The sequence below is a fragment of the Candidatus Thiodiazotropha sp. AKAK2 genome (genome assembly GCF_058244685.1).
Genome location: NZ_JBSYOP010000024.1, coordinates 1 through 89,095 on the forward strand (window position 1 = coordinate 1; position 89,095 = coordinate 89,095).

At 53.8% G+C, this 89,095-nt stretch carries 80 protein-coding genes and 1 riboswitch; of the genes, 42 read left to right on the forward strand and 38 right to left on the reverse strand.

The features are described 5' to 3' along the window. The first annotated feature begins 116 nt into the window (after positions 1–116). The 4 genes from AC4IE8_RS10855 (at position 117) to AC4IE8_RS10870 (ending at position 2,828) form a co-directional block, all read left to right on the forward strand. Complete coding sequence (locus AC4IE8_RS10855) at positions 117–446, forward strand: type II toxin-antitoxin system RelE/ParE family toxin (protein ID WP_490791000.1); 330 nt, start codon at positions 117–119, stop codon at positions 444–446. Continuing rightward, positions 439–1,545 carry an ImmA/IrrE family metallo-endopeptidase gene (locus AC4IE8_RS10860; RefSeq protein ID WP_490791001.1) on the forward strand — a complete coding sequence of 369 codons (1,107 nt, stop codon included), beginning with the start codon at positions 439–441 and terminating at the stop codon, positions 1,543–1,545. Before AC4IE8_RS10855 ends, AC4IE8_RS10860 begins: the two co-directional genes overlap by 8 nt. Before the next feature lie 52 nt (positions 1,546–1,597). Beyond that, positions 1,598–2,095: a Panacea domain-containing protein gene (locus tag AC4IE8_RS10865; protein ID WP_490791002.1), complete on the forward strand. Its 498-nt coding sequence runs from the start codon at positions 1,598–1,600 to the stop codon at positions 2,093–2,095. A 235-nt stretch (positions 2,096–2,330) separates the two neighbouring features. Then, the gene (locus AC4IE8_RS10870; RefSeq protein ID WP_490791003.1) at positions 2,331–2,828 is read left to right on the forward strand and encodes a hypothetical protein; all 498 of its coding nucleotides are present in this window, start codon (positions 2,331–2,333) and stop codon (positions 2,826–2,828) included. 120 nt (positions 2,829–2,948) lie between these two features. Here the strand turns inward: AC4IE8_RS10870 and AC4IE8_RS10875 are convergent, their stop codons facing one another. From AC4IE8_RS10875 to AC4IE8_RS10890, 4 genes are all read right to left on the reverse strand, one after another. Then, positions 2,949–3,932: a quinone oxidoreductase family protein gene (locus tag AC4IE8_RS10875; protein ID WP_490791004.1), complete on the reverse strand. Its 984-nt coding sequence runs from the start codon at positions 3,930–3,932 to the stop codon at positions 2,949–2,951. Positions 3,933–3,979: 47 nt separating this feature from the next. Continuing rightward, on the reverse strand, positions 3,980–5,257 hold the full coding sequence (locus AC4IE8_RS10880) for a hypothetical protein (protein ID WP_490791005.1): 1,278 nt from the start codon (positions 5,255–5,257) through the stop codon (positions 3,980–3,982). After that, positions 5,254–6,126: an AEC family transporter gene (locus AC4IE8_RS10885; RefSeq protein WP_490791006.1), complete on the reverse strand. Its 873-nt coding sequence runs from the start codon at positions 6,124–6,126 to the stop codon at positions 5,254–5,256. The genes AC4IE8_RS10880 and AC4IE8_RS10885 overlap by 4 nt, the downstream gene beginning before the upstream one ends. 748 nt (positions 6,127–6,874) lie before the next feature. After that, positions 6,875–8,539 (reverse strand): sigma-54-dependent Fis family transcriptional regulator, encoded by a 1,665-nt coding sequence (locus tag AC4IE8_RS10890; RefSeq protein WP_068988717.1) that lies wholly within the window; start codon positions 8,537–8,539, stop codon positions 6,875–6,877. A gap of 459 nt (positions 8,540–8,998) precedes the next feature. Here AC4IE8_RS10890 and AC4IE8_RS10895 point away from each other — a divergent pair, with 459 nt between their 5' ends. The 6 genes from AC4IE8_RS10895 (at position 8,999) to AC4IE8_RS10920 (ending at position 13,688) form a co-directional block, all read left to right on the forward strand. Beyond that, positions 8,999–9,250, forward strand: a complete 252-nt coding sequence (locus AC4IE8_RS10895) for a phenol hydroxylase subunit (RefSeq protein ID WP_068988719.1) — start codon at positions 8,999–9,001, stop codon at positions 9,248–9,250. 36 nt (positions 9,251–9,286) lie between these two features. Then, entirely contained in the window at positions 9,287–10,285 is a 999-nt protein-coding gene (locus AC4IE8_RS10900) for an aromatic/alkene monooxygenase hydroxylase subunit beta (RefSeq protein WP_068988720.1), read from the forward strand. A 12-nt stretch (positions 10,286–10,297) separates the two neighbouring features. Then, positions 10,298–10,570, forward strand: a complete 273-nt coding sequence (locus AC4IE8_RS10905) for an MmoB/DmpM family protein (protein ID WP_068988723.1) — start codon at positions 10,298–10,300, stop codon at positions 10,568–10,570. 147 nt (positions 10,571–10,717) lie between these two features. After that, complete coding sequence (locus tag AC4IE8_RS10910; protein WP_068988726.1) at positions 10,718–12,241, forward strand: aromatic/alkene/methane monooxygenase hydroxylase/oxygenase subunit alpha; 1,524 nt, start codon at positions 10,718–10,720, stop codon at positions 12,239–12,241. A 71-nt stretch (positions 12,242–12,312) separates the two neighbouring features. Then, positions 12,313–12,681 carry a phenol hydroxylase subunit P4 gene (locus tag AC4IE8_RS10915; RefSeq protein ID WP_068991505.1) on the forward strand — a complete coding sequence of 123 codons (369 nt, stop codon included), beginning with the start codon at positions 12,313–12,315 and terminating at the stop codon, positions 12,679–12,681. Positions 12,682–12,767: 86 nt separating this feature from the next. After that, positions 12,768–13,688, forward strand: coding sequence for a catechol 2,3-dioxygenase (locus AC4IE8_RS10920; protein WP_490791007.1), 921 nt, complete (start codon positions 12,768–12,770; stop codon positions 13,686–13,688). A gap of 130 nt (positions 13,689–13,818) precedes the next feature. Here the strand turns inward: AC4IE8_RS10920 and AC4IE8_RS10925 are convergent, their stop codons facing one another. Then, on the reverse strand, positions 13,819–14,604 hold the full coding sequence (locus AC4IE8_RS10925) for a DUF2189 domain-containing protein (protein ID WP_068988730.1): 786 nt from the start codon (positions 14,602–14,604) through the stop codon (positions 13,819–13,821). Positions 14,605–15,448: 844 nt separating this feature from the next. Here AC4IE8_RS10925 and AC4IE8_RS10930 point away from each other — a divergent pair. The 3 genes from AC4IE8_RS10930 (at position 15,449) to AC4IE8_RS10940 (ending at position 18,922) form a co-directional block, all read left to right on the forward strand. Continuing rightward, positions 15,449–17,878: a glycogen/starch/alpha-glucan phosphorylase gene (locus AC4IE8_RS10930; RefSeq protein WP_490791039.1), complete on the forward strand. Its 2,430-nt coding sequence runs from the start codon at positions 15,449–15,451 to the stop codon at positions 17,876–17,878. A gap of 11 nt (positions 17,879–17,889) precedes the next feature. Further along, positions 17,890–18,156 carry a YcgL domain-containing protein gene (locus AC4IE8_RS10935; protein WP_490791008.1) on the forward strand — a complete coding sequence of 89 codons (267 nt, stop codon included), beginning with the start codon at positions 17,890–17,892 and terminating at the stop codon, positions 18,154–18,156. Positions 18,157–18,448: 292 nt separating this feature from the next. Further along, positions 18,449–18,922 (forward strand): VPLPA-CTERM sorting domain-containing protein, encoded by a 474-nt coding sequence (locus AC4IE8_RS10940; RefSeq protein ID WP_068988736.1) that lies wholly within the window; start codon positions 18,449–18,451, stop codon positions 18,920–18,922. Positions 18,923–19,027: 105 nt separating this feature from the next. Here the strand turns inward: AC4IE8_RS10940 and AC4IE8_RS10945 are convergent, their stop codons facing one another. Genes AC4IE8_RS10945 through AC4IE8_RS10955 form a run of 3 tightly spaced genes read right to left on the reverse strand, consistent with a single transcriptional unit; the run spans position 19,028 to position 22,663 of the window. Next, a complete protein-coding gene (locus AC4IE8_RS10945) occupies positions 19,028–21,481 on the reverse strand; it encodes a putative bifunctional diguanylate cyclase/phosphodiesterase (protein ID WP_490791009.1) in 2,454 nt (817 codons plus the stop codon). Continuing rightward, positions 21,478–22,362 carry a phosphate/phosphite/phosphonate ABC transporter substrate-binding protein gene (locus tag AC4IE8_RS10950; protein WP_490791010.1) on the reverse strand — a complete coding sequence of 295 codons (885 nt, stop codon included), beginning with the start codon at positions 22,360–22,362 and terminating at the stop codon, positions 21,478–21,480. Before AC4IE8_RS10950 ends, AC4IE8_RS10945 begins: the two co-directional genes overlap by 4 nt. After that, positions 22,355–22,663, reverse strand: a complete 309-nt coding sequence (locus AC4IE8_RS10955) for a hypothetical protein (RefSeq protein ID WP_490791011.1) — start codon at positions 22,661–22,663, stop codon at positions 22,355–22,357. The genes AC4IE8_RS10950 and AC4IE8_RS10955 overlap by 8 nt, the downstream gene beginning before the upstream one ends. 400 nt (positions 22,664–23,063) lie before the next feature. Here AC4IE8_RS10955 and AC4IE8_RS10960 point away from each other — a divergent pair, with 400 nt between their 5' ends. Further along, positions 23,064–23,489, forward strand: a complete 426-nt coding sequence (locus tag AC4IE8_RS10960) for a YbaN family protein (RefSeq protein ID WP_490791012.1) — start codon at positions 23,064–23,066, stop codon at positions 23,487–23,489. Positions 23,490–23,510: 21 nt separating this feature from the next. Here AC4IE8_RS10960 and AC4IE8_RS10965 read toward each other — a convergent pair whose 3' ends face one another. The 7 genes from AC4IE8_RS10965 to AC4IE8_RS10995 all read right to left on the reverse strand — a co-directional run bounded on the left by AC4IE8_RS10965 (position 23,511) and on the right by AC4IE8_RS10995 (position 30,363). After that, positions 23,511–24,680, reverse strand: coding sequence for a cytochrome c peroxidase (locus AC4IE8_RS10965; protein ID WP_083225975.1), 1,170 nt, complete (start codon positions 24,678–24,680; stop codon positions 23,511–23,513). Positions 24,681–24,850: 170 nt separating this feature from the next. After that, a complete protein-coding gene (locus AC4IE8_RS10970; RefSeq protein WP_068988744.1) occupies positions 24,851–25,795 on the reverse strand; it encodes an isoaspartyl peptidase/L-asparaginase family protein in 945 nt (314 codons plus the stop codon). A gap of 188 nt (positions 25,796–25,983) precedes the next feature. Continuing rightward, positions 25,984–26,187, reverse strand: a complete 204-nt coding sequence (locus tag AC4IE8_RS10975; RefSeq protein ID WP_490791013.1) for a SlyX family protein — start codon at positions 26,185–26,187, stop codon at positions 25,984–25,986. Positions 26,188–26,201: 14 nt separating this feature from the next. After that, complete coding sequence (locus tag AC4IE8_RS10980) at positions 26,202–26,537, reverse strand: ArsR/SmtB family transcription factor (RefSeq protein ID WP_068988749.1); 336 nt, start codon at positions 26,535–26,537, stop codon at positions 26,202–26,204. Between the two features lie 2 nt (positions 26,538–26,539). After that, a complete protein-coding gene (locus AC4IE8_RS10985; protein WP_068988751.1) occupies positions 26,540–27,406 on the reverse strand; it encodes a response regulator in 867 nt (288 codons plus the stop codon). 85 nt (positions 27,407–27,491) lie between these two features. Continuing rightward, positions 27,492–29,843, reverse strand: a complete 2,352-nt coding sequence (locus AC4IE8_RS10990) for an ATP-binding response regulator (protein ID WP_490791014.1) — start codon at positions 29,841–29,843, stop codon at positions 27,492–27,494. A 52-nt stretch (positions 29,844–29,895) separates the two neighbouring features. Further along, positions 29,896–30,363 carry a peroxiredoxin gene (locus AC4IE8_RS10995; protein WP_068991512.1) on the reverse strand — a complete coding sequence of 156 codons (468 nt, stop codon included), beginning with the start codon at positions 30,361–30,363 and terminating at the stop codon, positions 29,896–29,898. A gap of 397 nt (positions 30,364–30,760) precedes the next feature. Here AC4IE8_RS10995 and AC4IE8_RS11000 point away from each other — a divergent pair, with 397 nt between their 5' ends. Continuing rightward, on the forward strand, positions 30,761–31,843 hold the full coding sequence (locus AC4IE8_RS11000) for an XrtA/PEP-CTERM system-associated ATPase (protein WP_068988754.1): 1,083 nt from the start codon (positions 30,761–30,763) through the stop codon (positions 31,841–31,843). Between the two features lie 159 nt (positions 31,844–32,002). Here AC4IE8_RS11000 and AC4IE8_RS11005 read toward each other — a convergent pair whose 3' ends face one another. The 3 genes from AC4IE8_RS11005 to AC4IE8_RS11015 all read right to left on the reverse strand — a co-directional run bounded on the left by AC4IE8_RS11005 (position 32,003) and on the right by AC4IE8_RS11015 (position 37,043). Beyond that, positions 32,003–32,227, reverse strand: a complete 225-nt coding sequence (locus AC4IE8_RS11005; RefSeq protein ID WP_068988756.1) for a hypothetical protein — start codon at positions 32,225–32,227, stop codon at positions 32,003–32,005. A 210-nt stretch (positions 32,228–32,437) separates the two neighbouring features. Beyond that, entirely contained in the window at positions 32,438–35,521 is a 3,084-nt protein-coding gene (locus AC4IE8_RS11010) for a bifunctional diguanylate cyclase/phosphodiesterase (RefSeq protein ID WP_490791015.1), read from the reverse strand. A 412-nt stretch (positions 35,522–35,933) separates the two neighbouring features. After that, positions 35,934–37,043 carry a PilT/PilU family type 4a pilus ATPase gene (locus AC4IE8_RS11015; RefSeq protein ID WP_068988765.1) on the reverse strand — a complete coding sequence of 370 codons (1,110 nt, stop codon included), beginning with the start codon at positions 37,041–37,043 and terminating at the stop codon, positions 35,934–35,936. Positions 37,044–37,186: 143 nt separating this feature from the next. Between AC4IE8_RS11015 and AC4IE8_RS11020 the strand changes: the two genes are divergently transcribed. Both AC4IE8_RS11020 and AC4IE8_RS11025 read left to right on the forward strand, forming a co-directional pair. Further along, positions 37,187–38,005: an MOSC domain-containing protein gene (locus AC4IE8_RS11020; protein ID WP_490791016.1), complete on the forward strand. Its 819-nt coding sequence runs from the start codon at positions 37,187–37,189 to the stop codon at positions 38,003–38,005. Beyond that, complete coding sequence (locus tag AC4IE8_RS11025) at positions 37,995–38,546, forward strand: DUF1415 domain-containing protein (RefSeq protein ID WP_068988774.1); 552 nt, start codon at positions 37,995–37,997, stop codon at positions 38,544–38,546. The genes AC4IE8_RS11020 and AC4IE8_RS11025 overlap by 11 nt, the downstream gene beginning before the upstream one ends. Here the strand turns inward: AC4IE8_RS11025 and AC4IE8_RS11030 are convergent. From AC4IE8_RS11030 to argH, 5 genes are all read right to left on the reverse strand, one after another. Continuing rightward, positions 38,517–39,674, reverse strand: coding sequence for an FAD-dependent oxidoreductase (locus AC4IE8_RS11030; RefSeq protein ID WP_490791017.1), 1,158 nt, complete (start codon positions 39,672–39,674; stop codon positions 38,517–38,519). The two genes, AC4IE8_RS11025 and AC4IE8_RS11030, sit on opposite strands and share 30 nt — an antisense overlap. 40 nt (positions 39,675–39,714) lie before the next feature. Next, positions 39,715–39,885 (reverse strand): rubredoxin, encoded by a 171-nt coding sequence (locus tag AC4IE8_RS11035; RefSeq protein ID WP_068988782.1) that lies wholly within the window; start codon positions 39,883–39,885, stop codon positions 39,715–39,717. Between the two features lie 139 nt (positions 39,886–40,024). Beyond that, complete coding sequence (locus AC4IE8_RS11040) at positions 40,025–40,390, reverse strand: nucleotide pyrophosphohydrolase (protein ID WP_083225976.1); 366 nt, start codon at positions 40,388–40,390, stop codon at positions 40,025–40,027. A 33-nt stretch (positions 40,391–40,423) separates the two neighbouring features. After that, a complete protein-coding gene (locus tag AC4IE8_RS11045; protein ID WP_068988784.1) occupies positions 40,424–40,792 on the reverse strand; it encodes a VOC family protein in 369 nt (122 codons plus the stop codon). After that, entirely contained in the window at positions 40,789–42,183 is a 1,395-nt protein-coding gene (argH, locus tag AC4IE8_RS11050; protein ID WP_068988786.1) for an argininosuccinate lyase, read from the reverse strand. The genes AC4IE8_RS11045 and argH overlap by 4 nt, the downstream gene beginning before the upstream one ends. Before the next feature lie 245 nt (positions 42,184–42,428). Here argH and AC4IE8_RS11055 point away from each other — a divergent pair, with 245 nt between their 5' ends. From AC4IE8_RS11055 to AC4IE8_RS11095, 9 genes are all read left to right on the forward strand, one after another. Then, positions 42,429–43,517: a sensor histidine kinase gene (locus AC4IE8_RS11055; RefSeq protein WP_083225977.1), complete on the forward strand. Its 1,089-nt coding sequence runs from the start codon at positions 42,429–42,431 to the stop codon at positions 43,515–43,517. A 103-nt stretch (positions 43,518–43,620) separates the two neighbouring features. Then, entirely contained in the window at positions 43,621–44,358 is a 738-nt protein-coding gene (locus tag AC4IE8_RS11060; protein ID WP_068988790.1) for a LytR/AlgR family response regulator transcription factor, read from the forward strand. A gap of 21 nt (positions 44,359–44,379) precedes the next feature. Continuing rightward, positions 44,380–45,003, forward strand: coding sequence for a cytochrome c (locus AC4IE8_RS11065; protein WP_068988793.1), 624 nt, complete (start codon positions 44,380–44,382; stop codon positions 45,001–45,003). A 262-nt stretch (positions 45,004–45,265) separates the two neighbouring features. Then, on the forward strand, positions 45,266–46,198 hold the full coding sequence (hemC, locus tag AC4IE8_RS11070; RefSeq protein WP_068988796.1) for a hydroxymethylbilane synthase: 933 nt from the start codon (positions 45,266–45,268) through the stop codon (positions 46,196–46,198). Between the two features lie 11 nt (positions 46,199–46,209). Beyond that, on the forward strand, positions 46,210–46,965 hold the full coding sequence (locus AC4IE8_RS11075) for a uroporphyrinogen-III synthase (RefSeq protein ID WP_068988798.1): 756 nt from the start codon (positions 46,210–46,212) through the stop codon (positions 46,963–46,965). A 56-nt stretch (positions 46,966–47,021) separates the two neighbouring features. Beyond that, positions 47,022–48,188 (forward strand): uroporphyrinogen-III C-methyltransferase, encoded by a 1,167-nt coding sequence (locus AC4IE8_RS11080; protein WP_490791018.1) that lies wholly within the window; start codon positions 47,022–47,024, stop codon positions 48,186–48,188. Beyond that, entirely contained in the window at positions 48,185–49,453 is a 1,269-nt protein-coding gene (locus tag AC4IE8_RS11085) for a heme biosynthesis HemY N-terminal domain-containing protein (RefSeq protein ID WP_490791019.1), read from the forward strand. The genes AC4IE8_RS11080 and AC4IE8_RS11085 overlap by 4 nt, the downstream gene beginning before the upstream one ends. Positions 49,454–49,619: 166 nt before the next feature. Continuing rightward, a complete protein-coding gene (locus AC4IE8_RS11090; protein WP_490791020.1) occupies positions 49,620–50,330 on the forward strand; it encodes a c-type cytochrome in 711 nt (236 codons plus the stop codon). Beyond that, positions 50,323–52,023 (forward strand): sensor domain-containing diguanylate cyclase, encoded by a 1,701-nt coding sequence (locus AC4IE8_RS11095; protein ID WP_490791021.1) that lies wholly within the window; start codon positions 50,323–50,325, stop codon positions 52,021–52,023. The genes AC4IE8_RS11090 and AC4IE8_RS11095 overlap by 8 nt, the downstream gene beginning before the upstream one ends. A gap of 35 nt (positions 52,024–52,058) precedes the next feature. Here AC4IE8_RS11095 and AC4IE8_RS11100 read toward each other — a convergent pair whose 3' ends face one another. After that, positions 52,059–53,081, reverse strand: coding sequence for a CDP-6-deoxy-delta-3,4-glucoseen reductase (locus tag AC4IE8_RS11100; RefSeq protein WP_068988810.1), 1,023 nt, complete (start codon positions 53,079–53,081; stop codon positions 52,059–52,061). Between the two features lie 126 nt (positions 53,082–53,207). On the opposite strand from AC4IE8_RS11100, the gene AC4IE8_RS11105 reads away from it, so the two are divergent. Further along, the gene (locus AC4IE8_RS11105) at positions 53,208–54,071 is read left to right on the forward strand and encodes an SDR family oxidoreductase (protein WP_490791022.1); all 864 of its coding nucleotides are present in this window, start codon (positions 53,208–53,210) and stop codon (positions 54,069–54,071) included. Positions 54,072–54,211: 140 nt separating this feature from the next. On the opposite strand, the gene AC4IE8_RS11110 is transcribed toward AC4IE8_RS11105, so the two are convergent. Both AC4IE8_RS11110 and ubiD read right to left on the reverse strand, forming a co-directional pair. Beyond that, the gene (locus AC4IE8_RS11110) at positions 54,212–54,841 is read right to left on the reverse strand and encodes a nucleotide-binding protein (RefSeq protein ID WP_068988816.1); all 630 of its coding nucleotides are present in this window, start codon (positions 54,839–54,841) and stop codon (positions 54,212–54,214) included. 118 nt (positions 54,842–54,959) lie between these two features. Next, positions 54,960–56,426: a 4-hydroxy-3-polyprenylbenzoate decarboxylase gene (gene ubiD / locus AC4IE8_RS11115; protein ID WP_490791023.1), complete on the reverse strand. Its 1,467-nt coding sequence runs from the start codon at positions 56,424–56,426 to the stop codon at positions 54,960–54,962. 439 nt (positions 56,427–56,865) lie between these two features. Here ubiD and AC4IE8_RS11120 point away from each other — a divergent pair, with 439 nt between their 5' ends. The 5 genes from AC4IE8_RS11120 (at position 56,866) to AC4IE8_RS11140 (ending at position 64,479) form a co-directional block, all read left to right on the forward strand. Further along, positions 56,866–57,105, forward strand: a complete 240-nt coding sequence (locus AC4IE8_RS11120) for a hypothetical protein (protein WP_490791024.1) — start codon at positions 56,866–56,868, stop codon at positions 57,103–57,105. Positions 57,106–57,329: 224 nt separating this feature from the next. Continuing rightward, a complete protein-coding gene (locus AC4IE8_RS11125; protein WP_068988827.1) occupies positions 57,330–59,138 on the forward strand; it encodes a sensor histidine kinase in 1,809 nt (602 codons plus the stop codon). A gap of 332 nt (positions 59,139–59,470) precedes the next feature. Further along, the gene (locus tag AC4IE8_RS11130) at positions 59,471–60,037 is read left to right on the forward strand and encodes a hypothetical protein (protein WP_068988831.1); all 567 of its coding nucleotides are present in this window, start codon (positions 59,471–59,473) and stop codon (positions 60,035–60,037) included. Positions 60,038–60,221: 184 nt separating this feature from the next. After that, entirely contained in the window at positions 60,222–61,259 is a 1,038-nt protein-coding gene (locus AC4IE8_RS11135) for an efflux RND transporter periplasmic adaptor subunit (RefSeq protein ID WP_068988834.1), read from the forward strand. Between the two features lie 4 nt (positions 61,260–61,263). Continuing rightward, positions 61,264–64,479, forward strand: a complete 3,216-nt coding sequence (locus AC4IE8_RS11140; protein WP_490791025.1) for an efflux RND transporter permease subunit — start codon at positions 61,264–61,266, stop codon at positions 64,477–64,479. Here AC4IE8_RS11140 and AC4IE8_RS11145 read toward each other — a convergent pair. After that, complete coding sequence (locus AC4IE8_RS11145; RefSeq protein ID WP_490791026.1) at positions 64,476–65,177, reverse strand: RDD family protein; 702 nt, start codon at positions 65,175–65,177, stop codon at positions 64,476–64,478. The genes AC4IE8_RS11140 and AC4IE8_RS11145 overlap by 4 nt on opposite strands. Positions 65,178–65,398: 221 nt before the next feature. Here AC4IE8_RS11145 and AC4IE8_RS11150 point away from each other — a divergent pair, with 221 nt between their 5' ends. Further along, positions 65,399–68,350 (forward strand): bifunctional diguanylate cyclase/phosphodiesterase, encoded by a 2,952-nt coding sequence (locus tag AC4IE8_RS11150; protein WP_490791027.1) that lies wholly within the window; start codon positions 65,399–65,401, stop codon positions 68,348–68,350. A 150-nt stretch (positions 68,351–68,500) separates the two neighbouring features. Here AC4IE8_RS11150 and AC4IE8_RS11155 read toward each other — a convergent pair whose 3' ends face one another. The 6 genes from AC4IE8_RS11155 to AC4IE8_RS11180 form a co-directional block, all read right to left on the reverse strand. Continuing rightward, positions 68,501–68,914 carry a hypothetical protein gene (locus AC4IE8_RS11155; RefSeq protein ID WP_490791028.1) on the reverse strand — a complete coding sequence of 138 codons (414 nt, stop codon included), beginning with the start codon at positions 68,912–68,914 and terminating at the stop codon, positions 68,501–68,503. Between the two features lie 206 nt (positions 68,915–69,120). After that, positions 69,121–69,858: a hypothetical protein gene (locus AC4IE8_RS11160; RefSeq protein WP_490791029.1), complete on the reverse strand. Its 738-nt coding sequence runs from the start codon at positions 69,856–69,858 to the stop codon at positions 69,121–69,123. Between the two features lie 95 nt (positions 69,859–69,953). Beyond that, positions 69,954–70,751: an ABC transporter ATP-binding protein gene (locus AC4IE8_RS11165; protein ID WP_490791030.1), complete on the reverse strand. Its 798-nt coding sequence runs from the start codon at positions 70,749–70,751 to the stop codon at positions 69,954–69,956. Next, positions 70,748–71,746, reverse strand: coding sequence for a FecCD family ABC transporter permease (locus AC4IE8_RS11170; protein WP_068988860.1), 999 nt, complete (start codon positions 71,744–71,746; stop codon positions 70,748–70,750). The genes AC4IE8_RS11165 and AC4IE8_RS11170 overlap by 4 nt, the downstream gene beginning before the upstream one ends. After that, a complete protein-coding gene (locus AC4IE8_RS11175) occupies positions 71,746–72,573 on the reverse strand; it encodes an ABC transporter substrate-binding protein (RefSeq protein WP_490791031.1) in 828 nt (275 codons plus the stop codon). Before AC4IE8_RS11175 ends, AC4IE8_RS11170 begins: the two co-directional genes overlap by 1 nt. Positions 72,574–72,576: 3 nt before the next feature. Next, a complete protein-coding gene (locus AC4IE8_RS11180; RefSeq protein WP_068988867.1) occupies positions 72,577–74,538 on the reverse strand; it encodes a TonB-dependent receptor in 1,962 nt (653 codons plus the stop codon). A 110-nt stretch (positions 74,539–74,648) separates the two neighbouring features. Continuing rightward, positions 74,649–74,875: riboswitch (cobalamin riboswitch) on the reverse strand. A gap of 145 nt (positions 74,876–75,020) precedes the next feature. Here AC4IE8_RS11180 and AC4IE8_RS11185 point away from each other — a divergent pair. Further along, the gene (locus AC4IE8_RS11185; protein WP_068988870.1) at positions 75,021–75,608 is read left to right on the forward strand and encodes a YqiA/YcfP family alpha/beta fold hydrolase; all 588 of its coding nucleotides are present in this window, start codon (positions 75,021–75,023) and stop codon (positions 75,606–75,608) included. A gap of 55 nt (positions 75,609–75,663) precedes the next feature. On the opposite strand, the gene topA is transcribed toward AC4IE8_RS11185, so the two are convergent. The 4 genes from topA to AC4IE8_RS11205 all read right to left on the reverse strand — a co-directional run bounded on the left by topA (position 75,664) and on the right by AC4IE8_RS11205 (position 80,906). After that, entirely contained in the window at positions 75,664–77,940 is a 2,277-nt protein-coding gene (gene topA / locus AC4IE8_RS11190; RefSeq protein WP_490791032.1) for a type I DNA topoisomerase, read from the reverse strand. A 236-nt stretch (positions 77,941–78,176) separates the two neighbouring features. Then, positions 78,177–78,653, reverse strand: coding sequence for a Smg family protein (locus AC4IE8_RS11195; protein ID WP_068988878.1), 477 nt, complete (start codon positions 78,651–78,653; stop codon positions 78,177–78,179). Continuing rightward, on the reverse strand, positions 78,650–79,798 hold the full coding sequence (gene dprA, locus AC4IE8_RS11200) for a DNA-processing protein DprA (RefSeq protein ID WP_490791040.1): 1,149 nt from the start codon (positions 79,796–79,798) through the stop codon (positions 78,650–78,652). Before dprA ends, AC4IE8_RS11195 begins: the two co-directional genes overlap by 4 nt. 73 nt (positions 79,799–79,871) lie before the next feature. After that, a complete protein-coding gene (locus AC4IE8_RS11205; RefSeq protein WP_068988883.1) occupies positions 79,872–80,906 on the reverse strand; it encodes a LysM peptidoglycan-binding domain-containing protein in 1,035 nt (344 codons plus the stop codon). A gap of 191 nt (positions 80,907–81,097) precedes the next feature. On the opposite strand from AC4IE8_RS11205, the gene def reads away from it, so the two are divergent. From def to AC4IE8_RS11245, 8 genes are all read left to right on the forward strand, one after another. After that, positions 81,098–81,631: a peptide deformylase gene (gene def, locus AC4IE8_RS11210; protein WP_068988888.1), complete on the forward strand. Its 534-nt coding sequence runs from the start codon at positions 81,098–81,100 to the stop codon at positions 81,629–81,631. Between the two features lie 105 nt (positions 81,632–81,736). Continuing rightward, entirely contained in the window at positions 81,737–82,675 is a 939-nt protein-coding gene (gene fmt / locus AC4IE8_RS11215; RefSeq protein WP_068988891.1) for a methionyl-tRNA formyltransferase, read from the forward strand. 23 nt (positions 82,676–82,698) lie between these two features. Then, positions 82,699–84,000, forward strand: a complete 1,302-nt coding sequence (gene rsmB, locus AC4IE8_RS11220) for a 16S rRNA (cytosine(967)-C(5))-methyltransferase RsmB (RefSeq protein ID WP_490791033.1) — start codon at positions 82,699–82,701, stop codon at positions 83,998–84,000. After that, a complete protein-coding gene (locus AC4IE8_RS11225; RefSeq protein WP_490791034.1) occupies positions 83,997–84,545 on the forward strand; it encodes a DUF4390 domain-containing protein in 549 nt (182 codons plus the stop codon). Before rsmB ends, AC4IE8_RS11225 begins: the two co-directional genes overlap by 4 nt. Continuing rightward, positions 84,527–86,761 carry a sensor histidine kinase gene (locus tag AC4IE8_RS11230; RefSeq protein ID WP_490791035.1) on the forward strand — a complete coding sequence of 745 codons (2,235 nt, stop codon included), beginning with the start codon at positions 84,527–84,529 and terminating at the stop codon, positions 86,759–86,761. Before AC4IE8_RS11225 ends, AC4IE8_RS11230 begins: the two co-directional genes overlap by 19 nt. A gap of 188 nt (positions 86,762–86,949) precedes the next feature. Beyond that, positions 86,950–88,320 (forward strand): sigma-54-dependent transcriptional regulator, encoded by a 1,371-nt coding sequence (locus tag AC4IE8_RS11235; RefSeq protein ID WP_068988898.1) that lies wholly within the window; start codon positions 86,950–86,952, stop codon positions 88,318–88,320. An 88-nt stretch (positions 88,321–88,408) separates the two neighbouring features. Further along, positions 88,409–88,534, forward strand: coding sequence for a hypothetical protein (locus AC4IE8_RS11240; protein ID WP_490791036.1), 126 nt, complete (start codon positions 88,409–88,411; stop codon positions 88,532–88,534). Continuing rightward, the gene (locus AC4IE8_RS11245; RefSeq protein WP_490791037.1) at positions 88,521–88,691 is read left to right on the forward strand and encodes a hypothetical protein; all 171 of its coding nucleotides are present in this window, start codon (positions 88,521–88,523) and stop codon (positions 88,689–88,691) included. The genes AC4IE8_RS11240 and AC4IE8_RS11245 overlap by 14 nt, the downstream gene beginning before the upstream one ends. Before the next feature lie 215 nt (positions 88,692–88,906). On the opposite strand, the gene AC4IE8_RS11250 is transcribed toward AC4IE8_RS11245, so the two are convergent. Further along, positions 88,907–89,095: hypothetical protein (locus tag AC4IE8_RS11250; protein WP_490791038.1), on the reverse strand; the 189-nt coding region annotated here is incomplete at its 5' end.

The window sequence follows — 89,095 nt, forward strand, 5'->3', positions numbered from 1 at the left end:
TACCAAGTGGGGACTGCGCAGGTATCTGAATATGGTGCCACTGGAAAAACAGCAACTGGAAAATCAATTGACTGCTTGATCAACGAGACACCGCCAATGAAAAGTGCGAAAGACTTTTGACACTACCTTTCAAAAATAAAAAGCTCAAGAAGCTCTGCCTTACTAGCAAGGAAGCAGATAAAACCTTGGGCTTTAGCTGTGCTCGAAAGCTTCGCACTAGGCTAGCTGAAATTGATGCAGCACAAAATGTTGAAGAGCTTATTGCAGGTAGACCGCATCCATTGATTGGAGATCGCTTAGGTGAATTTTCTCTAGACTTGGCGGGAGGATATCGATTGGTATTTAGGCCCGAAAGGCAGCCTCCACCTATTAAGGAAGATGGTGGTATAGATTGGTCAAATGTTGAGAATGTAATTGTTGTCTTCATCGGAGATTATCATGAATAGTAAAGTGGAAGCCTTTTCTCCTGATTGGGTGTCTCCACCTGGTGACACAATACTCGATCTAATGGAAGAGCGAGATTGGAGTCAAACAGAGCTAGCCAATCGTTTGGGGTTCAGTTCTAAGCATTTAAATCAGCTTATTAAAGGTAAGGTGTCATTAACCTATGAAGCCGCACTAAAGCTCGAAAGAGTGTTTGGTTCTACAGTTTCGTTTTGGATGAATCGCGAGTCGAAGTATCGTCAGCAAATGGCTAAGCTTGAAGCCCAAGAAATGTACTCTAAATGGGTAGATTGGTTGGATAAGTTGCCTCTTTCGGATTTTAAAAGACTTGGTGTTATCGAAGATAAAAGAATTTCGGAAAAATCCAAGCCTTTGTTGGTAGAGCAATTACTGACATTCTTTGGCGTCGCTTCCCCAGACGATTGGGTAAATCACTATGGTTCTATGAATCTCTCTTTTAGACGATCTAAAGAAAATCAGGCAGATGTTGGAGCTATAGCTTCATGGTTAAGGCTGGGTGAGAAAGTAGCAGAGAATATTTTTGCGCCAAAATATAATCGAGCAAAATTTGAGAAGGCTGTTTATAAGATACGTGAGTTAACAGTTCTTCGCTCTGATGAATTTGGCCCAATAATAGATGAACTATGTTTACATTCTGGTGTGAAATTAATACTCGTTGATTCAATAAAAAAAGCACATGTTAGTGGTGTAGCAAGATGGTTAAATAATCATAGCCCAATAATACAGTTGTCACTTTATGGAAAGACCAACGATAAATTTTGGTTTACTTTTTTTCATGAGGCAGCTCATATTCTTTTTCACTCAGCCGAGAAGAAGGCAATATTTCTCGATGATATGGATTTCAATCAGAATTCTCGGGAAGAAGAAGAGGCAAATGAATGGGCTAGAAATATCTTAATTCCAGAATCTTACGAGTTGGATCTTAAATGTCTTAAATATAAAACAGAGATACTTGACTTTTCGAATAGAGTTTCAGTGCATCCAGGAATTGTAGTCGGTAGGCTGCAATATGATGGCAGTATTAATTATAACACTGCTTTAAATAAGCTAAAAACAAGTTTTGATATTTCCAAGCAATAACTTGAGGAGTAATAAATGATCATGACTGCGCTAACATGTGAGAGTAAAGTCAGTGTATGATGGTAGAGAAATAGCTAATTACGTACTTGATTATGCAGATGAAAATGGAATTACTGTCACGAATATGAGCCTTCAAAAAATCGTTTATTTCTGTCATGTTTGGTTTTTGGTTTTCACGAGAAAACCTTTAGTTAGGCATAAATTTGAAGCATGGGATTTCGGTCCTGTATTACCATACTTATATAGATTTTTTAGTAAATTTTCTGATGCCGCTCTAACGAATAGAGCAACTAAAATTGATCCTGAAACTGGTGAACTAATCGCAGCTAAACTAAATATTAGTAGAGAAGATGAAAAGCTACTCAAAGAGATAGTTATATTTTATTCACGGCTTAGTGCTAGACAATTAGTCGAATTGTCGCATATCAGAAATGGGCCATGGCACAAGGCTTGGAATTATGAATCAATAATAAATCCAGGAATGCATATTAGTGATGAAGATATTTTGAACTTTTATACATCAGATCAACAACCTTATAATCTTCAATAATGAGGTTTGAATGCCAAAGCTTAGAGTTCCTACAATACAACATTTAGCTAGAAACTGGGCTGATTCCCCTGCGGAAATAGAAAAGCATTTAGTGCGAATAGCGTTAAATCCCCCAATTTTTAATTATAATGCACTGATTGATTCCGCTAGAGATCTCCTCTTGCTTGGTGTGCCAGAGGAATAAATAGCTGATGGTATAAGAAGAAAAGAAAAAAGAGAAAATGTACGAAGTGTTTTGCTAGAAGTATTGCCAATATTGTGTAGATATTTCAAAGATATTAGTCCTGACTTCGTTCATGAGGTTTCTCATAGATTCTACTCTATAGATAGAGACTTAAAAATCCCTTTTAAGCCAACATTTATATATGGTGTTGGTGGGCAGATATATTTTCCTTGGTTTAGTTTTTGGCGATCTAACCCCCTTGATAATGAGCAATTAAGTTTGTTTGTTACGTTAGTTGATGAAATGCTACTTCAAGACCCTGATCTTGAGTTAGCAAAATTTGAAATCCTTGATTTTAGTGCTAAGAATGCCAAAACTCATCGAGTTCTAAGAGTTATTGATACTCAAGATATTCCTAGGCTCGAAATAGAAAAAAAGCTTTATATGCTATCTACTTTTAAGGAAGGCTTCAGGCGTGCTGAAGCTAGTCTTGCTAAATCTACAAGTTCTCGTAAGAGTGAAAAAGAAGATTCTATTATTGATATTCATCAGATAACTCTTTGGGATTAACACAGGTCAACTATTTACACAGAGCGCTCTAGAATTTTATAGTAATGTGTAAGTTCTGAGTTGTTCATTATTCCTAATTAATAGGCTTTCATTTGCTTTTTGATGCAGCTCCTTGCGTCATTAATAATCAGGAATCAGAACCGTACTACCGGTTGTCAATCTGTTTTCCAGATCGTCATGTGCCTGGCGTGCCTCGCTTAAAGGGTAAGACTGGCCAATATTGATTTTCACTTTGCCGCTTTTATAGAGTTCGAAGAGTGATCGAGCGCTGCGCTGAAGCTGATCGCTGCTTTTCACATAATCCATCAGGGTCGGACGGGTGATGTAGAGTGAGCCCTGCTGGCTCAGTCTGGTGATGTCGAAAGCTGGTACTTTACCAGAGGATTGACCGAAAGAGACCAGCAGGCCTCTGGGTGCGAGGCAGTTCAATGAAGCTTCGAAGGTATCCTGGCCGACTGAATCGTAGACAACGGGTAGGCCTCTACCTTCGGTAATCTCCATCACCCGTTGTTCGATGTTTTCACTGCGGTAGTTGATGGTGTAACTGCAGCCGAGTTGTTCCGCCATAGCCGCTTTCTCTGCACTGCCTACCGTACCGATCACAGTGGCGCCGATCGCGGATGCCCATTGGCAGAGAATCTGTCCGACACCTCCGGATGCGGCATGCACCAGGATCGTCTCACCCGCTTTGACCTGGTAGGTGCGGCAGATCAGATATTCAGCGGTCATGCCTTTCAGCATCATGGCGGCCGCTTCCCTGTCGTTAATCTCGTCGGGAATCTTTACCAGGCGTTCAGCGGGTATGTTCCGGGCCTGTGCATAGGCGCCCAACGGACCTGCACCGTAGGCAACCCGGTCACCGACCGCGAAGCCTTCCACCTTGGGGCCAACCTCTTCAATGACTCCGGCTCCTTCCATTCCGGGTACGAATGGCAGTGAGGGAGGCGGGTAGAGGCCGGTACGATGATAGACATCGATGAAGTTCAAGCCGATTGCCTGGTGAGTGATACGCACCTCGCCGTCGGTGGGTTTTTGAAGCGGCACATCATCATAGTGAAGTTTGTCGCTGTCACCATGCTCGCTGATCAGGATGGCCTTGTTCATCGGTATCTCCGCTTTGCTGCATCAATCATCATTCAGTGTAACAACGGCTAATGCAGCATGGTTGTGTCGTATAGATTCAGAACCAGAATGGATAACAACACCATCACTGCCCCATAGAGCCCGTTCCACTTCAGGCTGTCTCCGCTCTGTTGAGCATAGCGGCCCTGCATCGCCAGGTTGATGCCGGAGAAGGGACTGGTGCCGGTACCAATCGCCCAGGAGGCGATGAAGGTCATGGCCAGTAGGGAGGGTTCTGGGTTCAATGGCGCCAGCAGTGTCCCCAGGGCCGCAATATTGATCACCGGATGGACACCCAGAATTGAGGTCGCGACCATGAACAGCAGCACCAGTGCGGCTTCGGTTCCGCTGAATTGATCGAACGGAAGCCAACCGCCAGACATGGCGAAGACTGCATTCAGCCCGGCCGCCATGACGCCGGCTGCGAGAAACAGGGTCAGTTCATTCTGCATGCCGGGAAGATCGGTGGTGATATGTTGCTGTGCCCTTGCCCGGGGTTGCGGATGGCGCAGAAAGAGAACGGTCAGCGATAGTCCGGGCGCCAGCAAGGCGATGATCCCCAGGATATGCCAGTCACTGTGCCACTGGTGCAGCAATAGCACACAGATGGCCAGAATGCCGGGTAACAGCAGTGCCTCCGGATGCATCGGATAGCCAGTGAATTGTTGGTTGTGCTGACACCCCAGGGCAGTGAACAGCAGAGCGCAGAGGGCCAGAGGAATCCCCATCAACCAGATCTGTGGCAGTGACGCCCCGGGGGCATAGGTCAATGCAGCCGCCATCGCGGCGAAGAAGGGAGACCAGAACGCCGCGGCGGTAAAACCGCGAGTCAGTATTACGGTTTGTGCCTGATTGAGTCGTCCCTTTCGGCTGATCCGGTCGCCCATGATGAAGACCGATGAGAGATTGATCACAGCACCGAACAGGTGTATCCCGAGCAGGGTCGACCAGACAGCCCGTCTTCCGGATGGCAGTCGCTCTTCGGCCTGGGTGTCGGGTCTGGTGATCAATCGGAGAAAGCTGACCGCGGCCAGCATGCTCAACAGCAGGGCGTTGCCCGACAGCATCATCCGCCAATCGGGTTGGATCCGGTGCAAAAGCCCCCAGCCGATACCGACCGCACCAACCGCCAGCAGAATCAGGATTTGCCTTCGGGACTGGGGTGAGATGTCCGCTATCAGCAGCAATCCGGCGCCCCAGGTGAGCAGGCCGATCACGGTTTTTGGTAGGGTGGGAACCAGGGTATGGATCACTGCTGCCACGATTGCAGCAGAAAGCAGCCAGCCAGCCACTGCGCGACGACTCACAGGATGAAGGCCAGCGCGAGGGGAATCACCGCCAGACTGGCGAGATTACCGAAAGCCACCATGGCGGCCACTTCGTCCGCCGAACGCTGATAACGTTCCGCAAGCAGAAAATTCATCACCGCCGGGGGCAAGACTGAGAACAGCAGCAGGATCTTGCCCATCTGTTCGGAGGGCTGCAGCAGTGCAATGGCAGCGATGGCGCTGATCACGCCGGTAGCCGGACAGAGCAGGGCGCCGGCCAGTCCGGCCCGCCAGTGGCTGAGATCCACATGGATCAAGCGGACCCCCAGGGCGACCAGCATCAATGGAATCGCTACCTGGGAGATCATCTCCAGGCCCGGTAACAGTATTGCCGGGGTGTGCCAGTCGCCGATATGGGCGGTAATGCCGGCCAGCGTTGCAAGAAAGACCGGATTCTTCAGCAGGATCATGGGGTGCAGGCGACCACTGACCAGCCAGATGCCGAGGCTGAAATGGAGACTGGTGGAGACCACGAAGGCGACCACCGCAAAGGGCAGCATCTCCTCACCAAAGGCCAGCGCCGCCAGCGGCAGGCCCAGGTTGCCTGAGTTGTTGAACATCATGGGGGGAAGAATCACCCGTGACCGGAAATTCAGCAGCCGGGCCAGAGGCCAGCTGAGCAGTCCGGAGCCCAGCACGATGACCACGGTGCCAAGGGCGATGGAGCGCCACTCAGGGGAGTCGGGTATCTTCTCCGACAGGACATAGAACAGCAGTGCCGGCACAAACAGATTCATGTTGATGCGATTGGCCGAGTCCATATCGCTGCCGTTGAGCCGGCCATAGAGGTAGCCGAGCAGGGCAATGCCAAATACAGGCAGGGTGACTTCGAGTATCTGGCTGAACATTTAGGCTATCTCGTTAAGATTCAGGCACGCTTCTGTGCTGTTGCAATCGGGAAGGGCAAGCCGTTGTTGCACCTCTATTGTTTTGGCTGGTAGAACCAGCCCTGCCACTCTGACCCATGCCTATTCATGTCTGGAATAAATGCATTATGGCGATGTATCCAGAATGTTCACGTTGTTGTGCTATGGTTCACTCTTCGATTAAAAAACCAATAATCAAGTCTGTAGCCACTCGTTATTGCCCTCGTATCGGATACTCCCTGTTTCGCCCTCCTGGGCGAGTCACTGTTCTTTTGCGCCAAAAGAAAAGTAACCAAAAGAAAGGGCGCCCAGCCGTCACGCCCCGACGGGTCCGCTGCGATGCTCGGCAAAAACCGGCGTGCCTGAAACTCGCTGCGCTCAAACAGTCAGGCCCGCTGATCGGTTTTTGACTGCGCTTCTTGCTCGTGCCGGGACGGGAACAAGAGGAGATGGCATCGGAGTTCTGAGTATTATCGATCTCATTCCTGATCCTTAAAAGGACGCGACAATACAAATTGATTAACTGCTTTTCCTCGCCCTTCGTGCCTATCTTCAGCCTTTCTATACACTTTACATCTCTTCTATCTCGTTAGTGGTTGGGTGTTCTTACAATCGAAGAAGAGAAGCTGGAATGACGAGTGTTGCAGTTGGCCGCCAAGGTTTATCAGACACATCACGTAGCATTTGTGTTTACTCGCGTTCATTGGCAGACATAAAAAACGAAATATGTCTAATCCCCATCCCGTTTCTTCAGGCGGTAGGCCAGTTGCGGGCGGGTCATGCCGAGCAGCCTGGCGGCCTGGCTGAGATTGCCGTTGGCCTTCTCCACGGCGGACTCCAGGATCAGTGTCTCGACGGCCTCCATGCTGCCGGATTGATCCAGCACCTGTGCAACCAGCGAGTCCAAAGGCAGGGGTTCCTGTGGGTTGGTGGGCATGATGCTGGGTGCGTCCTTACTCATGTTGAGACAGGGGAAAAGATCCTTGAGATCGATGGCCTGACCATTCGGCACGATGATCACACCTCGCTCGATCATGTTTTCCAGTTCACGGATGTTGCCCGGCCAGTTGTAATCGTACAGCGATTGCAGTGCGGGCTCAGTCACCCCGCTGACCCGTTTGCCGTGTCTGGCGGTGTACTTCTCCAGAAATCGCTCAACCAGCAGTTCGATGTCATCCTTACGCTCTCTCAGCGGTGGAATGATCACCGGGTAGATGTTCAGGCGATAGTAGAGGTCGGAGCGGAAGCGTCCTTCAGCGACCGCCTCCTGCAGATCCACATTGGTGGCGGCAATCACCCGTACATCCACCTTGCGGGTTCTGGTGTCACCGACACGCTCGATCTCCCCCTCCTGCAAGACCCGCAGCAGTTTGGCCTGGGCGTTCATCGACAGATCGCCGACCTCATCCAGGAACAGGGTCCCCCCATGGGCCCGCTCGAAGCGTCCGGGTCGGGATTGCAGGGCGCCGGTATAGGCCCCTTTCTCCACCCCGAACAGTTCGGATTCGATCAGCTCTTCCGGGATGGTGGTGCAGTTGATGGCGATGAAGGGATTTTTCTCCTGGGGACTGATACTGTGCAGCGCCCTGGCAAACATCTCCTTGCCCACTCCGGTCTCCCCGAGCAGCAGCACCGTGACATGGCTCTCCGCCACTTTCCGCAGCATGTCACAGGCATCCTTGAAGGCCTGGGAGCTGCCCACCATATCGCCGATGCCAGTCTGTTCCTGCAGGGAGTCCCGCAGATGGCTTACCTCATCCTGCAGCGCCAGCAGCTGTTCCGCCATGGGATCGGGGCGGTAGTGACGTCGCTCTTCGTCCGCATCCTCCCACTCCTCGATCGGCTTGCCGATGATACGGCAGTGTTTGTCTCCCTTGGCATGGCACTCCACCTCACGATAGGCGATGAAGCGTCCCATGATCTCGCTGGTGTAGCCCGATGCGTATCCGATCTGGGTCCAGCAGACCGGCTCCGGATGGATGCCAAATAGCTTCAGATGCTCCGAGGCCTCATGGGAGTTTTCCCACAGGAACTCGCCATAGAAATGCCGTTGACGGATATCGATATCGATTTTGATCGGTTTGACATGCACCACCCCCTCCAGGGTATGCAGTCGCGGCCCCATCAGTAGCAGATCCTCGTCATTGGCCTCCGGTAGCAGTTTGCGCGCCAGGTCCGCATCCTTGGCTCCGGAGGCATAGCCCATGCGGGTCAGTACGCCCCGTGCCCGGTCGTGGCCCAGAGTGTCCATCAGCTCTTTTCGTAGAGCCCCCATGGCGTGGGTATGCATCAAAACCATGCGGTGGTCGTTGAGCAGGATCTGTCCTGCGTCGAAAGTCAGGTGCAGGTTCCGCTCTTCCATGGGAAGACCGGAAATACTCAATTGAGATGACATCTATCCTCCGCCCCGCCTGTCCTGATCTCCGGGGAGTAGCAGTTGGTAGTAAAAATCATCCCTGAAAGCGTACGGGTTCTATTTCTGTTTGTTGGAAACTCGATGGCTTCCCCCATACGCTTCTATTTTTATAGTGCCAACTGAGATTTTAATCAAATAATAAATTTTCGGGTCGTTTACGGCGGGTTGAGCATATTAGATAGGGGGCGGGCATTCCGATTGTGCGGTTGCAGCATATTTTACTGCTGAAGATTGAATGATTTGGTGAAATTTGCCAAATGATCAAACAAGTTTCACTGTATCATCAATTTTTTTCCCGCCCTGGATCTAGTAAAAGATCAAGAAATACATATAAAACAATTACTTACTGTTTTTGGCATAGCTTCTGCAATCTCTTTTTGACCAGAAATTGAGAGAGACCGCTTTAGAGGTCTCCACTTGTGATAACAGGAGGATGTCATGCGGGAATATGTCCCGAAAATTGGCCAGGCCTACATCAGAGTCACCGGCGAGCGGCTCGGCAAGTTCGTCGAGTTTGAGTTCTCCATCGATGATGAGGACCTGACGGTTGAGCTGATCCTCCCCCATAAAGCTTTCAAGATCTTCTGCGACAAGCACCAGGCCAGGCTGGTCCGCAGTTCCGATGAGATCGGAACCGAAGACGGCCAGACCAAACGCCCCGGTCTCTACCGGGAGTCGCCAAGCCTTTAGTGGAAGATCCGCTATCCCAGGAGGAATAGAGTAACCATGAGTATCGATATCAAAACCATGAACGTGGAGCCTAAGCGCCACACCTTCGCCCACGTGGCAAGGCGCCTTGGTTCAGACGCCCCGGCCTCACGTTATGAGGAGGGAGTTTACGATCTGCAGGCCACCACCCATTTTCACTATCGCCCCCTGTGGGGTCCGGAGCACTGGCATTTCGACGAGGGCCGTACCCAGGTCAAAATGTCCGACTGGTACAAGTTCAAGGATCCCCGTCAGTACTACTACGGCACCTACACCATTGCCCGGGCCAACATGCATCAGACCACCGATCGCAACTTCGCCTTTGAAGAGAAGCGGGAGATGCTGGCCAACATCGATCCTGAATGGCGGGAGATGATTGTCAACTATCTGATTCCGCTGCGCCACTATGAATGGGGCGCCAATATGAATGCCTGTTCGATCAGCGATACAGGTTATGGCACCGCCATCACATCGGCGGCGATCTTCACCGCCGGTGATCGTCTGGGTATCGCACAGATCCTCTCCCGTGTCGGTATCTCTCTGGGTAATGGCACGGGCGACCTGCTGGACGATGCCAAAGCACAGTGGATGAATGGCCCGGCCTGGCAGGGCATGCGCAAGTGTGTGGAGGACAGCCTGGTGTTGAAGGATTGGTTCGAGGCGCTGGTGGCCCAGTTCCTGGTGATGGATGGTCTGGTCTATCCCCTGGTCTACAACCACATCGATACCGAAGGGCAGAAGCATGGTGCGGCGGCGATCTCGATACTCTGCGAATTTATGGTCGACTGGAGTGCGGAGCACAATCGCTGGGTCGACGCGGTGATCAAGGTGGCGGCCAAGGAGTCGGAGGAGAACCAGGCGTTGCTCTCCAGCTGGTATAGCCAGTGGCGGGATGAGACCCATAAGGCCTTACAGCCCCTGGCTGCCATGGTGCTGGGTGATGGTGCCGACAGTGCTCTCGCCGATGTCAAAGAACAACTTGATAAGCGGGCCGGCAAGCTCGGTTTGAACCTATAACAGGAGGCCGAGATGGCTGGCATCGTATCCATAACCCTGCAAAACAATGATGAGGCTCGTCCCGTGATCGAGTCGATTCTGCAAGACAACCCCAGCGCCAACGCCAACTACATGCCCGGCGCGGTCAAGATCGACTGCCCGGAGCGCCTGGTGGTCAAGGCGGAGTCTGTATCCGAGCGTATCGGTCGCGACTGGGATCCTCAGGAGATCCATCTCACCATCGTATCCATGGGCGGCAGCCTGGATGAGGACGATGACGAGCTGGTCCTCTCCTGGGGCGCTTAACCCGAATGTTTCACCCGGCCGCTTCTAATTCAAATTAACTCATGGTTTTTGAAAATGATTTTTTCAGATATCAGTAAACACACAATGTGTTACCGGCAATCGCTGAACGCGATGAAACATTCGGGTTAACACCGGAGGAGCTAATCAATGACACCCCCACGCAAGAAAAAGATGAACCTGAAGCAGCGCTATGCGCTGATGACCCGAGGTCTCGACTGGGAAACCAGCTACCAGAAGATGGACGACGTCTTTCCCTACGATACCTTCGAAGGGATCAAGATTACCGACTGGTCGAAATGGGAAGATCCCTTTCGCCTGACCATGGATGCCTACTGGAAATACCAGGGTGAGAAAGAGCGTAAGCTCTATGCGGTACTCGACTCCTTCGCTCAGAATAACGGTCAGCTCGGCATCTCCGATGCCCGCTATGTGAATGCGATCAAGCTGTTTCTCACCGGTGTGACACCACTGGAGTATCAGGCGCATCGACATTTTGCCCATCTGGGTCGGCATATCCGCGGTGCCGGTCCCCGGGTGGCGGCGCAGATGCAGTCCCTGGATGAACTGCGTCATGCGCAGACCCAGATTCACACCATCAGTCACTACAACAAGTACTTCGATGGCTTCGCCGAATTCCCTCACATGCACGACCGGGTCTGGTATCTGTCGGTGCCGAAGTCCTTTTTCGACGATGCCTGTACCGCCGGACCTTTCGAGTTCTTCACCGCAATCTCTTTCGCCTTCGAGTATGTGTTGACCAACCTGCTGTTTGTGCCCTTTATGTCCGGCGCCGCCTACAACGGCGATCTGGCCACGGTGACCTTCGGCTTCTCCGCCCAGTCCGATGAAGCGCGCCACATGACCCTGGGTATCGAAGTGATCAAGTTCATGCTGGAACAGCATCCGGACAATCTGCCGATTGTGCAGAAGTGGGTGGATAAATGGTTCTGGCGCGGCCACAAGATGCTCGGATTGGTGGCAATGATGATGGACTACATGCTGCCGAAACGGATCATGTCCTGGAAGGAGGCCTGGGAGATCTACTTCACCGAGGCGGGAGGCGCTCTGTTTGAAGATCTCTCCCGCTACGGCCTGCGGGTTCCCAAGTATGCGGATATCGCCACCGAAGAAGCGGAGCACATCTCCCATCAGAACTGGGCGATCTTCTATCAATACACCCAGGCAGCCGGTTTCCATACCTGGTTGCCAACCGATGAAGAGATGGCCTGGCTGTCGGAGAAGTATCCCAACACCTTCGACAAATACTACCGTCCACGCTTCGAGATGTGGCGGGAGATGGAGGCCAAAGGTGAACGTTTCTACAACAACGCCCTGCCGCAGCTCTGTCAGACCTGTCAGATTCCCATGGGTTACACCGAGCCCGGTGATCCCACCAAGATCGGTTTCCGTAGTACCGAATACAAAGGTGATCGTTACCACTTCTGTTCCGACGGTTGTAAGGACATCTTCGAGAACGAGCCGGAAAAGTTTGCCCAGGCCTGGCTACCGGTACACCAGATTTTCCAAGGCAATTGCGGCGGAGCGGATCTGGGCGATGTGTTGAAGTGGTATCACATGGAAAACGGCACCGACAACCTGGACTACAGCGGCTCACCGGACCAACAGCAGTGGGATGCCTGGCAGGCGGCCCGCAAGAAAGTGGCCGGTTAAGGCCTTAACCCGCCCGCTGTCAGGTTGTGATGGTGGGTGGCACCAATGAGATCAAGAGAGAGGAGGTTGAGATGGCCGTTGTAGCGCTTAAACCCGGTTATGAAGAGGCGGTTGATTTCCGCGACAAACATGAGAATTTCCACGGCAACCAGGTGGTCTACCTGCATTGGGAGGAGCACCTGAGTTTCTGCTCAGCGATCGCTTTTCCTTTACCCCCTGATATGCCATTCGGTGCACTGATCGAAGAGTTGATCCCCACCTACTACGGCATGCATCCGGACTATCAATCGCTCAACTGGGAGCAGGTGGAGTGGAAGATCGATGGTAAGCCGTCAACCCCAGATATGAGTAAAAGCCTGGCGGAGAACGGTGTCGGACACAAGTCGCTGATCTGTTTCCGTACGCCTGGACTCAACGGTTATCGGGGTTCTTGTTCATAACGAAAAACCGGCAATAGCAGACCGGTTGGATTGATTGTTTAGTTACCGGCCGCACCGAGATGCGGCAACTATAGGAGGCTTCACTGATGGCTATTAGAGGTGTTTTACGCCCGGGACATGTGTCCCTGCGGGTACTCGATCTGGACGAATCCCTGGTTCACTACAAAGAGCGGCTCGGCCTGCTCGAGACCGACCGGGATGACCAGGGGCGGGTCTACCTTAAAGGTTGGGATGAGCAGGACTGGTTTTCGGTGGTGCTGCGGGAAGCAGACTCCACCGGTATGGATTTCATGGGTTTCAAAGTTGACAGCACGGAAACCATGAATGAGCTGGAACAGAAACTGAAGGATTTTGGATGCAATGTGGAGCGCATACCCGCCGGTGAGCTGAATCACTGTGGTGAACGTGTCCGTTTCGATTCACCCACCGGTCACATGTTCGAGCTCTATGCAGACAAGGATGTGAAAGGAACCGATATGGGGCGGGTCAATCCGGAGCCCTGGCCCGACAATCTGAAAGGCATGCAGGTGCAGCGTTTCGACCACTGCCTGCTGTATGGAGATGACCTGGACGGCAGTGTCAAACTGTTCAAAGAGGTATTGGGTTTCGATGAGACGGAAAAAGTGGTGGATGGTGATCTGCAACTCGCCTCCTTTCTGACCTGTGGCATGAAGGCCCACGACCTGGCGATCATCCGTCATGAGGAGAAGGGCAAATTGCACCACGCCTCATTTCTGCTTGGCTCCTGGGAAGAGGTGCTGCGTGCCGCCGACATCATCGGTAAAAACAAAATCTCCATCGACATCGGTCCGACCCGTCATGGGATTACCCGAGGGCGTACGATCTACTTCTTCGATCCCTCCGGAAACCGTAACGAAGTCTTTCACGGCTCTTACGACTGGTATCCGGATCATGAACCGATCACCTGGACAGCCGATGAACTGGGTGGGGCGATCTTCTACCATGATCAGAAACTGAATGAGCGGTTCCTCACGGTGGTTACCTAAGCCGCTGCTGTTCAAGTCACTGGTTGTCATCCCGGCGAAAGCCGGGATTGATGATGCTTAATTCCTGGATCCCGGCCTACGTCCACAAAGACCGACCCAGCAGGGCCTATTGGATTAGTGTTAACAGGCCCTAGGATGGTGGCACCAAGGACCGATAGGCGTGCCAGCTGGCATGTCCAATCAGCGGCAGGGCGATTAGTAATCCTACATAGTAGGTGATCAGCCCGAGCCCAACGATCACGACGATCAGAAAAGCCCACAGCATCATGGCCGGCATGTTCTTCAGGACGGATTTGACGCTCAGGCGGATTGCGGTGAAGCCATCGATCTTGCGGTCAATCAAGATGGGTACGGTGATAACACTGATCATGTAGGCCCACCAGGCAAAGAAAAAACCCACCATGATACTTGCTATGGTGAAGTATCTGCCTTTTTCCGAAAGGAACACATTTGCAAAGAAGTTGTCCAGCGGTGGAGAGATGCCCTCATAGAGCAGCGAGAAAAGCACATAATTGGAGGCAATCCAGAGCTGCATGATGATCAGGAAACCGCCGGTGATCATGCTGATATGGGTATGGTTGCTTTTCCAGGCTTCCAGCGCATTACAGGTTTTCAGTGGCTCTCCCCGTTCCAGATGGGCGCTCATCTGATACAGGCCAATGCCCAGGAATGGTGCAATGAGAAAAAAGCCGGCCACCAGAAAAGGCAGTAAAAACTGACTCTCCGTTGCGTAGAGAAGGTAGGTTATCAAAGCGCTGATCAATACGATGGCGGCGCCATAGGCGAGACTGTATCTGCCCGCATCCCTCATGTCCTTCCAACCTTTGGATAACCATTGCAGGGGTTGATTGATTGCAATCCGGTTAACCACCAGTTCATCCCAGCGAGTGCTGCCTGTATACGCTGTACTCTCCATTTCCTCTCCTCCGAAATCGGCACCAGGACACACCTTGAGAACTGCCTGAATGGCTGTCGGGTTAGCTGATGCCTGATTGTTTTATAGTGTTGGAATCTCTTTATGGGGCACGGATTCCTTGATGATTTTAGTACAGCCTCGCTTGTCTCAGTCGAGCTGCACTTAGTAAAAGATAGATAGCTTTAACCCTTTTATCCAGGGTTGTGTGAGTCGATGCTGATCCTACCCTTACGTCAGTGTGGTTTTTGTCAGACTGTCAGTATCAACCGGTTTTTGTAAGAGGCTGCCGTTGAGTGTGCCAAAAGTTCTGTGTTGAGCTTGTGGATTGCCCGGCTTCTGATCAGTACCTGACAGCGGGTGATTCTCAACGAGTTAGGTCTACTCACAGAGGATTCAACGCAATCTTGCCGTGATTGCTGAAGGGTTGGAATGGGTAGGACTCTAAAACCTTACATAACGAGTAGTCATTTTAGGCTATTTTGTTATCGCGCTGATTTTTAGGTGAAATCAATTGCGAAATTGCCGTTTAGCGGGTTTACTGACAAGCTTCAAGGGGCTTATTGACGGGGAAGCTTTCGGTCTGGCCAGTGTAACTTGTAAGATTGATTGTTTAGAATAACCCGAAACCCATTAAGGTTTCATATTAACAGGCCCTAACGATACCGATCCCATATCAGGTGTGTGGCTGGGAGCGGCGTCTGTTTTTCGTCTATTCATCCGCACCAGTAACAAATCTCAAGCTGAGAGTAAGAACAGGACAGTAACCATGTCGAAAGACCAAGCCGGCTCCAGAAAGAAAGTAGAGCATATCTGTAATCCCCTGGCTCCTCTGCCTCCTTTGGGGATGGACTCTGAGGCCATCTCGTTTGATTTTCGTCGTTACTTTGCCCATACCCTGGGTAGAGATGATCACTGTACTTCGAGCCACTACCCCTATAAGGCGCTGGCTCTGACCGTTCGGGACCGGCTGATCGAGAGATGGAAACTGACCCGTTCACACTACGAAGAGTCCGACTGCAAGCGCACCTTCTACCTCTCGCTTGAGTTTCTCATGGGGCGCACCCTGAGCAATGCCATTTTGAATCTGGATATCAGCAAAGAAGTCGACCAGGCCTTCATGGAACTTGGAATCAACCTGGATCACATCCGAGAGAGCGAGCCGGATGCGGGTTTGGGTAATGGGGGACTGGGACGTCTGGCGGCCTGTTTTCTCGACAGCTGTGCAACCCTGCAGCTGCCGGTTCGAGGATATGGCCTGCGCTATGAATACGGCATGTTTCGTCAGCATATTGCGAATGGCCAGCAGATCGAGGATCCGGACCATTGGCTGAGGGATGGTAATCCCTGGGAGCTGGAGCGGCCTGAATATACTCAACAGATCAAATTCTGTGGGCGGACTGAACACATCAACGGCAGAGTCCGCTGGGTGGATACCCAGGATGTGCTGGCGGTGCCCTACGATCTGCCGGTACCCGGTTATCGTAACGGTACGGTAAACACGCTGCGTCTTTGGAAGGCGGCGGCAACCGATGAGTTCAATCTGGACGAATTCAATGCGGGCAGTTACACCGAATCGGTGGAGGCGAAAAACGATGCAGAACATATCACCATGGTGCTCTATCCGAATGACGCCAGTGAAAATGGTAAAGAGCTGCGTCTGCGGCAACAATACTTTTTAGCTTCAGCCAGTCTCAAAGATGTGATCCGGGAGTGGAATGAGCACCATTCCGATTTCAGTGATTTCGCGGAGAAAAACTGCTTCCAATTGAATGATACACACCCCAGTGTTTCAGTCGCCGAGTTGATGAGGCAGTTAATGGATGAGCAGGGGCTCTCCTGGGATCGTGCCTGGGAGATCACCTCGAAAACCATGGCCTACACCAACCACACACTGTTGCCGGAGGCGCTTGAGCGCTGGTCGGTGAAGTTGTTTGAGTGCCTGCTGCCACGGCTGTTGGAGATCATCTATGAGATCAATGCCAGGTTTCTCAGTGAGGTGGCGCTGGATTGGCCGGGGGATACCGATCGTCTGCGGCGCATGTCGATCATCGAAGAGGGACCAGAGCCAATGGTCAGAATGGCCTATCTTGCAATTGTCGGGAGTTTTTCGGTCAATGGTGTGGCCGCACTGCATACCGAGCTGCTGAAGCAGGGTCTTTTCCTTGACTTTTTTGAGCTCTGGCCGGAGCGCTTCAATAACAAGACCAATGGTGTGACACCACGGCGCTGGCTGGCTGCCTCGAATGGTGGTTTGCGTCAGTTGATCGATGAAAAGGTGGGTAATGGCTGGATTTCAGATCTTCAAAAACTGGAGCAGTTGCAATCCCTGTCTGATAGTCGAAGTTTTCAAAAGAAGTGGCGCCAGGTAAAACTTGAGAACAAGCAGCGACTGGCTGAGTTGGTGAAGATCGATTGTGATGTCGATTTTGACCCTGAGGCCATGTTCGATGTGCAGGTCAAACGAATCCATGAATACAAGCGTCAGCTACTTAACATTCTGCATGTGATTCATCTCTACTGCCGCATCCGGGCCGGGGATACGGAAAACTGGACGCCCCGTTGTGTGTTGATTGGTGGTAAGGCCGCTCCCGGGTACCAGATGGCGAAGCTGATTATCAAGTTGATTAATTCTGTGGCCCGTGTGATCAATCGGGACGAGAAGGTCGGCGGGCTGTTGAAGGTCGCTTTCCTGCCCAATTACCGGGTCACAGCAATGGAGGTCATTGCACCGGGAACCGACCTGTCAGAACAGATCTCAACGGCAGGCAAAGAGGCGTCAGGGACTGGCAACATGAAATTCATGATGAACGGTGCTGTCACCATAGGTACCCTTGACGGTGCAAATATTGAAATTCTGGAAGAAGTGGGAGAAGAGAATTTCTTCCTGTTCGGGCTGACAAGTGATGAGGTCGAGAGTAGCCGCAGTCACTATGCGCCTAATGAAATCATTGAGAACGATGCTGACTTTAAACGGGTGATGAAATTGCTGGAGAGTGGTTACTTCAACCAGTTTGAGCCGGGAATTTTTGATGAGATCGTGGAGTCGATTCGCAGTCCCTATGATCACTGGATGACAGCGGCCGATTTTCGCAGCTATATTGATGCCCAGGAACAGGCTGCGCAGGCCTATCGTGATCAGCCACGTTGGACTCGTATGAGTATTATCAACAGCGCCAGATGCGGACGCTTCTCCACCGACCGGACAATCGCCGAATATAACCGGGATATCTGGAAACTCTCCGTTGCCCCGGCACCAGAGATCAATGGGCTGTGACTGGAGAGCGGATGATGGAGGTGAGTTGCTGGATCTACCGCAGTTCCAAAAAGGATGAGATGTATCTCTATGTTCCAGCTGAAGGGGATTTTTCGAATGTGCCTGAAGCGCTTTTGAAAAGATTTGGCAGACCGGAAAAAGTCATGGAGCTGACCTTGAACCGTTCTCGTAAACTGGCCCGGGAGGAGGTGGCTGTCGTGATGCAAAACCTGACAACACAGGGTTTTCATCTGCAGCTACCGCCCAAGATGGATGTTGAGCTGTATCGTGGTGATTGACCATTCAAGGGTGAACCCGAATATTTACCGTCCCGTCTGCTTCAGGCAGTGCTAGCCCGGCAGCTTGATCGGAGCTCGGATCTGTCTCTCTCTAGAAGATGAAGGGCTCAATGCACTAAAATTACATTGTTCATGCACGCTGATTTTCGTAGATATGTGAACTTTTTGTAAAGAATTTCAATTTTTAGGGATAAGCTTTTGTTATAAACACTGTTTTGGTGTTAGCTTTTTTGTGGCTGTACCGATTTGTTAGGAGTGATCGGACCTCATAAACGCTTTTAAGGATGAAATTATGAAAAAGCTAATCTTACGCTCAATCGCGCTGATGGCGATACTAATGACTGGCTCAGTTGGGATTCAGGCGGCCTCCTATGATGCCGGTGTTTTTTCTGCACAAGGTGATAGCTATGCCACCCCTCAACCTATTGGCAATTTTCTTGACTCATACAGTCTGACAATCGACGTGCCATCATTGGAGGTCAATATTTCTGGGTCCCATGAAGGTATGTTTCAGGATGATCTGTTGTTGACCAACCTGACAACCAATGAGCAGTTACACCTTGGAAATGTATTTTCGGAGACCTTCATTTTGGGTGCTGGGGATTATATTTTTACCCTGTCCGGGTTTGCATTGAATGCCTTGGATCCGAAGATAGGATCCGACTACGATTTAACCATGAGTGCAGTGCCGCTTCCGGCTGCTGGCTGGTTATTTGCAGCTGCACTGATCGGCTTTGTCTCATACAGTCGTAGAGTTAACGTATAAAAGATGTAGGTTAATGCATTGCCAATGGAGTGATAATAGTTCTTTCTGAGAGCGCAATGTTTCAGTTGAACTGAGTTATGCCGGCCTTGATTTTCAGGCCGGTTTTTATTTGCCTGGTTTGCTGTATTGATTGCTTATGGTTGGCATGAGCCTCAGGTTGTCAGGCTTTATCAGTGCTTGAAGGTCCTGGGCAGACATGGGACGGTGATAATAGTAGCCCTGAATGGTGTTGCAGCCGTTTGCTTGTAGCCAATCGACCTGCTCTTTTTTCTCCACACCTTCACCGACGGTTTTCAAGTCCAGGTTTTTGGCGAGAGAGATGATCGAGTTCACGACAGCAATGGTTCTGCGGTCATAAGGGAGTTTATTGATGAATGTTTTGTCGATCTTGATGGTATCGATGGGTAGCTCACTAATATAGCTGAGAGAGGAAAACCCGGTGCCAAAGTCGTCGATCGCAATTGCGAAACCAGCGCGTTTGAGTGCATTCAGAATCGGTAGATTACTGCCATCTTTACTGACCAGAACGTGCTCGGTGAATTCCAGTTGTATGCGGTAGGGGTCTATGTCGTATTCGACAAGCGTTTTCTCAAGTCGGTTGATGAATGTTTTGTCTGCAAGTTCATTGCCAGAGACATTGATCGATACGTTGATGCCGTTGTCCCAAGTTTTTATTTGACGACAGACTTCGGTAAATACCCAGTTGCCAACTTCAGAGATTAAGCCGGATTGCTCGGCAATGGGGATGAAGCGTCCTGGTGGAATCAGGCCACGTTGTGGGTGATTCCAGCGAAGTAAAGCTTCGCAATTGGTGATGCGGTTGGTTTCAATATCGATGAACGGCTGATAGACAATCTCCAGATTGGAGTCAATGATGGCGCTGCGTAGTGCGCTTTCAAGTTCAAGGTAGTCCTTCATGTCCCGATGCATATCGGAAGTGAAAAAGCGGTAGCTGTTTTTACCGCTATGCTTTGCGGCATACATCGCCGTATCGGCGTTTTTAATCAACTCCATCTCATCATTGCCATGTTGCGGAAACTGCACTATGCCGATACTTGTGGTGATTCTCAACTCTCTCTTGTTGCAGAGTATGGGGGTTGAGAAGCTGGCGAGGATGGAGTCTGCAATGGTTGCAAGCTTTTCTGTTTCGGTTACATTCTTGAGGATGACCGTGAATTCATCGCCACCAAGCCTGCAAACTATATCATCGGATCGAAGTGAATCCTGCAGTTTCCAGGCGGCTTCATTGAGTACGTGATCTCCCACCTCATGGCCGAGTGAATCATTAATCAGTTTGAAATTATCGAGATCAAGAAAGAATACAGCGAGTGAAGTATCGGAAAGGGTTGCATCCTTGACATTGGCTGTCAGTGCATCCATGAAATAGCGTCTGTTCGGCAGTTTTGTCAGTTTGTCGATATAAGCAAGGGTTTCAAGTTCCTGCTCGAGTTGTTTGCGTTGAGTGATGTCGCTCAATACAACAAAAAAACTACTCTCCTCTTGGTTTGCACTATCGAACCGTTCAATGCGTAATGTCAGATGAGTTGGTGGATTGCTCAACTTAGAGATGGTGATGTCGGTAGACCAGTTGAGTTGCTTGACATGCTCAAACCCTAACGCAATTTCATGTTGTTTGCGTTTATCGATATCCAGGTTCTGAAACAGTTCCTGCAGTGTCATACCTTGATAGTTGTCGATATTCTGTCCAGTAATATTGGCAAAGGCGTTATTGATAAAAGAAATTTGGTGTGATTTGTCAAATATAGCAATGGCGTCATCGGTATCTTCAACCAGTCTTGCCAATTGTTCGACACGATTGGTTTTTGTCTCCAGGTTGAACGCCATATTGTTCAGGGTAGTTGCAAGCAGGCTTATTTCGCCAATCGCATCAGTGGGGGCGCGTGCGGATAGATCGCCATTGGAGAGTAAGCTCGCGGTCTGGCGTAATTTTGACAGTTGGGATGAGAGTTTGATTGAAACGCCATGTAGGATTAGAAGTGATATGGCCAGTAGTACAAAACTATATAGAATGACATTGCGAAAATAGCTCAGCATCAGTGAATTATATTCGCTGTCGGAAATGCCGATTTCGATATCTCCCCACAAGAGTCCTGAAATCACTAAAGGTTTGTTGAATAAAAAGGCATCCCTGATCCCGGTTTCAGGTATTTCGGTATAGTGTTTTAGACTATAAGGTTGCTCGCTTGGCCGTTTTACTTGGGTTTGGTCTTTTCCAACTGTCTCAACCCCCCAACCTGACTGGCTGATATTGAGCCTCATGCCGTCGCTTGATATGAAGTTGACAAAAGTGACGTCAGGGGTCTCTTTCAAGACCTTTTTCGTGTAGTTGATAACAAAGCTGTAGTCCGCTGTGTAGAGTGCTTCGCCGCAAGCGGCAATGGTTGTGTTGGTAAATGTGCTGCCCTGGGCAGCGAGCATACGTGACAGTTTATCATTGTAAACGGGTATCAGAGCAAAGGAGAATGCCAGACTGATACACAAAAGAATGATCGCCATACGTATGTAGAGATGCCTGAAAATCGTAGTTCTGATTTTCACTGGGAAAGCCCGTTTAGTTTGTTATAACGATTTTGTAGTGATTTAACCTCCTTGAAACTCTCTTCCGTAACCCTGTGTATGCGTTCGATTCCAAAAGTCTCGAATACATTTATCAGTCTTTTGCTTGGTTGATCTGTCAGAATGTGGGGTTCAAAATTATCAATTCGATGTTGTGGAAAATCGTGCCGCAAACCTACAGCCTGGTGAATCATGGGTTCTGAAGAGACCAGTACTTCAATTTTGTTCTTGATTTGAGGATTCAGTGTCTGACTGGTTTCAAAGGTAAACTTTGGCACAACCGCAGCATCCACCTTGCCAAAGTAGAGATCGATAATTGATGTGTTGTCACCCTTGACGATATGGATGTCTTTGAAAAATTGATCGCTTACCGGAAGTTGTTGCTGCAACAGTTCCACATCAAGAAACAGCTTTCCTACCTGGTGGCTTGCACCCATACTGAGGGTTTTCTCTTTCAGTTGTCTGAGACTGGTCAGATTGTCGTCATGGCGTACCAATAGCAGGTAGTTTTGTTTGAGCTTGTCACCAAACTGAACTGAATATCGTGCACTATCGTGTATCAACGAATCCAACTCGATGAAGTGTAGAGAGCCGGTGAGAATTCCTTGTAACTCTCCTCGTCTGAATCTGTCGAACAGTAGATTTTGATCCTTATAGATTTTCAGTGAGAAGCTTTCATTTGCTTCAGCAAGCAGCTCGTTGAAGATTACCTGGAATGCAATCTCCGCATCGGTTATTGAGCGATCGTTCAGCGCACCAATAGTGCCGCCAAGCTTTATTGGCGAAGGCTTATCGGTCGCTCTTAAGTCGGGCGATGCGGTCAGTAAGCAGGTCAGTAAAATAATAAGTAGTAGGTTAATCAACAACCCGCTCCTTATTTGTGGCTGGTGGCACCATGTCTGGCGTGATTTTGAAACTCTGATCCGGAAATTCGATGGTGGTTTGCTGATCCCGATGCTGAAAACCAAGATTGTGATTCACGCCCGGCCAATAACTCGATGCCGTCTCTGCAATCGGGATCAGGGTGTAAGCATCCACTGGTGAATTGCCGTGAGCGGGCAGTAGCCGGAAGATCGGACGAGTGAGGGTCAGTCCGTTGAGCAGAGATGGAACTCGAGAGAAGCCGTTTGGCACTCTATCCAGGAAGAATCGAACCAGCATCATTATTCCCATGCGCGAGGCTTGTTTTTTAGCTTAATTATAGCCTGTTCAATTAATCCTCCATAACTATCGCATTGCCGTACGCAATCTGTGTTCCAACAACCGCTATAAAAGTAACAGCATACTGACTGTTTGATGGAAATCTCAAATCGAATCATTCATGGGTTGCCCGGGATTTGCCCTATGAAGTCACTCGGTTTGGTGGGGTTTTATGGAAAGCTATTGATGGAAACTATCGTGCTAAATGGGGCTGTTGATTGTATCAATGAGCAACCAATGGCTATGCTAGATAAAGTAGAGCGTTGCTGCAAACTAACTACTGCATGTCATGGTCTATAGTGTGGATCTTAGATTTCCGCTTGGGAGTCCATTTTGTATTTGAGGATTGGTCTTGGATGAGTCTATGAGTGAAGTCAAACAGGCTGACAACAGCAGACAGGCTATACATCCAGTGTCGAGAGCTTGGATGCAGATAGCCGGCTGGGGTCTGTTCATACTCGGTGCTGTCGGTATTGTGCTTCCCCTGTTACCTACCACCATATTCTGGATCGGTGCGGTCTGGTGCTGGTCGAGAAGTGCGCCGCATCTGACAAAGCGCATTTTGGCGCACCCACGGTTTGGGCAGCCGGTCTATCTCTTTATCACTTATGGACAGATCTCGCGTATGGGCAAATGGATGGCGGTGCTGGGCATGAGCCTCGGTTATGTCATCTTTCAGTTGGTCGGCGGTCCGGGTTGGCAGCTCTCACTGGCGGTGCTACTGCTTCTGACCCTGGTTGCAATCTGGCTCTGGCAGCGCCCGGAGCCGACCCTTTCCCGTCAAGGTTAAACCTGAACCCACGGATTCAGGTTAAAAATAGCCATCCGTCAGGGTGAGCATGAAATTGACCAGATCCGCTCGCTCCTGATCGCTGAGATTCAAGCCTTCGAAGGTCCCTGCATTCATCTCTGCAGCGATATTCGGATCATTCACTTCCGGGGTGATGAACAGATTGGCCACTTGAATATCGTAGTGCAGGACTACCTCTTCCAGTGTCTCATAGACCCCATTGTGCATATAGGGGGCGGTTAACTCGACATTGCGCAGTGTCGGGACTCTGAATTTACCCCGCTCCGCCGCCTCGTCACCGCTCTCAATGGCGCTGCTGGCGCCCAAACCTTCATCGACAAAACTGTTGTCTGCAATGTTGGCGGGATTTTGCGGATTACTTGGTGTGCCAATGTTGTAGTAGCGGAAATTGGTGAACAAGGACTCCTCGGAGGTTGTCCCCAGGGGGTGGCAGTTGGCGCATTTGGATTTCGTGGCATCCTGGAACAGCTCGAAGCCACGCTGTTCCGATGCAGTGAAGCTGTAGTCCCCGTTCAGAAAGGCATCGAATTTCGAACTGAAGGGATTGACCTCGTCGGATGACTCAAAAGCCGCGATCGCTGTGGCGATATTATGGTAGGCGGTGTCGGTATCGTTGAAGGCGTCTTCACCGAAGAGTGCGGTGAACTCATGGGCATAGTCGGAATTCTGTACCTTGCCGACCACTTCTTCAGCAGAGGCATTATTCATTTCCAGAGGATTCAGGAATGGTCCTTTGGCCTGGGTTACCAGGTCGAGGGCCCGGCCGTCGAGAAACTGTCCTCCCTCATACTTTGAATCGGTTTCCGGAGTCTGGGCTGCGGCCGCAACGGTAGTGAATGAGGGTGTAAAGGCGGCATAGGCAGCCGTTGGTGCATTGCGATCTCCAAAGGTCCCGCCCACGGAGCCCTCAGAAACAGGAGCGTTAACGGTCACCCTTGGGTCGGCAAAGCCACTATCCGGATCGTGACAACTGGCACAGGCCTGGTTGCTGCCGCTTGAGAGGTTGGTATCAAAGAAGAGCTTTCTGCCCAGCGCCTCCATGGTGACCTGGCTGTTCTGGTCGGTATTGCTGTCCGTGTCGGTGCTGTCTCCACCCCCACCTCCACCACCGCCGCAGGCCGTGATTGCCAAAGTCAGACATAGTGCACACAAGCTTTCCCATCTTGACATGGATCCACCTCGAATCGGGATTAATCTCTGGATTACGTGGATAGATGTAATGGGGCTTGAAAGATTAGGATTTGATTTCGATCAAGAGTTGTCGGTTAAATCGCTTAACCATAACATTATTGTGGGATTGGTCACACTCCATAGTCATTTAGCGATTAAAAAAGTAAGCGCTAATCAAAGCCGACCATGGATTCAGCAGACTTTTCGATCCAGCCATGGATCAATTTTTTAGTCGTCAGACCACGACTGCATTGGCCGTTTTTGTCGACCACAATCACGCCACCTCTGCCCTGGACCTTGCGTTTGAAATAGTCGATGCCGGCTGCCGTGGCCTGCACACCATCCAACGTCTTCATCAGCATCAAGTCTGAGATCGTCTTACCAATCAGGGTGCGCATGAAATCTTCTCCATAACCGGTTGCCGAAACCGCACAGGTTTCGTTGTCGGCATAGACTCCCGCGCCGACGATCGGTGAGTCACCAACCCGTCCCATGGATTTGTTGACCATACCGCCGGTTGATGTGGCGGCAGCCAGATTTCCCGTGAGATCCCTGGCAACTGCTCCAATAGTGCCATATTTCTGCGCCTCGTCCTCACTATCCGTTTCATCGTGATCGAGCACGATTTTATCGTTCAGTCGTGCCTGCTCGAGCTGTGCAATTCGCTCCGGTGTGTAGAAATAGTTGTCTGGGGTCTGTTCGATGCCGCATTGATCAGCAAAACGCAGGGCGCCCTCTGCAATCAACATCACATGCTCACTTTTTGACATCACTTGATGGGCGAGTTGAATCGGATTGGCGATATTTTGCACGGCAGCCACTGCACCGGCAGAGAGGTCACGGCCATCCATGATCGCTGCGTCCATCTCGACCTTGCCGAGTTCATTCAGTACCGATCCTCGACCGGCGTTGAAGAGCGGATCATCTTCCAGTAGCGTTGCGCAGGTCGCAACGGTTTGCAGAGCCGAGCCACCCGATTCAAGTACTTCCCGTCCATGTTCAAGAATGCGGTGAATACTCTGACGGTATCGGCTTGCGGTCTTAGGGTCCTTGAGACTCTCCAGCATTCCCGCGCCGCCATGTATCATTAACGAATAGTGACCATTCTCGGCCATTTATTACCCCTGGTTGGATCGGTTGTTTAATCATATAGGCTATTTCAGAGACCGAGATCCGAGGTTTTTACAAAGGTTATTGGCTCGGTTGGAAATCTGTAGGTCCGGATCGGGGAGGGGCTGAATGGGTTTTACAGACTTTGTGCTGTCGTCTGTAAATGGACCTTACCGGTTGCTGGCTGGGACAATCAATAGTGCGGTGGTGGTGGCTCGGCTTCTGAAGATTGTAGTGGTGATGGCTCCAATGCCTTCAGTTTCTCTTTGAGCGCTTCAATTGCCGCTGTCAGGCGGTCAATTTTTTCCTGCTGAAGCGCTACGGTTTCACTCAGGGAGTGGATTGCCTCGTCCTGAAAGGCAATTCGACTCTCCAGTTCAACAATCTGTTCATCCATTTCAGTTCAGCCCGCTATCTTGGGTAGCGGTCATCAAGATTTGCCGGACACAGCACATTACGCATGATACCGATTAGCTCAAGCAGTTGGTGATTGCGGATCCGGTAGTAGATCCGGTTCGCCTCCTTGCGGGAGACGACGATATTCTTGTTGCGCAACTGCTCCAGGTGTTGGGATATATTGCTCTGAGAGGTGCCGGTGCGTTCCACAATCTCTCCGACTGAGAGTTCGTTTTCCCCAAGTGAGCAGAGTATTTTCCATCTTAACGGATGCGCCATGGCCTTGAGCGCATTGGCTGTCAGCGAAGTGTCTTCCTGTTCAGCAGGGCGAGGATCAAGCGGCTCGTTCATTTTTACACTCCTTGGGAAGCGGAACTGGTTATATCATTTTCACGCACATAACCGGTCATGTCTTTGGCAATACATATTATATGCTGGATTTCGTCGTTGCTGTCTTTGACCGCCGTACGGGAAAACAGAATCGGTACGCGTCGTTCGTCCTTGGCGATGAATCTGGCCTCGATGCGGCTTAATGCACCGGTGCGGATCAGGGCTTCAAGCCAAGTGCCGAAAAAAGCCCCGGCCTGCTCCTCTTCCTCCTCTTCGAAGACGTCACCAATCGAGAGTTGCAAAAGATCAGCCTCATTGTAATCGAGCATCCTGCAGGCGGCCGGATTGGCTGATTCGATCTCGCCTTGTGGATTGAGTACCAGCAGGGCCTCACCCATGTGGGTGATGATGTTCTCCAGGTGCTGTTTGGCAGAGGCGAGTTCCTCCGTTCGTTCAGCGACTTTCTGCTCGAGAATCTTGTTCAGCTCCCGCTCTTTTTCAATCAGTCGAAAGTAGGTACTGATCTTGTTAAGAAGCTGATTGTCATCGATCGGTTTGAGCAGATAATCGACACCGCCGACTTCATAGCCTTTTTGCTGAAACTCTTCTGTTTTGAATGCAGCGGTAAGAAAGATGATGGGAATATGCTTGGTCTTCTGGCGGATTTTCAGCATCGATGCGGTTTGAAAGCCGTCCATCTCAGGCATCTGTACATCGAGTATGATGAGATCGATTGCTGGATCCTTGATCGCAATATCGAGCGCCTGCTGACCGGAGATGGCCTCCAGTATCTCCACATCCATGTAACGCTGCACCAGGGTGCGAAGCGTAAACAGGTTATGTTCGTGGTCATCCACGATGAGCAGTTTGAAACCTGAGTATCTTTTCATACTGAACAACAAGTCGCTGTGTTTATATTTGCCATTGCCAGGTCAAGCTTGCCGTGTGGTTGTCTGTTTGAGATGGCTGCTTGTGCTACCCCAGATAGGTACTGAATACCAATTTGAGGTGTTCCGTATCCACGGGTTTAGCAAGTATCTCGTTGGCACCGGCATCCAGGCTTTTACTGCGGTCTTGTGCCGCATTCTTGGCGCTGAGAACGATGATACCCAATTCAGTCAGTCCCATCTTCTCACGGATATGTCTGATCGTATCATAGCCATCCAGTTCAGGCATCATGATGTCCATCAAAATCAGGCTGAAATCCTGTTCTTCATTGAGCGTTTCAATCGCCTCCTGGCCATCCCCGGCAGCCACCACCTCGAATCCCCAGGACTCCAGTTGCGGGGTCAGCGCCAGCAGACTCTGCAGGTCGTCGTCGACCACCAGGATGCGGTGACCGAGAAACGGGGCGGATATTTTATCGGCGATCGGCTGGATGCTGGGAGTCGGTTTCGATCTGCGCACCAGATCCGTCTCTTCGCTGGCTTCGTAGTGCTCGACTTGAGAGCTGGGGTGCGCTTCGTAATCGAATGCCGTTGGCAGGCAGAGGGTAAATCTGGAGCCTTGGCCCTCGTCACTCTGCAGGGTTATCTCGCCGCCCAGAAGTCTCGCCAATTCCCGGCTGATACTCAATCCCAGTCCACTGCCCCCGTACTGTCTGTTGGTGGAGCCGTCGGCTTGTTTGAACGCTTCAAAGATCAGCTCCTGTTTGTCGCTGGCGATACCGATGCCGCTGTCCTCCACGGTCAGGCAGATGGGTTGCCGGTCCGAGTCCTGATTGAGCCGGGCGCTCAGGGTGGCGCCACCGATATGGGTGAATTTCAAGGCGTTGGAGAGAAAATTCTTCAGGATCTGGCGTACTTTTTCCTGGTCAGAGAGGAAGTTTTCGGGCAGTTGATCATCGATCTCCAGCTTGAGAAAGAGCCCATGATCATCAAACTGGGGCTTTACCAGATCGATCAGGTCATCCAGCAGCGCACGCAGGGAGATCTGCTGGACGGTGAAGCTGGCGCGTCCGGCCTCGATTCTGGAGAGGTCGAGGATATTGTCGATCAGTGTGCGTAGATCCTGGCCCGCCTCATGGATCACTTGCAGCTGTTTCTGTTGCTCCTTGCTCAGCTGTTCATTGGTCTCGTTGAGCATCTTGGAGAGCAGCAGGATTGAATTGAGGGGGGTTCTCAGTTCATGGCTCACATTAGCAAGAAACTGTGACTTGTAGCGATTCGACTCCTCCAGTTGTTGAGCGTGTTGTCGCTGCTGTCGTGCCTGCTGGGCATGGGTTTCCGCCAGTTCCGTCAGTTGCTGGCCCAGCTGTTTGATCTCACTGGAGCCGCGCCAATCGAAGCGCACCGCATCGTCCTGCCTGAGCACCCGCTCCATACCGTCTCTCAGCCGTTCGCCAAACTGTTCGCCTCGCAAGGCTATCCAACGTGCCACCAGGAGTAGTATGACCAGTGCAACCAGTACGATAGTCATCACTCTGGCGACCAGGACATTGCGGAATTTATCCATCGGAGAGGGGTCGACAGGGCGACCGACCCAGAGGGGGCCTGAGCCCTCAGTGGTGAAGAGCGGCACCCAGATGACCTGCCGTCCCCGGCCCTCCCAGAGAGTCAGGTTGCCCTCTTCGAACTGGCTTTGCAGGCCACTGAAGTCTTCAAACGCCTGTGCCTTGTCGATTCCCCTGAGGCGTTGTTCAAGGTAGTTGCCGTCATTGGTTACCCACAAGGTGTTGCGGTAGGCCCTTGCCATGCCTCCCACATCGATATTGATCACCACCGCACCGAGCGTGGTCACACGATCATTACTGTCAGGACCGAGAATCGGGCTGATCATACGCAGGGTCATGAAGCGGCGGGGGTCGAGATGGGCGACATTGGGGTTGAGACTGATCTTACTTGCCGCGACCCGGCCAAACTCCTGATTGACATTGCTCTTGAAGAAGCTCTCCGAGGGCATGTCGGGTTTTTTGATGGTCGGTTCCCATTGGCGGGTGCGATGGTTCAGTTCCAACCAGTAACGGGGATTGCCCCGCAGGTCGAGAAACAGAATCTGAAAGATGTCCTGGTGATCCTGCAGGATCCGGTTGATCCACTCGGTGTAGCGCACCCGTGCCACGTCGATCTTGCCGTTATCCCCATCCTGCTGCTGTCCGAGGATCAGGCCGGGCTCCGGCAGTTTGGCCAGCAGGCGCAGCATTTCGTTTCGACTGGCCAGATGTTCATCCAGGTCGCGAAAGTCAGCTCTGAGATTCTGCAGATAGGCTTTGTGGTAAAAGAATTCAAGTCTTTCGAGTACAAACGGCAGGTTGGTGAGCACCATGGCGGTTAATGGAGCAAAACCGAACAGAAACAGGGCAATCAGAATCTTGGTTCGGAGTTTCACTGGCTATCAACCGCCTTGCTGCTTGGATCCAATGGGTGCTTTATACAATGGTTTAGGTGATTTCCCTAATCAGGTCAATAACTTGTGCGGCGTGGCCTTTGGGTTTTACATCGTACAGGGAGTGCCGGATGATCCCCTGCTTATCGATAATGAAGGTGGAGCGCAGTATTCCCATGCGCTTTTCGCCGTTTTTCTCTTTCTCCCGCCATACGTCGTAGGCCTTGCAAACTTCACCCTCGGTATCCGCCAGAAGCTGGACCGTAAGGCCATGTTTGTCACGAAAGGCAGCATGACTGACACAGTTGTCCCGGCTGATTCCGATCACCTGAGTGTTAAGTTCGGTAAACTCATCCGTTAAATCAGATAATTCAACAGCCTCGATGGTACAACCTGTGGTGTCATCCTTGGGATAGAAGTAGATCACCAGATTCTGTTCTCCGAGAAATTGATCGGAGCGGATGATATGCATGTCCGAATCGGGTAACTCAAAGGATGGCGCTTGATCTCCAGGGTTGAGCATTGTGTCTCCTAGATGCTTATTTTCATTGTGTTTTTTGGTCATTTTTTAGCTGTAGAGAGAAACCTTCAGTGCCTTTTTGTTGAGTGGCGGCCCAGTCGGTCAAAGCCCACAGCTGTCACTACGCAAGATAGATGACTTGAACGAGTTCGGTCAACCATCCATTGAGCTATTTTTTTGCGCGGTTTTTCCCTGACGTGGAGCTTGCCTGTATCGCCTGAATTGAGTTGCAAGAGTAGGAATATGATCTGATTGGTTGCATAATGTAATTACCATATTTGAGATCTCTTCTGCCATGGACACCGGAAAATGAATCTTGTCCTCTGGTGACGGCGTTTTTTCAGTGGCTGGTTGCCTCTCAAGCAGGAAAGCAAAGAAACAACATGAAGGCCAAATAGATATGTACGATGATTTTTACAAACTGGAGGGAAAACCCTTCCAGCTGACTCCGGATCACAAGTTTTTCTTCAATAGTAAGGGTCATAACCGTGCCATGGCCTACTTGCGCTATGGCCTGGAGCAGGGTGAGGGTTTCATCGTCATCACCGGTGGGATCGGAACAGGCAAGACGACCCTGGTACGCAATCTATTCGATGAGCTGAGTAGCATGAATGTCATGGCGGCTCAATTGGTCACTACTCAGGTTGACCCGGAAGATATGCTCAGGATGGTATGTGCCTCTTTCGGTCTGGCCCACGAAGGTCTCAACAAGGCAACCCTGCTGCATAATCTCGAAGCCATTGCCCGTGCCCGACACGCGGAAGGCAAGCAGATGCTGCTGGTGGTGGATGAGGCCCAGAACCTGCCCGCCAGGTCTGTTGAAGAACTGCGTATGCTGTCCAATTTCCAGGTCAACAACAGGGCCTTGGTGCAGACCTTTCTGCTCGGTCAGGAGGAGTTTAAGCGAACCCTGCAGAGTCCGGGTATGGAACAGGTCCGACAACGGATTATCGCCTCCTATCATCTGGATCCACTGAGTGTGGAAGAGACTGAAAAGTATATCGTGCATCGTCTGCAGCTGGTGGGCTGGCAGCAGGATCCAAGCTTCGCTGACGGGGTGTTCAAGATGATTTTTGAATTCACCGGCGGTGTGCCCCGGCGTATCAATGCGATGTGTGACCGACTGATGCTGTTCGGTTGTCTGGAAGAGATGCATGAGTTGGACAAAGATGCTGTACTCTCGGTGATGCATGAGCTGGAGCAGGAGGTCAGCTTCAATCCGCCGGTCGATGAGAAGCAGCAGGGTCCCCAGCTGGCATCAGTATCACCACTGCATCCCGGCGCGGCAGGCAGCAACAATCAAGCGGTTGCGTCGCAGCAGGCTGCACAGCCGATGGCCGATGCAGAAGAGCTCATCTATCGTATTCAGGATCTGGAAAAGGAGCTCAGTACTCTGAAGAAGACCCTGCGAAATGAACAGAAATTGCTGCGCAAGGCGATACTACTGCAGATGGATCTGGATGAATATGACGATCTCGACTGAGAGTGATTGAAGCAACATCCGATACGTTGATCCTCAGCCGCTGAGTGTCTCACTTCTTCTTCACACAGATAGCCACTTCAAGCTTGCACTGACGGCGATTGGCAAGGGATCCCTTGTGGCCGGACACCCAGGGGTGCCTTTTTATCTGCCGGGTCGGGATCAGTCGAGCGCCGGGCCGATGATGGCCTCAACCGTTTCAAATCCTCGTGCCTCCAGCGCTTCGGCGATCTCCTCCCAATCGTAGTCGGCATTGCTCTCCTCCGCGTGGGCGATGATGCCTGTGGCAAATCGATAGGCTTCATTACGATCCAGATCGTGGGGAACCTTGACCAGGCGAATCTGTTCGGGTCTTGAGCTTGGCAATACCATATAGGTCTCATTCATCAGTATGCTGCCTCATATTCTGCGGGGTGATGCTATCCGGTTCCGTCCTACTATACCCCAAATGGTCGCTCCGACTGAACATGGCCCATTCAGGTGCCGGATTACTAGGGCCTGTCAACACGAATCCAATACGCCCTGTTGTGCCTGAAAAAGTGCCAATCAAGGCGCGAGGAGTGCAGTTTGGGCGTGGATTCCGCTAGGCGATCGCTTTCAATGGCCGGTTGATACTTCAACCAGCTGTTTGTAGTGGTTTGAAGAGAGCAGTTCAGTGATCACCAGCGGCGGCTGGGGTCTGGAGAATAGATGGCCCTGACCTTCGTCACAGCCGATCTCACAGAGAAAGTGAAGCTGTCTGTGGTTTTCCACACCCTCCGCCAGAATGTTCAAACCCAGACTTTTACCCATCGCGATCGCTGTACAGATGATGCTGCGGTCCTGTTCATCATGCTCAATATTCTGGATGAATGACTGGTCGATCTTCAGGGTTGTGACCGGCAGGCGTTTGAGGCGATAGAGAGAGGAGACGCCAGTGCCGAAATCATCGATCGAGAGGGTGAACCCGAGGTCCACCAGTTGATCCCAGAAAGGATCATCGAAGGGCTTTTCCAGCAGACCGCTTTCGGCAATTTCAAGTTCGATTTTGTGTGGGCTGACGCCGCTCATTTCAACGGTGCGACAGATCTGATCATAGGCGTCACTGCTATTGAAGGTGTGGGTGTCGATATTGATTGCCATGCGACCGGGGTTCAGACCCTGATCCAGCCAGGAGTGCATCTGACTGCAGGCTTCATTGATCACCCAGTGGGTGATCTCCCGCATCACGCCCGCATCGTGGGCAACACTGAGAAACTCACCTGCGGACAATAGTCCACGCTGCGGATGTTGCCAGTAGAGCAGGGCTTCGAAGCCGGTCGTCTCACCTGAGTAGAGGTCGACCTTGGGTTGATAACGCAGCAGAAATTCGTCATTCATCAGTGCGGTGTGGAGGTCGATTTCGAGTTTGAAACGATTTTCCTCTTTTTTCGCCATCGCCTTGGTGAAGTAGTGATAGCCGTTTCGTCCCTCACGTTTGGCCATATACATGGCTGCATCGGCATTTTTTAACAGGGTAGTGGTGTCATTGCCGTCATCCGGATAGATGGCGATGCCGATGCTGGTGGTGATATGCAGCGTGTGAGGTTCCAGATTGATCGGCTGGCTCAGCAGACTGATGATTTTTCGAGCGACTCTGGCCGGTGCGTCATCCTGGTGAATGTCTTCCAACAAGACGATGAACTCATCACCGCCGAGACGTGCCACTTCATCATTGTTGCGCACTGCCTGGTTGAGTCGCTCGGCGCTTATCTGCAGAACCTTGTCCCCCATGTCATGGCCCAGGGTGTCATTGATTTTTTTGAAACGATCCAGGTCGAGATAGAGCAGGGCGCATTGGGTGTTGCGGCGTTCGGTGTGTGCCAAGGCATGATCGAACATCTCCAGGAAGGCGGCACGATTATGCAGCTGGGTAAGTGGATCGGTATAGGCCAGATTGTGCAACGCCATCTCATGTTGGCGCTTCTCCGTCACATCACTGAAGGTTGCCACATAGGAGTTGATACTGCCCGCTTTTCCCAGAACGCTGGTGATGCGTAACAACTCCGGATAGATCTGCCCGTTTTTGCGGCGATTCCAGATCTCTCCTTCCCAATGACCATCAAGAATGAGTCGGTCCCACATCTCCTCATAAAAAAGGTCATCATGCTGACCTGACTTGAGGATGTTGGGCCGCTTGCCGAGAACCTCCTCTTCCTGGTAACCCGTGATCTGGCTGAACGCTTTATTGACGGCTTCGATCTTTGCATCGGCATCAGTGACCATTACCCCTTCCGCCAGAGAGTTCAAGGCGATATCGCTGCGGTATTGTCTGCGCTTGGTTTCATGTTCCCGGGTAATGTCGCGAAACAGCACCACAGATCCGGTTAGGCTACCGTTTGTCCAGGTCGGCGAGCAGACGATACTGGTGCGGATGGTTCTGCCGTTGTGGCATTTGAAGTGTAACTCTTCACTGTTACAGTGATCGCCGCTGAGATTGTGCTGCAGAATCACACAGGGTTGATTCGCCAGCGATTTGCCTTGCTCGTTGCAATGGAACAGCTGATGGGCGTTCTGCCCAAGCAGCTGATGCTTTTTATACTTTAGAATGGCACAGGCTTTGGGATTGACGTAGTTGATGTTGCCCCTGGTGTCGGTTACGTACATCCCCTCCGCCATATGGTCGGAAATTGTCTGCAGTCGTTTGTTGGTCTGTAACCAATGGTTGAAGGCGTAGAGTGCAAGGGATGTGAGTATGATGCCGATCAATAAAAGGGTCAGGTGTTTGCTGCGGAGGTTGCGCAGTTCAGTAACGGCGGAGTAACTGAGAATATAGCCGCTAGCCATCTGCCGGTTGTCCCAAAGCGCCTGCAGGCTGACGATGAAACACTCATCGGCTTTAATGCAGACCTCCTCGGTGAAATCCTGATTCTGATCCAGTGCAAGATGGAGTGATGCGTTCGTCTCCAGCTGAGCCTCGATTTTGTTCAGTGAGCTGAGCTGGTCATGATTCTGCCTTGTCACTTCGAGCAGCAGACTGGGATTGATTCTTGTTGTCCGATAGCGTGGATACAGCTGGGGATTGGTTACCGTTTCATACAGATCCTGTTTTAAAACCAGCAGGAAATGGGTGTCACGCATAGTGCTCAATTGGTTGAGAGTTTTGCGAATCGCTTCGAAGGCGACTCCGAAATCGATGATCCCCACCATCCGATCCTGATGTATGATCGGAAAGGCGAATCTGTGGCTTGGATTGGCTGGATCATATTCGAGCATTCCGCCCTGGGGGAATCCATTCAATACCCCCTGCAACATCGGACGATGCTCAATAACCTTGTCGCCAAATTTCCCGGGTTGATCGAAACGTAGAAAGACCCGACCGTCTGGGAGTATGAATTGCAGGCCATGGATACCCTCTTGCTGCAGGTGTTCATAGCTTGTGATGAAGCGCTGAAAGAGACGGCTGCGTAACTCGCTCTTTTGTTTGTCGTCGCTGCTTGCCGCCGCCAGCAGGGACGCTGTCGGTGGCTGATTGAACCGATCTTTATAGAAAACTTCGATAATCCGCCGATAGCTTTTCAGAGCGGTGGTAACGGCTGTCTGCCGGGTTGCCTCGGCCCGCTCAAGCTGATGATCGATCTCCCGCCAATAGTCAAAAAGCAGCAGACTGGCCTCCGCACCTATCAGGAAGATCAAAGCCGCTATGAATTTAACGGAATTCAATCTGCCTCTCCTGGTAAGCGTCAACAGACGCCGGCTGCAGGTCAGTGAAAAAGCAGTAGTGTGCCGCCATCAATAAGCGGAAGGTATGGGTCTGTTGCGATCGATATTCGATGTGGGATCTGCTGATCGTAGGCTTTCGATCTACCCACGACTGATGCAGAATGACTGGTATGAGTTCCAACACGAGAGTCCTCTTCTCTTTCCCTTTGGATTTCTATTTATTGACCGATCAGTAGGTCTTCCATAAATCCCTTAAACTATTGTAGGTTATTATCTGTAGTCGTTGCAGTGTTATCTGGCTAATGGCTAACACTTTTTTATACCCGTTTCGGGGATTTTCAACTGAGTGGCAATCACCCCCCTCCGCTTGAGGGGGTCTGAATGAGCGTTGCCACTCAACCTGCAGGCTGAATCAGAACTGGTCCTCGGCAACGCCTAAACCGCCAGGTGCTGCCACGCCATTGGTATCTGAGAGTCTGATCTTCAGTGACAGGTTGTTGCGGGAGTCTGCATGCGCCAAAGCCTCTTCCAGAGTGATTTTGCCCTCCTGGTAGAGTTTGTAGAGGGATTGGTCGAAGGTCTGCATACCCCGTTCGTTACCCTGTTCCATCACCTCTTTGATGGTATGGATGTCGCCTTTCTGGATCAGTTCGGAGATATAGGAGGTCAACAACAGTATCTCAACGGCAGGCAGTCGTTGGCCATTTTTGCCTTTCACCAGTCGTTGTGAAACGACCGCTCTCAGATTCAGCGAAAGATCCATGTAGAGCTGCTGGTGGGCCGTGTCCGGGAAGAAGTTGATGATCCGGTCCAATGCCTGGTTGGCATTGTTGGCGTGCAGGGTTGAGAGACAGAGGTGTCCTGTTTCCGCATAGGCAATGGCATGCTGCATGGTGAACATTTCCCGGATTTCACCAATTTGAATCACATCCGGCGCCTCACGCATGGCATTCTTCAGTGCATTCTCATAGGAGAGGGTATCGAGTCCGACTTCCCGCTGGTCGACAACCGACTTTTTGTGGGTGTAGAGATACTCGATCGGATCCTCGATGGTCAGAATGTGGCCGGTGCGGTTCTGGTTGCGATGTTCAATCATCGCTGCGAGGGTGGTCGATTTACCCGATCCGGTGGCACCAACGACCAGGATCAGCCCCCGGGGCTCCATAATGAGATCCTTCAGAATGATCGGCAGATTGAGTTTTTCAACCGGAGGAATAACGCCTTTGATGTAGCGAATGACCATCGCTGCATCGCCTCGCTGGCGATAGACATTGACCCGGAATCGACCCAGTGCATTGACCGAAATGGCAAGATTGCACTCATAAGTGGCCTCGAACTCCTTGATCTGATCATCACTCATGATGCCATAGGCGAGTTTTCTCACCTGACCTGACTGGAGCGGGGCCGTGCCTACCGGTCGTGTCTCACCTTCTGCCTTCAGATTGGGCGGGGCGCCTGTACTGAAAAATAGGTCTGATCCATTTTTTTGCACCATCAGTTTCAGATAGGGCACGATATCCATACAGTTCTCCTCCTGGGCGGATGGACATGTACACTTGTCCTTCGCTGGAATTGTTAAGTAGCAGATTCCATATCGGCAGATCCTCTCAGGAATGTAGCTAATTTTTTGTAAAATGATTAAAACACTCGAATATAGGAGGGTTAATGCCTACCCCGATCTGTTTGTCGGCTCTTCACTGCTATCCGGTGAAGTCCCTGAGAGGCGTGGCTGTTGATCGGTCCAGCGTGGATGGGTTTGGCCTGGTGCACGACCGGCGCTGGATGGTGGTGGATAGCGATGGGGGATTTTTATCTCAGCGGGAACTCCCCCGGATGACCCTGATTGGAGTCGAGGTCGAATCCGATGGGCTGCTGCTGACAGCTCCGGATATGCCTGGCTTACGGGTTGGCAGACCAACCTTTGCTGCGCCCAGAATCGAGGTTGAGGTTTGGCAGGATCGCCTCGAAGGTTGTGTGGTTGAACAGCAGGCTGATGCCTGGTTGAGTCGTTTTCTCGGTGTTGAGTGCCGTCTTGTCTATATGATGGACGATGTGAAACGTCAGGTGGATCAGCGCTATGCGGAGCCCAGACATCTCACGGCCTTCAGCGATGGCTTTCCTCTGCTGCTGGCCTCTGAGGCCTCGCTTGAGGAGCTCAACAGCCGGCTTGAGTCGCCCCTCTCCATGGCACGCTTTCGTCCCAATCTGGTGGTTTCGGGCACACAGCCCTACGCCGAGGATCAGTGGTCACGGATTCGTATCGGAACGATGGAGCTGAGACTGGTGAAGCCCTGTTCCCGTTGCAGCATTACAACCGTGGATCCCGCCACCGGGGTACGGGGCGCTGAACCGCTGGCCACCCTGGCCGCTTACCGACGACGGGGAAAACAGGTCTACTTTGGGCAGAATCTGATCTATGATCACCCGGGAGAGCTGAGCGTGGGGATGTCAGTGGAAATTCTGGAGTATCGTGATGAACAATGAAGCCGTACTGACAGCAACCCGATGCTGGGTGGAAGGAACGGTGGTGGGACTCAATCTATGTCCTTTTGCCGCTGTGCCGGTAGAGGCGGGGCGTATTCGCTATCTGGTCTGCCCGGAGTCCGATATGGATGGGATCTACCGGGCGATCCTGGCTGAATTTGAGACCATGCTCGAGCGGCAGGATGCCGAGGCCAGCCTGCTGATCGTGCCGGCAGGTCTGGAAGCGTTCGATGATTACCTGGATCTGCTGCAGGTGGTGGAGGAGGTGATTCCCGAAGCGGGCCTGGAAGGCAAGTTTCAGCTCGCCAGCTTCCACCCGGATTACCAATTTGATGGTAGTGATGAAAGCGATCCGGCCAACTATACCAATCGCTCTCCCTACCCCATGTTTCACTTCATCCGAGAGGAATCTTTGGCTGAGGCGCTGAAACACTACCCACAACCGGAGCTGATCCCACAGCGAAATATCGAGTTATTACGGGAGATGGGTCTGGAGGCCGTAGAGCAGCGATTAGCCCGTTGCCGGAAGAAGGGGGGGTAGCTGCTTGGTCAGTGACTGTTTGCGCTCCACATATTTGCCACTCAGGACAAAGCCACTCAGCTGACCTTGTGGATCGTGGAACAGGCACTCTGTGCCCTGCTGGTCCTGGTGGTTTTGCCAGTCCCCCGCCGCTCCGCGTTGTGGTGGCGCGATAACGATTGGATGCAAGGGTGTCTTGATCACCACCGGCATGGCCGGATAGACCACTTCGGTGGGCTCACCGGTGAGGGTCTTGGCCAGCGCACGCGCGGCGTTCATGATCGGCATCACATAGGGCAGGTTGAAACCGGCGACTTCGGCACAGTCTCCCAGTGCGTAGATTCGCTCGTGACTGGTTCTCAGCATGCGGTCGGTAACGATGCCCCTGGCTGTCTCCAGACCGGCCTCGGCAGCCAGCTGCATCTCCGGTAGCAGGCCAACGGCGGAGAGCACCAGATCACAATCGATAATGGAGGCATCCGTCAGGGTTAGCCGGTAGCGTTGACCCAATTGATCCATGATGGCGGCCGTCTGCTGCAGATGCCAATGGGCGCCGGCCTCTGTCATGGCCTGCTGCAGGGTTTTGCCGGTGATTGCCGGCAACAGGGTGCTGATCGGGTGGGGGTCCGGTCCGATCAGACTGACCTGATAGCCCTGACCCAACAGGTCGTTGGCAAACTCACAGCCGATCAGGCCAGGTCCGATGATCGCCACATGGGCGGGTGATTGGGGCAGCAGCTGCCTGAACCGGTGGTAGTCATAGAGACTGTTGACGGTGACTCGATGTTGCTCAGCATCACCACGCATGGCGGGAAGGATCGGTTTCGCCCCCAGAGCGAGTACCAGAAAAGTGTAGCTTGGCTCACCCTGGTCGGTGATCACCCGTTGGCGTTCGGTATCGATGGCGGTGACACGGCAGTTGGTGTCGATGCGCATCTTCAGCCGATCGCACATGCTCTCTGCCGTGGCATTGACCAGGTCCTGGCTCTGCTTGCCCTGTGCGAGGCCATTTGAAAGCATCGGTTTCGAGTAGAAATCTCCCGCATCCGCGGTGATCATCTGCAGTTCGATTGACTCATCGACGGCCCTGATCTCCCGGGCAAGGCTGTAGCCGGCCAGGCCGGAACCGAGAATCAGAATTTTTTCCATCTTCTTGTTTTTAAATAATCCGCTTTGGAGGTCCCAGCTCCTAGGCTACCATCTCCACCATCTCGAAGTCAGCTTTGCTCACACCACACTCCGGGCACTCCCAGTCATCCGGGATTTCGCTCCAGCGGGTTCCGGCAGCAATACCCTCTTCCGGCAATCCTTCGGCTTCGTCATAGATAAAGCCACAGACGATACATTGATACTTCTTCATAACTTCTCCCAACCTATTCCTGAGTGGATTAAAGGGTTTTGCTAAAAGATAGCCTGATACCCCTCTCCACTCCACCCTGCAAAGATTGGGGAAAGAGTAAAATCAGCCTTTGCGTGGCAGTTTGCAGCCTTGGTCTGAATCAGTCGTACTCATCTGACCGTCGGGCGTCACCACGCACCTTGTCGGCTGGGTAACGGGCTTCGTTAATGGCAATTTTCCGTTCCGTCGCATCGATCAGGTCGATATCCAGTCGTTCGGCGCAACGGATCAGATAGATCAGAATGTCAGCCATTTCCATGGCGACCTGCTGATGCTTATCGTCGGACAGATTCATGCTCTGTTCCTCAGTCAGCCACTGAAAATGTTCGACCAGCTCGGCACACTCCGCAATCATTGCCATGGTCAGATTTTTCGGGCTGTGGAACTGTTCCCAGTCCCGGGTTTGGGCAAACTGTTTGAGTCGATTGTTGAGGTTGTCCAGGGAGTCTTGGGACATGGCGGCCATCCTGGTGGTTGACAAAGCGTTGAAGTTTGATGGTCAGTCGATGGCAATCAGTTCAATGCCGTTCTGATCGGGGTCTCGACAAAACAGTGCGCGGCGTCCCGAGCGACTGAGGGTAAAGGGGATCCCGGCTGTTTCCAGTCTGCCTTTCAGTGCCTCGAAATCGGACACAAAAAAGGCGGTATGGCGATCCCGGCCACCATGCTCGGGGCGTCCCTCGAGCGGGTCAGGATTCGGCAGCTCCAGCAGATGGATCTGCTGCTCCCCCACCTGCAGCCAGGCCCCGGGAAAACCCAGCTCCGGGCGTTGCTCGTCGACGCTCAGTCCCAGCAGACCACAGTAGAAGTCGAGTGCTCTACCGGTATCGGCGACCAGCAGACTGACATGGTGGAGCCGGCTGATCATTTGCCCAATCGCTGACGGGCGCGTTGGATCGCCTGGCGGACCTGGGCGGGGGCCGTGCCGCCGATGTGATCCCTGGCCGAGACTGACCCCTCCAGGGTGAGAATCTCAAAGACATCCTCATCGATCTGATCGGAGAATTGCTGCAGCTCGGCCAGACTCATCTCCGACAGATCCCGGCTTTCGGCGACACCGAAGGCTACCGCCTTGCCAACCACCTCATGGGCATCACGGAACGGAATACCCTTGCGTACCAGATAGTCGGCCAGATCGGTGGCGGTGGCAAAACCCTGCATCGCGGCCTGGCGCATCGCCTGTTTGCGGCAACTGATGGCGGGAATCATTTCAGCGAAGACTTTGAGCGAGCCCTTCAGGTTGTCGACGGTGTCGAACAGGGGCTCCTTGTCTTCCTGGTTATCCTTGTTGTAGGCCAGGGGTTGACTCTTCATCAGGGTCAGCAGACCGATTAGATGGCCGTAGATACGTCCCGTCTTGCCGCGGATCAGCTCCGGCACATCCGGGTTCTTCTTCTGTGGCATGATCGATGAACCCGTACAGAAACTGTCTGAGAGTTCAACAAAGCCGAACTGGGCGGAGGACCAGATGATCAGCTCTTCCGAAAAGCGGGAGAGGTGCATCATCAGAATGCTGGCTGCGGCACAGAATTCAATGGCAAAGTCCCGGTCCGAGACCGCATCCAGGGAGTTTTCCGCCGGGGCGCTGAAGCCCAACAGCTGTGCGGTCATCTGACGGTCGATGGGATAGGTGGTGCCGGCCAGCGCGGCCGCCCCAAGCGGCATCACATTGACCCGCTGCTGGCAGTCGGCCAGTCGCTGCCGATCCCGCTCCAGCATCTCGAACCAGGCCATCAGGTGGTGGCCAAAGGTGACCGGCTGGGCGGTCTGCAGGTGGGTGAAACCGGGCAGGATGGTCTCTGCCTCCTGCTCCGCTTTATCCAGCAGTGCGTTTTGCAGTTTGCCAATTGCGATTCTCAGTGCATCGATCTCATCGCGCAGCCAGAGGCGGATATCGGTGGCCACCTGGTCATTGCGCGAGCGGCCGGTGTGAAGTTTTTTGCCGGCATCGCCGATAGCCTCGGTAAGCGCCGATTCGATGTTCATGTGGACATCTTCCAGTGAGACAGACCACTGGAACTCCCCCGCAGCGATGCGGCTTTGAATCTGTTCCAGGCCCTGGATGATGTCATCCCGCTCCTGTTCGCTGAGAATTCCCTGTTGCGCCAGCATGCGGGCGTGGGCGATGGAACCCTGGATATCGTAGCGATAGAGTCTGCGATCGAAATCCACCGAGGCGGTAAAGGCCTCGACAAAGGCATCGGTGGGCTCGTTGAAACGGCCGGACCAGGGTTTGGCTGTGAGGTGATTGTCGCTCATGAAGAACAATCCTGATTGGTTCTGAGGTGAAAACAGCGCGGATTATAACAGGGGGCGGGATTGGCCGCATTGCTGAGTCATATCGGTGTGGTTTGATGTATAGTGAAGAAAAACAGATGCTTAGCCTGAAGTTGTTGCTCTGGGGCAGATACGCCTAAAGGTCGAGCATCCGGTCGTTCTCTCAACAGGGTTGTCAGGGAGCCTGGTAAACGGGGATTGGGATCAGTTATAAACCGGTAGTGGACATGCCTAGGGATACCCAGCAGGAAAACAAAAAAACAGTTTCGTCAGAAAAGAGTAAGGTGCTCTTTTTACCCAACTTCTGCGCCATCCGGGTGGTCTTTGCAGTGGTCGTGATCTGTGAGCTGCTGGCGATCATCCTGAGTCTGGCGGCGGTGGAGCGGCTGGAGGATTTCATGATGCCTCTGAGCCGGATCTCACTGATGGTGCAGTGGATCGGTTTAAGCAGCGCAGGCTTGATCTGCCTGTTTCGCAAACAACTCAACAGTTTTGGCAACTGGGGGGCTGGAGTGGCCTCATTTTTGATTCTGATGGGTATGACTCTGTTCGTCTATCAGCTGATCGTGTGGCTGAACCTGGGACTCGACAGCGCTCAGCATAGCTCCGCAGACGCCTACACTGAGCTGTTACCCCGGGCACTGGCAATCAGTGCGATCGTCGGTGCTCTGGTGCTCCACTATCTCTATCTGCAACATCTGTGGCGCTGTCAGGAAGAGGCAGAAAACAGTGCCCGGTTACAGGCCCTGCACTCCCGGATTCGCCCCCATTTTCTGTTCAACAGTATGAATACCATTGCCAGTCTGACCCGCTCGGATCCCAAGCTGGCGGAAGAGGTGGTGGAGGATCTTGCGGATCTGTTTCGGGTCTCCCTGGGAGATGCGGCGCGCCCCTCCACCCTCGGCAGGGAGCTCGAACTGGCGCGACAATATCTGGGTATCGAACACTATCGGCTCGATGAGCGGTTGGAGGTGGTCTGGTCTCTGGATGAGGATCTTCCTGAACAGGCGTCGATACCACCGATGATTCTCCAGCCATTGCTGGAAAATGCGGTCTACCATGGTATCGAACCGGCCCCGGATGGGGGGCGGATCACCATCTCAGGTCACTATCGTCGTCAAAGGGTCAATCTGAGTATTCGCAATACCCTGCCGCAAGCGCATCAGACCAGTCAACGGCAGGGCAATCAATTGGCCATGGAGAATATTCGTGCCCGACTGTCCGGCGTCTACGACCTGGAAGCAAGTTTGACGGAAACCATCGTTGATGGTGACTATCAGGTGCGGCTGGTGATTCCCCATCCCTGGTGGGGGTAGTCTCACTCGTTATGGATTTTGTACCAATCCGAGTCAGTCAAAACCGCCGGACCAATGGGTGGATCGCTGGGATTGGCTCTCTTTTTATTTTAGAGGCAGTGGTTTGAAAATATTGATCGTGGATGACGAAGCCCTGGCAAGAGATCGTATGAGGTCTCTGATCGAGGAGCTGGGCGCCCCCTATGAGGTGGTCGGGGAGGCGGCCAATGGTGAGGCGGCCCTGAGTCTTTTCAACCAGCTTGGGGTAGATGTGGTTTTAATGGATATCCACATGCCCGGAATGGATGGTCTTGAGGCGGCCAACCAGCTTGCACAGTCTGAGTCTCCACCGGCCGTGGTCTTCACCACCGCGTTCGAGGAGCATGCCCTGCAGGCGTTTGAGACTGCAGCCCAGGACTATCTGCTCAAGCCGGTGCGTAGAGCCCGTCTGCTGGAGGCGTTGCAGCGTTGCCAGAGAGTGACCCGCAGTCAGATCAATGCCGCTGCGGAAGGTCTGGGAGTGCCGAAGCTCAAGGCCAGCTACCGGGGCGGACTGACCACCATTCCATTGGATCAGGTGATCTATCTGCGGGCTGACTCGAAATATGTCATCGCGCGCCATCTGGAAGGTGAATTGTTGCTGGAGGAGAGTCTGAAGGCGTTGCAGGAGCGCTACAGTGACTGGTTGTTGCGTATCCATCGCAATGCCCTGGTGGTCAGGCGCAGCCTGATCGGTTTGGAGAAGGGTGTGGATGGTAGCAGCCGGGCTGTTTTACAGGGTTGTGAAGAAACATTGGAGATCAGTCGACGTCATCTGCCTGAAGTACGGCGTATTATTCGGGGCGCAGATAAAAAAACCTGACAGGCTTGCCTGTTTACCTTATTGAGTCTATTGAAAAACTTCTCTCTCTACTGCCTGGCCGTTGGCTGGTCATTTGCGGTTTCTGCCCAGCAGGGCGAGACCATCTCCGCACCCTCTGATGATGCCGGCTATCCACCCATGGTGGTTCAAACCTGTTTTTCCTGTCATGGCCCTCGTGGGCAGAGCCAGTCTCCCGCGATCCCCTCGATTGCCGGACTGCCGCGGGACTATCTGCTGAACGTACTGGCGGCCTATCGGTACGGGGGTCGATTCGGCACGATTATGGACCGGATCATGGGCGCCTACGACAAACATCAGGTTGCGATCATGGCAGACTATTTCAGCCGGCAACCCTACCGGGTTAACAAACAGGATGCCAAGTGGCAGCTGGCTGATCGAGGGCGACAGTTACATCGTCGTTACTGCAGGGAGTGTCATGGGGATGGGTTGCAGCTGAGCGATAAAGGGGCGCCGCTGCTGATCGGGGGTTGGATGGATTATCTACGTTGGACGATTCGCGACTATCTGGTCGGCATCAACCAGGGAGACGAGGAGATGAGTCGTCAGCTGGCGCGTCTGATACGCAATCACGGAGAGCCGGGGCTGGAGGCTTTGATTCATTACTATGGCAAAGGCAGGCCATGAACGGTAGTCCGGTGATCGAGGGGCTGGGCTGTAGGGTTCCTGTCTGCGCTTAATTCGGGCCCGGCTTGGCAGGCTACCGGAATTGCGCCGAATCCCGGCAGGCTTTAGCATAGGCGCCTAATTATCCTTAGAGAAGCACTGAAACATAGATCGGGAGCGCTGCCAGACGGCTGCCGGTGGCTGGTTCAAGCTTCCTGAAATCATGACATATCGACTGTTTGGCGGTTAGCTGCCAGGCGGCAACATTCGAGGTCTTCTGTTGATGTCCCAAACTATTCGAATCGCCACCCGTAAATCACCCCTGGCCATGTGGCAGGCGGAACATGTTGCCGCAGAGCTCAAAAAAGCCCATCCGGGGTTGCAGGTTGAACTGCTGGGCATGAGTACACAGGGGGATAAGATTCTCGATACCCCATTGGCAAAAATCGGTGGCAAGGGGCTGTTCATCAAAGAGCTGGAGCAGGGTTTGATGGCCGATCAGGCGGACATCGCCGTGCATTCGATGAAGGATGTACCGGTGGAGCTGCCGCCTGGCCTGCATCTCGCTGTGATCATGTCCCGCGAGGATCCACGGGATGCCTTCGTTTCAAACAACTACCAGAACCTGGATCAGCTACCTCAGGGGGCTTGCGTCGGCACCTCCAGTCTGCGGCGTCAGTCCCAGCTGGCGGAACAGCGTCCCGATCTAAAGATTAAATCTCTGCGCGGCAATGTGAACACCCGTCTGCGCAAACTCGATGATGGGGAGTATGACGCCATCATTCTTGCCGCTGCCGGCCTGATTCGCCTCGGCTTCGAAGCGCGTATTACCGCTTTGATCGGAGCGGAGCAGAGTCTGCCGGCAATCGGTCAGGGCGCGGTCGGTATCGAGTGCCGGGTCGACGACAAACGGGTCAATGAGCTGATCGCACCCCTGCATCACCAGGAGACCGCTGCCTGTGTGATGGCTGAGCGGGCGATGAATCAGCGGCTCAATGGTGGCTGCCAGGTGCCGATCGCCGGCTATGCCATGCTGGAGGCGGGAAATCTGTGGCTGCGAGGTCTGGTTGGTGAGCCCGATGGCAGCAAGATCATCCGTGGTGAAGTGGAAGGCACCGTGGAGGAGGCTGAAGCGATGGGTGTCGGATTGGCCGAGCGTCTGCTGGATTGGGGTGCGGATTCGATTCTTCAGGCTCTGTATGAAAACAACAACTGATCACTGAAGCTATGGTTGACTGTGATCTGAGGGGTTGCGGTGTTCTGGTTACCCGGGCAGCCCATCAGTCCGAACAGCTTGCCCGGATGATCGAGGCTTGTGAGGGTCGTGCGGTACGGCTGCCGGCGATTGAGATCCAGCCCTGTCGGGACCCCAGTCAGGCACAACAGTTATTAACATCGAGATGGGACTGGATCATCTTTGTCAGTCCCAATGCGGTGCATAATGGATTGAAACTGCTGGCTGAGCATGGATTAGCGGATGCGGGTATCGGTGCTGTCGGTGCATCGACGGCCCGGCAGCTGAAGCGGGCCGGGATAAGTGTGGATTTGATACCCGATCGGGGTTACGACAGCGAAGGCCTGTTATCATTAGCGGAACTGAACCAGGTGGATGGACTGAAAATCCTGATTGTCAGAGGTGAGGGAGGCCGGGCTCTGCTGGGTGATACGCTGCAGGCGAGAGGCGCTAAAGTGCGTTATGCTGAGGTCTATCGGCGGGTGAGACCCGACCCCCATACCGAGTCATTACTGGCAGGTTGGAGTGAGAATGTTCAGCTGGTGACCACCACCAGCAGAGAGATATTACAGAATCTGGTGGAAATCGTCGGTGAAGCGGGTTGGTCAAAGCTTTCGCAGACACCGCTGGTCGTGATCAGTGAGCGGATGGAGCTGGAGGCGCAGCAAATGGGGTTCTCCACCATCATCAAAGCCTCAGGCGCCGATGACCGTTCATTAATGGAGGCAATCTGCCACTGGGTGGAGTGAGTCCGGCCGCTGTGCTGGGATGCTTGATCGAGGTAACAGAAGGTATTCAAAAACCAATGAGTGAACAACAACAGGGTGATAACAGATCATCTGACATGGACGAGGATTTTGATCAGGCGATCGAAGCTGAAGTTGAGGTGCTGGAGTCAGCATCAGGCCAATCCAACACCGCCCGCTTGCCACTTGTTTTGGCCGGTGTGGCGCTGTTGGCCGTTATTGCCTCATTGGTGTTCGGCTATCGCTACTGGGTTGAGATGAAGACGACCCTGGAACAGATGAACCGCGATCTGGCGGAGGCCAATCAGCAACAGAGTCAGTTTGCAGATCGTCTTATGCAGTCCCAGCAGGCGTTCACCAAGCAACAGCAGCAGATTGCTGAGCAACAGCAGGCTCTGGTGGAGCAGGCGGAACGCGTCAAACAGGCCAAAGAGGCGGCCAAAAAGCAGGATACTCAGCTCTATCGCTCACTGGCTGAGATACAGACCAAACTGGGTGGCCGGGAGGGTCAATGGCGGGTTGCCGAAGCGGAGTATCTGATCCGTGTGGCGAATCATCGCGTCAGTCTGATGGGGGATGTTTCAACAGCCCTGGAAGCGCTGAAGTCGGCTGATGAGAGGCTCAGTGCCAGTGGTGATCCGGTCTGGTCCGGCGTGCGCGAGCAGCTGGCCCGTGAGATCACCCAGCTGAAAGCGGTGCCGATCGTCGATCAGGCCGGTATCAGCGCCGAGCTGACAGCCCTGGCCGATCAGGTGGAACGGTTGCCGCTGCACGACGAGGGAATCGCTCTGATAGCGAATGAGAAGCAGACGGCTGGGGATGAGTCCGTGGCGAGCAGCGAGGATTTGGCGCTGGAACGGATTGTCGATGATCTTTGGCAGGGTTTTAAATCGATGATGGTGATCCGTCATCATGATCGTCCGGTGAGCGCCATGTTACCACCGGAGCAGCGCTACTTTCTGATACAGAACCTGCGTCTGAAGCTGGAGAACGCAAAGGCCGCTCTGATGGGGCAGGATGCCAGCCTCTACCAGGACAGTCTTAACGGGGCGCTGGAGTGGTTGAAAGCGTACTTTCTGATGGAAGATCCGGGTGTCTCCGGGTTCAAAGGGCAGCTTGAGGTCTTGGTGTCGCGGGATATTGCCCCGCAAATGCCCGATATCTCAGCCTCCCTGCGGGCGCTGCAGAAACAGCGCCAGCAACTGAGCCAGGGAGGAGCACAGTGAGAATCCTGATTGCGGCCTTTATTGCTCTGTTTGGTGCGGTAGCGCTGTCACTCTGGATCAAACAGGATAACGGGTATGTCCTGATCGGTTATGGCCAATGGACCGTGGAGGGCAGTCTGGCCCTGTTCGTACTGGCAGCGGTTGCCCTGTTTGTCGTGCTCTACATGATCATCAGAAGTGCAATTCATGTCTGGAGTATGCCGCTTCGTATTGCCGGGTGGCGGCAGAAGCGACGGGTATTGAAAGCCCAACAAGCCCTCACCCGGGGGCTGGTCGAGTTGGCTGAGGGTCGCTGGAAAGTGGCAGAGCGGCATCTGACACGCTTTGCAACCCAGTCGGAGACGCCTCTGCTGAACTATCTTGCGGCGGCCAGAGCCGCACAGCTACAGGGTGAACATGAGCGGCGGGATGACTACCTGCATCTGGCCCATGAGAGTGTGCCCTCTGCCGATGTGGCGGTCGGTCTGACCCAGGCTGAATTGCAACTGGCGCATCAGCAGTATGAGCAGGCACTGGCTACCCTGATGCATGTGCGCTCCCTCTCCCCCAAACACAGCTATGTGATGACCCTGTTGAAAAAGCTCTATGAAAACCTCGGGGAGTGGCAAAAGCTGGAGGAGATGCTGCCCGAGCTGAAGCGTCGCCGGGTGATCAATGAGCAGGAGTTTCAGAGCCTGGAGAGGCGCGTCTATGGTGAACGCATGAAACAGGAGTCGACCCAGTTGAGCACGCTGGTGAGCTATTGGCAGATCATTCCCAAGGCTGTACGCCAGCAGCAATCGATGCTGCTCGACTACTCTCGCTACATGATGGAACTGGATGCCGGATCCAGGGTGGAGCCGTTGATCGTCAACTCAATCCAGCGTGAGTGGTCTGGCGAACTGGTTGCCCTGTATGGTCAGATCGAGCTGGCTGATCCCTCTCAACAGCTCGCCACAGCAGAGGCTTGGTTAAAGCAGCATCCCGAGGATCCAACCCTGCTGCTTACCCTGGCAAGACTCTCCCTGCAGAATAAACTATGGGGTAAAGGTCGCAGCTATCTGGAGGCAAGTATTGCCATTGCGCCAACTGCCGAGTCCTATCAGCAGTTGGGCGTCCTGCTGGAGCGTCTGGGAGAGACGGACAAGGCGATGCAGTGCTTTCGTTCCGGGCTTGGTCTGGCGCATCAAGAGTCGCAAAAATCACTGCCGCCAATCAGCGCACGACCCGCACTGAGTCAGAGTTCGGAGCCTGTCCAGCCTCCCACTCTGCTGGAAAATGTGTGAAATTTTTGTAAACTAATAGTTCTATGAATTATAGGGTTTTATGGGTTAGTATTAGCATCTGAATCTCGTTAGATTGGAGTGTCAGCAGGCTAACGAAATCGATATATCACACAAAAGGAGTTGTCAGTCTTTTAACGAGCAAAGTTCCGCGAGGGCATTGTCAAAATTGACTAATCCAATTCCGCTGCCGGTCTTACTCTTTCCTTACCTGGTTGCTGTTTTAAGTTTCTCCAGCTTCGCCGGCTGGAACGCCTCTGATGATGTAGATGAAAGTGCTGCGGCACTGCAACTCGAGGGCGATCATGGTCGTGGTTACGCGATCTATGAAAGCTGTGCAGTCTGCCACATGCCTGAAGGTTGGGGGACTCCCAACGGCGCCTATCCGCAGATTGCCGGTCAGCATCGCAGTGTGGTGATCAAACAGCTCGCCGACATCCGCGCCAACAACCGTGACAATCCCTCAATGTATCCGTTTGCGATTCCTGAAGAGATCGGTGGAGTTCAGGCCATCGCCGATGTGGCGGTCTACATCGAGGCCCTCAAGATGACCCGCGCAACGGGCAAGGGGCCCGGTGTGGATTTGGAGTATGGCGAACGTCTCTACCGGGAAAATTGTACCGAGTGTCACGGCAAGCGAGGCGAGGGTGATGCGGAGAAGGCCTATCCACTGATTCAGGGGCAGCACTATCACTATCTGCTGCGTCAACTGAAGTGGATTCAGAATGGCAAACGCAGAAATGCCAACAAGCAGATGATGAAAATGATCCGCGATTTTGAACAGCGGGATTTCCAAGCATTGGCAGACTACGTCTCCCGCATGGCGACCGATGAAGATAAAAGTACTTCGATGACCTGGAAAGATCGCAAACGTGAATGATTCATCCAGCCCCGACTTGAGGCCTCATTCGGTGGAGGCTGATTCTGATACAGAGGATAAGGCTGAATTCTCTGAGCGGCGGGAGCTGTTGATCAGTTTTCTGTGGCTGTTTATCCCGGTGTCACTCGTTTTGGCCGGCATCTTCTACGCCTTTTCCAACCAGACTCAAAAATATGAACTGCAGACGGCACTGATCCGTGAAGAGGCGGCACTGAGCAATGCCAGTCAGCTCACCTCTTTGATCTTTGTGCAGAAGCTCTCCGATCTGTTCGTGCTGGCAGAGGGGGAGGTGCTGAGAACCTATCTGCATGAAGAGAACCTGAAAAACTGGGTCAGGGTGGCCAGAGAGTTTTCCCTGTTTGCCCGCCGAAAGCCGAAATATATGCAGATTCGGTATCTGAATGAGCATGGCATGGAGGTCATCCGGATCAACAATGTTGCGGGTGAGCAGGAGATCGTTCCGCGCGCTCAACTGCAGGATAAAGGGGGGCGCTACTATTTCAAGGAGTCCTTTCAGCTCAACCAGGGGGCGATCTATATATCCCCGCTTGACCTGAATGTGGAGAAGGGTGTCATCGAACAGCCGATCAGGCCAACCATCCGTTTTGCGACCCCGGTGGTGGACGGTTATGGGGAGAAGCGTGGTGTATTGATCATCAACTACGATCCGCAAGAACTGTTGCAGCGGATTGAAGATATCTTTATTTCCAGGCTCGGTCAGGCGGTGATGCTCAATAGCGACGGTTACTGGTTGATCGGCAAGCCGCAAGAAGAGCTGTGGGGATTCATGTACGGCCGTGAAGAGACCTTCAAGGATGACCACCCGGACGTCTGGCATGCCATGGAGTCCAGTGATAAGGGCTCATTTTTTTCCGATGATGGCCTGTTTGTATTCCAGAGAACCTATCCAATGGATATGAGTAAACAGGGCACTCTGGAAAATATTGAATTCAGCCAGCTCGATAGCCCCAGGGAACGTCAGGTAGGTGAGCGCCACTGGATCTATCTCTCCCATATATCCAAGGACAAGATCGAGGAGCTGACACTAAAACGTCTCGTGGTGGCGGCGGTTACCTACCTGTTGCTGTTCTTCGTTACCGCCTTGATCAGTCTCTTTTTCGCCAGAAATTCGGTGCAGAAAAAAATCGCCTACCGTCAGCTCAAACAGTTTGCCACCACCGATGCCCTGACCGGGCTCTCCAACAGGCGGGAGCTGGAGAAGGTTGGTGATCGGGAGTTTCGCCGCGCCAAACGGTTCGGTCGGGAGCTGTCAGTGATGATGCTCGATCTGGACCACTTCAAAGAGATCAACGATACCCATAACCACACCATGGGGGATGAGGTGTTGCGGCATGTGGTGGAGATCCTCGCTAAAGTAACCCGGGGGCAGGATATTCTGTTCCGTTACGGGGGCGAGGAGTTTCTGATGCTGTTACCTGAAACCCATGAAAAGGGTGCAAAATTTCTTGCCTCGAGGATCTGCACACTGGTTTCGGACAAGGCCTATGAAAAGGAGAATGTGAGAATTCCGGTCACCATAAGCATCGGGGTTAGCACCATTGAGCCCGACGACAAGAGTTACCATGAGATTCTGATCAGGGCCGATCAGGCGCTCTATCAGGCGAAGCGAACCGGTCGCAACCGGGTTGTGGTCTACGACGATTCCATCGCCGACCTTCCGACGGAAAGTTAAGCTGTAGTTACTGATCTCTCCGTTGTTTGCGGGGGTCAGCCGCTTTTAGCCGTCACAGCCGCTGCTCCATATTCAAACGAATCTGAATAGAGCTGTTCATCAGAGAGGCCGTGGGCAAGAAAGGCATCCTTACCCGCCTGGATCATCGGTGGGGGTCCGCTCATGTAGACTTCGTGGGCGCTCAAGTCGGGATAGTTTTCGATGACTGCTTCATGTACCCAGCCCGATCTACCCTGCCAATCCATATCCGGTTCCGAAAGTACGGGGGTGTAGTTGAAATTGGGGTATTGTGCAGCCCATTGCTCCGGCAGGTCTGGCAGATAGAGATCATCTCGGGAGCGAACACCCCAATAGAGATGCATGGGTCGGTTTACGCCGATCTGAAAGGCGTGTTCGATGATACCCTTCAGCGGTGCAAATCCGGTTCCTCCACCCATCAGGATGATCGGTCTGTCAGACTCCTCACGTAGATAGTAGCTGCCGAGAGGTGCTTCGATCCGCAGAATGGTCTTCTCCTGCATGCCGTTGAATAGGTGGTCGGTGAAGGCGCCACCGGATACGTGTCTTACGTGTAGTTCAATGTGCTCATCATCATGGGGTGCATTGGCGATGGAGAAGGCGCGCTTGCTGCCGTCATTGAGGATGAAATTGAGATACTGGCCGGCCAGAAACTGTAACCGTTCACCCTCGGGGAGTTTCAATTTGAGCAGAATCACATCCTCGTTGAGGCGGTCGATAGAATCGATCTTGCAGGGCATGATCCTGGTCTGTATGTCGGTCGATGCGATGATCTCGGCAACACCGATGGTGAGATCGGAGCTGGCGGCAGCCTGACAGGTGTAGCAGACGTCGGTCTCATTGTCGCTCATTACCGGTGGTTGACCATTGGGATAGTTTATTTCACCCTGTGACAGGGCGGCCCGGCAGTCACCACAAAAGCCGTTGCGGCAGCCATAGGGTAGATTGACTCCCTGTCTGATGGCCGCATCGAGGATGGTTTCATTCTCCTCCACAGTAAACTGGTGGCCGCTGGGTTCAACCTGCACTTTATGGGACATGAGCTACTCTACCGATTGAAGTGTCTGGACAATAGGTGGTGCCATCGATACGGCAACACCAAAAAATAATTAAGGCGGAATTCTCGCCTATTTTGCTCAGGAATTAAACCGGGAGTCCATTGGGTTATGGGTGTGACCATTATTGGCTGTGGCGATATCGGTACGCGTCTGGCGCTGGCCTATCGGAAATCGGCACTCGAAGTGACTGGCTGGGTCGCTACCGATGAGAGTGTCGGGCGATTGATGCAGCAGGGTATCAAGGTGCAGCAGATCGATCTTGATCGGCAATCGCCGCCAGCCACTCGTCTGGCCGGGGAGTTACTTTTCTATTTTGTAGCGCCTCCACCGAGTGGTGTGGTGGATGGTCGGGTGAGCCGGCTGATCGCATCAATCGACCAAACATCGCAGCCAGAAAAAATAGTCTATCTGAGTACCAGCGGAGTCTATGGAGACTGTCAGGGTGGGTGGGTGGATGAGACCCGGGAGCCGAATCCGACAGTCGATCGGGCAAAACGACGTCTGGATGCTGAACAGCAATGGCAGGCCTGGAGTCAGCGAACTGGTGTTCCTCTGGTTATCCTGCGGGTTGCCGGTATCTATGGTCCGGGAAAGCTGCCGATTGAGCGACTGAAAAGAGGCTTGCCGATGGTGACGGAAGCGGATTCGCCAATCACCAACCATATCCACTCCCTGGACCTGGTGGAGATCGCTGCAGCAGCGATGGAGAGGGGTAGGGACGGGGCGATCTTCAATGTTTGTGATGGTCGGCCGGAAAGCATGACCCGCTATTTCGATCGGGTGGCGGACTATCTTCAGCTGCCAAGAGCGCCGCAGATCTCCATGCAGGAGGCCAGGCGGCAGCTCTCCCCGGGGATGCTCTCCTATCTGGCGGAATCCCGCCGATTAAGCAATCGCAAACTGCTTGAAGAGCTGGGTGTGGTATTGCGTTACCCGGAACTGGAACAGGGGCTGCCGGCCTGTTTCGAGTGAAATCTCGGCCGCCAATGGAGACAAAGCACCGCCACCGGCCGCAAATGATTTTTACGCTTAAGCCATTCGCTCTCTTGAAGGTAAAAGAGTGATTCTGTGTTTGTGTTAATTTGCGCTGATTCGCGTCCTTCGCGGCATGCTTATTTAACCTTCAGCCACTTGAACAACGGATCCCAGAGGATCACATCCTTGTAGACCTGGCTGGGCGCCAGTTCAAACAGGGCCAGCCCCCGTTCCGCCGAACGGATGTAGTTCTGACTCTCCCGGAAATGGGTGATGAAGGGGATCTTCAAATGACCCAGGTAGGATTCTAGGTCGTGGTAGATGCGGGTGTTCTCTTTGACCCGATTGGCAACGATGCCGATGCGGGTCTGGTGCCTGGATACCCGGCCGCTCTCCAGCAGCTCGGTGAGAAAGCGGTTGCAGGCGCGCATGTCGATCGGCGATGGCAGTACCGGCAATACCAGCGTATCGACCCGCAGTAGCATTTTGTTGATGGTCTTGCCGTGCACGCCAGCCGGTGCATCCATGATCAGTATGTCGGTGCCTTTGGCCGGTTTGACTGGGCCAGCGAGCGCATCGATGGCCTCGATATCCGGAATGCCCTCATAGTCCTGTCTCGCTTCAAGCCAGTCGAGGGTCGATTTCTGTGGGTCAAAGTCAGCCAGCGCAACTTTATTCCCCTCATCCGCATACCAGGTGGCAAGATTGGTGGCGATGGTGGTTTTGCCACAACCCCCTTTGGCGTTCATCAACATGATCGTGCGCATTACTCTTTTCCTGTCCTCTAGGTGTTGTTTTTAGTGAGGCGGGTTACTCCCACTGCTCCTGGATTAAAGAAGTATCAGGGCTAATTGGGATCGTGTTAACAGGCCCTAAGATCATAGTTTAGTCGATCCCGAGCTGATCCCAAATTTCATCGACACGCTGCTTGACTGTATCGCTCATAACGATTGGTTTGCCCCACTCCCGGTTGGTTTCCCCGGGCAGCTTATTGGTGGCGTCGAAGCCGATTTTTGAGCCGAGGCCCGATACCGGCGAGGCAAAATCCAAATAATCGATGGGGGTGTTTTCGATCATGGTGGTATCCCGTGCGGGATCCATGCGGGTGGTCATTGCCCAGATCACATCCTGCCAATCCCGGGTGTTCACATCCTCATCCACAACGATCACGAATTTGGTATACATGAATTGACGCAGAAACGACCAGATGCCCATCATGACCCGCTTGGCGTGTCCCGGATACTGCTTTTTCATGCTCACCACCGCTAAACGGTAGGAGCAACCTTCAGGGGGCAGGTAGAAGTCGACAATTTCTGGAAACTGCTTCTGCAGTATCGGCACGAAGACCTCGTTGAGGGCAACGCCGAGTACTGCCGGCTCATCCGGTGGTCGTCCGGTATAGGTGCTGTGGTAGATGGGATTTTCCCGGCGGGTGACACGGTCGATGCGAAAAACCGGAAAGGTTTCCACCTCGTTGTAGTAGCCGGTATGGTCTCCATACGGACCCTCTTCGGCTGTTTCGCCAGGGTGCAGATGACCCTCCAAGACAAATTCGGCCGCCGCTGGTACCTGTAAATCGGAGCCGATAGATTTCACCACTTCGGTTCGGCTACCGCGCAGCAATCCAGCGAAGGCATACTCTGAAAGGGTATCAGGCACCGGGGTTACGGCTGCCAGGATGGTCGCGGGATCCGCACCCAGAGCGACACTGATCGGAAACGGCTCTCCCGGATGGCTCTCTTGCCACTCACGGTAGTCCAACGCACCCCCCCGATGGGCGAGCCAGCGCATGATCAGGCGATCCGGTCCGAGCAGCTGCATGCGGTAGATGCCCAGGTTCTGGCGGCTCTTGTTCGGTCCCCGGGTGATCACCAGGCCCCAGGTTATCAGCGGGGCTGCATCCTCCGGCCAGCAGGTCTGTATCGGCAGTCGCGTGAGGTCTACCTCGGCACCCTCCTGGCAGACTGCCTGACAGGGGGCGTTACGCAGCTCTTTGGGCGCCATATCGAGGACTTTGCGAAACACCGGCAGCTTATCCCAAGCATCCTTCATGCCTTTGGGCGGCTCCGGCTCTTTCAGATAGGCCAGCAGTCGGCCCACATCGCGTAACGAGTCCACCTGCTCCTCACCCATGCCCAGGGCGACCCGTTCTGCGGTACCAAACAGATTGCCCAGCAGTGGATAGTCAGAGCCCTTGACCTTCTCGAACAGCAACGCCGGGCCGCCCCGGCGCAGGGTACGGTCGCAGATTTCCGTGATTTCCAGATTGGGGTCAACCTCGGTGTGGATCCGCTTGAGTAATCCCCGGGATTCAAGTTGTTGGATGAAATCACGCAAGTCTTTGTACTTCATAGCACTTGTAAGCCTCGGGTTGATAACCCGGCGATTATTTCGGTTGTTGGATTAACGTTAACAGGCCCTGGCAGATTGGATTCTTGTTTACAGGCCCAAACGCGAGGAAGTACCAAGTCCTTGTATCCAGTCCCGGTTAGGGTCATTCAGAAATATGACAAGGTGCTAAAATTAATAAATCCTCTGCAAGACATTACCAGAGGCGTTTGACAGGTCAAGCGAAAGCCAAGAAAAGCCCTGAGTTAAATCGCTTTTTGGAGGGTAGGGCCAGTTGACACCACCCATCGTCAGTAAGAGAATTCCAATCGTCAGGGAGTTGACTGGCCAGAGCTTGTGTTTGAGATCGAGGGATACGATCTGCGCCGGGTGGATAACAGAAATTGGATTTCCCGCACCAGGCCGGTTCTGGGGCGGAATCCCAAAACAGCGATCGATCACTATGAAAAAACTACTCCTTACTACGTTATTAGCCATTCCTTTAGTCTTCTACTCAGTCTCCTCAGTGGCATTCGACGTCGGTGGTTTTGTCAATGGGGTAATTGAAGGGGTCAGCGATTCTTTCAAGGAGGCCAAAGGTAAGCCAGGAGCCCATGAAAAGGGTGAGCAGCAGGAGCAGGGTAAATCGGACGAGTCGGCTTCCGCCAATGAGTCGGCCACAGCGGCGGCCGAGGATAAATAGAGGTTTTGCCTCGCTGCTGGCAGGCAGAAGAGCTGATTCTTCATTCTCTGTCCGAGTGAGTCTTTCTGCCGTGCTGACGATCACTGTTTGTCGATCAGGTTGATTAATAGGCGTCGAGCCTCACCACTGGGGCTCATCTGCCTGTTTCCCACTCAAGTGCTCTTTTAAACCGCCGCTAACCTCTGTTGTGACATCTTGGTTTTGTCAAAGGGGACATTTTAGTCATGCGGATCGAGAGACATGACAAGGATGTACTTAGAGAGACCCTGCTTTCCAGTGAAGACCAACTCATCGAGCTGATTCTCAAGTACGCTGAGCGGCAGCACTATACAAAATACACTTCCACCCTCAAAGAGGCCTGGCGGCGATCGATCGATGGATTGACGCAATCCATAATTGCCACACTGGAGGCCTCTGATCTGGTGCCCGAGCTGGGGCCGGATGAGGATTTCTCTTCAGATTCAAGTACAAAGTTCGGCGTGATCGAGGCGCAGCGACATCGGGCCAGAGGGGTCAATCTGTCGATGTTTCTGGGTTTGATGAAATACTACCGACAAGCCTACCTCGATCTGATTGCGGAGGTCCGTGGATTCCAACAACCAGCTACCATCAAGCTACTGATCAATCGGGTCTACGATCGAATCGAATTGGCCTATTGCAGTGAGTGGTCCGGTACAGACAGTGAAGATCAAATCAAGGAGTTGAGTGACAGCAATCTGCATCTTACTAATGAGAAAAACAAGTATCTGACCCTGTTCGAAAGCCTCTCATCACCAGTAATTCTGTGTGACGTCAATGGTAAGGTGGACAACTACAACAATGCGGCAGGGCGCTTACTGCTCGGCACGACCACGCCGGGTAGTCGCTATTATTCCGAAAGACGCTCCGACCTGGATCCTCCTGCATTGCAGCAGGAGCTGGCCCGGATGGTGGATGAGGGGAATCAGCAGATGGATCTGGATAAGGTTTATCAGACCCCGGACGGGGAGAAGACCTACCATATCCAGATTGAGCAGATGCTTGATGTCAGCCATAAGTTCTCTGGCTACACCATTCTCTTCAATGACATAACTGAGCGTCTGCAGTGGTCCAAACAGCTTGAGGAGATCAACCGCAAACAGACCTTGCTGATCGATGATCTGAATCAGACCAGGCAGCAGCTGGTGCAGTCGGAAAAGATGGCCGCTGTCGGTCAGCTCTCAGCCGGTATCGCCCACGAGATCAATACGCCGATTCAGTATATCGGAGACAACACACACTTTTTGCAGGAAGCCTGCGTGGATCTGCAGAGTCTGTCGGAAGGGTATAAAATCTTGTTGGCAGCGGCCAAACAGGGTCAGGTTGAGAGTGGATTGCTCACCAACCTGGAAGGTCAGCTGGCTGCAATGGAACCCGACTATCTTTTTGAAGAGATCCCCGGGGCGATCAATCAGTCGCTGGAAGGGGTGGACAAAATCGCTACCATCGTCTCTGCGATGAAGGTGTTTGCCGGTCCGGAAACGTATGAAAAGGTGGAAACCGACATCAATCTGGCAATTACCAGCACGCTTAATGTCTCCACCAATGTCTGGAAATATCATGCCGAGATTGTGACCGAGCTGGATCCGCAGTTACCGACCATATCCTGTATTCCCCAGGAGCTGAATCAGGCATTACTGAACATTATCGTGAATGCGGTTGATGCTATCGCAGCCGCCGCTGGGGAGGGTGAACAGGCCGGGAAGGGCAGAATTACCATTCGCACAGCAGTGGAAGATGACTCGGTGCTGATTAAGGTCAGTGACTCTGGCACAGGCATACCTGAGGAGATCCGTTCGAAGATTTTCGATCCGTTTTTTACCACCAGGGCCCTGGGTAAGGGCATCGGACAGGGGTTGAATGTGGTCTATCACACCATCGTGGTACAGCACAGAGGAAGCATCGATGTTCAAACCAAGGTCGGTGAAGGCACAACCTTCAGCATCCGTCTGCCCCGAGAGCCCCGGGATGACGTGGCAAACGTGAGAGCTCAGCCGGTTGAGCAGATCAGTTAAGTCTGTTCAGCTTTAACCTCAACCCCTGGCCAACCGGTATCCGGCGCCATCTATCGCACCTCAGAATCCAGCCTTTTTAATCAGGCGTCTGTTGTTTTTGTCTACTCAATAATTCGCTCATTTGACGAATAATCTGAATCATCAATGACAGCGTTATTTCAACGCCTATAATGTCAGTATTGTGACCTAAATTGGTGCATTGTTAACCCGGCAAACTTGGGCTGTACAGGGATGGGCTGTCAAGGTATCGGGTTGAGAAAGCATGCGAGTGTGCTGTCCGGTCTGCATGACCATCAGGCTTGTTTAGCCTGATTACATAAAAGAAGAGTTCTATGTTTGAAAAAGATCCCCGTACCTTCTCTCCGGAATACAAGAATCTGTCACCAGAGCAGAAAGCGATGGTCAAGCTTGAGATTACGCTGACCAATTTTTTTAAGAATTTCGATGTGAGTATGTCCAGATGGGAGCGTATGATCTATCCCATGCTGGTGGTGGTTGGGATCCTCGGATTGTCCGGCTTCTATCTGATCTACAACGTCACGACCGACATGCGTACCCTGACCGAACAGGTCGACCCCCGTATGGAGGAGCATCTCCATGCCATGGCGACCAATATGGATCAGCTCGCTCAGAATATCTCCGTCATGACGGAACAGATCACCTTTATGGTGGATCGGGTTGACAGTATGGAGCAGCACATTGCCACCATGGATGGCAACATCGGGGTCTTGGCGGTCGACGTGGGCAGTATGAAGCAGAATATCGGACAGATGACTGCCAATATTGCGGATATGAATCAGGCCATGCGCACCATGACGGTTAATACCGGATTCATGAGTCGTGACATCAATCAGATGGGCCGGCCGATGGATTTCATGAACTCGTTTACACCCTGGTAAGACCGAAAGCTGAGGGCGATGCTGAACTGAGGGCACGCCATCAGAGCTGCTTTCCTACTGTAAGGGTCTGTCCTAATGCCTCGTAAATAGTGTTTGATTTCACAATAAATCGAGCTGTCCGGTTGAAAAAATGCTCGGAAGCAGTAATATAAGAATAATCTAATATACTAATTGGAGTCCTTCAATGAGGCGTTCTCTGGCAACTTTACTGCTCAGCGTGGTGCTGCTTCCAGGCTATCTAGCCGCTGATACCACGGCCCTTGAAACCGGAGCGGTGGTGAAACGGGAAACCGCCAGAGAGTTCTGGCTCGATGGTACGGTTGAGGCGATCAACCAGACCACCCTTTCCGCTCAGACCCGGGGACAGGTGGAACAGATTCTTTTCGATGTAGATGACTATGTGGAGAAGGGACAGGAGATTGTGAAGCTGAAGGATACCGAACAGCGCGCCGGTCTTAACCAGGCCCGGGCCGACCTGAAAGAGGCGGTGGCCCGTCGACAGGAGGCGCTGGACAATTTCAATCGCACCAAAGACCTGTTCGGTCGCAAACTGGCCTCCCAGTCCCAGCTGGATAAGGCGACGGCGGCACTGAAATCCGCTAAGGCGCGTAAAGAGGCAGCGGATGCCCGACTGGCCCAGGCCACGGAGCAGTTCGAATATACCCGCATCAAGGCACCCTACAGTGGCATCGTTACCCATCGTCATGTGGAGGTAGGTGAAATTGCCTCGCCGGGCCAGAAACTGATGAGCGGTACCTCGCTGGACCAGCTCAGAGTGATCGTCGATCTGCCTCAGAGTCTGGTGCCGGTGATCCGGCAGCAGGGTAAAGCACGGGTGCTGCTCTCCTCCGGTGAATCCATCGAAGGCGTGAAGCTGACGATCTTTCCCTTTGCCGATCAGAGCAGCAGTACCTTCCAGGTGCGGGTCGATCTTCCGGAAGGGGTTAAAGATCTGTTCCCCGGCATGTTCGTCAAAACCGCCTTCATCACTGGGGTAAAGCAGGAATTGGTGGTGCCCCGGGAAGCGGTGGTCTACCGCTCCGAGGTGACTGCGGTCTATGTGCTGGGTTCGGACGGGCGGGTCCATTTCCGCCATATCCGTGCCGGTCATCCGGTCTCCGAAAATGCACTCTCTGTGATCGCCGGTCTCTCTGCCGGAGAGCAGGTTATTCTTGATCCGGTGGCTGCGGCCACCGAGCTGAAACAGCAACTGGCGGAGTGAGACAATGAGTAGGCTGGGTATCTCAGGTGCAGTGGCCAAGCAGTTTCTGGTCACTGAAATCACCCCCTTGCTGGCACTGGTCGGCCTGTTGCTTGGCGTCTTCGCGGTGTTGATCACCCCCCGTGAGGAGGAGCCGCAGATCAATGTCACCTTTGCCAATATCTTCATCCCCTTTCCCGGCGCCACCGCCACTGAGATCGAGCATCTGGTTGCCACACCGGCGGAACAGGTATTGTCCGAAATCGACGGTATCAAGCATGTCTACTCCACCTCCAGGCCAGGTATGGCGGTACTGACCGTGCAGTATCTGGTGGGAGAGGATCGGGAGGATGCGATTGTCCGCCTGTTCAGTAAGGTCTACGCCAACCAGGACTGGTTGCCCCAGGGGCTTGGGGTTGGACAGCCGATTATCAAACCGAAAGGTATCGACGATGTGCCGATCGTCACCGCAACCCTGTGGTCTGAAGATCCGGATGTGGGCGCCTATGAACTGAGTCAGGTGGCACACGCCATCGAATCGGAATTGAAGCGGGTTCCCGGTACCCGGGACATCTACACCATCGGCACACCGGACCGGGTGGTGCATGTGGTGTTGGATCCCCAGTCTCTGGCGGGGCATGGTATCGATCTGGCCGATCTGCGCCTGGCCCTGCAATCAGGCAATCACATCCGGGACAACATCAGCGTCACCGCGGACAACCGAGAGTTGCTGGTTCAGGCAGGGACTTTTCTCACCTCGGCCGATGAGATCGGCAGCCTGGTGGTGGGGGTGCGTGACGGCAAGGCGATCTACCTGCAGGATGTGGCCCAGGTAATCCATAAACCCGATCTGCCCAGCCAGTATGTCTGGATGGGAGTCGGACCTCAGGGGGATATCAAAGGGCTGCCCGATGGGGGTAAGTACCCGGCGGTGACCATTGCAGTTGCCAAAAAGCCCGGAACCAATGCGGTGGATATCGCCAAGTCTGTGATCAAGCGGTTCGATCAACTGCAGGGGGTATTCATACCGGAAGGCGTGCAGGTGACGATCACACGCAACTATGGTGAAACAGCCGAGGCCAAGGCCAACAAGTTGATCACCAAGCTGGCCTTTGCCACCCTGTCGGTGGTGCTGCTGGTACTGTTGACCATCGGGTGGCGGGAAGCCTTTATCGTCGGTGCTGCTGTGGTGGTGACCCTGGCAATCACCCTGTTCGCCTCCTGGGCCTGGGGCTTTACCCTCAACCGGGTCTCCCTGTTTGCACTGATCTTCTCTATCGGTATTCTGGTGGATGACGCCATCGTGGTGATGGAGAACATTCACCGCCATCTCCATCTGGGGGCAAAAAATCTGCTGGAGGCGATTCCAAAGGCGGTGGATGAGGTTGGCGGGCCGACCATCCTGGCGACTTTCACCGTCATCGCAGCGCTGTTGCCGATGGCGTTTGTCACCGGTCTGATGGGTCCTTACATGAGCCCGATTCCGATTAATGCCAGTACTGGAATGTTGATCTCACTGGTGGTGGCGTTTGTCTTTACCCCCTGGTTGACCAACCGGGTGCTGGCGAGCCGGGTCGAGCAGTTTGCCGGGCATGTCGAGGCAGAGTCATCGACCGGTCTGAGTAGGTTTTTCAGCTCGATCATGACGCCTTTTCTTGTGGGCAGCCGGGGTAACCGCATGCGCTGGATTCTGTTGGGATCGATCCTGCTGCTGATTGCTCTGTCACTCTCTCTGGTGGCGACCAAGTCCGTGGTGTTGAAGATGTTGCCCTTCGATAACAAATCCGAGTTCCAGGTGGTGCTCGATATGCCGGAGGGAACCAGCCTTGAGCAGACGACCCGGGTGTTGGATGAGCTGGGAGACTATCTGGGCCGTGTTGCCGAGGTGACTGATTACCAGGTCTACTCCGGCACCGCTGCTCCAATCGGCTTCAATGGCCTGGTGCGTCAATACTATCTGCGGGAAGGGGCTCATCTTGGTGACATCCAGGTCAATCTGGTGGATAAGCAGCACCGGGATCGCAAGAGTCATGAGATCGCACTGGCCGTCAGAGGACCTTTGCAGGCCATCGCCAGGGAGTACAACGGCAATGTGAAGGTCGTGGAAGTGCCGCCGGGCCCACCGGTGATGTCGCCACTGGTGGCTGAAGTCTATGGCCTTGACTATGAAGGTCAGACCGAAGCGGCCTGGGAGATTCGTCAGGTCTTCGAAAACACACCGGACATCATCGATGTGGATGACAGCGTGGAGTACCCTTCGGCGAAATTTGTGGTGCGGGTCGATCGGGCCAAGGCCTCCCGCCTTGGGGTGGCTCAGAGTACTGTGGCCGAGGCGCTCTCCACTGTGTTGAGCGGTGAGGATGCCAGCTATCTGCATGGGGAGAACCTGAAATATGCGGTGCCGATCCGCATCGAATACGCCGAGGCGGATAAGGCGGATCTCGATCAGGTGCTGGCTCTCAGGGTCCGCTCCCAGACCGGTGAGATGGTGCCGCTATCGGAAATTGTGCAGGTTATCCCTCGGGTGAGAGAGTACTCGATTCAACATAAGGATCTGCTGCCGGTGGTCTATGTCACCGGGGATATGGCAGGCGAGACGGACAGCCCCCTGTATGGCCTGTTCGATATATCCGGCCAGTTGAAACAGGGCAAGATCGAGCAGTGGTTTCTGCAGCAACCTGAGAATCCCTATGCCTACAGCCTGAAATGGGATGGGGAGTGGCAGATCACCTATGAGACATTTCGCGACATGGGTATCGCCTATTCTGTGGGTCTGTTGATGATCTATCTGCTGGTGGTGGCCCAGTTCCGTTCCTATTTGGTTCCGCTGGTGATCATGGCGCCGATTCCCTTGACGGTCATCGGCATCATGCCGGGGCATGCCCTGCTGGGCGCTCAGTTCACCGCAACCTCGATGATCGGCATGATTGCGCTGGCGGGCATCATCGTTCGAAACTCCATCCTGTTGGTGGATTTCGTCAATCAACAGGTGCGGGAGGGTATGGCGCTTGAGCAAGCGGTGATCAACTCAGCTGCAGTACGCGCCAAACCCATTGGGTTGACTGCGGTAGCCGCGATGGCTGGTGGATTCTTCATTCTGGATGATCCGATCTTCAGTGGTTTGGCAGTGTCGTTGATTTTTGGTCTGTTTGTCTCGACCGTGTTGACGTTGGTCGTCATACCGGTGGTCTACTACGCCGCAATGCGCAACCGGGTTTCATTCATCCGGGGCGAGGGTTAATCTTTCGGGCGCCTGCGTGCCCCTGGCAGGTACCCTCGCCAGCCGAGCACCTGGCTGGCGGTCACTCCGATCAGCCAGAGGAGGCTCAGGAGCAGGCTGATGAGGCTGTCAGCCGGGCTGCAGCTTTGGCTGATCAGGCAGCTGTCCGAGAGGAGAAACGCCTGAACGGCAATGTATGCCAGCGTCTCAATGGTCAGATAGAGCAGAATGATCGAGAGCTTGTGGGCTGGTGAAGGATAGTGATAGTTGTCGCTATCCTGGAAACGGGCCTCCAGCTGTTCGAATCCAGGTAATCTTTCCGGTTGTTTTATTACAACCACAGATCCGGCGAGCAGATCATGGAGCGCCTGATGACGTTTTGTCATCAGCACAAAAATAAATGACCACCAACCGGTGACCGCCTTGAGCAGTGATCGTATCAACGATTGCAGGATTCCAAGCTTTGCATTCCCGCTATGCTTCAGAACCATGATATGCCGCAGATGGTGTCCAGGCGTACCGCCGGTGAAGGAGACCAATACAGGATCGATGATCAGCCAGGCACAGGCCGGGTAGATGAGTCTTATCCAGGTTGGCTGCTCTTCGAGAAGGGGGAAAGCCATCCACCAACTGAAGATGATGAGAAAAAAGATCAGAGAGTCGATCAACAGAGCCTGTACTCTGCGAAGCAGTCTTGGGTATTTCGTTGGTTCTTCCATGATTTTGATGGTCGTTACCTGATTTGGCACAGGGTCCAGCAGTAGATCGTTTATCGAGTCAATTGTAAATGTTCACAGCCAAAATGGCACTCAGGCTGATCAGGTAAAAGATGAGTAGCATAGTGAGTAATTGAGACTTTTTAACAATTATTCCAGTATTTTATCCTAGACTCATAGGTGTAGCTGAAGGTTGGCTTTTTGTTGCTATCTATTTTTGAATAATGTCTATAAAAAACAGCATTGATGCCACTTGGAGTGGGGAATTACTTGACCTGCTTGAGATGGGGGTTGCTGTCTATCAGCCGGTTGATGATGGCCGCGATTTCCTGTTTGTCGATATCAATCCTCATGTTGAGATGATGGACTCGGTATGCCGTAGTGATCTGGTCGGACATTTGGTGACCAAAGTGTTTCCCGGAGTCGAAGAGTTCGGGCTACTGGATGTGATGCGCCGGGTCTGGAAAACAGGCAAAACTGAGGCGTTGCCTGCCACCGAATATCGTGATGAGCGAATCCATGGTTGGCGGGTTAATCGGGTCTATCGTACATCCAATGGTTATGTGGTTGCCGTCTATGAAGATGTAACCGAACGCCTAAAAACAGAGCAGGCACTTCAGAACAGCGAGGGTCGCTACCGGCATTTGACTGAATCCAGTCTGGATGGCATCTGGGAGTGGGATCTACAGGCAAATCAGCTCTACCTGTCACCCAGGTGGAAGGCACAGCTGGGTTATCAGGATGATGAGTTGCCGAATGAGTTCGAGACCTGGTCCAAACGTCTGCATCCAGCAGACTCGGCGCGGGTTATGGCGCATCTCGAATCCTACTTGAAACACCCCGAGCCCATCTGGCAGGAAGAGTTCCGTTTACGCCACAAAAATGGCAATTATATCTGGTTGTTGGCCAGAGGCAGTGCGATCTTCAATGAGCAGGGCGAAGTGATCCGTATCCTGGGTGTGCATATTGATATCAATCAGTTGAAGCAGGAACAGGAGTTGCGGGTAATCAATGAAAGCAGGCTTGCCGCGATGTTGAGTCTGAATCAGGGAGCCCACAGGTCAACCGAAACGGAGATCATACAGATAGCCCTGGAGCATGCGGTGAGATTAACCACGAGTGAGGTTGGTTATCTCCATTTTGTCAACAATGATCAGGAATCGATCGAGTTGGTTACCTGGTCGAAGCAGACGTTGAAGCACTGCAGTGCCGCATTCGATTCCCACTATCCACTCACTCTGGCAGGCGTCTGGGCAGACTGTGTGCGGACGAAAACACCCCAGATCCATAACGACTATCCGAATCTTGCTGACAAAAAGGGATTGCCGGAAGGGCATATCCCATTGAAACGTCATATGTCGTTACCGGTTATTGACAAAGGGCAGGTCAAACTGGTTATCGGTGTTGGCAACAAACTCGAGGAGTACACAACACAGGATGTGCAGCAGATAAAGTATCTGGTTGCCGATCTTTGGCAACTGATTGAGAAAAAGCGTACCGATGAAAAGTTAAAACAGGCTGCTGCGGTTTACGAAAGTACCCAGGAGGCTGTGACCATCACAGACCCATCGCCGAAGATCGTTGCAGTCAATCGGGCCTTTACTGAGATTACCGGTTATCAGGAATCGGAAGTATTGGGAAAAAACCCGAGTGTACTGAAATCCGGGCGACATGATGAAGTGTTTTATGAATCGATGTGGCGGGAGTTGACGTCGGCCGGTAAGTGGCAGGGTGAGATCTGGAATCGACGCAAGAGCGGGGAGATCTATCCCGAGTGGCTCAATATCAGTGCGGTGTTGGATGACGGTGGGCTGGTCAGTCACTATGTAGCGGTATTCAGTGATATATCTCTGTTGAAGCAATCCGAGAGCCAGCTTGAAAGAATGGCGCACTATGATCCGTTGACCGGTCTGCCCAACAGGATCCTGCTGTTTTCCCGTATTGAACATGCCATTCAGCGGGCGAAACGGAATGGATATCAGTTGGCTGTACTGTTTCTGGATCTGGATAACTTTAAAAATGTGAATGACAGTCTGGGTCATCCCACAGGTGACAGGCTGTTGAAGGTGTTGGCAGAGCAAATCAGTCAACGCTTGCGTTCGGAAGATACCATAGCTCGCATTGGTGGCGATGAGTTCGTTATTCTGATCGAGAATATGTCCAATGAAACCGATGTGGCTGAACTTGCGGAGATCGTCATTCAGGAGGTGACCAAGCCGGTTAAACTTGATAATCATGAGCTGTCGGTGGGGGGCAGCATCGGTATTTCAATCTATCCAGATAATGGCAAAACGGTTACCGATCTGATTAAAAATGCCGATGCCGCAATGTATCTGGCAAAGGAGAGAGGGCGCAACAGCTACCAGTTCTACACCCCGCAACTGACAACCAAGGCAAAAAAGCGCTTACGTGTGGAGAGTGACCTGAGGCAGGCGATCAAGCAGGGTGAGATTGAGGCGTTCTATCAGCCGGTTGTGCGTATCAGTGACGATAAGATCGTTGGTGCTGAAGCATTGGCCAGGTGGCATCGCAGTGGCAGTGAATATGTGATGCCGGGGGTTTTTATCCCGATTGCTGAAGATTCAGGTCTGATTGAGCAGATTACCGAAGTGATTCTTGAGCAGGTTTGTCAAAACCTGGCTGATTGGAATGGCACACTTGGCGGAGCTTTCAAGGTGGCGATCAATATGTCGGCCCGCCAGTTTCAAAGTGTCAATCTTGAAGATGAAATCAACAGTTACCTCAATCGATACGAGCTTACAGGCGATCGACTTGAAATTGAGTTGACCGAACGGGTTTTGATGCATGATGCGGATAAGACGATTGCAAAGTTAATGCGTTTGAAATCCCTCGGCGCTACGATCTCGGTCGACGATTTTGGTACGGGTTTTTCATCGCTCTCCTATTTGACGCGTTTTCCTATCGACAAGCTCAAGATTGACCGCAGTTTTATCAGTCGGGTCTGTGAGGAAGGCGAACAGCAGGTGATTGTTTCGACCATTATCGCGATGGCGAAAAACCTGAGTATGGATGTCACTGCCGAGGGTGTGGAAACGGCGACCCAGTTGATGTTGTTGAGAAATCAGGATTGTGACTACTATCAAGGCTATTTTTATTCGCGACCTCTGTCGGCTGATGATTTTAAGGCGCTGTTGAAGAACAGCGACAGCAGTTGATACATAACAAACTTGTTGTCTTGTTGGGCCTGTTAACACGGATCCAATACGCCCTACTGGGTCTGTTTTTGTGTCCAGCAAGGCGGAATGAGCATGGTGTCGTTATTCTACATGAGCGAATGATAACGCCGCTGGGCGTAAAAACAGACCCTAGTTGGCATTGCCATAGACTGGCTGCAGCTTGTTCAGCTCCAGCCACTCCTCGGGCTGCATATTGGAGATGCGCGCCCATCCGTCTGAGGTTGTATAGACAAAAACCCTCTGTCCCTGCTTATAGTGGCCTGTTGAGACAGCAGAGTCCGGTGCCTCTCTGGCATAGGCGTCTTCAGCGACGATCTGATACACCTTCGGCAGTCTTAACACCGTTCTTCTGATCACCGATCGGTTGGGTTTGTCGCTGGGGGCTGAGTTGGCCGGACCATCGATCCGGCAGGTTTTCTGTTTGGCGATGCAGCCATTACCGCAGGGTTTGCCTTTGATGCAGTTTCGGGCATGAGATTGAAGCGTTGTGATGGATAGTACTGAAATCGCGATCAGGGCGTAACAGCTGGCTTTGATCATCATGGATAAGACCTCCTTGTTTTTGAACAGCAGCGTGGCTTTTGCGCTGTGGTAATTGGTGTACACATATCCCTGTGTACCGCTATGCTACCTTGACGTTGGCAACCTCAGGATTCTCTAAACAAGCCTGTCTGTCGTCAAGTCACCATTGGTGACACGCGATCCACAGGCTGTAAGGAATATCCTGCTTAACCTTACTGGCTGGTGGATCAATGCCTCATGCTGAAATCGGGCGTGTCGACGATCATCGGGGCGAGAATGGCAATCAGAGCGATCCAGATGAGCAAACCGCCGATCACAGCCATGGCGCAGCGCATACGGCTTATCTCGATGAACCTGGGCCAGAAAAAAATGGGAAAGAGAAAGAACATGAGCAGGCTGACGATGTTGATCAGACTGTCGAGTATCAGCGGCACTCCCGTTTCATAAAGTGGCAGGATCAGGCTGATGAGGATCAGCACAAAAGAGACCAGTGCGCCGAGTAAGCCCCAGGCGCTCCAGTAGAAGTAGTAGCCGGCGGCAAACCTGGCCGGTATGCGGTTTGCCGAGAGCAGCGCAATCAGATGCCCAAGGGCGTAAAACATGGCCAGTACAATGACCTCACGGATCAGGTCATCGATTATCCCGATTCCGGTTGGGCTGAATGGGTCGAGGTGTCCCTCCTTTTCAGCCCAGTCCGCAAAGGCAGCGTAGTGGGGACTGACCGCGCCGACCTCGACCCCAAGCTGCAGTATCAGTGGAAAGATCAGGTTGCTGAGCAGAATCGCCAGGGCGGAAAATTTGACCGGGCTGAGATAGGGATCATCGTCGCGTTCCGCATTGATGTCCCAGAAGGAAGTCTCGCGACTGATCACCAATTGATGATAGTCGCGGAAAAAGCTCAACGGCCGTATCAAAACAGCGATCAATGTGGGGATGAAAAGGGGAAGATGCAGCAGTTGTAACATGATCAGTCCTTTGGCTTTATTACACTGGCTTGTCCTGAAAGCATTGAGCCTGACTGGGTATTTGTCAAACCGAACAAGTCCTCGTCTGCTGCGACTTATCGGTCTCCATCTTTTGACTCGATACGTCGCCAGGGCAACGCGAAGCCATGTTGGGGTTGCTGCTCTGCCGGGTTGATGGCGATCCCGTAGGCGGCTTCAAGATGGTGGTCCGTGAGCACTTCATCGGCCCGCCCCTCGGCCAGGGTTCTGCCCTGGTGCAGTAACTGCAACCGGCTGCAGTAGTGGGCGGCCAAGGCCAGGTCGTGTAGCACGATGATCACTCCGTGGCCTGCCTGCACATAGGTCTGCAGCAGCGCCATGACATCCAGCTGGTGGGCCGGGTCGAGGGCGGATACCGGCTCATCGGCAAGCAGGATGTCTGCCTCGGTCACCAGAGCCCTGGCCAGCTGGACTCTCGCCTGCTCGCCGCCGGAGAGGGTGTTGTAGGGGCGGTTTCTGAAGGCTGTCAGATCGGTCTGTTCGATGATCCTGTCGATGATGGCTCTATCTTCCAGAGAGGTTTTCTGCCAATCATCCAGATGGGGCAGGCGTCCCAGTGCGACCAGGTGCTCCACGCTCATCGGCCAGGCGATCTCGCTCAATTGCGGCAGGTAGGCGATCCGTTGTGCTCTGCGCTTGGGGGGGAGTTGATTGAGCGGTTTGCCTGCCAGGGTCAGTCTGCCTGCATCCGCGGTGGTGACCCCGGCCAACAGGCGTAACAGGGAGCTCTTACCGGCACCGTTGGGGCCGATCAGTCCGAGCATTTCACCCGCTTCGATGTGCACATCGATCTGCCCGAGTATCGACTGACCCTGTCGATTGAAGCAGAGGCCTCTGCCGATCAGATGGCTCATCGTCCACTCCTGCGCTGCTTGAGGATCAGCCAGAGGAAAAAGGGTGCTCCGAGCAGGGAGGTGATGACACCCACTTTGATCTCCGTATCCAGTGGTATGGTGCGAACTCCAATGTCCGCCAGCAGCAGCAGTAGGGCGCCGCCCAGGGCGCTGGGCATCAGCAGTCGGCTGGGTTGGTGGCCGACCAACGGCCTCAGGATATGCGGGATCATCAGACCGATGAAGCCGATCGAACCGGTTACCGAAATCGCCGAACCGACGATCAAACCGATAGCAATGAACAACCGCCAGCGCAGTTTTTCCAGCTCGACCCCCATGGAGCCGGCGGTCTCCTCTCCCAGAGTGAGCAGATCCAGATCATGGCCCCGCCGCCACACCAGCAACCAGCCGATCAGGGTGCCCGGTAACATCACCCAGAGCTCATTGCGGCTGATGTTGGCCAGTGAACCCAGCATCCAGAGGGCGATCTCCTGCACCGCATAGGGACTGGGCGCCAGGTTGAGCAGCAGCGAGACCAGCGCCAGGGCAAAGGCGTTCACCGCCACCCCGGCAAGTATCAGGGTCAAGGGGCCGGCCTCGCGACCGGCCAGCAGGTAGGCGGTCAGGGTGGCGAGCAGTGCGCCACCAATGCCACCCAAGGGTAGGGCCAGGCTGAAACTCGCGCTGAGCCCGAAATAGAGGGCGGTGACCGCCCCCAGCGCCGCGCCGCTGGCACTGCCCACCAGGCCCGGGCTGGCGAGGGGGTTGCGCAGCAGGGACTGCATTACCGCGCCGCTGAGTCCCAGTGAGGCCCCGGCGAGCATGGCCACCAGGGTTCTGGGTATGCGAAGCTCGGTGAGGATAATTCCATAGACACCTTGAGTATCCGAGAAGCTCTGTTGCAGTGCTGCGTAGAGGGGCAGACTTGTGCTGCCGGTGAGTAGCGACAGCAGCGCTGCGCAGGCCAGCAACAGGCAGAGTATCAAGATCAAGCGCTGTTGCGGGAGGCTGACCATCAAGGTGCCTTTTCGTGTGCGCTGCGCAATAGAGTGACAGCTTCCGCCAGCATGGGGCCGGGACAGATCCAGTACTTGTAGGGGATCTCCAGGCTGGGGCGGTTTTGCATGACGCTTTTCAACGCCGGGTGGTGGAGCATCTGTTCGGCTCGGGACACATCGGGCTCCCCGTAGGTTGAAGTGATCAACAGCTCCGGTTGCCATTCGATTACCTGCTCCAGTGGAGCAGCAACATAGCCGCTGAACCCTGCCTCGGTAGCGGGATTGCGCCAGCCTGAGAGTCGCATTGCTTCATCCTGTAGTGTGCCGGCAGCGGAGGTGTATCCCCTGGGTTGATAGAAGAGGGCGCTGGGTCGATCCGTCGAGATCTGTTCATCCTCAACCCCGATCTGTTGCTGCATGTTAGCGATGATCGCCGCTCCTCTGTGCTGCTGTCCCAGCCGGCTGGCCAGCTCGGTGATCTCGGATCTGATCTCTGACAGCTGACTGCCCAATGCCAGCTGGTAGGTCTTGAAACCGAGCTGATGCAAGCTGGAGACCAGTCTTGGGTTGGTGTAGGGAACGGTGATCACCAGGTCTGGCTGGAGCTGGATGATCTCCTCCAGACGGGCGTGGTTGAGCGGGTATGCCGCCGCCTGATGAGCAACAAATGAGCTGCTTGGCTCGATCGCCAGATGACTCACTGAAGCCACCTGGTCAGGTGAGGCCAGCATCAACAGCAGTTGATCGCTGCAGAGGTTCAGAGAGACTACCCGCTGGGGCGGCGCTGCAGCCGTAGCCAGGCTGAACAGCCCCAGCAGTAGCGTGGTGAGTCTCTTAATCCCCATGGTTTACTCGATCAGATAGTTCACGGTTAGCCAAAAGTTGCGCTCCGGAGCTGGAAAGTAGCCCACTCTCTGGGTGAATGTGCTGTCAAAGCCTGCAGCTGCTGAGTTGGAATACTGTTTATCCAGCAGGTTATCGATACGCAGGCTAGCATGCCAGGGACCGGTGCGGAAATGGGCCCCTGTATTCAGCACGCCATAACCAGGCAGGGTCTCCAGCGTGTTGTTGAAATCACCGCTGACCACCCGTTCACTGTTGAAGACACCTTCCAGAAAGAGATTCCATGCACTGGTGAACTGCCAGTGGCCGGCCAGTTTTGCACTGCGGCTGGCAACCATCGGTATCCGATTACCTTTGAAGGGGCCATCGGTGATTTCCGGGTCGGTGTAGGTCAGGCTGCCGTCCAGGCTGAGCTGTTCATTGACCTGCCATTGTGCTTGCAGACTGGCGCCCCTGCGGCGGGTCTCCTCCAGATTGGTGTTGACGAAGCCTGAGGCGTCGTAGCTGATCTCCTGTTCCAGGTCGAGGCGATAGACCAGCAGCCGGCTTGTCAGTTGGGCCTGTTGCCATTCGATACCGCTCTCATAGGAGCGTCCGGTCTGGTTGTCGATGCCCACTGGCTGCCCGAAGACCACGTTGGTATGTTCATCGACGGTGGCAAAGCGATAGTTCTCATCCGCTCTGAGGAACAGTCGCAACTGCTTGCTTGGGGTGTAGTTAAGGCCGGCGGAGGCAGCATCGACCTGGTCATCGAGTCGGTCGCTGCTGCTACCGGTCTCGATCTGATTGTCTATCCGGGCATGGCGATAGCCCAGGGTGAAGGTGGTCGCTTCATTGAGCGGCGCAAGCAGCTGCAGATAGACAGCGTCGATCGATTGATCGAGGATCTGTGGACCAAAGCTGGTGCGCAGCGCGTAGTCGGTCCGCTCCAGGTCGGCGCCGGCGGTGACCAGGGCGTCACCGGTTGGCAGGGAGAGGTTACCGATCAAACGGGGGTTGAAGCTTTTCACCGTGCGATCCTGAGTGTCTGATGAACCGGGAAAGGTGCGAAAACTGCTTTGGAACTCCCGCTCGTTCTTTCGGTAGGTCAGTTCACCCTCCAGTGACCAGTGGGCGTTCAGATCCTGTGTCACACCGAGTCGACTGACTTGCGATTCAGTGTTCGTGTAGTCCCCGGCGTAGACCCCAGCAGACTGGCGCCGGTCGGCAGCGAGTTCCTCGGCAAACAGGGAGCCGGGATTCTCCTGCTCATCCTCGATCCACTGCTGTTCGAAAAACAGCTCGCCAAGTCGATGCCGGTAGTCGGCCCGCAGGTTGAGGTCGGTACGTTCGATCTCATTCTGCTCCCGGTAGTTGTCACTCTTCTTCTGCTGAGCTGAAAGATTATAGGAGAGGCCGTTATCCTGCCGATCGCCGATCCCCGCATGGAGGTTGGTATGGTGATCGCTGCCGATACCTGCGCTCACCTGGCCGGAGAGTTTTTCCGGCACCCGGGTAATGATGTTGATCATGCCGCCTACCGCCTGGTTGCCGAAGAGTGTACCCGCACTGCCTTGTACAATCTCGATGCGTTCGACACGCTTCAGGTCGATGCTGTTCAGGTCGGGGTTGGCCCGGTCGCCCGAGTTATTCAATCTTCGTCCATCGACCAGGATCAGGGTATTGGCCCCGGCGGTGGGCCCGAAACCGCGCATATCCACAACCGCCTGGCTGCCATCGCCCACCAGGCTGGAGATCTGGATACCACTTTGGCCATTGAGCAGCTGCAGCAGGTTACTGGCTGCGCTGCGTTCGATCTGTTGACGGTCAATCACCCGGATGCTGGCCGGGATCAGTGGATTTACCTGTTCGCTGCGGGTTGCACTGACCATCAAGGGGGGCAGCTCCGTTTCCGCTTGGCTTGACGGGCTGTAGAGTGAGGTGAGGAGCAATGGTGCCACCCACCAGGAATGTGACTGCTGATTCATGGTTTCTCCCGTAGACGCACACCCGCGTCGACTACTTGATATGGGGTGTGGTGTCTGCAGAGAAACAGTTGGCAGGAATCCGCGCTGATCTCCTCGGTCGCCCTCCGCAACACCGGCTCGTGCTTAGGCCGGTATCCGGGCTTGCAGATTGGTGGTTTCACCGGACATCGGCGCCTTCCCATGCGCTCTGCACAGTGGCTGTTGCGATGTCACACTCTACTTACCGTTGCGGGGGCAGCGCAGGTCTTACACCTGCTTCCCGTTTCCCCTTGGGCGGAGTTCACCCCCCAAGGTTGAGCCGCCCTCTCGGGCAGGCACCTTCAGCAGGCTGAGCAAGCTACAGTGATGTGCTGGTTTGGTCAAGTGAATCAAACTCTTGTATGAGTTGTATAAAAGCAAACCGGGCTTATGATGGTGCGCTGTTGAAGCGTTTGCACAGTGCTCGTTGTGTGGTGTGTGGCGAGGGTTTTCGGAGTCTCTGAATGATTGTCTATCTTCATGGTTTGAACAGTGCCGGCAGTTCCGGCAAGGCGGCATTGCTGCGTCAGGCGTTGCCCGGGATCGATGTGATCAGCCCCACCTACCCGGCCCATAGTGCCGATCTGGCCGTTGCCCGGCTGACCGATGAGCTGAACCGGGTGTTGAGCGAGCGGGACCTGCCCGATGAGCCACGATTGCTTGTCGGCAGCTCGATGGGCGGCTTCTATGGGGCCTGGCTGGCACAGCGTCTCGGTTTTCACCATCTGTTGATGATCAATCCGGCGCTGCAACCCTGGCAGCTGCTGCAACAGGTGGTAGGCTGGCAACTTAATGAAGCTCTGGATCTGGGCTATTTTCTCTCTTCGAAAATGGTTTCCGATACCCGTCGCTATCACACGCCACCCGAAGCACTGGCGATACCGACCACAGTGCTTGTCGACAAGGGGGATGAGCTGATCGACTACCGGATTGCCCAGGAGGTATATGGTGACAGGGTGGCCATGCACTGCTTCGAGGGGGGCAGCCACACTTTCGAGCATATGGATGACGCGGTGGCGATCATCTACCAGATACACCAGTCGTTTTTATAGGCGAGTACGGGAAGCCCCGGTATCGACCCGGCCCAACAGGCCGGGTTGGCGGTAATCAGCCTTCGTTGGGTTCAGAGAAAGAGCACTCTTTCTGCGGACAGACTTTCTCACTGCCTTTACGCTTGGTGGTTTTGATGGTCAGCACCGGCCAGCCGCAATTGGGGCAGGGTTCCGCAATCGGTTCATTCCAGATCGCATAGTCGCAATCGGGATAGGTCGAGCAGGAGTAGAAGATCTTACCGCGACGGGATTTACGCTTCAGCAGATTGCCCTTGTTGCACTTCGGACAGGTTACGCCGGTATCTTCCGGTTTCTCCAGTGGCTCGATGAAGCGGCACTTGGGGTAGCTGGAGCAGCCGATGAATTTACCGTAGCGGCCCCGCTTGATCACCAGATCCGAGTCGCATTCAGGGCATTTGCGCCCCTCAACCACTTCCGGCTCCTCTTTTTCGCTGCTGTCCGCATTCAAGTCCCGGGTGTAGTCGCAGGTCGGGTAGTTGTTACAGCCGATAAAGCGACCGTGCCGACCGAGCCGGATCGAGAGCTGCTCACCGCATTTCGGGCAGGCCTCGTCGAGCGCCTCATGGGTGACGTCGCTGCGTTTGACGTTCTCCTGGGTGTGGTCGATCCGGTCCTTGAACGGTCCCCAGAACTTGCTCAGCAGGGGAACCCACTCCTCTTCCCCACGGGAGACCGCGTCGAGTTCGTCCTCCAGATTGGCGGTGAAGCCGTAGTCCACGTAGCGGGTGAAGTATTCGGTGAGAAATTTGTTTACCACCCGCCCCACATCGGTGGGCTGGAAGCGCTTCTTCTCCAGTACCACGTACTCCCGGTCCTGTAGGGTGGAGATGATCGAGGCGTAGGTGGAGGGACGGCCGATACCGTACTCCTCCAGTGCCTTTACCAGGCTGGCCTCACTGTAGCGCGGTGGTGGTTCGGTAAAGTGCTGTTCCGGCCGGGTCGCCTTCAGCGGCAGGCTCTCTCCCTCTTCCAGGGCGGGCAGCAGTTTCTCGTCGCTGTCGCTCTTGGCGCCGTCATCCAGTCCCTCCTGGTAGACCGCGATAAAGCCCGGTTTGGCGATCACCGAACCGTTGGCGCGGAACAGGTTGCCGCTGCCGCACTGTAGATCGACGGCCACGGTGTGGATGGTGGCATGAATCATCTGGCAGGCCACCGAGCGCTTCCAGATCAACTCATAGAGCTTCGCCTGATCCTTGGTCAGATGGTTCTTAATCTCATCCGGTACCCGGCTCACAGAAGTCGGTCGAATCGCCTCATGGGCCTCCTGGGCATTCTTCGCTTTGGTTTTAAACTGGCGTACCTGGGGAGGCAGCTGGTCTGCACCATAGCGTTGCGTGATCAGTTCGCGGATCTCTGCGGTCGCCTCGTCCGCCAGGTTCACCGAATCGGTTCTCATGTAGGTGATCAGACCGACCGTGCCCTGGCCAACATCCACGCCTTCATAGAGTTGCTGGGCGGTGCGCATGGTGCGCTGTGTGGTGAAACCGAGTTTACGCGCGGCTTCCTGCTGCAGGGTCGAGGTGGTGAAGGGAGGCGCGGGATTACGCTTGCGCTGCTTCTTCTCAACCTTGACGACCAGCAGCCCCTGTTCGCCCGCTTTCAGCAGCGCCTCTTCTGTCGCCTTGGCGGCGGCTTCGTCAGTGATGCTGAACTTCTCCAGTTTTTCACCCTGGAAGTGGGTCAGACGGGCAGAGAAGGCCTGTTTCTGCTTCTCGGTGTCCGCTTCAATGGTCCAGAACTCCTCGGCCTTGAACGCCTCGATCTCCAGTTCCCGCTCGACGATCATGCGCAGTGCCGGACTCTGTACCCGGCCCGCCGAGAGACCCCGTCTTACTTTCTTCCACAGCAGGGGGGAGAGGTTGAAACCAACCAGATAGTCGAGGGCGCGCCTGGCCTGTTGGGCATCCACCAGATCGTGAGAGAGGTCCCGGGGGTTGGCGATCGCATCGTTCACCGCTTTCTTGGTGATTTCGTTGAATACCACCCGATAGACCGGTTTGTTTTTCAGTTTGCCGCGCTCTCTGAGCAGCTCCGACAGATGCCAGGAGATGGCTTCACCCTCGCGATCCGGATCGGTGGCCAGATAGAGCGCTTCAGATTTTTTCAGTGCCTTGGTAATTGCCTGCACATGACGGTCGTTTCGTTCGATGACCTGGTACTTCATGGCAAAATCCTTATCAGGATCAACTGCGCCCTCTTTGGGTATCAGGTCACGAACGTGGCCATAGGAGGCCAGTACCTCAAAGTTACCTCCGAGGTATTTTTTGATGGTTTTCGCCTTTGCTGGCGACTCAACAATTACCAGGTTCATTAGGGTATTTCGTGTTGGTTTCAACTGAAAAATGCGGCACAGTGAACCGTCCCGCGTTGAAGAAATCAAGTTTTTTTATTTTAAACCGCAGTCAAAATGTGGTCTTGGATGTTGTGAAAATCCCTTTCAGCGGAGTGTCGTTCGATAAAAATCTATGAGGGGGAATCGACCCTGCTGGTTGTCCTGAAACCGGCATGGCCAGTCTGAATTGTGTCCACAAAATCCGTTTTTGTCGCTTAGTGCAGAAAAACCGGCGCTTCGTTATAGACCATATCTTCCATGCGGGCAAAAGCGGCCTCCTGGCCGGGTTGATTCATCAATACCAGCAGAATGATCCATTTCAGCTCCTCTTCCATAATGACTGCGGTGTCCAGGGCCAGTGCCCGGTCGATAACCAGCTCGCGAGCGGCCAGAGTGAGAATCTCGTTCTGTTCCAGAAACATCAGCAGACCCCGTGAATCCACATCCAGTCGGCTGATCTCTTCTTCGGTGAAGATTCTCAGTGAGTGGGATTGGCGGGTGTCGTGCTGCTGGTCCTGTGCATTTTCTGCCAGTTCGTCCAGCCAGTCGAATGCTTTGCTGATTTCTATTGAAGGAAAGCCCGCCTGAATCAGTTCATCCCGCAGTTCATGTTGATCCGTTGGCGGTGCATGTTCACCATCCATGTAGTTCTCATAGAGGTAGATCAGAATGTCGACCACGTTTTCGTTCATTTGCTCTCTCTCCCGCTCGGGCGGGATGCAGTTAATACGCGGCTGTAGTAGCCGCCGGGTGCCGATGATACATGACCTTCGAGCTCGAGCAAGAGCAGCATGGACGAAACTGCCTCCGGGGTCAAACCGGTTCGGGTGATTAATTCATCAACTGAGACCGGGTCGTAGCCGAGCGCCTCTTCCAATCGTTGGTAATCCGGATCTGTTTGGCGTTGTGATTGTGGTGTGGCTGGCTGAGTCTTGTCAGTTAGCGGTTCAAGCAGACCGGTCAGTGGAGCCAACTCGATACCGATGTCCTGAGCCGATTCCACCAGCTTTGCACCCTGACGTATCAGAGCGTGGCAGCCCTTTGATTGAGGGTTATGGATCGAGCCCGGGATGGCGAACACCTCTCTTCCCTGTTCTGCGGCGAGCCGGGCGGTGATCAGTGAGCCACTCTTTAACGTCGCTTCCACAACCAGAACACCGAGAGAGAGGCCGCTGATGATCCGGTTGCGCCTGGGGAAATTCTCCGCTTTGGCGGGGGTTCCCGGTGGAAACTCCGTGATCAGCAGATGGTCCGCGGCGATCTGATGGGCCAGTGCCTGGTTTTTCGCCGGGTAGATACGGTCCGGTCCCGTACCCATGACGGCCAGGGTACGTCCCGCAGAGAGGGCGCCCCGGTGGGCCTCGGTATCGATTCCCAGGGCCAGTCCACTGCAGATGGTGAATCCGGAGCCGGCCAGGAATCGGGCAAACTCCCGGGCATTGTCCCGTCCGGACGAGGTCGGGTTTCGGCTACCGACGACCGCAAGCTGGGGTTGCAGGAGCAGTTCCGGGTTACCGATCATATAGAGAATCGCAGGTGGATCGTCGATCTCTCTAAGCAGCTGGGGGTAATCGGGATCGTTCAGAGTGATCGCCTGGTGGCCCGGCTGCTCCAGCCACTTCAGGCTGGTCTCGATACGCTGTGGATCGGGATTGCTGAGCCGTTCGACGGTTGCCGGGGGTAGCGACAGGGCGGCCAGCTCATCGGGGCTGGCCGTGAGTATGGCTTCGGCGCTACCAAATCGTTCGATAAGCCGTTTGAAGTAGCGATTGCCGATGCCCGGCGTATGGGAGACCTGGAGCCAGGCATCCAGTGTGTCTGATGTGTTTGGCGGCATATCGTCCATGATGCCTGAGATCCTCCAGCAGGTTAAGCGGCCGGCGCGTGATGAGGCGCCGGCAATCGACCGATCAATTTACGGGTGGTCGTACCCAGTCAAGAATATGCAGCGGTTTCGTGGCATTCATCACCAGTGCGAAGCTCACCTTCTCAAAGCTGCGAAAAACCATCAGGTGACCGGCTTTCTCGAGTGGTAATTTAACTTTTTCACCCCGCCCTATGACGATGTCGCGGATCTCATTACCGCCCTGCAGAATCTCCAATACGTGTCCTGCCTCCAGGCCCACATTGCTGCCCTTATTGATGACCACTACATTGTATTGGCCGATTTGGGAGACACCGTTGAGTACCGAGATGATCCGGCCTTCGATCGGCATATCCGGCACTCTGGGCTGAAAATCGATCAGCGGCTCTTCTTCCATCACCTTGATCAAGCGGTCGCCGATAATCGCTTCCTGAGTGGAAGTGGTGATCAGCAGTTTGGCCGGGTCACCGGTGCGTTTGAGTTCAGAGCTGCCCACATAGACCGCTTCATAGCCAAGGGTATCCCCGGTATCCGGATCTTTGTAAGGCTTTTCAGGTCTAACGATGGCGTACTGATTCGGCTGCTCCTCCATGATGCTGCGGGCATAGTAGCTGATGCCTGCGCCACCTACGATGTGGTCATCCAAAAAGTGGACGATATAGGGGGCTTTTTCCAGCTGGTCTTCATCGACCACGTAGGGACGGGTCAGAAACGGTGCGATGGCATCGATGGGAATGGTCGGGATGGCCTGATCAAGCGGTGTGGCCCGAACTCTCGGAGAGAGCTTGCCTTTGCGGTCCAATTTCAGGATCGGGCGACCATCCAGATAAGTCAGTACCAACTCATCACCCGGATAGATCAAGTGGGGGTTTTCAACCTGGGGATTGACATACCACACCTCCGGCCATAACCAGGGATCACGCAGGAACATCGAGGAGATATCCCACAACGTATCGCCCTTGACGACGGTATAGCGTTCCGGGTGGGTTGGGTTGAGCGCCACGTGGTCAGCGGCCAGCGAAGCGAAGGAGAGCAGCAAGCCGCTGATGACTCCGATGAGTTTGTTGTTAAAATGTAACATGACTATTCCCTTGGGTGCGATACGGAAACGCTTCGAATTGGTGAGGGTAGAGGCTGGGGAACTCCCCTGCTACTGCCGCTACTGTCTTCGTTTCAGTGGTTGAAACCCTATGGGACAGTACACCAGTTTCCAGTATGATCATTATGTTAGCGCAATTTCTTGCATTTGTACTATAGATTTTGGATAAACCAATGGCGATTCTCGACATACTTCATTTTCCCGATCCCAGGCTACGCAACAAAGCCAAACCAGTGGCTCAGGTCGACGACTCTATACGTCGGCTGGTTGACGATATGCTTGAGACAATGTATCAGGCACCTGGTATCGGATTGGCTGCGACCCAGGTCAATGTGGCAAAAAGGGTTGTGGTCATCGATCTCTCGGAAGAGAAGAACGAGCCCCTTTGCCTGATCAATCCCGAGATTATCGAGAAAGATGGGGTTGAACAGATGGAGGAGGGGTGCCTCTCGGTGCCCGGCATTTTCGAATCCGTGAGTCGGGCGGACCGGATCCGCTTCAAAGCCCTGGACCGGGACGGGATTCTGTTTGAAAAGGAAGCCGAAGGCTTGCTGGCTGTCTGTGTTCAGCATGAGCTGGATCACCTGGATGGTAAATTGTTTGTCGACTATCTCTCCAGTCTGAAACGTCAGCGTATCCGTAAAAAGCTGGAGAAGGAGAGCCGACAGCAGACCAGTTCCGTAGCAGGTGCTCGCGAAGTAATCTGAAGCCGACCCTGAAACAATCTTCATCGGTGATCCGGGATCTGTCTGAGACCCGCATCCCAAACTTGTTAAAAAACAACTGCTAAGGACCCTTTTGGAATCCATCCCATGGCTCAGCCTCTAAAAATAATCTTCGCCGGTACGCCGGATTTCGCCGCCTCGGCCCTACAGGCTCTGCTCACAACGGAGCATCGTGTTGTCGCGGTTTACACTCAACCGGACCGACCGGCGGGACGCGGCCGAAAGGTGCAGTTCAGTCCGGTCAAGCAACTCGCCGTGGCGCACAATCTTGAGGTCTTTCAGCCAAAGACCCTGAAGGATCCTGAAGCGCAGCAGATGCTGGAACAGCACCAGGCCGATCTGATGGTGGTGGTGGCCTATGGCCTGCTACTGCCCCAGGCAGTACTGGACATACCCAGGCTGGGCTGTATCAACATCCACGCTTCACTGCTGCCCCGCTGGCGGGGGGCGGCCCCCATCCAGCGCGCCATTCTGGCCGGTGATGAGACCTCTGGTGTGACCATCATGCAGATGGAGGCCGGACTGGATACCGGCCCCATGCTGAGTATTCGCAGCACACCGATCGATCCGGCCGAGACCGGTGGTTCGCTGCATGACCGACTGGCTGAATTGGGTTCAGAGGCGTTGATCGAGGTTCTGCCCGGGCTGAGTGAAGGCCGGATCGAAGCGGTACCCCAGGACGACTCCCTGGCAAACTATGCCAGCAAGCTCGATAAGGAGGAGGCCAAGATCGACTGGTCCCAGGCGGCTGTGCAGATCGATCGTCAGGTCCGCGCCTTCAGCCCCTGGCCAGTGGCTCACTGTCTGTATGGTGACAAGGTGATGAGGATCTGGAGCAGCGAGGTTGTCGGTGGTGACGGATCTGTAACCCCGGGGCAGGTGGTGGCAAGCGGAAGAGCGGGAATTGATGTGGCTACCGGGGAAGGAGTATTGCGTATCACCCAGTTGCAGATGCCCGGCAAACGGGCGATGGCGGCCGGTGACTTTCTCAATGCCCACACCATGGATGGTGTGGTGCTGACTTGATGGGGGGGCGCAAGCGACCGCCAATGACCAATCCCAGGTCGGCATCGGCCCGGGTGATTGAAGATGTGCTGAGCGGTCACTCCCTGTCTGAGTCGATTCCTAAACATAGTGCTGAAATTACTGATCCACGGGACGGTGGCTTGGTGCAGGAGATCGCCTATGGGGTGATGCGTAATTTCATGCAGCTCGACGCCTTGAGCCGACGTCTGCTCAGCAAACCCCTGAAGAGCCGGGACCGGGACGTGGCTGCACTGATCCTGATCGGGCTCTACCAACTTCTCTATCTGAGGGTGGCGGATCATGCCGCGGTGCATGAAACGGCCGGCGCAGCCAAGCCGCTGGGAAAAAAATGGGCAGTGGGACTGATCAATGGTGTTCTACGAAATTTTCAGCGTCAGCAGGAGAGTCTGCTGAAAGCGATCGCCGATCAACCGGAGGTGGCCTATGACATGCCCCTCTGGTTGCTGGACATACTGCGTGAACAGTGGCCGGACGAATGGCCATCGCGGGTTAGGGCACTGAACCAACGTCCACCGATGAGTCTGCGGGTCAATCTGGCTAAAGCAAGTTTGGCGGACTATCAGCAGAGACTGCAGGAGATGGGTATAGTCGCGGAGATCATACCCTACATCGAGTCAGGCCTGACGCTGCAGCAACCCATGGATGTCACCCGATTACCTGGATTTGAGCAGGGCTGGGTGTCGGTTCAGGACGGTGCTGCCCAGCTAGCAGCGGAGTTGCTGGACCCTCAACCCGGGGAGCATGTGCTGGATGCCTGTGCCGCACCGGGTGGCAAGAGTTGTCACATTCTGGAGCGGCAGCCAACAGTCCGTCTGACCGCCGTCGACCTCAGTGCCGAGCGGTTGCAGCGGGTGGAGGAGAATCTGACCCGGCTCGATCAGCAGGCAGAAGTCGTGGTGGGTGATGCGGCGCATCCTCAGGGGGATTGGGCAGAGCGGCAATATGATCGGATCCTACTGGATGTGCCCTGTTCAGCCACCGGTGTGATACGACGACACCCGGACATCAAGCAACTGCGCAGAGCATCGGATATCCCGGCGCTGGTGAAACTGCAGGGAGAGATTTTGAGCGCTGTCTGGCCCCTGTTGAAGGTGGGTGGCCGGATGCTCTATGTCACCTGTTCGATCCTGGCTGATGAGAATCATCGCCAATTGAGTCGTTTTCTTGCCGAACAGCCGGATGCCCAGGTTCTGTCGCTGGAGGTCGAGTGGGGAGAGGCCAGCGACCTGGGGCGGCAGATCCTGCCTGGCGTGGATGGTATGGATGGGTTTTTCTATGCAGCTTTGGTAAAACAGCCGCAATGAAACGCACAACTCTCCTACTGCTGATGCTGTTGATCGGGTTTACCGAGGCTCACGGCGCCAGTTTTTTGGTCAAGGAAGTGCAGATTAATAAAGTGGATAACGGCTATCGGCTGAATGCGCGCATCGACTATGCCTTGAGCGACAAGGCGCATCAGGCTTTGAGCAACGGTGTTCCGTTGACCCTGAAGGTGCAACTGGTGGTGGAAAAGGTCTGGCGCGGATTCTGGGAGCCCAGTCCGTTTCACAAGACCCTCTGGTTTCAGATTCGCTACCATGCCTTGACCGAACTCTATCGCGTGGTGGATATGCAGTCCGGTGATGAACAGAACTTTGTCACCCAGGAGGCGGCGCTCTATGCGCTAGGGGAGATCAATAATCTGCCGCTGGTGCGCCTGGTGCAGCTGATTCCCGGTGAGGCCTATCAGTTACGCTTGCGGGCCGATCTGGATATTGACTCCCTGCCGTTACCGCTGCAGCCATTGGCCTATCTTGGCGGTGGCTGGAAACTAACAACCGGATGGTCCCAATGGCCCCTTCAACCCTGAGTCGTTTACGTCTGGGCGGACTCTCAGTCGGCCTGCTGCTGATCCTGCTGCTGGTCAGCCTGCATCTGATGAGCAGCGCTGTGCAGAACTCCGCTGAGCTCAGTCGCTATTTCGTACCGCTGCTGATCTTCAACCTGGCCGGTATGTTTGTGCTGTTCGTGTTGATCACCTACAACTCGATCCGCTTGATACGCCAATATCTCAGGCACAGTGCAGGCTCCCGACTTACCCTGCGCATGGTGTTGATCTTCACTCTGATCGCGCTGACGCCGGTCGGTGTGGTCTACTACTACTCCTTCAGCTTTTTGCAGGGGGGTATCGACAGCTGGTTCGATGTGCAGATCGATCAGGCGATGGAGGATGCCCGGGAGCTGGGTCAGGCCTCCCTGGCGCTCAACCAGCGGGTCTGGCTGAAATATACCGAACAGCAGTTGCTGAGTATCGCCGATACCTCCGAGTCGGCCCTTTCACTGACTATTGCACGACTGCGTCAGCAGTCCGGCGCCCTGGAGTTGTCACTGAGTGATCCCGGTGGACAGATTATCGCCTACTCCAATGCAGTGGCAGACGAGCTGGCGCCCGCCAAACCGGACGACTACATCATGCAGCGCCTGCGCGAGGGTAACAGCTATGTGGGTCTGGCGCGGGACAAGGATGAACTGATGATCCGGGTGGCGGTGGCCGATCCGCTGGGCAGACCGTTGATCATTCAGGGGCTCTACCCGGCATCGGAACGGGTCAGTGTGCTCTCGGAGAAGTTGGAGCTGGCCTACAACCGCTACAAGGAGCTCTCCTTTTTGCGCCAGTCACTAAAACGGAATTTCTCCCTGACCCTCTCTCTGGTATTGATCTTCGCGGTACTCTCTGCGGTTTGGGCCGCCTTCTTCTCCGCCCGTCGACTGGTTGCGCCGATTGCCAACATCGCGGCCGGTACCAAGGCGGTTGCCGGCGGTGACTATGATCGTCAGCTGCCGGTTCCCCGGCGTGCCGATGAGCTGGCCTTTCTGGTCGCCTCCTTCAATGCCATGACCCGGCGAATCCGTCAGGCGCGGGATCAGGCGGATCGAAGTCAGCGTGAGGTGGAAGGTCAGCGGGCCTATCTCGAGACCGTGTTGGCGCGACTCTCTTCCGGGGTGCTGACCTTCGATGCGCAGCGTAAATTGCGTACCGCCAACCCGGCGGCAGGCAAGATACTCGGGGTCAACATGAATCAGGTGGCCGGGGAGCCGATCGGCAACCTGGGCTTGGATTCTCCCATCCTGAGACAGTTTGCCGATGGGCTCGAGGCACCCTTGGGTGAGATGGAAAACGAGTGGCGGGGAGAGTTGACCATGTTCGGTGGGGAGGGGCGTAAAGTGCTGATCTGCCGGACCACGCCGTTTGCTCAACCGAATGGCCGAATCGGCCACATTGTGCTGTTTGATGATGTCACCGCGCTGATCCGTGCTCAGCGCGATGCGGCCTGGGGTGAGGTGGCCAGACGTCTTGCCCATGAAATCAAAAATCCCCTGACCCCGATACAGCTGTCTGCCGAGCGATTGAGACATAAGTATCTCAAAAGTATGCCGGAGCAGGATGCCCAGGTCCTGGATCGGGCCACTCACACCATTGTGCAGCAGGTTGAAGCGATGAAGAGCATGGTGAATGACTTCTCGGAGTACGCCAAGCCGCCGCAGATGGCTGCCAAACCGGTAGAACTGGAGCACCTGGTTAGCGAGGTGTTTGATCTCTATCGGGGTAACCAGAAGATCAAGTTTGATGTGGAGATGAGTGCCGAGCAGGCTCGTGTGGAAGCCGATCCGTTGCGTATCAGGCAAGTGGTGCATAATCTGCTGAAGAATGCGGTTGAGGCACTTGAAGGTATCCCGGATGCTCAGGTGAGTCTGATCTCAAAAGTGGTGAAGCGGGATGAGCATCCCAACTATGAGTTGCGGGTACAGGATAATGGCCCTGGGATTCCCCAGGAGATCATGCAGCAGCTGTTCGAACCCTATGTTACAACCAAGCAGAAGGGTACCGGGCTGGGGTTGGCAATCGTCAAGAAGATTGTCGAGGAGCATGGCGGTATCATCTGGGCTGAGAATTGCGATAAGGGTGCCTGCCTGGTGATGCAGTTGCCAATGTTGGTGGCTGTTGACACAAATCCAATTAGCCCTGTTGCCCCTGAAAATGCGCCAATCAAGGCGCGAGGAGAGAAGTTTGGTAGTTCCAAATGAACGACGAGCAACGCGAAGTGACGCATTTTCAGGGGCAACCCGGAGGGCTGGGGCTATTTTCCCCCCAGCGGCGTTATCATTCGCTCATGTAGAACAACTACACGACGCTCATTCTGCCTTGCTGGGCGAAAAAAGAGTCCCAGCAGTGCCGATTGGATTCGTGTCAACAGGCCCTGGGAGAGTCAAGTATGAGTAAGGCCTACATCCTTGTGGTGGATGATGAGCCGGACATTCGCAATCTTGTCAAAGAGATTCTGCAGGATGAGTCCTATGAGGTTTCCATGGCGGAAGATGGCAAGAGTGCACGACAGGCTCTGCGGGAGCGTCGGCCGGAGTTGATCTTGCTCGATATCTGGATGCCGGATATGGATGGCATCACACTGCTCAAAGAGTGGGGTGAGGATGACGTGCTGCCCTGTCCGGTGATCATGATGTCCGGTCACGGCACGGTGGAGACGGCGGTGGAAGCGACCCGGCTCGGTGCCTATGACTTTCTTGAGAAGCCTCTCTCTCTGGCCAAGCTGCTACTCACTGTGGAGCGGGCGCTGGAGGCTGAGCAGCTCAAACAGGAGAACGTCGGGCTGCGCAAGCATGTCCATGCGGTACATGAACCGACCGGTAGAAGTACCGTGATGCAACGTCTCAGAGAGCAGGTGAAGCGTATCGCCCAGCACGATACCTGGGTGCTGGTGACCGGTGAGCCGGGCAGTGGCCGGGAGACCCTGGCCCGCTATCTGCACTCGCAAAGTCTGCGTCGTGACCGTCCCTTCGTAGAGGTCAATGTCAGTGCCATCGTCAAGGGCAATGCCGCCCAGGAGCTGTTCGGCAGCGAAGAGGATGGGCGGATCCACTACGGCAGGCTGGAGCAGGCCGTGGGCGGTACCCTGTTTCTCGATGAAGTGACGGACATGGATCTGGAGGCCCAGTCGCAGCTGGTAGGCGCTCTGGACACCGGACGCTTCATGCGGGTCGGTGGCAGCGAGCCGGTGAGTATCGATGTGCGTATCATCGCTGCCACTCAGCACAACCTGGAAGAGGCGGTGCAGGGCGGCACCTTCCGCGAGGATCTCTTCTATCATCTGAATGTCGTACCCCTGCATGTGCCGCCGCTGCGGGAGCATGCGGAGGATGTGCCGGAGCTGCTCAACTTCTACGTGGACTGGTATGTAACCCATGAGAAACTGCCCTACCGGCACTTCAACGTGGGCGCCCAGAACACCCTGCGCAACCACCCCTGGCATGGCAATGTGCGGGAGCTGAAAAACCTGGTGCAGCGGTTGTTGATCCTGGGTGCCGGCAGCGAGATCTCCCAGGAAGAGGTGGAGTCGTCGATGGGTGCACCGGAGCTGGGTGGCTCTCTGGTCGGTCCGGAATCCCCGGTCTCCCTGGATCAGCCTCTGCGTCAAGCCAGAGAGGAGTTCGAAAAGGTCTACCTGGAGTATCAACTCAAGCAGCACGAAGGCAATATCTCACGCATGGCGAAAGAGGTGGGCATGGAGCGGACACATCTCTATCGCAAGCTCAAGTCGTTGGAGATTGAGTTCAAGGATAAGCGCTGAAATCCCGATTCATACACAGGGGATGTGGGTACGCTGATTGCGTTCGATGGCCCCACTTAAATCGACGTGAATGGTGTCATTCTCAGTTATGCCTGGAATCTTGACGATGACGCCACCGGCTCTACAACCTTTCTCTGTGAACGATATCGACAACGTCACCATCGGACTGCTGGTCACCGGTGAGTTTAGGGTAACCGGTAGTGACATATGCTGACAGAGATAACACATCAATCGCGGGATATTCCAGTGTCGATAAGGATCAGTCGAGTTTCATCAACAACAGCTGGCTCGATGTTCACGGTGCCGGAGCCCAGTGCAGTGATCAGAAAGGTGGCGACTCCAGGGCCTATACCTATGTTACGGATGGCTAATGATTCGGTATCAGTCCCCAGGGGGGATGCTACCCGTATGTATAACTGTGTATGCCTGGCCAGGGATGCACTTCAAAGCGCCTTGTTGATAAACGAGATGTACTCCCGCGAACAAAAAACGCTCGATACATAGTGGAAAGTATCAGTGTAGTGAATAGCTTGGTCATATAGCTCCCCTCTCCCCTTGTGGGAGAGGGGGCGATAGCAGCGCTATCCTATCGTTCAGCAATCTGTAGTTGTTGTTGATGGGTAGGTGTGATTTGCACCGATACAGCAAAAACGCTTCGCGTACACCCTCTCCCCAACCCCTCTCCCGTTGTATAGACCGGTGTCAAGGGTAACAGGTGTTCGGAGACATAGGTAACACGTTGAAGATTCATCGATATGGATTCCTTAAGTCGATT

Excerpts from the sequence above, each read along its gene's own strand:
- AC4IE8_RS11235 (WP_068988898.1), top strand. The coding sequence starts at position 86,950 with ATGAGTAAGGCCTACATCCTTGTGGTGGATGATGAGCCGGACATTCGC.
- topA (WP_490791032.1), bottom strand. The coding sequence starts at position 77,940 with ATGAACCTGGTAATTGTTGAGTCGCCAGCAAAGGCGAAAACCATCAAA.
- dprA (WP_490791040.1), bottom strand. The coding sequence starts at position 79,798 with ATGCCGCCAAACACATCAGACACACTGGATGCCTGGCTCCAGGTCTCC.
- AC4IE8_RS11135 (WP_068988834.1), top strand. The coding sequence starts at position 60,222 with ATGAGGCGTTCTCTGGCAACTTTACTGCTCAGCGTGGTGCTGCTTCCA.
- AC4IE8_RS11175 (WP_490791031.1), bottom strand. The coding sequence starts at position 72,573 with ATGGGGATTAAGAGACTCACCACGCTACTGCTGGGGCTGTTCAGCCTG.
- AC4IE8_RS10960 (WP_490791012.1), top strand. The coding sequence starts at position 23,064 with ATGAGTGAAGTCAAACAGGCTGACAACAGCAGACAGGCTATACATCCA.
- AC4IE8_RS11100 (WP_068988810.1), bottom strand. The coding sequence starts at position 53,081 with ATGTCCCATAAAGTGCAGGTTGAACCCAGCGGCCACCAGTTTACTGTG.
- AC4IE8_RS11130 (WP_068988831.1), top strand. The coding sequence starts at position 59,471 with ATGTTTGAAAAAGATCCCCGTACCTTCTCTCCGGAATACAAGAATCTG.
- AC4IE8_RS10905 (WP_068988723.1), top strand. The coding sequence starts at position 10,298 with ATGGCTGGCATCGTATCCATAACCCTGCAAAACAATGATGAGGCTCGT.
- AC4IE8_RS10895 (WP_068988719.1), top strand. The coding sequence starts at position 8,999 with ATGCGGGAATATGTCCCGAAAATTGGCCAGGCCTACATCAGAGTCACC.
- AC4IE8_RS10995 (WP_068991512.1), bottom strand. The coding sequence starts at position 30,363 with ATGCTCAACCCTGGAGATCAAGCGCCATCCTTTGAGTTACCCGATTCG.
- AC4IE8_RS11140 (WP_490791025.1), top strand. The coding sequence starts at position 61,264 with ATGAGTAGGCTGGGTATCTCAGGTGCAGTGGCCAAGCAGTTTCTGGTC.
- AC4IE8_RS11005 (WP_068988756.1), bottom strand. The coding sequence starts at position 32,227 with ATGAATGAGACCTATATGGTATTGCCAAGCTCAAGACCCGAACAGATT.
- AC4IE8_RS11020 (WP_490791016.1), top strand. The coding sequence starts at position 37,187 with ATGCCTACCCCGATCTGTTTGTCGGCTCTTCACTGCTATCCGGTGAAG.
- argH (WP_068988786.1), bottom strand. The coding sequence starts at position 42,183 with ATGAGCGACAATCACCTCACAGCCAAACCCTGGTCCGGCCGTTTCAAC.
- AC4IE8_RS10860 (WP_490791001.1), top strand. The coding sequence starts at position 439 with ATGAATAGTAAAGTGGAAGCCTTTTCTCCTGATTGGGTGTCTCCACCT.
- AC4IE8_RS11015 (WP_068988765.1), bottom strand. The coding sequence starts at position 37,043 with ATGGATATCGTGCCCTATCTGAAACTGATGGTGCAAAAAAATGGATCA.
- def (WP_068988888.1), top strand. The coding sequence starts at position 81,098 with ATGGCGATTCTCGACATACTTCATTTTCCCGATCCCAGGCTACGCAAC.
- AC4IE8_RS10975 (WP_490791013.1), bottom strand. The coding sequence starts at position 26,187 with ATGGATGAACAGATTGTTGAACTGGAGAGTCGAATTGCCTTTCAGGAC.
- AC4IE8_RS11045 (WP_068988784.1), bottom strand. The coding sequence starts at position 40,792 with ATGATCAGCCGGCTCCACCATGTCAGTCTGCTGGTCGCCGATACCGGT.
- AC4IE8_RS11055 (WP_083225977.1), top strand. The coding sequence starts at position 42,429 with ATGCCTAGGGATACCCAGCAGGAAAACAAAAAAACAGTTTCGTCAGAA.
- AC4IE8_RS11185 (WP_068988870.1), top strand. The coding sequence starts at position 75,021 with ATGATTGTCTATCTTCATGGTTTGAACAGTGCCGGCAGTTCCGGCAAG.
- AC4IE8_RS11155 (WP_490791028.1), bottom strand. The coding sequence starts at position 68,914 with ATGATGATCAAAGCCAGCTGTTACGCCCTGATCGCGATTTCAGTACTA.
- AC4IE8_RS11205 (WP_068988883.1), bottom strand. The coding sequence starts at position 80,906 with ATGTTACATTTTAACAACAAACTCATCGGAGTCATCAGCGGCTTGCTG.
- AC4IE8_RS10955 (WP_490791011.1), bottom strand. The coding sequence starts at position 22,663 with ATGATGCTGGTTCGATTCTTCCTGGATAGAGTGCCAAACGGCTTCTCT.
- AC4IE8_RS10980 (WP_068988749.1), bottom strand. The coding sequence starts at position 26,537 with ATGAACGAGCCGCTTGATCCTCGCCCTGCTGAACAGGAAGACACTTCG.
- AC4IE8_RS11110 (WP_068988816.1), bottom strand. The coding sequence starts at position 54,841 with ATGCGCACGATCATGTTGATGAACGCCAAAGGGGGTTGTGGCAAAACC.
- AC4IE8_RS11125 (WP_068988827.1), top strand. The coding sequence starts at position 57,330 with ATGCGGATCGAGAGACATGACAAGGATGTACTTAGAGAGACCCTGCTT.
- AC4IE8_RS10875 (WP_490791004.1), bottom strand. The coding sequence starts at position 3,932 with ATGAACAAGGCCATCCTGATCAGCGAGCATGGTGACAGCGACAAACTT.
- AC4IE8_RS11240 (WP_490791036.1), top strand. The coding sequence starts at position 88,409 with ATGCCTGGAATCTTGACGATGACGCCACCGGCTCTACAACCTTTCTCT.
- AC4IE8_RS10925 (WP_068988730.1), bottom strand. The coding sequence starts at position 14,604 with ATGGAGAGTACAGCGTATACAGGCAGCACTCGCTGGGATGAACTGGTG.
- AC4IE8_RS10930 (WP_490791039.1), top strand. The coding sequence starts at position 15,449 with ATGGACTCTGAGGCCATCTCGTTTGATTTTCGTCGTTACTTTGCCCAT.
- AC4IE8_RS11025 (WP_068988774.1), top strand. The coding sequence starts at position 37,995 with ATGAACAATGAAGCCGTACTGACAGCAACCCGATGCTGGGTGGAAGGA.
- rsmB (WP_490791033.1), top strand. The coding sequence starts at position 82,699 with ATGACCAATCCCAGGTCGGCATCGGCCCGGGTGATTGAAGATGTGCTG.
- AC4IE8_RS11225 (WP_490791034.1), top strand. The coding sequence starts at position 83,997 with ATGAAACGCACAACTCTCCTACTGCTGATGCTGTTGATCGGGTTTACC.
- AC4IE8_RS11075 (WP_068988798.1), top strand. The coding sequence starts at position 46,210 with ATGGTTGACTGTGATCTGAGGGGTTGCGGTGTTCTGGTTACCCGGGCA.
- AC4IE8_RS11230 (WP_490791035.1), top strand. The coding sequence starts at position 84,527 with ATGGCCCCTTCAACCCTGAGTCGTTTACGTCTGGGCGGACTCTCAGTC.
- ubiD (WP_490791023.1), bottom strand. The coding sequence starts at position 56,426 with ATGAAGTACAAAGACTTGCGTGATTTCATCCAACAACTTGAATCCCGG.
- AC4IE8_RS11120 (WP_490791024.1), top strand. The coding sequence starts at position 56,866 with ATGAAAAAACTACTCCTTACTACGTTATTAGCCATTCCTTTAGTCTTC.
- AC4IE8_RS11195 (WP_068988878.1), bottom strand. The coding sequence starts at position 78,653 with ATGAACGAAAACGTGGTCGACATTCTGATCTACCTCTATGAGAACTAC.
- AC4IE8_RS11000 (WP_068988754.1), top strand. The coding sequence starts at position 30,761 with ATGTACGATGATTTTTACAAACTGGAGGGAAAACCCTTCCAGCTGACT.
- AC4IE8_RS11040 (WP_083225976.1), bottom strand. The coding sequence starts at position 40,390 with ATGGCCGCCATGTCCCAAGACTCCCTGGACAACCTCAACAATCGACTC.
- AC4IE8_RS10920 (WP_490791007.1), top strand. The coding sequence starts at position 12,768 with ATGGCTATTAGAGGTGTTTTACGCCCGGGACATGTGTCCCTGCGGGTA.
- AC4IE8_RS10910 (WP_068988726.1), top strand. The coding sequence starts at position 10,718 with ATGACACCCCCACGCAAGAAAAAGATGAACCTGAAGCAGCGCTATGCG.
- AC4IE8_RS10965 (WP_083225975.1), bottom strand. The coding sequence starts at position 24,680 with ATGTCAAGATGGGAAAGCTTGTGTGCACTATGTCTGACTTTGGCAATC.
- AC4IE8_RS10890 (WP_068988717.1), bottom strand. The coding sequence starts at position 8,539 with ATGTCATCTCAATTGAGTATTTCCGGTCTTCCCATGGAAGAGCGGAAC.
- AC4IE8_RS11180 (WP_068988867.1), bottom strand. The coding sequence starts at position 74,538 with ATGAATCAGCAGTCACATTCCTGGTGGGTGGCACCATTGCTCCTCACC.
- AC4IE8_RS11165 (WP_490791030.1), bottom strand. The coding sequence starts at position 70,751 with ATGAGCCATCTGATCGGCAGAGGCCTCTGCTTCAATCGACAGGGTCAG.
- AC4IE8_RS10985 (WP_068988751.1), bottom strand. The coding sequence starts at position 27,406 with ATGAAAAGATACTCAGGTTTCAAACTGCTCATCGTGGATGACCACGAA.
- AC4IE8_RS10885 (WP_490791006.1), bottom strand. The coding sequence starts at position 6,126 with ATGTTCAGCCAGATACTCGAAGTCACCCTGCCTGTATTTGGCATTGCC.
- AC4IE8_RS10935 (WP_490791008.1), top strand. The coding sequence starts at position 17,890 with ATGATGGAGGTGAGTTGCTGGATCTACCGCAGTTCCAAAAAGGATGAG.
- AC4IE8_RS10915 (WP_068991505.1), top strand. The coding sequence starts at position 12,313 with ATGGCCGTTGTAGCGCTTAAACCCGGTTATGAAGAGGCGGTTGATTTC.
- AC4IE8_RS11150 (WP_490791027.1), top strand. The coding sequence starts at position 65,399 with ATGTCTATAAAAAACAGCATTGATGCCACTTGGAGTGGGGAATTACTT.
- AC4IE8_RS10900 (WP_068988720.1), top strand. The coding sequence starts at position 9,287 with ATGAGTATCGATATCAAAACCATGAACGTGGAGCCTAAGCGCCACACC.
- AC4IE8_RS11105 (WP_490791022.1), top strand. The coding sequence starts at position 53,208 with ATGGGTGTGACCATTATTGGCTGTGGCGATATCGGTACGCGTCTGGCG.
- AC4IE8_RS10970 (WP_068988744.1), bottom strand. The coding sequence starts at position 25,795 with ATGGCCGAGAATGGTCACTATTCGTTAATGATACATGGCGGCGCGGGA.
- AC4IE8_RS11035 (WP_068988782.1), bottom strand. The coding sequence starts at position 39,885 with ATGAAGAAGTATCAATGTATCGTCTGTGGCTTTATCTATGACGAAGCC.
- AC4IE8_RS11170 (WP_068988860.1), bottom strand. The coding sequence starts at position 71,746 with ATGGTCAGCCTCCCGCAACAGCGCTTGATCTTGATACTCTGCCTGTTG.
- AC4IE8_RS10940 (WP_068988736.1), top strand. The coding sequence starts at position 18,449 with ATGAAAAAGCTAATCTTACGCTCAATCGCGCTGATGGCGATACTAATG.
- AC4IE8_RS11030 (WP_490791017.1), bottom strand. The coding sequence starts at position 39,674 with ATGGAAAAAATTCTGATTCTCGGTTCCGGCCTGGCCGGCTACAGCCTT.
- AC4IE8_RS11145 (WP_490791026.1), bottom strand. The coding sequence starts at position 65,177 with ATGGAAGAACCAACGAAATACCCAAGACTGCTTCGCAGAGTACAGGCT.
- fmt (WP_068988891.1), top strand. The coding sequence starts at position 81,737 with ATGGCTCAGCCTCTAAAAATAATCTTCGCCGGTACGCCGGATTTCGCC.
- AC4IE8_RS11160 (WP_490791029.1), bottom strand. The coding sequence starts at position 69,858 with ATGTTACAACTGCTGCATCTTCCCCTTTTCATCCCCACATTGATCGCT.
- AC4IE8_RS11080 (WP_490791018.1), top strand. The coding sequence starts at position 47,022 with ATGAGTGAACAACAACAGGGTGATAACAGATCATCTGACATGGACGAG.
- hemC (WP_068988796.1), top strand. The coding sequence starts at position 45,266 with ATGTCCCAAACTATTCGAATCGCCACCCGTAAATCACCCCTGGCCATG.